This window comes from Chryseobacterium koreense CCUG 49689 (genome assembly GCF_001045435.1).
Taxonomy (GTDB): domain Bacteria; phylum Bacteroidota; class Bacteroidia; order Flavobacteriales; family Weeksellaceae; genus Kaistella; species Kaistella koreensis.
Genome location: NZ_LFNG01000001.1, coordinates 1 through 115343 on the forward strand (window position 1 = coordinate 1; position 115343 = coordinate 115343).

At 39.7% G+C, this 115343-nt stretch carries 97 protein-coding genes and 2 tRNA genes (1 of these 99 running past the window's edge); 45 read left to right on the plus strand and 54 right to left on the minus strand.

The genetic code is table 11. The features are described from left to right. The 9 genes from ACM44_RS00005 to ACM44_RS00040 form a co-directional block, all read right to left on the minus strand. The coding region (locus ACM44_RS00005; RefSeq protein ID WP_048498058.1) for a hypothetical protein at window positions 1-1716 on the minus strand (1716 nt) is incomplete at its 3' end. A gap of 90 nt (window positions 1717-1806) precedes the next feature. Further along, window positions 1807-2199, minus strand: coding sequence for a hypothetical protein (locus ACM44_RS15115; RefSeq protein ID WP_152669268.1), 393 nt, complete (start codon window positions 2197-2199; stop codon window positions 1807-1809). A gap of 224 nt (window positions 2200-2423) precedes the next feature. Further along, window positions 2424-3173 (minus strand): hypothetical protein, encoded by a 750-nt coding sequence (locus tag ACM44_RS00010; protein WP_160303932.1) that lies wholly within the window; start codon window positions 3171-3173, stop codon window positions 2424-2426. 992 nt (window positions 3174-4165) lie between these two features. Continuing rightward, complete coding sequence (locus ACM44_RS00015; RefSeq protein ID WP_316932540.1) at window positions 4166-5416, minus strand: site-specific integrase; 1251 nt, start codon at window positions 5414-5416, stop codon at window positions 4166-4168. A 680-nt stretch (window positions 5417-6096) separates the two neighbouring features. Continuing rightward, window positions 6097-6474 carry a winged helix-turn-helix transcriptional regulator gene (locus ACM44_RS00025; RefSeq protein WP_053215412.1) on the minus strand — a complete coding sequence of 126 codons (378 nt, stop codon included), beginning with the start codon at window positions 6472-6474 and terminating at the stop codon, window positions 6097-6099. A gap of 118 nt (window positions 6475-6592) precedes the next feature. Further along, on the minus strand, window positions 6593-7810 hold the full coding sequence (locus tag ACM44_RS00030; RefSeq protein WP_048498062.1) for an acetyl-CoA C-acyltransferase: 1218 nt from the start codon (window positions 7808-7810) through the stop codon (window positions 6593-6595). 48 nt (window positions 7811-7858) lie between these two features. Next, window positions 7859-8392 (minus strand): FUSC family protein, encoded by a 534-nt coding sequence (locus ACM44_RS00035; protein ID WP_048498063.1) that lies wholly within the window; start codon window positions 8390-8392, stop codon window positions 7859-7861. Window positions 8393-8446: 54 nt separating this feature from the next. Next, on the minus strand, window positions 8447-8575 hold the full coding sequence (locus ACM44_RS15825) for a hypothetical protein (protein ID WP_262486448.1): 129 nt from the start codon (window positions 8573-8575) through the stop codon (window positions 8447-8449). After that, on the minus strand, window positions 8572-9684 hold the full coding sequence (locus tag ACM44_RS00040) for an MBL fold metallo-hydrolase (RefSeq protein WP_048498064.1): 1113 nt from the start codon (window positions 9682-9684) through the stop codon (window positions 8572-8574). The genes ACM44_RS15825 and ACM44_RS00040 overlap by 4 nt, the downstream gene beginning before the upstream one ends. A 167-nt stretch (window positions 9685-9851) precedes the next feature. On the opposite strand from ACM44_RS00040, the gene ACM44_RS00045 reads away from it, so the two are divergent. From ACM44_RS00045 to ACM44_RS00055, 3 genes are all read left to right on the plus strand, one after another. Further along, window positions 9852-10277, plus strand: coding sequence for an SRPBCC family protein (locus tag ACM44_RS00045; RefSeq protein WP_048498065.1), 426 nt, complete (start codon window positions 9852-9854; stop codon window positions 10275-10277). Window positions 10278-10563: 286 nt separating this feature from the next. Next, entirely contained in the window at window positions 10564-11025 is a 462-nt protein-coding gene (locus tag ACM44_RS00050; protein ID WP_316932541.1) for an SRPBCC family protein, read from the plus strand. Window positions 11026-11220: 195 nt separating this feature from the next. Further along, window positions 11221-11877: an NAD(P)H-binding protein gene (locus tag ACM44_RS00055; RefSeq protein ID WP_048498066.1), complete on the plus strand. Its 657-nt coding sequence runs from the start codon at window positions 11221-11223 to the stop codon at window positions 11875-11877. A 163-nt stretch (window positions 11878-12040) separates the two neighbouring features. Here the strand turns inward: ACM44_RS00055 and tatC are convergent, their stop codons facing one another. Together tatC and ACM44_RS00065 are read right to left on the minus strand one after the other, a co-directional pair. Next, the gene (tatC, locus tag ACM44_RS00060; RefSeq protein WP_183325390.1) at window positions 12041-12865 is read right to left on the minus strand and encodes a twin-arginine translocase subunit TatC; all 825 of its coding nucleotides are present in this window, start codon (window positions 12863-12865) and stop codon (window positions 12041-12043) included. A gap of 149 nt (window positions 12866-13014) precedes the next feature. Beyond that, the gene (locus ACM44_RS00065; protein ID WP_048498067.1) at window positions 13015-13974 is read right to left on the minus strand and encodes a KpsF/GutQ family sugar-phosphate isomerase; all 960 of its coding nucleotides are present in this window, start codon (window positions 13972-13974) and stop codon (window positions 13015-13017) included. Window positions 13975-14155: 181 nt separating this feature from the next. On the opposite strand from ACM44_RS00065, the gene recQ reads away from it, so the two are divergent. The 4 genes from recQ (at window position 14156) to ACM44_RS00085 (ending at window position 22538) form a co-directional block, all read left to right on the plus strand. Further along, window positions 14156-16360, plus strand: a complete 2205-nt coding sequence (gene recQ / locus ACM44_RS00070; RefSeq protein WP_048498068.1) for a DNA helicase RecQ — start codon at window positions 14156-14158, stop codon at window positions 16358-16360. A 411-nt stretch (window positions 16361-16771) separates the two neighbouring features. Then, the gene (locus ACM44_RS00075; protein WP_048498069.1) at window positions 16772-17857 is read left to right on the plus strand and encodes a glycosyltransferase; all 1086 of its coding nucleotides are present in this window, start codon (window positions 16772-16774) and stop codon (window positions 17855-17857) included. 82 nt (window positions 17858-17939) lie between these two features. Continuing rightward, on the plus strand, window positions 17940-19763 hold the full coding sequence (locus ACM44_RS14805) for a BspA family leucine-rich repeat surface protein (protein WP_053215413.1): 1824 nt from the start codon (window positions 17940-17942) through the stop codon (window positions 19761-19763). A gap of 228 nt (window positions 19764-19991) precedes the next feature. Further along, window positions 19992-22538, plus strand: a complete 2547-nt coding sequence (locus ACM44_RS00085; RefSeq protein ID WP_083993606.1) for an adenosylcobalamin-dependent ribonucleoside-diphosphate reductase — start codon at window positions 19992-19994, stop codon at window positions 22536-22538. A 371-nt stretch (window positions 22539-22909) separates the two neighbouring features. Here ACM44_RS00085 and ACM44_RS00095 read toward each other — a convergent pair whose 3' ends face one another. Then, window positions 22910-23506 carry a c-type cytochrome gene (locus ACM44_RS00095; RefSeq protein ID WP_053215420.1) on the minus strand — a complete coding sequence of 199 codons (597 nt, stop codon included), beginning with the start codon at window positions 23504-23506 and terminating at the stop codon, window positions 22910-22912. 664 nt (window positions 23507-24170) lie between these two features. Between ACM44_RS00095 and lpdA the strand changes: the two genes are divergently transcribed. The 4 genes from lpdA (at window position 24171) to ACM44_RS00115 (ending at window position 26519) form a co-directional block, all read left to right on the plus strand. Beyond that, window positions 24171-25574 carry a dihydrolipoyl dehydrogenase gene (gene lpdA, locus ACM44_RS00100; protein WP_048498072.1) on the plus strand — a complete coding sequence of 468 codons (1404 nt, stop codon included), beginning with the start codon at window positions 24171-24173 and terminating at the stop codon, window positions 25572-25574. A 90-nt stretch (window positions 25575-25664) separates the two neighbouring features. Then, window positions 25665-25922, plus strand: a complete 258-nt coding sequence (locus tag ACM44_RS00105) for a DUF4160 domain-containing protein (RefSeq protein WP_048498272.1) — start codon at window positions 25665-25667, stop codon at window positions 25920-25922. 2 nt (window positions 25923-25924) lie between these two features. Beyond that, window positions 25925-26179: a DUF2442 domain-containing protein gene (locus ACM44_RS00110; protein ID WP_048498073.1), complete on the plus strand. Its 255-nt coding sequence runs from the start codon at window positions 25925-25927 to the stop codon at window positions 26177-26179. Between the two features lie 85 nt (window positions 26180-26264). Beyond that, window positions 26265-26519: a DUF2442 domain-containing protein gene (locus tag ACM44_RS00115; RefSeq protein WP_048498074.1), complete on the plus strand. Its 255-nt coding sequence runs from the start codon at window positions 26265-26267 to the stop codon at window positions 26517-26519. A 28-nt stretch (window positions 26520-26547) separates the two neighbouring features. Here the strand turns inward: ACM44_RS00115 and ACM44_RS00120 are convergent, their stop codons facing one another. Next, the gene (locus ACM44_RS00120; RefSeq protein ID WP_048498075.1) at window positions 26548-26751 is read right to left on the minus strand and encodes a KTSC domain-containing protein; all 204 of its coding nucleotides are present in this window, start codon (window positions 26749-26751) and stop codon (window positions 26548-26550) included. Between the two features lie 50 nt (window positions 26752-26801). On the opposite strand from ACM44_RS00120, the gene ACM44_RS00125 reads away from it, so the two are divergent. Then, complete coding sequence (locus ACM44_RS00125) at window positions 26802-27626, plus strand: CvfB family protein (protein WP_048498076.1); 825 nt, start codon at window positions 26802-26804, stop codon at window positions 27624-27626. A gap of 90 nt (window positions 27627-27716) precedes the next feature. On the opposite strand, the gene ACM44_RS00130 is transcribed toward ACM44_RS00125, so the two are convergent. The 4 genes from ACM44_RS00130 to ACM44_RS00145 all read right to left on the minus strand — a co-directional run bounded on the left by ACM44_RS00130 (window position 27717) and on the right by ACM44_RS00145 (window position 30435). Further along, window positions 27717-27790, minus strand: a tRNA-Pro gene (locus ACM44_RS00130). A gap of 41 nt (window positions 27791-27831) precedes the next feature. Further along, entirely contained in the window at window positions 27832-28179 is a 348-nt protein-coding gene (locus ACM44_RS00135; RefSeq protein WP_048498077.1) for a hypothetical protein, read from the minus strand. Between the two features lie 4 nt (window positions 28180-28183). Then, entirely contained in the window at window positions 28184-28573 is a 390-nt protein-coding gene (locus ACM44_RS00140; protein ID WP_221247208.1) for a VOC family protein, read from the minus strand. An 83-nt stretch (window positions 28574-28656) separates the two neighbouring features. After that, complete coding sequence (locus ACM44_RS00145) at window positions 28657-30435, minus strand: AMP-dependent synthetase/ligase (RefSeq protein ID WP_048498079.1); 1779 nt, start codon at window positions 30433-30435, stop codon at window positions 28657-28659. Between the two features lie 171 nt (window positions 30436-30606). Here ACM44_RS00145 and ACM44_RS00150 point away from each other — a divergent pair, with 171 nt between their 5' ends. Further along, window positions 30607-31746: an acyl-CoA dehydrogenase gene (locus ACM44_RS00150; protein WP_048498080.1), complete on the plus strand. Its 1140-nt coding sequence runs from the start codon at window positions 30607-30609 to the stop codon at window positions 31744-31746. 549 nt (window positions 31747-32295) lie between these two features. Here the strand turns inward: ACM44_RS00150 and ACM44_RS00155 are convergent. Beyond that, on the minus strand, window positions 32296-33456 hold the full coding sequence (locus ACM44_RS00155) for a DUF4349 domain-containing protein (RefSeq protein WP_048498081.1): 1161 nt from the start codon (window positions 33454-33456) through the stop codon (window positions 32296-32298). 54 nt (window positions 33457-33510) lie between these two features. Then, on the minus strand, window positions 33511-36324 hold the full coding sequence (locus ACM44_RS00160) for a gluzincin family metallopeptidase (RefSeq protein ID WP_048498273.1): 2814 nt from the start codon (window positions 36322-36324) through the stop codon (window positions 33511-33513). Window positions 36325-36418: 94 nt separating this feature from the next. Between ACM44_RS00160 and ACM44_RS00165 the strand changes: the two genes are divergently transcribed. Further along, the gene (locus ACM44_RS00165) at window positions 36419-37273 is read left to right on the plus strand and encodes a DUF4846 domain-containing protein (RefSeq protein WP_053215414.1); all 855 of its coding nucleotides are present in this window, start codon (window positions 36419-36421) and stop codon (window positions 37271-37273) included. Between the two features lie 88 nt (window positions 37274-37361). On the opposite strand, the gene ACM44_RS00170 is transcribed toward ACM44_RS00165, so the two are convergent. The 5 genes from ACM44_RS00170 to pyrF form a co-directional block, all read right to left on the minus strand. Further along, a complete protein-coding gene (locus tag ACM44_RS00170; RefSeq protein WP_152669269.1) occupies window positions 37362-37760 on the minus strand; it encodes a hypothetical protein in 399 nt (132 codons plus the stop codon). Between the two features lie 281 nt (window positions 37761-38041). Beyond that, entirely contained in the window at window positions 38042-38614 is a 573-nt protein-coding gene (locus ACM44_RS00175) for a YceI family protein (RefSeq protein WP_048498082.1), read from the minus strand. 215 nt (window positions 38615-38829) lie between these two features. After that, a complete protein-coding gene (locus tag ACM44_RS00180) occupies window positions 38830-39543 on the minus strand; it encodes a DsbA family oxidoreductase (RefSeq protein WP_241477118.1) in 714 nt (237 codons plus the stop codon). A gap of 120 nt (window positions 39544-39663) precedes the next feature. Then, window positions 39664-40578, minus strand: a complete 915-nt coding sequence (locus tag ACM44_RS00185; RefSeq protein WP_048498083.1) for an AEC family transporter — start codon at window positions 40576-40578, stop codon at window positions 39664-39666. A 30-nt stretch (window positions 40579-40608) separates the two neighbouring features. Beyond that, window positions 40609-41967, minus strand: a complete 1359-nt coding sequence (pyrF, locus tag ACM44_RS00190) for an orotidine-5'-phosphate decarboxylase (RefSeq protein WP_048498084.1) — start codon at window positions 41965-41967, stop codon at window positions 40609-40611. Window positions 41968-42096: 129 nt separating this feature from the next. On the opposite strand from pyrF, the gene ACM44_RS00195 reads away from it, so the two are divergent. The 6 genes from ACM44_RS00195 (at window position 42097) to ACM44_RS00220 (ending at window position 47025) form a co-directional block, all read left to right on the plus strand. Then, window positions 42097-43647, plus strand: coding sequence for a serine hydrolase (locus ACM44_RS00195; protein ID WP_048498085.1), 1551 nt, complete (start codon window positions 42097-42099; stop codon window positions 43645-43647). A gap of 45 nt (window positions 43648-43692) precedes the next feature. Next, window positions 43693-44460: an MBL fold metallo-hydrolase gene (locus ACM44_RS00200; protein ID WP_048498086.1), complete on the plus strand. Its 768-nt coding sequence runs from the start codon at window positions 43693-43695 to the stop codon at window positions 44458-44460. A gap of 69 nt (window positions 44461-44529) precedes the next feature. Then, a tRNA-Leu gene (locus tag ACM44_RS00205) sits at window positions 44530-44614 on the plus strand. A gap of 110 nt (window positions 44615-44724) precedes the next feature. Further along, window positions 44725-46113 carry an exodeoxyribonuclease VII large subunit gene (xseA, locus tag ACM44_RS00210; protein WP_048498087.1) on the plus strand — a complete coding sequence of 463 codons (1389 nt, stop codon included), beginning with the start codon at window positions 44725-44727 and terminating at the stop codon, window positions 46111-46113. Then, window positions 46113-46313 (plus strand): exodeoxyribonuclease VII small subunit, encoded by a 201-nt coding sequence (xseB, locus tag ACM44_RS00215; protein ID WP_048498088.1) that lies wholly within the window; start codon window positions 46113-46115, stop codon window positions 46311-46313. The genes xseA and xseB overlap by 1 nt, the downstream gene beginning before the upstream one ends. A gap of 22 nt (window positions 46314-46335) precedes the next feature. Beyond that, window positions 46336-47025: a class I SAM-dependent methyltransferase gene (locus ACM44_RS00220; protein WP_048498089.1), complete on the plus strand. Its 690-nt coding sequence runs from the start codon at window positions 46336-46338 to the stop codon at window positions 47023-47025. On the opposite strand, the gene ACM44_RS00225 is transcribed toward ACM44_RS00220, so the two are convergent. The 6 genes from ACM44_RS00225 to ACM44_RS00250 form a co-directional block, all read right to left on the minus strand. Then, entirely contained in the window at window positions 47022-48593 is a 1572-nt protein-coding gene (locus tag ACM44_RS00225) for a glycoside hydrolase family 10 protein (RefSeq protein ID WP_053215416.1), read from the minus strand. The two genes, ACM44_RS00220 and ACM44_RS00225, sit on opposite strands and share 4 nt — an antisense overlap. 67 nt (window positions 48594-48660) lie before the next feature. Then, complete coding sequence (gene typA, locus ACM44_RS00230; RefSeq protein ID WP_048498090.1) at window positions 48661-50469, minus strand: translational GTPase TypA; 1809 nt, start codon at window positions 50467-50469, stop codon at window positions 48661-48663. Window positions 50470-50680: 211 nt separating this feature from the next. Next, the gene (locus ACM44_RS00235) at window positions 50681-50917 is read right to left on the minus strand and encodes a YdcH family protein (RefSeq protein WP_048498091.1); all 237 of its coding nucleotides are present in this window, start codon (window positions 50915-50917) and stop codon (window positions 50681-50683) included. 80 nt (window positions 50918-50997) lie between these two features. Beyond that, window positions 50998-51858 (minus strand): GLPGLI family protein, encoded by an 861-nt coding sequence (locus ACM44_RS00240; protein WP_048498092.1) that lies wholly within the window; start codon window positions 51856-51858, stop codon window positions 50998-51000. Between the two features lie 71 nt (window positions 51859-51929). Further along, complete coding sequence (locus ACM44_RS14810; protein ID WP_053215417.1) at window positions 51930-53750, minus strand: M56 family metallopeptidase; 1821 nt, start codon at window positions 53748-53750, stop codon at window positions 51930-51932. Beyond that, on the minus strand, window positions 53750-54115 hold the full coding sequence (locus ACM44_RS00250; protein ID WP_048498093.1) for a BlaI/MecI/CopY family transcriptional regulator: 366 nt from the start codon (window positions 54113-54115) through the stop codon (window positions 53750-53752). Before ACM44_RS00250 ends, ACM44_RS14810 begins: the two co-directional genes overlap by 1 nt. A gap of 228 nt (window positions 54116-54343) precedes the next feature. On the opposite strand from ACM44_RS00250, the gene ACM44_RS00255 reads away from it, so the two are divergent. From ACM44_RS00255 to ACM44_RS00280, 6 genes are all read left to right on the plus strand, one after another. Beyond that, window positions 54344-54895: a ferritin gene (locus tag ACM44_RS00255; protein ID WP_048498094.1), complete on the plus strand. Its 552-nt coding sequence runs from the start codon at window positions 54344-54346 to the stop codon at window positions 54893-54895. A 150-nt stretch (window positions 54896-55045) separates the two neighbouring features. Then, window positions 55046-56137, plus strand: a complete 1092-nt coding sequence (gene ychF, locus ACM44_RS00260) for a redox-regulated ATPase YchF (protein ID WP_048498095.1) — start codon at window positions 55046-55048, stop codon at window positions 56135-56137. A 236-nt stretch (window positions 56138-56373) separates the two neighbouring features. Then, window positions 56374-57129 carry an SDR family NAD(P)-dependent oxidoreductase gene (locus ACM44_RS00265; protein ID WP_048498096.1) on the plus strand — a complete coding sequence of 252 codons (756 nt, stop codon included), beginning with the start codon at window positions 56374-56376 and terminating at the stop codon, window positions 57127-57129. A gap of 220 nt (window positions 57130-57349) precedes the next feature. Then, window positions 57350-59227, plus strand: a complete 1878-nt coding sequence (locus ACM44_RS00270; RefSeq protein ID WP_048498097.1) for a DNA topoisomerase IV subunit B — start codon at window positions 57350-57352, stop codon at window positions 59225-59227. 14 nt (window positions 59228-59241) lie between these two features. Next, a complete protein-coding gene (locus ACM44_RS00275) occupies window positions 59242-59724 on the plus strand; it encodes a hypothetical protein (RefSeq protein WP_048498098.1) in 483 nt (160 codons plus the stop codon). Continuing rightward, window positions 59724-62330: a DNA gyrase/topoisomerase IV subunit A gene (locus ACM44_RS00280; RefSeq protein ID WP_048498099.1), complete on the plus strand. Its 2607-nt coding sequence runs from the start codon at window positions 59724-59726 to the stop codon at window positions 62328-62330. The genes ACM44_RS00275 and ACM44_RS00280 overlap by 1 nt, the downstream gene beginning before the upstream one ends. A 38-nt stretch (window positions 62331-62368) precedes the next feature. On the opposite strand, the gene ACM44_RS00285 is transcribed toward ACM44_RS00280, so the two are convergent. Then, a complete protein-coding gene (locus tag ACM44_RS00285; RefSeq protein WP_048498100.1) occupies window positions 62369-63568 on the minus strand; it encodes a pyridoxal phosphate-dependent aminotransferase in 1200 nt (399 codons plus the stop codon). Window positions 63569-63667: 99 nt separating this feature from the next. On the opposite strand from ACM44_RS00285, the gene rsmG reads away from it, so the two are divergent. The 9 genes from rsmG to ligA all read left to right on the plus strand — a co-directional run bounded on the left by rsmG (window position 63668) and on the right by ligA (window position 80200). Next, a complete protein-coding gene (gene rsmG / locus ACM44_RS00290; RefSeq protein WP_048498101.1) occupies window positions 63668-64303 on the plus strand; it encodes a 16S rRNA (guanine(527)-N(7))-methyltransferase RsmG in 636 nt (211 codons plus the stop codon). A gap of 51 nt (window positions 64304-64354) precedes the next feature. Further along, a complete protein-coding gene (locus ACM44_RS00295) occupies window positions 64355-64771 on the plus strand; it encodes a hypothetical protein (protein WP_048498102.1) in 417 nt (138 codons plus the stop codon). Between the two features lie 98 nt (window positions 64772-64869). Next, window positions 64870-67602: a PD-(D/E)XK nuclease family protein gene (locus tag ACM44_RS00300; protein ID WP_048498103.1), complete on the plus strand. Its 2733-nt coding sequence runs from the start codon at window positions 64870-64872 to the stop codon at window positions 67600-67602. Window positions 67603-67789: 187 nt separating this feature from the next. Next, complete coding sequence (gene dnaE, locus ACM44_RS00305) at window positions 67790-72463, plus strand: DNA polymerase III subunit alpha (RefSeq protein WP_048498104.1); 4674 nt, start codon at window positions 67790-67792, stop codon at window positions 72461-72463. 753 nt (window positions 72464-73216) lie between these two features. Next, window positions 73217-73726, plus strand: coding sequence for a hypothetical protein (locus tag ACM44_RS00310; protein WP_048498105.1), 510 nt, complete (start codon window positions 73217-73219; stop codon window positions 73724-73726). Window positions 73727-73825: 99 nt separating this feature from the next. After that, the gene (locus ACM44_RS00315) at window positions 73826-74587 is read left to right on the plus strand and encodes an NUDIX hydrolase (protein WP_241477119.1); all 762 of its coding nucleotides are present in this window, start codon (window positions 73826-73828) and stop codon (window positions 74585-74587) included. Between the two features lie 68 nt (window positions 74588-74655). After that, the gene (locus ACM44_RS00320) at window positions 74656-75837 is read left to right on the plus strand and encodes an acyl-CoA dehydrogenase family protein (protein ID WP_048498107.1); all 1182 of its coding nucleotides are present in this window, start codon (window positions 74656-74658) and stop codon (window positions 75835-75837) included. Between the two features lie 107 nt (window positions 75838-75944). Beyond that, entirely contained in the window at window positions 75945-78017 is a 2073-nt protein-coding gene (locus ACM44_RS00325; RefSeq protein WP_048498108.1) for an alpha-ketoacid dehydrogenase subunit alpha/beta, read from the plus strand. 179 nt (window positions 78018-78196) lie between these two features. Continuing rightward, window positions 78197-80200 (plus strand): NAD-dependent DNA ligase LigA, encoded by a 2004-nt coding sequence (gene ligA / locus ACM44_RS00330; RefSeq protein WP_048498109.1) that lies wholly within the window; start codon window positions 78197-78199, stop codon window positions 80198-80200. A 304-nt stretch (window positions 80201-80504) separates the two neighbouring features. On the opposite strand, the gene ACM44_RS00335 is transcribed toward ligA, so the two are convergent. The 9 genes from ACM44_RS00335 to pdhA all read right to left on the minus strand — a co-directional run bounded on the left by ACM44_RS00335 (window position 80505) and on the right by pdhA (window position 90352). After that, window positions 80505-80891, minus strand: a complete 387-nt coding sequence (locus ACM44_RS00335; protein WP_048498110.1) for a rhodanese-like domain-containing protein — start codon at window positions 80889-80891, stop codon at window positions 80505-80507. A gap of 273 nt (window positions 80892-81164) precedes the next feature. Further along, window positions 81165-83903, minus strand: coding sequence for a sodium-translocating pyrophosphatase (locus ACM44_RS00340; protein WP_048498111.1), 2739 nt, complete (start codon window positions 83901-83903; stop codon window positions 81165-81167). Between the two features lie 143 nt (window positions 83904-84046). Next, on the minus strand, window positions 84047-84658 hold the full coding sequence (locus ACM44_RS00345; RefSeq protein ID WP_048498112.1) for an inorganic pyrophosphatase: 612 nt from the start codon (window positions 84656-84658) through the stop codon (window positions 84047-84049). A gap of 9 nt (window positions 84659-84667) precedes the next feature. After that, window positions 84668-85177: a DUF7935 family protein gene (locus ACM44_RS00350; protein WP_048498113.1), complete on the minus strand. Its 510-nt coding sequence runs from the start codon at window positions 85175-85177 to the stop codon at window positions 84668-84670. 39 nt (window positions 85178-85216) lie between these two features. Next, window positions 85217-86092 carry a hypothetical protein gene (locus ACM44_RS00355; protein ID WP_048498114.1) on the minus strand — a complete coding sequence of 292 codons (876 nt, stop codon included), beginning with the start codon at window positions 86090-86092 and terminating at the stop codon, window positions 85217-85219. Then, a complete protein-coding gene (gene radC, locus ACM44_RS00360) occupies window positions 86089-86766 on the minus strand; it encodes a RadC family protein (RefSeq protein WP_048498115.1) in 678 nt (225 codons plus the stop codon). Before radC ends, ACM44_RS00355 begins: the two co-directional genes overlap by 4 nt. Window positions 86767-86824: 58 nt before the next feature. Continuing rightward, entirely contained in the window at window positions 86825-87490 is a 666-nt protein-coding gene (locus ACM44_RS00365) for an ABC transporter ATP-binding protein (RefSeq protein ID WP_048498116.1), read from the minus strand. A 142-nt stretch (window positions 87491-87632) separates the two neighbouring features. Further along, the gene (locus ACM44_RS00370) at window positions 87633-89267 is read right to left on the minus strand and encodes a 2-oxo acid dehydrogenase subunit E2 (protein ID WP_048498117.1); all 1635 of its coding nucleotides are present in this window, start codon (window positions 89265-89267) and stop codon (window positions 87633-87635) included. An 83-nt stretch (window positions 89268-89350) separates the two neighbouring features. Beyond that, window positions 89351-90352 carry a pyruvate dehydrogenase (acetyl-transferring) E1 component subunit alpha gene (gene pdhA, locus ACM44_RS00375; RefSeq protein WP_048498279.1) on the minus strand — a complete coding sequence of 334 codons (1002 nt, stop codon included), beginning with the start codon at window positions 90350-90352 and terminating at the stop codon, window positions 89351-89353. A gap of 118 nt (window positions 90353-90470) precedes the next feature. Here pdhA and ACM44_RS00380 point away from each other — a divergent pair, with 118 nt between their 5' ends. The 3 genes from ACM44_RS00380 (at window position 90471) to ACM44_RS00390 (ending at window position 93504) form a co-directional block, all read left to right on the plus strand. Then, window positions 90471-91073, plus strand: coding sequence for a phosphatase PAP2 family protein (locus tag ACM44_RS00380; protein WP_048498118.1), 603 nt, complete (start codon window positions 90471-90473; stop codon window positions 91071-91073). Window positions 91074-91114: 41 nt separating this feature from the next. Continuing rightward, the gene (locus ACM44_RS00385; protein ID WP_048498119.1) at window positions 91115-91609 is read left to right on the plus strand and encodes a BlaI/MecI/CopY family transcriptional regulator; all 495 of its coding nucleotides are present in this window, start codon (window positions 91115-91117) and stop codon (window positions 91607-91609) included. A 116-nt stretch (window positions 91610-91725) separates the two neighbouring features. After that, window positions 91726-93504 carry a DUF4153 domain-containing protein gene (locus ACM44_RS00390; RefSeq protein ID WP_048498120.1) on the plus strand — a complete coding sequence of 593 codons (1779 nt, stop codon included), beginning with the start codon at window positions 91726-91728 and terminating at the stop codon, window positions 93502-93504. 107 nt (window positions 93505-93611) lie between these two features. Here ACM44_RS00390 and ACM44_RS00395 read toward each other — a convergent pair whose 3' ends face one another. After that, window positions 93612-93971, minus strand: a complete 360-nt coding sequence (locus ACM44_RS00395) for an RNA recognition motif domain-containing protein (RefSeq protein ID WP_048498121.1) — start codon at window positions 93969-93971, stop codon at window positions 93612-93614. Window positions 93972-94109: 138 nt separating this feature from the next. Next, window positions 94110-94973, minus strand: a complete 864-nt coding sequence (locus tag ACM44_RS00400) for an aldo/keto reductase (RefSeq protein WP_048498122.1) — start codon at window positions 94971-94973, stop codon at window positions 94110-94112. Between the two features lie 104 nt (window positions 94974-95077). Here ACM44_RS00400 and ACM44_RS00405 point away from each other — a divergent pair, with 104 nt between their 5' ends. Beyond that, window positions 95078-96532, plus strand: coding sequence for a T9SS type A sorting domain-containing protein (locus tag ACM44_RS00405; protein WP_048498123.1), 1455 nt, complete (start codon window positions 95078-95080; stop codon window positions 96530-96532). 309 nt (window positions 96533-96841) lie between these two features. After that, the gene (locus tag ACM44_RS00410) at window positions 96842-97708 is read left to right on the plus strand and encodes a sigma-70 family RNA polymerase sigma factor (RefSeq protein ID WP_039344711.1); all 867 of its coding nucleotides are present in this window, start codon (window positions 96842-96844) and stop codon (window positions 97706-97708) included. Between the two features lie 38 nt (window positions 97709-97746). On the opposite strand, the gene ACM44_RS00415 is transcribed toward ACM44_RS00410, so the two are convergent. Genes ACM44_RS00415 through ACM44_RS00425 form a run of 3 tightly spaced genes read right to left on the minus strand, consistent with a single transcriptional unit; the run spans window position 97747 to window position 99322 of the window. Continuing rightward, a complete protein-coding gene (locus ACM44_RS00415) occupies window positions 97747-98346 on the minus strand; it encodes a Crp/Fnr family transcriptional regulator (protein ID WP_048498124.1) in 600 nt (199 codons plus the stop codon). A 6-nt stretch (window positions 98347-98352) separates the two neighbouring features. Next, on the minus strand, window positions 98353-98727 hold the full coding sequence (ytxJ, locus tag ACM44_RS00420; RefSeq protein ID WP_048498125.1) for a bacillithiol system redox-active protein YtxJ: 375 nt from the start codon (window positions 98725-98727) through the stop codon (window positions 98353-98355). Between the two features lie 58 nt (window positions 98728-98785). Then, complete coding sequence (locus ACM44_RS00425; protein ID WP_048498126.1) at window positions 98786-99322, minus strand: YfiT family bacillithiol transferase; 537 nt, start codon at window positions 99320-99322, stop codon at window positions 98786-98788. Between the two features lie 124 nt (window positions 99323-99446). On the opposite strand from ACM44_RS00425, the gene pncA reads away from it, so the two are divergent. Together pncA and ACM44_RS00435 are read left to right on the plus strand one after the other, a co-directional pair. Further along, on the plus strand, window positions 99447-100052 hold the full coding sequence (gene pncA / locus ACM44_RS00430; RefSeq protein WP_048498127.1) for a bifunctional nicotinamidase/pyrazinamidase: 606 nt from the start codon (window positions 99447-99449) through the stop codon (window positions 100050-100052). 88 nt (window positions 100053-100140) lie between these two features. Next, entirely contained in the window at window positions 100141-101697 is a 1557-nt protein-coding gene (locus tag ACM44_RS00435; RefSeq protein WP_160303938.1) for a S41 family peptidase, read from the plus strand. Here the strand turns inward: ACM44_RS00435 and ACM44_RS00440 are convergent. From ACM44_RS00440 to ACM44_RS00450, 4 genes are all read right to left on the minus strand, one after another. After that, entirely contained in the window at window positions 101694-102419 is a 726-nt protein-coding gene (locus ACM44_RS00440) for a nitroreductase family protein (protein WP_048498129.1), read from the minus strand. The genes ACM44_RS00435 and ACM44_RS00440 overlap by 4 nt on opposite strands. A 181-nt stretch (window positions 102420-102600) precedes the next feature. Beyond that, window positions 102601-102687 (minus strand): DUF2200 family protein, encoded by an 87-nt coding sequence (locus ACM44_RS15930; RefSeq protein ID WP_083993612.1) that lies wholly within the window; start codon window positions 102685-102687, stop codon window positions 102601-102603. Window positions 102688-102704: 17 nt separating this feature from the next. After that, entirely contained in the window at window positions 102705-105620 is a 2916-nt protein-coding gene (locus ACM44_RS00445; RefSeq protein ID WP_048498130.1) for a T9SS type B sorting domain-containing protein, read from the minus strand. Window positions 105621-105754: 134 nt separating this feature from the next. Then, a complete protein-coding gene (locus ACM44_RS00450) occupies window positions 105755-107740 on the minus strand; it encodes a urocanate hydratase (protein ID WP_048498131.1) in 1986 nt (661 codons plus the stop codon). A gap of 141 nt (window positions 107741-107881) precedes the next feature. On the opposite strand from ACM44_RS00450, the gene ACM44_RS00455 reads away from it, so the two are divergent. From ACM44_RS00455 to ACM44_RS00465, 3 genes are all read left to right on the plus strand, one after another. Beyond that, entirely contained in the window at window positions 107882-110326 is a 2445-nt protein-coding gene (locus ACM44_RS00455; RefSeq protein WP_048498132.1) for an FtsK/SpoIIIE family DNA translocase, read from the plus strand. Window positions 110327-110389: 63 nt separating this feature from the next. Next, window positions 110390-111037 (plus strand): LolA family protein, encoded by a 648-nt coding sequence (locus tag ACM44_RS00460; RefSeq protein ID WP_048498280.1) that lies wholly within the window; start codon window positions 110390-110392, stop codon window positions 111035-111037. A gap of 68 nt (window positions 111038-111105) precedes the next feature. After that, complete coding sequence (locus ACM44_RS00465; RefSeq protein WP_048498133.1) at window positions 111106-112560, plus strand: LptF/LptG family permease; 1455 nt, start codon at window positions 111106-111108, stop codon at window positions 112558-112560. Window positions 112561-112620: 60 nt separating this feature from the next. Here the strand turns inward: ACM44_RS00465 and ACM44_RS00470 are convergent, their stop codons facing one another. The 5 genes from ACM44_RS00470 to ACM44_RS00490 form a co-directional block, all read right to left on the minus strand. Further along, window positions 112621-113190, minus strand: a complete 570-nt coding sequence (locus ACM44_RS00470; RefSeq protein WP_048498134.1) for a glutathione peroxidase — start codon at window positions 113188-113190, stop codon at window positions 112621-112623. A 128-nt stretch (window positions 113191-113318) separates the two neighbouring features. Then, window positions 113319-113981 carry a hypothetical protein gene (locus ACM44_RS00475; protein WP_048498135.1) on the minus strand — a complete coding sequence of 221 codons (663 nt, stop codon included), beginning with the start codon at window positions 113979-113981 and terminating at the stop codon, window positions 113319-113321. A 76-nt stretch (window positions 113982-114057) separates the two neighbouring features. Then, window positions 114058-114795, minus strand: a complete 738-nt coding sequence (gene kdsB / locus ACM44_RS00480; protein WP_048498136.1) for a 3-deoxy-manno-octulosonate cytidylyltransferase — start codon at window positions 114793-114795, stop codon at window positions 114058-114060. A gap of 4 nt (window positions 114796-114799) precedes the next feature. Beyond that, window positions 114800-115270 (minus strand): RES family NAD+ phosphorylase, encoded by a 471-nt coding sequence (locus tag ACM44_RS00485; protein ID WP_048498137.1) that lies wholly within the window; start codon window positions 115268-115270, stop codon window positions 114800-114802. Window positions 115271-115275: 5 nt separating this feature from the next. After that, window positions 115276-115343, minus strand: the 3' end of a protein-coding gene (locus tag ACM44_RS00490) for an antitoxin Xre-like helix-turn-helix domain-containing protein (RefSeq protein WP_048498281.1). Its footprint extends 409 nt past the window's final position; the window shows 68 of its 477 coding nt (coding positions 410-477); its start codon lies beyond the right edge, outside the window; its stop codon occupies window positions 115276-115278.

The following is a 115343-nucleotide window of genomic DNA, read 5'->3' on the forward strand; positions in this document are numbered from 1 at the left end:
CAGTCCGCTGTTGCTGTTGTCCAGATATGCCGATCTGCTTTGAAAAAATGAACCTGTATTCTGCCGGATGTTGTTCAGCAGCGTTTCGTAGGTTACTCTTGGCAGACTTTCCGTGTCGTTTTTCATTACTTCATCTTCCACACGTTTGGTGGTAACGGTGGCAATGTCTTGTCCACCTGTTTTATTCTCAAAATTAATCAGTAGAAGATCCAGATCGGTAACATAAGCCATCTGATGATCGTTTTGCGGCTGAATCAACGAAGTGGCTTCTATCAGACCGAAAACATCATCTATATCCTTCATATAATAAGTTCGAGCCGGAACTTCAGGATCGGAAGATTCTTTCGTTATTGCTATTTGTTTTCCTTCGTAAATTAGTTGAATGAAAGAGGAAACCGTTTTATTATCAGACTTTAGAAAATCAAATGCAACAGGTTTGGTGTAATCGGTTTCTTCGGAACCGCTGTCCTGCAAAAGGTTATTATTTCTGATAAAATAATCCTCGTTTTGTGTAACGGAACTGTTGAGAAGTCCTTGCTTTACATACAATCCTGCTCCGGAATAGCTGTCCGTTACTAATTTTACGGCAAACTTCGGCGGATTGGGAAATTCCCAGACCGGCCAGCTTTCATTAAATGTAGCTGCGGTAAAAGTTGTATTGTCAATGCTGAATTTAATATCAGCTTCGGTATTGTTTCCGCTTTCTACCGAATAATTTCCATAAAAATTATAGCTTCTCTGTCGGTTGCTCTGAATGTAGAGATATACCGTGCTTTTCGTGTGAAAATACTGGATCAGGTTATAAATTTCTGTTTCATTTTGTAAAATTTCACTATCTCCGCCAAAACGTATTTTTCCGTTTCCGTAAGCGTGTAAACCGTAAAACGCTGCTATATCAATAAATTGCGTAGCAGATTCCTGTATCAGCTTTTTTTGCATCCCCGAAAAATTAGCAGTATTCAGCTCATATTCCGATGCTCTTGCATAAGAAAGGTTTAATTTAAAAGGATTCGGATTGTTTTCCACCGTGTAATCGCCTTCGTTTAAAACAATGTCGATTCCCAATTCTCCCACTGCATTTCCAAGATATGTTCCGGCAGGAATGATGGGGAAATCAAAAGGATGGGATTCTGTGGTTTGTCCGTTTTCTTCATTAATTTCAGAAACTTTGAAAAAATAGGAATCTATTAAGTCTGCATTACTTTGAGAAAAATTTGCACTCGGAAAACCTATATATTCTGCCATAAATTTCGGCTCAGTTACTTCTAAAAATTCAAAAAACTTTTTAAATTCTTCTCTTACATGCTTTACATATTCTGTTGAATTTTCAGAATATGGAAGTATTTCCTCATTTTCATTCATAAAATCACTTTTCCGAAGTCCGCGGTAAACAATATAGCGGATTGCCAAACCGTTTATCGGCTGCCGAAAAGGTTTTAGGATGAGATTGATTTTTCCGTCATCGGAAGAATTGGGCTGTAGAAAAATCTGCCCCTGACAAATGGCAAAAATTTTTGCTTCTCCGGCAAAACTAATCTTTGCAGTAGTACGAAATACCGAATTCCCGCCACTCCCAACAACTCCGAATTTCTGACCCACAGTTTGTGTAAATGCTTTACTTTTTTCCAAAAAGAAATAAGAATCTGCGTGAAGCTCTGCACGGATATTTCTCCCGTTTTCCGAAGTGGTGGATTGGTTGGAATTGGTGGTTGGCATATCTTAGTTTTTGTGATTTAAAAGATAGTAAGAAAAAAATACAAAATTCAAATATTGAGTGATAATTTTTGTTACTTTTTTAAATTTTGTTTATTGATGGTGGTTTTCGTAGTGTATATTTTTGTTTGATTTCGGTCTATATAATTGATGTGGCTTAGATGTTAAAAGAGTGAAAACTATACATTCCAATCCCACAACTTGAGTAAAACAGATACTACTCATTTTATTTACCTGCGAAAAATAATACAAGGTTGTATCGCTGACCTGCATAAAATAACACTTGGTATTTTCCAAACCTGTATAAAACAGATTTTTGTGAAAAATATGCACAAATACTGGAATTCTTCCATCACATACAGCAAAAAGTTTTACAGGTTTCGAGGTATTGGATTTCACCTTTGACGTAACCCTGAACTTTGTTGATAAAGAACCGACCACAGGACCAAAACCATCTGTGCCTGCGGCATCGGCTAAATTTGACAATTCAGTAAAAAATGTGAATTGGTGTATATTTTCTCATCCGTACTTATTTTATCCAATTAATTATGCAACGTTTCGTATCCATCGACTTTTTCTATTCTTTAACAAAATTTGAAAAATTGCCCTGAATTTTTTAGCTACATCAAAGTCTATTTCGATATATAGAACTTTCATTTTGCTATAAAGAGACTATTGATTTTGTTGCAAGGTCCGTAATTAAAGTGTTTTTATTCCCAATCATCAGACGAAACATAATCAAAGAATAGGTCGTCCTTAAATTCATCAGCCGCTGTAGCAGGAGTCACAAAATCAAATGCAGTAATTCCCTTTTCTTTAAAAACAGGTGGAACAAAGATATTGGTATGGATACCCTTCACCTTAAAGAGCGGTGTAAGCCCGGATTGAGCAATTACTTTAGTATCCAATCCTTTATAATGGGTGTAACCCAAATCTAAGCTGGCATCTGCAATATCAAGTTTGGTTAATGTGATGTTTGCATTGGCTTTTAGTTCGATTTTTGCATTTTCAGTATTGGAAATAAGGATGGTTGCGGTTTCCGCCTCGACTAATTCTGTAATAACGACCCATTTCTTATTCCATTTGCCTTCCTTGTAAAGTTTTATAACTTCATCTCCCAATTTGATCGTGTTCTTAATAAGGTTGGTTTTTGTTTTATTCGCTTTAAACAAGATGGAATTAGCTCCTGAAAACTCTACAATAAATCCTGCATCTAGATTGCCAAGACTACTTCCTGGAGGCGTTATTGTTCCAGATAATTTTGTTGTAACGGATACAGATCCTTTTGAGGAGTATTCTAAATCTTCTGGCGTTTCATCTTCCCGAATATCAAAACCGATATTGAAATCTTCCAAGCCTGCAATTCTTGTAAACGCATTATCTCGGATTACTCCGATATCACCCATTTTCAATGGAACACCCGGCAACCAAGTCGCCATGTAGCCAAACTTACGTTTCATTTCGTCTGTGTACTGTTTCTGTGGTCCTTTCATAATATGATTGTTTAATATTTCGGAAAGTGTGGAATTTAAGTAGGATGTGAATTAACCTCTAACAGCAACTATGACTTCAGGCGCTAGTAACATCCGAATAAAAAACTCTAAAATCTGCTTTAAGAAACTATTATGAAGAGTTTTTTAAGAAAAAAAGAGCATTCCGGTTTATTATTGCCTTTGTATTCTAAGGAAGAAAACCACTACCGGACGAAGAATATGGCTTCCAAACAATTTGAACTGACAATTCAATGTCATGCATTTCAAATATAGAGTTTTTTTCTATTAAAAATGAAATAATTTACTAACATGATATTAGCACTTAATCAAAATTTTCAATCTGTGTAGGAAGAAAAGTTCTTATTCAATATTAGTAAGGTAATCACAGATAATAACTAAATTAAAAAACTGCGATTTTTTGTAGATGGTTGGGTGCTTATAGGTGGTATCAAAACGGAGAGGTATCGCCTTGCATTTGTTGCTCATGGCTGTAGACCATTTTTGGAAACCCTATTAGGCGAATCTTTCGAGCGTTATTAACGTACGGTGTGATAACATCTTTGATATAATCATCGATATCCGGTGGAATTATTGCCTTAAAGAATACTTTAGATTTTTCTTGGTTTGTGCAAGATTACCATTTTTTAGAATTATAGGTTGCAAAGGATGTTTAAGCTTCGCCGTTTCATAGTCTTGTAGAAAAGATCTCTGCTTTATTCAGTTTCTCTAAAGATTTTGGAGTAAGTATGGCGAGTATGAAATAATTAAACATTCAAAATCAGTCAATCTGAAGAAATGGCATAATATAACTCAGAGATTTTAGCTCTTCACCAGAAACTTCCAAATTTCTATTTCACCATATCACAACCAGTCAATTGCCGGTTTAATTATTTAGCGGTTATCGCTATTTTTAAAATAACGATTCAATTGACATAGTTACTGAAATACTTACAGCAGTCTTAGAAAATATTATTAATCACATTGTCAACTTCAGAGTCATGAAAATCATCCAGGTAACTCTCAGTTGTGCTCAATCGTTTGTGCCCCAATGACTGCTTGATAATATTGATGTTTACATTATTTCGTAGCGCACTTGTAGCAAAAGTGTGTCTTGCGGTATAAAAAGAAATGTTTTTTTCGATATTACAAGATTCCATAATCTTTTTTAATTGTTTGTTGTAAAAAGAGATTACATTGTGTTTCCTTGCTCTCAATTCTGAATCTTCATAGTCTTTTAAGTTTTTCTTCAAGATGGGAAAAATATACGGTGTGTCGAATGGCCTGTACATTTTGTAGAATTCCAGTATTTCATTAATGATAGGTAGATTCGGCAGCTTTATCTTTAGCAATGCATCTGTTTTATTCCTGTGATAGTTGAAGTAGTTATTTTCCAGATCAGACCACTTAAGTTCAGCCATATCAGTGAAGTTCATTCCCCTTGCATAATAGCTGAAGATATAGGCGTACCGCGCATTCTTTGAAGAGGGAATTTTTTCATTGTCAAAATCGAGCAGTTTCTTGAATTCTGACTCGGAAAGAGCTTTACGGACATTTCGCTTTTTATATTTAGATAATTTAAAGTCGCGGAAAGGATAGTATTGTTGCTGTACTAGCTTATAATTGATTGCGGTATTGTAAATTCTTCGAATGTTCCTCATATATACGCCTATTCCTCCGTCATTGGCACCTTTTTTACGTAGAGAATTTTCGAAATTGGTTAAGAATTGATAATCAATATTCTCAAACTTATAAGCATCGAGTTTTTTCTCAAATTTTCTTAAAGCAACCAAAGTGTCTTCCATTGATCTGGCATAACTGACCTGAGAATTACTCTTTAGAGCTTCTATTTCTTTTAGGAAAAACTGAACGAAAGTAATCCCTTCATTTGTCTTGCGGGAATAGTATTTGTCAAACAAAACCAAATTATAACTTTCATATTCCATTTCGAGGATGCTGATTATATCAGATGCATAATCTTTCATTTTGCGCAAAGTTTTGTTAAATACAAAAGCGTTCGTAAATTTGGACTTAAATTCCCCCTGCTTCTCATCCCATTCTGTTAATTTGCATGTGAAAGGAGTAGAGTAGAATTTGGATCTTCGATTAATAGTGACGCGTAAATAAATAGGGTACAGACCATTTTTTAGGGAATTCTTTTTGCAGATAATTCTAAGACTGGTATTCATTACTTCAGATTTTAAGTTCAACATGAGTACAACATATTGTACTTTTTTGTGAACTTCGATGAAACCAAAAATAAGTGAACCTTTATATAACTGCAAGAGAATCAGATACTTTGAATGTAGATGAAACCTAATGAAATGCTTCCGCCCTCATCTCATAATCAGCAAGTCCTTGGTTCGAGCCCAAGCTGGGCCACTATAAAAAGATTCTACAAATTGTGGAATCTTTTTTTATGTTTTGGAGCCTGATTAAATTTTATTCAACAATAGTTGATGCCGGATAATTTGGCCATATTTGCTCCACTTCGCATTAGAAGCTCATAATTTCCGCACAATCTTCGGTCCTTATCAAGCCAAGAAAACGTTCTTTCAATAATCCCTCTTTTAGAAATAGGCTTAAACTCCGTTTTCTTTTCATCGCTTCTCATTTCGACACTGATTAAATATCCGAACTTGCTTTTGATCTGTCCAGAAAAGGTTTCTCACCGCGGAAATCCGCATTCTCAGTCTAGCTCATTCTGTGCGGAGACGATATGGAAAATGAACCGTTTACAAAACTGCGGAAGATGAAAATGGGCAAGGCGGCCTGCAATTTTTTTAAGAAACTTGCGGATCTAGAATTGGCAGTACTGCAGGAATTAACTAGAGATTCACTGACTGAAACTGCTCGGAAATTGAGACAAAAAAAACCGAAAATCAATTCGGTTTTAGTGCTGATTGACCGGTTCCATCACCTGCTCAAAATCGGCATGCTCTGACTCTTCGCAGAGGTATTTCAACGACCACTTGCTGAAACTCTCGATCATGGGAACAAGATCTTCGGCTTTCTCGGTACAGTGGTAGTGGAAGACCAGTTTATTTTTGGTGCTTCTTGTTTTGGTTAGCAATCCAATGGAGGTCAGTTTTTCAAGTCGGTCTGCCAATGTGTTCGTTGCGATTTTTTCTGGCATCTGAGACAGCTCCTTGTAAGTGGTTTTTCCGAATGCATGGATATCCCGAAGTATCAACAAGGTCCATTTATCTCCCAAGATATCCAGGCCTCTTGCCAATGGACAAGTGGAGCGAAATTGTTTAGCATTTTTCATTTCTTGTGTATTGATCCGTTCTCCCTAAAATTATTTGTTAAACGTCTATTCAACAAAAATAACATAATTTTATGACCAAACGAACGAATTCAAGATTTCTATTGAAAGTATGCCCAAATCATAGTGCGGCATTCTCCAAAACAACGGCATATCCTTGTCCGACCCCAATACACATCGTCGCTAAAGCATATCTCTTTCCCGTTTTCTGCAACTCCACTGCGGCAGAGTAAGTGATTCTGGTCCCGCTCATTCCCAGAGGATGGCCAAGCGCAATTGCACCGCCATTGACATTGATTCGCGGATCGTCATTCGCAATTCCCAGTTCTTTTAAAACCGCAATGCTTTGTGCGGCAAAAGCTTCATTCAATTCAATGAGGTCGATTTGGTCTAAAGAAAGATTTGCTCTTTTTAAGGCAAGTTTAGTGGCTTCAACCGGGCCGATTCCCATAATTCTGGGTTCGGTTCCGGTAACGCCGGAACTCACTATTTTCGCTAAAGGTTTTAAGCCGTACTTTTCGATGGCTTCATCGGAAGCGATAATCACTGCGGCGGCACCATCATTCAGGCCGGAAGCGTTTCCTGCAGTGACGGTTCCGTTTTCTTTCACGAAGGCGGCTCTAAGTTTTCCCAAAACTTCCATAGAACTGTTTGGTTTGATGAATTCATCTTTGTTGATGATGATGGGATCTCCTTTTCTTTGAGGAATGACGACATCTGAAATTTCCTCGGCTAATCTTCCGCTTTGCTGCGCTTTTGTAGCTTTTTGCTGGGATTTTAAGGCGAATTCATCCTGTTCCTCTCTTGAGATTTTATAGATTTCGGCTAGGTTTTCTGCAGTTTTTCCCATCGCTTCAGTTCCGTACATTTTCTCCATTTCTGGATTGATGAAGCGCCATCCGAAAGAGGAATCATACATTTTTTGCGTTGTATCAAAAGCGTTTTCAGATTTTGAAAGTACATAAGGCCCTCTGGACATTCCTTCCACACCACCCGCGATGAACAGATCTCCTTCGTTGGATTTGATGGCTCTAGAGGCCTGCACAATAGCGCTCATTCCCGATGCACAAAGTCGGTTCACGGTTTCTCCCGGAATGGTAACGGGCAATCCAGCAAGCAATAACGCCATTCTCGCCACATTCCGGTTGTCTTCTCCGGCTTGGTTGGCACATCCGATAATTACGTCATCTATTTTGTCTAAAGGCAATTCCGGATTTTTGGCCACTAAACTTTTGATCACTGAGGCCATCAAATCGTCTGTTCTCACTGGTGCGAGTTGACCTTTGAAGTTGCCGATTGCGGATCTGGTCCCGGCGATGATGTACGCGTTTTTACTCATTTTTTTAATTTGTTTTAAAAATAGTTTTTTTCTTTGATCAGAAAAATGTCAATCCCTCAACTTATGTTCAATCTGAAGCGTTTTCTTGTGAAAATACTTGATCGGATAAGCTGTAATGAAAACTACCAAAAGTCCGATCAAACATCCGATCAAAACCGAAATGAACCTTTCTATTGGCGCGATATAGCCTTCGTCTGGCTTTTCTATTAAAATGATAATCATCGCCACGATGGCGGTCCTTACCACATTAAGCAGATTGAAAGTTTTGCATATTACGGCTCCGAGAATGATTCCGATCATTACCTTCAAATAAGTGTCGATGGGAAAAAATACTACCGCAAAACCAGACAGCGCACCAATGAAATTGGCTTTTACCCGGTCAATAGAGAGTTTCCAGCTGTCTTTCGCTTCGGGGGAAATCACCAGCAAAACCGAAATCAGCGCCCAAAACAAATCGTATTGTGGGATGGACTTCATCAGCACATAACCGATGCTGAAACCGATCAACGACCTACAGATATAGATGAAGAGTGGCGAGAAAATGAATCCCCGAAATCCTGAAATAGTCGCAGATTTATCCATTTGATGAATGTTTTCTCCTGCAAAAATAACCTTTGTTATTTTAATGATAAAGTTTTAAGCCAGATCTTCATTAAATTTCGTGGAAGTTTTTGAGCGGATTTCCTCTAAAGTTGTTCTCGCCATCAATTCGGTAAAAGTAAGTTTCCCGCCCATAAATCGAAAAACTGCTAAATCTGTACTCAAAAGTCCTGCCACCATTTCTCATAAACCTTCACATCATCCATCCAGTCTACTTTTTCGCCAATTTTCGGATACAGAATCCTCAAGTCATCGGTATTCAGCTCCGCCATTTTTTGCAGTGGTTCAAACCAGGGATGAGGTGCCAAAGAAAATTTGGAATTGTGAACGGGAATCATGCGCTTTGCGTTCAAATCCTTCATCGCCTGGATATTTTGCCCTGGAAGAAAGTGGATGTATTTCCAGTCTTTATTATATTGCCCGTTTTCCAGGATGGCTAAATCGATCCTGCCGTATTTTTCGCCAATCTGCTTGAAATGGTCACCGTAACCGCTGTCTCCACCAATGTAGATTCGCTGGTTCGGTGTTTCCAAAACAAAACTTGACCAAAGCGATTGGTTGGCCTTCAATCCGCGTCCTGAAAAATGCCGCGCCGGCTCTGCAGTAACCTTGAAGCCATCTCCTAAATCAGAACTTTCCTGCCAATCAAGCTCGATGATGTTTTTCGGGTCAAATCCCCAAAATTCCAAATGTTCGGCGGTTCCCAATCCGGTAATTATTTTCTTGATTCGTGGGAAAATTTTGGTCACGGTTCCATAATCGAGGTGATCCCAATGGTCGTGGGTGATCACGAGGAAATCGAGTTCAGGAATGTCTTCCGGTTTGTAGATGTCACTGCCTTTAAAAGCTTTCGCGGTAAACGAAAAAGGTGATGCATAACCGCTAAATACGGGATCCACCAGAATTTTCACGCCGTCAGTTTGCAAGAAGTAGGAGGAATGCCCCATCCAAACGTAAACATTTTCATGAGGGTCTATATTTTTCAAGTCGCTTTTCTCGAAATGAAAAGCTTTTGGAGGAAATCTATTCGGGGTTTTCCCGAAAATGAACCGAAACATTGCTTCAGGCATTGAAGTTCCTTCCGCCAGTTGAGGCGTGTAACTCAGATTCTGAAATTTCCCGTCTTTATAATTTGGAGATTTTAGGATTCTTTCTAAACGAGCTCCAGAAGGAAGTTTTCCAAATTTTTTTTGTTTCATAATGATATAGGCGGAAACCGACAGGATTCCCACAAGTATTAAAAGTGATCGTGCGATTTGCTTCAGGATTTTCATTTTTTGCAAAGACGGATGGACCGGCTAAATTACCTTAAAATTTATAGCTGGAATTGGCTAATCCGCATTCAGATTGATAAAAATCATTTTTGAAGTTAATTTTAAATAAATAATTTTTTCTCTCGCTTATTTTATTTAATTTTAATCAACCTTAAAAATTTACAGCTATGCACGAGAATGTAGTCGTTAAACAAAGAGTTAACGCACCTGTAGACAAAGTTTGGAGCGCGATCACCGACAAAGCGCAAATGAAGAAATGGTATTTCGATATTCCTGATTTTGAAATTGGCATCCACAAACAGTTCAATTTTTACGAACCCGGAAACGAGAAGAAATTCCATCATCACGCAGAAATCCTGGAAGTAATACCTAACGTGAAATTGAAGCACACCTGGACTTATCCAGAATTTTCTAAGGAAAAAACCATCGTAAGGTGGGAACTGGAACCGGACGGAGACGGAACCATGGTAACTTTAACGCATAAGGGACTTGAGAACTTTGAACATTTGGGCAAAGATTTCGAAAAACAGAGTTTCGAGCAAGGATGGAACGGAATCGTGGGCAAGAGCCTAAAAGAGTTCGTGGAAAATTGACGACATATTTTTATCAGAGCGGGTTTTTTTGAAGCCCGCTTTTTTTTTAACTTTATCCTACAAAAGTGATGAAGTCGGTCCCGTTTTCAAGTGGAATCAGTAATGGTAAAATTATGTTTGATACGAAATTTATTCAAAAATGAGAATGATTGTTCAAGATTAATTTCGCTGACAGATGAAAAACGATTGATAGAAGTTCCCTAATCGGCGTGATGATATTTCTAAACATCGTAACTTTACTAATATTAAAAAATACATTGAACCAAAATAAATACTCGTACAAGATATGATGGAAAACCAAAATTTTGCAGAAGCAGGAATGTTGATCAGAAAGCCGGTTGCAGAGGTTTTCAACGCATTTGTCAATCCGGAAGTAACCACCAATTTCTGGTTCACCAAGTCCACCGGAAAGTTGGAAGAAGGAGAGGAGGTTATCTGGACGTGGGAAATGTATGACCTCCACGTTCCGGTAAAAGTAGCGCAGATTGTTCCCAACGAACTGATTGAAGTGGAATGGGGGAACTATAATGAGATGAACAGAGTGGTTTTTACTTTCAAGAAAATTGCGGAGAACGAAACTTTTGTTCAGGTGGTCAATGACCTGTTTAAAGGAAATGCCGAGGAATTGAAAAGTCAAATCCGGGATTCCACAGGTGGTTTTAATCTGGTGATGGCGGGTTGCAAAGCATGGCTAGAATTTGGAATTCATTTGAATTTGATTCGGGACCGGTTTCCGATGGGGAAATGAAGGATATGGATGCACTCCGTAGCATTTTGGATTTCGCCGCGCATTGAATTTCCTTTGAAAGAGAATTTTTTGCGCAGTGAAATTTCTAAGCGTGAATGACCAGTAAATTTTGTGTGAAGGATTCGCCGCTTTTACCGAGAAATATGGTGGTTTAATTCATACATCGCAAGTTTTAATAATACAACAAAAGGCCGTATGAAAATAATATTAACCGGAGCGACCGGAATGGTTGGAAATGGTGTGTTGCGGATATTGCTGAAAAGAGATGATATCCAGGAAGTCCTTTCAATCAGCAGAAGACCGAGTGGGATTTCTAACCCAAAACTGAAGGAAATCTTGCATGAGGATTTCTGTGATTTGTCGGCGATTGCGCATGAAATGAAGGGTTATGACGCTGTTTTGTTTTGCTTGGGAATTTCATCGGTGGGAATTTCTAAGGATCGATACTTTCAGATTACCCACACTTTGACGATGCATTTTGCGGAAACCTTCAAAAAGGAAAATCCCGAGGGAAGATTCTGCTACATTTCGGGAGCCGGAACGGATTCCAATGAAAAAGGTTCCGGTTGGGCAGCGGTGAAAGGAAAGACTGAAAATGATTTGATCAAGCTTTTGGGAAACAATGCCTATAATTTTCGTCCCGCTTTCATGAAGCCGGTTGCCGGACAGGATTTTGTGAATCGATGGTATGCCTATTTTTCCTGGATGGATGCGATTTTCAAACCGCTGTTCCCGAATTATTTCGGAACGGTAGAAGAAGTTGCAAACTCGATGGCGAATGTGGCCCAGAAAGGATATTCGAGTCAGGTTCTGGAAGGGAAGGATATTTCGATTACGGCGAAAAATATCTGAGGAAAATACCTGCGCAAAAGCGACTGGTCTGGTTATTAGCCCCGATCGCAACGGCATCCTTTTTTGTTTTTCGCGATGGATGACGCATGGGCAAAACAAAAAAGATATAGTGGAGAGCGGGACTGCTCTTCGGAAAAATCCCAGTCTTGTTGCTCCTAATCAGTTACTTTGCTTTTGCTTCCAATTCGTTTCTTTTCTGCACTTTTCTGAAGGTGTAGGAGCTCATGATGATGCTGAATTCATAGAGCAACAATAGTGGGAATGCGGCCATGAGCATGCTCAAAACATCTGCGGGAGTTACGATTGCTGCGACTACCATGATCAATACTATGGCGTGACGACGGTAGGTTTTCATGAAAGTTGGTGTGAGAATTCCGATATTGGTGAGGAAATACACGATGACGGGGAAAAGGAAGATCACGCCCATTCCCAAAACGACCTGCAAAAATAAGGTGGTGTAATCGCTCAAATCGTAGAGCGGCACGATGATGTCTGAGATTTTGAAGATGACTCCGAAATTGATCGCGAAAGGCAAGATCAGAAAATAGCCACATAGAATTCCGGCGAGAAAAAGAATCCAAACAAAATTGATCAGGAAAACCGAGTTTTTTCGTTCTTTGGGATGCAAAGCGGGACTGATGAACCGCCACAGTTCCCAGATGATGTATGGAAACGCCAAAACCATTCCTCCGAACATGGAAACCGCCATCATTACGTTGAATTGCTGGTAAAGTTTCTGTACCCGGACCGGAAAATCGTGGGGAAGTTTGATGCTGTCGTGACCGAGAACCATATTGGAAAAGTGGTTTACGATGCGGAAAGTGGGGAAATTGTTTCTGGTAGGTCCAAAGAAAACATGGTCCATAATCCAGTTGATATTAAATCCGACAATAAATGCGCCCACTACAATTGCGATGATAGAGCGGATCAGATGTCCGCGCAGTTCGCCGATGTGTCCCCAAAATGACATTTCTTTTCCCTGGTTCACGAAATATTTTATTTAATAATTGAAGTTGCGAAATTACGAAAAAATGGTTGCAGTTGGTGCAGGCTGCACTTGCTGTTTAGTCCTATATTTCGCGAAATTCTCGATGCAGCAAATTCATTCGAAGAAATGGATCTCGAAGCGAATTCACTTTAATTAATCCCCTCGTCCAAAAGTCTGTGAATATCAATAATTCCAAAGTATTTTCCGTTTTCTGTGACGATCAGTTGACCGATGTTTTTCTCTTTCAAAATCGACATGGCTTCTTTCGCGAGACGGTCTTTTTCTATGCTTTTGGGGTTTTGGGACATGATGTCTTTAGCGGAAATTTTTGAGAGGTCCTGTTCGCTCATCAACATTCGGCGCAAATCGCCGTCTGTGATGACGCCGGTAATTTCTTCGCCGTTGGTAACTACGGTGATTCCATGCGTGGAACCACTGATGGAAATGATGATCTCGCGGATTTCGGCGTCTTCAGAAACTAGTGGTTTTTGGGAAGAGAGAAATTGCTCAACTTTTGCGGTGAGGTTTTTTCCCAGACTTCCGCCCGGATGGAATTTGGCGAAATCTTTTTGCTGGAAATCATTGATCTCCATCAGACAAACCGCCAAAGCGTCTCCCAACGCCATCTGAACCGTGGTTGAACTTGTGGGTGCCAGTTTAATCGGGCAAGCTTCTTTCTCCACGTGGCTGTTCAAAACGATATCTGAGAACTCTGCGAGTTTGGAGTTGAGATTTCCAGTCATGCCGATCAGCGCGGAAGAATATTCCTTCAAAAAAGGTGCGAGATTCACTATTTCAGGTGAATTGCCTGAATTGGAAATGCATAAGACCACGTCTGTTTTTTGGATCACGCCCAAATCGCCGTGAATCGCTTCCGAGGCATGAAGAAACTGAGACGGTGTTCCGGTGGAATTCAGCGTTGCAACGATTTTGTTTCCCACATGAGCCGATTTCCCGATTCCTACAATGATGAGCTTTCCTTTTGCAGAATTGATGATTTCTACGGCTTTCAGAAAATTCTCGTCAAGTCGGTTTTTAAGGTTTTCGAGTTCTGAGATTTCTATGGAAATAGATTCTTTCGCGATTTTTAGGATATTTTCGTTATTCATTTTCGAATTTCAGGTTTTAGACTATTGATCCCTAGTAATTTAGGTGAAAGCGACCCAGGTTTTTCATCGGCTGATTCCTCACTTTTAACAAAAATTTAAGCAAAGAAAAGTTTCATTTTTTTCTAATCTGATTTTTATTTTCTAACTTTGGGTAAAATGCAAATTTAGCAAACAATATTCAATGAAGACAAAAATCGCCGAATTATCGAAGGAATTGAAGAAGTTATTCGGCTTCTCTACATTTAAAGGACAACAGGAAGAAATCATACAAACGCTGCTCGATGGAAAGGATGTTTTCGTTTTAATGCCGACCGGAGGAGGAAAATCGCTTTGTTATCAGTTGCCAGCACTCATTTCTGAAGGAACCGCCATCGTGGTTTCGCCATTAATCGCACTGATGAAAAACCAGGTGGATGCGGTCAATGGACTTTCCGAAGCGGAAGGAGTTGCCCACGTTTTGAATTCATCCTTAAATAAAACCCAGACCAAACAGGTTTTCGACGACATCAAATCTGGAAAAACCAAACTTTTGTATGTTGCTCCAGAATCACTGATCAAGGAAGAATATCTTGAGTTTTTGAAGGAGGTGAAAATCTCGTTCGTGGCAATCGACGAGGCGCACTGCATTTCTGAATGGGGACACGATTTCCGCCCGGAATACAGGAACCTGAAACTCATCATCGACAAGATTGCGGATGTACCTGTAATCGCGTTGACCGCCACTGCAACTCCAAAGGTTCAGGACGATATCCAAAAAACTTTGGGAATGACGAATGCAGTGGTGTTCAAGGAAAGTTTCAACAGACCGAATCTGTTCTACGAGATTCGCCCGAAAATCAACGTGGACAAAGAAATCGTGAAATTCATCAACAAGAATAAGGGGAAATCCGGAATCGTCTATTGCCTGAGCCGAAGAAAAGTGGAGGAATTCGCGCAACTTCTTCAGGTGAATGGAATTAACGCGCTTCCTTACCACGCCGGTTTAGACCAAAAAACCAGAGTCGCCAATCAGGACAAATTCTTGATGGAGGAATGTGACGTGATTGTAGCCACTATAGCTTTCGGAATGGGAATCGACAAGCCGGATGTGCGGTTTGTGATCCACTACGATATTCCAAAATCGCTCGAAAGTTATTACCAGGAAACGGGAAGGGCCGGAAGAGACGGCGGTGAAGGACATTGCCTCGCTTTCTACGATCCGAAAGATATCGAAAAACTGGAAAAGTTTCTAGCCCAAAAGCCGGTTTCCGAAAGGGAAATTGGTTTGCAATTGCTGAATGAAGTAGTAGGTTACGTAGAAACTTCCATGAGCAGAAGGCAGTATATCCTCTATTATTTCGGAGAACAATTTGACCCTGTAAATGGCGATGGAGCGAAGATGTGCGACAATTCCGTAAATCCGCCAAAACTGAAAGAGGTGACCAAAGAATTGAAATTGGTGTTGACTTTGGTCAAAGATTTAGAGGAAAAATTTAAGACGAAAGATCTTATTGCAGTTATCGTTGGCAAAGAAAATCCGGTGACGAAATCCTATAAACTGGAATCCACGAAACATTTCGGAATCGGGAAAAATGAGTCCGAAAATTTCTGGAAATCGATTATCCGGCAAGCGACGGTGCAGAATTTTTTGGCTAAAGACATTGAAACTTACGGGGTGTTGAAAATAACCGAAAAAGGTCAGAAAGTCATTGACGGAAAAGACAAAAACGCTTTCCTGATCGCAGAAGACCGGGAATATAACCTGGAACAGCAGAAAGCCGATTCCGAGAAAATCCAGGTGCAACAAAGCGGTGGTTTAGACCAAAACCTTTTCAACCAATTGAAAGATTTAAGGAAAACGGTTGCCAAAAAACACGGAATTCCGCCGTACACCGTTTTTATGGATCCCAGTTTGGAAGATATGACGGTGCAATATCCGATCACCGTGGAAGAAATTGGGAAAGTTTACGGGGTAGGTGAAGGAAAAGCAAAAAAATACGGAAAAGAATTTGCCGAGTTCATCAAAAAGTATGTGGAGGAAAACGATATTGAACGAACTCAGGATATGGTGCTGAAAGGTGTTGCGAACAAATCCAGCCACAAGGTTTTCATCATTCAAAGCACAGACAAAAAAATCGATCTGGAAGACATCGCCAAGGCCAAAAACCTCTCCATCCAGGAACTGCTGAAGGAAATGGAGCAGATCGTGTATCAAGGAACAAAACTTAATATTGATTATTATATAGACGAAAACTTTGATGAAGACATCGTGGAAGAATTCATGGAATTCATGCGGGAAAGCGAGAGTGACAGCATGAAGATTTTGCTGAAGGAATTTGGCGACGATTTGACGGATGAGGAAGTGCGGATGTTGAGGATCAAATTTATTTCGGATGTAGCAAATTAGCATAAGTAAAACGCAATTGGTAATGGACGAGAAGATTTTAAATACAAAAAATCGAAATCCTGCAATGAGTCCGCGGTTTAGAAGATGAACGAATCATCCGCGAACTGCTTGATTTGAAGTTGCGGATTGAGAAACTGAATTTGGTTTCCGAACCCAAACAAAAATGGAAGTGAAGGATGATTTCGAAGAAAGATGGGCAAGTGGAACGAATTCAGAGCAATCGAGGTCGGAATCAAAACGGAAAATTCGTGAGTGGTGGGGGAAATAGCAATTTTTTACACCAATGAAAACACTACATGGTACATTTTCTTTGACAGAAAAGATCACTGATTTCTGATTAACCACCTTATTAACAACCACTCAAAAGACTTCTCGGAATTATTATAAATTTGGAATTGCACAAGCTTTTTGATGAACCACCCACAAAAAACCATCCTTTTCATCCTGCCGGATTTGGAAGCAGGCGGCGCTGAAAGAATTGTCACCACCATTGCGAACCATCTGCCGCGGGAAAGATTCGAGCCTAAAATCCTTTTGCTCAGAAAAGAAGGTGCTTATCTGGAAATCCTTAAGGATGATGTGGAAGTTGTCGATATGAATGTGCGGCGAATCCGGAATTCACTTTTGCCAATTTTAAATGAAATCAGGAAAAGAAAACCTGAGATCGTTTTCTGCGGTTTCGGCGAGGTGAACGCGTATATTTCCTTTTTCATCAAAATGTTTCCGAAAACGAAATTCATCGCCAGGGAAACCAACGTGGTGTCTAAACACGTCACCCGGAAAGACATCCGCTTTTTCTACAAATTCTACAATAATTTTCATAAAATCATCTGTCAAAGCGACGATATGCAGGAGGATTTGGTTGAGAACTTTAATATTAAAAAGGACAAAATCGTTAAAATCAACAATCCGGTTGATTTTGATTTTATCGATGGCCAATTGGAGGAATCCATTAAGCCGGAAATTTTTGAAAGCGGTTTCAAAAATGTCGTAGCGATCGGAAACCTCTCTGCCAGAAAAGGTTTTGATAATCTACTGAAAATTTTCACCTATCTAAAAGATGAAAAAATTCTGCTTCACATCTTAGGTGACGGAAAAGACCGTGAACAGCTTCATCAAATGAAAAATGATCTGGAACTCGAGAACGTAATCTTCCACGGACAGCAGAAAAATCCTTATCAATTCTTGAAGTTTGCCGATCTGTTCATTCTTTCCTCGCGCTATGAAGGTTTCCCGAATGTTTTGCTGGAAGCAGGAGCATGCGGAACTTATTCCTTGGCAAACCATTGTCCCGGAGGAATTTCGGAAATCATCCAGCCAGGAATCAACGGTGAGATTTCGGATATTGAGAATCACGCTGAATTTGCGAGAAAAATTGTTGATGTATTATCCCAAAATCATGATTCTTACACCATCAAAAATTCAGTGAAGTCCAGATTTTCAAAGGAGATTATTCTTGGGAAGTACGAGGATTTGTTTTCAAATATACTTCAATAAGTCTTCGATATTTTTTGATTTATCAATATTTCAAAAATTCTCATTCTTTCTTTCTTATATTTGGAAACTATTATCTTAGATTATGAAACGAATTTTATTTTTTACACTTCTATTTTTTTGTGCGGGTATATTTTATGCACAGAATGAATTCATCACTGTTTGGAAGCCGGCTCTAAATTGGGATGGAACAACCTCTAATACTAGTTCCATTGTGATTCCGGTAACAGGAACGTCTTTGGCCATTAGCTGGGAAGAAGTTGGTTATCCTTCACATAATGGAACTACAACTTCTACATCGATAGATTTTGGAGTACCGCTAAATCCAGGTGGTTTCGCTGAAGCTATCTATAAAGTGAAAATTTCGGGAAATGTGCAAACCATCAACTTCCTTGTAAACAGCCAGTCCGCCATGAAATTATTAGAAGTTTCACAGTGGGGAACATCCGTCTGGACCGACCTTGCAAGTGCTTTCACTAATTGTATCCACCTCAATATTACTGCTACTGATTACCCCAATTTAGTCGGAGTAAGTTCTTTAAAAGCAATGTTTAACAATACTGATTTGTCAATTGCAAATATAGAAAATTGGCAAACCTCCACTATTACAGATATGTCGGATATGTTTGGAAAGGCGAAGAATTTCAATTCTAATATTGGGAATTGGGATACTGCTCAAGTGACAAATATGCACAGTATGTTCAATGGTGCATCTAAATTTAACCAGAATATAGGGAACTGGAATACCTCAAATGTTACCTCAATGGGCTTAATGTTTAAGGGAGCATTTTTGTTTAATCAAAATTTAAACAATTGGAATACCTCTAAAGTAACCAATATGTTTGAAATGTTTAATTACGCATTTGCTTTTAATGGAAATATCTCAAGTTGGGATGTCTCAAAAGTTACCCAAACGAACAGAATGTTTGCGGGCGCAGGTAATTTTAATCAGAATATTGGCAATTGGAATACGTCTTCACTCACATCAATGATCGGAATGTTTATGGACGCGGTATCCTTCAATGCCAATATCGGTTCATGGAATGTGTCAAATGTTGCGGATATGTCTTACCTTTTTTCTGGTGCGTCATCTTTTAACCAGAATATTGGTAACTGGGATGTCTCAGGTGTTAATAATCTGCTGGGTACTTTTTCAGAAGCAATTTCTTTTAATCAAGACATTGGGAACTGGAACACACAAAATGTAATGTTTTTTGCTGGAACATTTTATAATGCATCATCCTTTAATCAAAATATTTCAACTTGGAATACTTCTGCGGCAACCTCGATGGCTCTTATGTTTCAGGGTGCAACGAGTTTTAACCAGGATTTGTCATCATGGAACACCTCCAATGTCTCCAGTATGGAGCGGATGTTCGAAGGTGCTACCTCCTTTAATCAAAGTTTGGCAAATTGGAATCTGAAAATGCTAAATAACGGTCCACAAAATGTCTCATTATTAAATCTTTTCACCAATACCGCATTAAGTTGCATTAATTATGACAATACACTGCAAGGTTGGGCGCAAAATACTGAAACACCAAACTTCTTAGATTTGGGCAATGTTTCCGGCATCAAGTATTCCAGTCCACAAGCAGTTACTGCAAGGAACTTTTTGTTGATGAAGGGTTGGGTAATTAATGGTGATACCTACGATCCAAGCTGTAATCCTTTAGCAACCAACGAAAAAGTAAAACGGGATTTTGTCGCTTATCCAAATCCGGTTTCTGAATTTCTGTTTGTGAAGGTTCCGATTACTCAAGAATTCAAATTATTTAATGCAAATGGTCAATTAATAAGATCTGGCAAGCTCGTCGAAGGTGAAAATAAGATAGATTTTTCAAAATTGTCAAAGGGTCTTTATCTTATTCACGTAAATGGAAAAACTGAAAAAATTATCAAAAGATAAAGTTTTCATTCTGAATTTTATTAACAATCTGCTCAACTTAAAGCAGATTTTTTTGTTTATGAATATGATTAAAATCATATTCTTGTTACATAAACTTGTTAACTTTTCATTAAATTAAATACTTTATTTATTTAATTATCAGGTTTTTATGTACAAAAATTTGCAAACTTTTTGTAAAGTCAATTTTCTTTTGTAGTTTTAATTCGACAAATATCTAAAATTTTGGAGATGAAAACTGCCACAAAAAAGAAAACGATTTTTACTTATGATGATGCCTACCGCGCAACTTTGGAATATTTCGAAGGTGACGATTTGGCAGCAAAAGTTTGGGTAAGCAAATATGCGCTGAAGGATTCGGAAGGAAATATATACGAACAAACTCCTGATGATATGCACCGAAGAATCTCATCCGAGATTTCCAGAATCGAAGCAAAATATCCGAATCCGCTTTCTGAGCAGAAGGTTTTCGATTTGATCAAGAACTTCAAATACATCATTCCGCAAGGCAGTCCGATGACCGGAATTGGAAACCATTTCCAGATTGCATCGCTTTCAAACTGCTTTGTGATTGGAAACATCACCGATGGCGATTCCTACGGCTCCATCATGAAAATTGACGAGGAACAGGTTCAGCTGATGAAGCGGAGAGGAGGAGTCGGCCATGATTTGTCAAACATCCGACCGAAAGGTTCTGCGGTAAAGAATTCCGCACTTACTTCCACCGGTTTGGTTCCGTTCATGGAGCGATATTCCAACTCCACACGGGAAGTTGCGCAGGACGGAAGACGCGGTGCTTTAATGCTTTCGGTTTCCATCAATCATCCTGATTCTGAGGATTTCGTGGATGCAAAAATGGAGCAGGGAAAAATTACCGGCGCTAATATTTCCGTCAGAATCGACGACGAGTTTATGAAAGCGGTGGTGAAAAATAAAGGTTACATCCAAAAATATCCGATTTTCAGCGATCACCCGAAATTCCAAAAAGAAATCAAAGCGACCGACTTGTGGAAGAAAATTATCCACAACGCCTGGAAATCTGCAGAACCGGGCGTACTTTTCTGGGACACCATTATCCGGGAATCTCTTCCGGATTGTTATGCAGATCTCGGCTACGAAACGGTTTCCACAAATCCATGCGGAGAAATCCCACTTTGTCCTTATGATTCCTGCCGACTTTTAGCGGTGAATCTTTTTTCTTATGTCGAAAATCCATTTACCAAAAAGGCGAAATTCAATTTCGACCTATTTAAAGAACATGTGGGCTACGCTCAAAGAATGATGGACGACATTATCGATCTGGAAATCGAGAAAATTGACGCCATTCTTGCAAAAATTGAGGCAGATCCGGAAAGTGAGGAAATCAAATCTACCGAAAAAAATCTTTGGATCAAGATCCGCAAAAAAACGATCGAAGGAAGAAGAACCGGAGTTGGAATCACTGCGGAAGGCGATATGCTCGCAGCTTTGGGAATCCGCTACGGAAGCAAAGAAGGAAATGAGTTTTCTACTTTGGTGCATAAGACTTTGGCTTTAGCCGCTTACCGTTCTTCTGTGGAAATGGCTAAGGAAAGAGGAGCTTTCGCGATTTATGATTCAAAGAGGGAAACGAAAAATCCATTCATTTTAAGAATTAAGGAAGCGGATCCGAAACTCTACAAGGATTTGCAAAAATACGGACGAAGAAACATCGCTCTGCTCACGATAGCGCCTACAGGAAGTACATCTCTGATGTCGCAAACCACTTCCGGAATCGAGCCGGTTTTCTTGCCGGTGTATAAAAGGAGGAGAAAGGTAAATCCAAATGACAAGGATGTCCGCGTAGATTTTGTGGATGAAGTCGGCGATTCCTGGGAAGAATACATGGTTTTCCACCACCGTTTCAAGCAATGGATGGAGGCGAATGATATAGATACCGATAAAAAATACACCCAGGAAGAAATCAACAAAATCATCGAGGTTTCTCCTTACTACAAAGCCACTTCCAACGATGTGGACTGGCTGAGCAAAGTAGAAATGCAGGGCGCGATCCAAAAATGGGTAGATCACTCGATTTCCGTAACCATCAATATTCCGAACGAGGCTACCGAAGAACTGGTAAACCAGCTTTACATCAAAGCGTGGGAAGTCGGCTGCAAAGGAGTTACTGTTTACAGAGACGGTTCGCGTTCCGGCGTTTTGATTTCTGCGGAAGACAAAAAAGAGGAAGGCGCTGAAGCCCCGAAAACCGTGTTCCCAAAAAAACGTCCGCAAATTCTGGAGGCCGATGTGGTGCGTTTCCAAAATAATAAGGACAAATGGATTGCCTTTGTTGGGCTGATTGACGGAAAACCCTACGAAATTTTTACCGGTTTAGCAGATGATGAAGAAGGAATACTGCTTCCACGATGGGTGAATGACGGAGTGATCATCAAAAACCGTGACGAAGACGGAAAATCCCGTTATGATTTCCAGTTCAAAAATCTGCGTGGCTATAAAACAACTATCGAAGGACTTTCACATAAATTCAATCCCGAATTCTGGAATTATGCGAAACTGATTTCCGGAACTTTGAGACATGGAATGCCGCTGGAAAATGTGGTGGAACTGATTAACAGAATGGAGCTGAATTTAGAATCCATCAACAACTGGAAAGCCGGAGTAGCTCGTGCATTGAAACGCTATATCGCCGATGGAACGCACGCTGCAGGGAAATGTTCAAGTTGCGGTTCTGATCAGGTAATGTATCAGGAAGGCTGCCTGACCTGCAAAAATTGCGGAAGCTCGAAGTGTGGCTAAAAACCGAAGTCAGAAAATGGAAGTCTGAAGTAGATCTCCAGTTATGCTGAAAATGGTTTTGTTTTGAAAATTAGGTTTCCCGCAGTAGAAAAATCTGGTTTTGAATTTCAGTTCAAAATCATCTTGGTGAGAAAACGCTCAATCCGTCAACCATTTGACAGCGTTAGTAGAGCGAGCTTTGAAACGCTATATCCGCGATGGCGTCGAAGCTGGTAGAAAATTTTCTAATTGCGGCTCTGACCAAGTGCTTTTTCAGGAACTTTGCCTCACTTGGACGAATTTTGGGAATATTAAGTTTGAATAAAACGATGTTTTATAAAAATGAAAAGACGCAAAATTGCGTCTTTTTTGTGACAAATAATGAATGCCCATTACATTTTGTCTGGTGAGATCGGCGCAGGGACTAAGTTTTTAACGGGTTTAATGCTTTTCAAGTACATAAAAATAGCATGGATATCTTCATCGGTCATTTGCGTTAAGTTATTCCATGGCATCGGAGGCAAAAGCATCCGCTCGCCGTCCATCCCTTTATACTTGCCTTCCGTGATTGCTTTTTTGAATTGTTCTTCGGTCCAGTTTCCCAGACCGGTTTCATCAGGGGTTAAATTGGCGGAAAAAGAAACACCCCATGGTCCGGCGGAAGCTGTGAGATCCGGATAGAATACCGCAAATCCCTGTTTAATCATCGGTTCTGTAAATTTCGCAATTGGCCGGTCCGAAGGGAATCCCGATAACATTAATTCCGGGATAATTTCGGGTCCGTTTGCGCCCATTTTTTTGGGGGAATGGCAATCGTGGCATCCCATCGTTGTAACCAGATAATTGCCTCGTTTGACAATATCTTCAGGTTTAATTAACTTCGAATGTTCTTCACTCGAATCTTGTTTAACATTGGAGCATGATGCATTATAAAAAATCGCAAAGCTTGTTACGATTAATGCCCAAACTGTAAAATTGATTCTTTTCATGACATTTAGTTTTTTTGTTTTTTCCAAATTATTTGGCTTTTCGGAATTTGCCCCGTTTTTATAAGTGGTTTCTGGTCTCCACATTGATTTCATTTTTTATAGGCTCTTTTTTATTTAAGAATAGCTAAAACTGCAATGGCTTACCATAAAATAGGTGTCTCTTCACTCCTTTTTTATCTTAAAAGATCTTATTGGATTTACTGCTTTTAAAAGTTAATCGATTTATTAACTGTTTCAAATTTAAGAATTAAAACTGATAAACTAAATAAATATGGTAATTTTTTGCACAGTTTTTTGCGAAAAACGCAGTGTTATTTTCGTTGTTTTACCAGTAATACAATTGTACAAAGGGCACAAGAGCGTATAAAAGAAAATAGGAAAATACTTTCTACGGGTTGCGTGGGGATTGCAGAAAGAAGTGGCGAAAAGATAAATTACTGGGATAAATTCAGGCTAAAATCCCAGATCAAACGCATTAAAGTTGCCGAGAATTCACAAATAATTTAACTGTATGACAAGGTATTGTATCCAGCAGATTGCATCGTCATTCATGACACATTCCCAGCAACGACAAACACCAAAAATCTCTTTAAATCCATAGGATTGGAAGGGAAAATATTTTGTAAATTTGCGCTACTTTTAATTAAATCATAAAAAGATAAAGATGAGTCAATTCGATGTTACCGTAATCGGTTCCGGTCCAGGTGGTTATGTGGCGGCAATCCGTGCAGCGCAGTTGGGTTTCAAAACTGCCATTATCGAGAAATATCCCACGATGGGAGGAACCTGCCTGAATGTGGGCTGTATCCCTTCAAAAGCGCTTTTGGATAGCTCCGAGCATTTCGAAAACGCCAAACATAATTTCGCCAACCACGGAATCATCATCAGCGAACCCAAAGCAGATCTGGGCAGAATGGTGGAAAGAAAAAACGAAGTCGTGGACCAAACCACCAAAGGAATCAAGTTCCTGATGGACAAAAACAAGATTACCGTTTTCGAAGGAGTGGGAAGTTTCGAATCTCCAACGCAAGTAAAAGTAACAAAGAATGACGGTTCCTCCGAAATTCTGGATTCCAAATACATCATCATTGCGACAGGTTCAAAACCATCCAATTTACCTTTCATCACTTTAGATAAAGAAAGAGTCATCACTTCCACAGAAGCGTTGAACTTAAAGGAAATCCCAAAAAAGCTTTTGGTAATTGGAGGTGGAGTCATCGGGCTTGAATTGGGTTCAGTTTATTTGAGATTAGGTGCAGAAGTGACGGTGATAGAATTCATGGACAAAATCATCCCCGGAATGGATGGTGCTTTGTCTAAAGAATTGCAGAAAGTCCTGAAAAAACAGGGAATGAAATTCGAACTTTCTACGGCGGTTTCGGCGGTGGAAAGAAGTGGTGATTCTGTGAAAGTGACCGCAAAAAACAAAAAAGGAGAAGAGGTGACTTTCGAAGGGGATTACTGTTTGGTTTCGGTAGGTAGAAAACCATACACCGACGGACTTGCACTCGAAAAGGCCGGAGTGGATATGGATGAAAGAGGAAGAGTGAAAGTAAACGACCACCTGCAAACGAATGTTTCCAATATTTATGCAATCGGAGATGTAATCCAGGGAGCGATGCTAGCTCACAAAGCGTCTGAAGAAGGCGTTTTGGTCGCAGAACAATTGGCAGGACAAAAACCGCACATCAATTACAACCTGATTCCGGGAGTGGTTTACACTTGGCCGGAAGTGGCGGGAGTAGGCAAAACTGAGGAGCAACTGAAAGCAGAAGGTGTTGCCATAAAAGTTGGAAATTTCCCGATGAGGGCATTGGGAAGAAGCCGTGCTTCAGGTGATCTGGATGGATTCATCAAAATTATCGCAGACGAAAAAACTGACGAGATCCTCGGAATGCACATGATCGGAGCGAGAGCGGCGGATTTAATCGCAGAAGCAGTGGTGGCAATGGAATACAGAGCAAGTGCGGAAGATCTCGCGAGAATGTCTCACGCGCATCCAACCTATGCGGAAGCAGTGAAAGAAGCAGCTTTGGACGCAACGGCTAAGATTGCGCTTCACTTTTAAGATATCATTCCTTATCGATTTTATAAATAAAGAGAAGTTTCGGCTTCTCTTTTTATTTCAAAATCATTAACTTAGCATAAATATATGAGCGTGCCGGAAATAAGTCGTTTTTACGGAATCATTATTCAGATGTTTTTCAAAGATCATCATCCGCCGCATTTCCATATAACATATGGAGAATATCGGGCAGTGATAACGATTGAAAACGCAATTGTGGAAGGAAATATGACTTCGAAGGCATTGAAATTGGTTTTTGAATGGATGGAGCTTCATAAAGATGAACTAATGGAAAATTGGGAACTTACCCAAAAAGGAGAGTTACCAAAAGCTATAGAACCTCTAAAATAATTATGATGACTTTAATTTGGGTTACAAAAGCAGAATATGTTTCAGACTACAAGATTAATTTTACCTTTAATACAGGGGAAGAGGTAATTGTAAATTTGGAACAATATCTGGATGATGGTATTTTTTTGAAATTGAAAAAAAAGGATTACTTTAGAAATTTCAAGCTCAATTCCTGGACGGTAGAGTGGGAAAACGGAGCAGACTTTTCCCCAGAATTTTTATATTCGTTAAAACCTGATAAAGAATTGATTTTATAAATAAAGAGAAGTTTCGGCTTCTCTTTTTATTTCCCGGAATTCCATTATTTTATAGCTAACTTTGATTATATCAAAAGTAAAACTCATGAATAATATTAAACTCACAAAAGCCAGCTATGTTTCTGAATACACTGTTAATCTGGAATTTAGCACCAATGAAAAAATGACCGTCAATCTTCAACGATTCATTGAAAAACCAGAGTTTTCCGGATTAAAAAACCAAGAAATATTCAAAGATTTTAAAATTGAAGACGGGAATTTGGTTTGGAAAAACGGAGCCCATTTCGCGGCGGATTTTCTGTATGGATTGCCGAATGAAACAGAGCTGAGTTGCTCATAAACGAGTTGGACGTAGATGAAGAATTCAGTCAAATAACGACTCGTTGCTTACAAGTGAATTTTCCTTTAATGTTCCTGTTCAGGAATCCGCCTTTTGAAAACGAACTTCTAAACCCTTCGAAAATTGAAAAAGGGACCTGGAAATAGTCGTAAACTTTTCCCGAAACAAACATGATGGTGAGAATCATCTGTTCGGTATTGTAGGAGAATTTTTTGATGACATTTGAAGGCATATTTTTCTTTTTACAAATTTCATTCCATTCATTTAGTGTATTTTTGCAGCATGAATATTGGCAAAACCCAGACTCTAAAGATTTATGAGCACAATTCCTCAGGTTTTATACTGGTTGACGAAAATGAAGAGAAGGCATTCCTGCCCAAAATTTTCGCCCCCGAAAACTCATTGATTGGCGATGAAATTGAAGTTTTCGTCTTTCAGGACGATGACAAATTAAAAGCAACCACTGAAAAACCCTATGCAGAAGTAGGGGAGTTTGCGGTAATGAATTGTGTGCAAACCTTGCCGAGCGGCGCGTTTATGGATTGGGGAATCATCAAGGATTTGTTTATTCCCTACACCCAGCAAAAATTGAAAATCCAGGAAGGAAGACGATATCTGGTTTATATTTATGTTGACGAAAAAACGGGACTGATCACCGGAACCACCAAATTCAAGCGGAATCCACAATACACGGATTTACCCTTCAAAAATGGAGATCAAGTGGACCTGATTTTGATGGGCGAAAGTGAGCTCGGATGGAATGTCGTCATCAACAAAGAATACATCGGACTTATTTACGCAAGTGATGTTTACAAGAAACTTTATCCATTGTCTCAAGAAACCGGCTACATCAAAACCATTCGTGAAGATGGTAAAATTGATGTGACTTTGCAGCCGGAAGGTTTTGCACACATTGACGAGTTCCAAAAAATCATTCTGGAAAAACTGAATGAAAATTACGGTTTGCTTTACCTTTCCGATAAATCCTCGCCGGAAGAGATCAAAGACGAACTCCAGATGAGCAAGAAGAACTTCAAAAAAGCAATCGGCGGACTTTATAAGGACAAAAAGATTGAGATTTTGGAGGATAAAATCAGGTTGCTCTAATCTAAATAGTACTTGCGGTTTCAAGAACTAATCTTGAAAACGTTTTGATTATCAATAAAAAAAGTTCTTCAAAAGAGAACTTTTAATGAGTCGGGATGACTGGATTCGAACCAGCGACCCCTTGCACCCCATGCAAGTACGCTACCAAGCTGCGCTACATCCCGAAATTGCTGCAAAATTAATAATTTCATCCCACTTAGGAAACTCATTCTTTCCTCACCAGCAGAATCCAGTCATCCTCCAGAAATTTATAGCCGATATCGTAAACAAATCGGTATTCCGCACCGTTTTTATAAACCCGCAAGTTGGTGAAATAGTCAAAGTTGAACCCTTCTGAAGTGAGTTTGTTTCTAGTGGTTTTTGCCTTTCCATCCACATAATTCTGTTCAGCGAGAATTCGGTGGTTTTTGCGCAATTTGTTGTTGATGTTGCGCATCAGATTGGTGGAATCCTTGTTGTGTTTGTTGTTGAAGGCGTTTCTGCAGCCATCGTTACAGAATTTCTTGTCACTTCTGCCGATGATTTTGTCGCCACATTCCAGACAGTTGCTCATGGTGTTAGATTTTTTTGGCAAATGCGATGATATGTCCATCCGGATCGGAAAAATAAAAACAGCAATCTCCCCAATTCCGTTCTTCCAATGGACTGATTATTTTAATGTTCAATGCTTTTATTTCGCTATAAACTTTAATTAAATCATCGACATAGAGGTACAGTTCACACCGCGGAATTCCCGTTCCAGTAGATGGATTAGGAGTTTCGTTTCGCAATATTTTTTCAATTCCTGAATTGGGCATCAAACCCAAAACAAAGTCATTTGAAATCCGGAATTCAGACATTCCAGATACGTTCAAATCTGCATTTCTCCCCAATATTCTTTCATAGAATTTGGTGCTCTGCTCCTGATTTTCCACATATAAAATCGTGTGAACTTTTTCTATTTTCAAAATGATTGGATTTGTCTTCCATCAAATATAAAGAAAATATCCGCTTGCAAGCGGATATTTTTCTGAAAATCTTATGGTTGAAATTATTCTTCATGACCGTACATTTTATTGTACAGTTTAATGTATTTTTCCTTCACCGCTTTTCTCTTTAATTTTAGGGTGGGTGTCAATTCCCCGGATTCAATGGACCAGATATTCGGAGTGAGCTCAAATTTCTTGATCTGCTCCCAGCTTCCGAGTTTGGTGTTCAGGTAATCAATTTCTTTTCCGATTCTGGCGATCAATTCTGGGCTTTTTACCAGTTCTTCAGGCTTGTCGCCCAGTTGATATCCTTTTCTATCTGCCCAGTTCTTAACGAAATTGAAATCCGGCTGGACTAAAGCACACGGCATTTTTTCACCTTCGCCCACGACCATGATTTGCTCGATGAATTTGGATGCTTTAGCCAGGTTTTCAATCACTTGCGGAGCCACATATTTTCCACCGGAAGTCTTGAACATTTCCTTTTTCCGGTCGGTAATGTGCAGATATCCTTCGTCGTCAATATGACCGATATCTCCGGTTTTAAAATACCCGTCTTCTGTAAACGCTTCTTTGGTCATTTCCTCATTTTTGAAGTAACCCACAAAAACGGAAGGTCCTTTCACCGTAATTTCGCCATCTTCCTGGATTTTCACATCCAGATTTTCTAAGACATGGCCCACTGTTCCAATCTTGATTTTTCCGAAACTGTTCACTGAAATTACCGGGGATGTTTCGGTTAAACCATAACCTTCCAAAATTGGGATTCCGGCGTTTTGGAACATTTTATTCAGTCTAGCCGATAATGCCGCAGAACCTGAAACCAAAGTGATGATATTTCCACCCAAACCTTCTCTCCATTTGGAGAAAACCAATTTGTCGGCAATGATTTCCTTCAGTCCGGAAGGTTTGCCGATTCCCTGTTTCGCCTTGTTCACTCCTAATGCCCAAAGGAAAATTTTCGATTTCAGACCGCCCGCTGAAGTTCCTTTGTCATAAATTTTGTCATAAACTTTTTCGATCAAACGTGGAACTACCGACATCAGATGTGGTTTCACTTCCTTAATGTTGTCACCCATTTTTTCAATGCTTTCCGCGAAATAGATGGAGTAGCCGTTGTATTGATACAGATAAAACAACATTCTTTCGAAAATATGGCAGATCGGCAAAAAGCTGAGCACCTTTATTTCTTTGTAATCCAAGCCTTTAACTCTTGGAATCCTTGGATCGGAGGCCAAAACATTTGACACGATGTTTTCGTGCGTGAGCATTACTCCTTTTGGTTTTCCGGTGGTTCCGGAAGTGTAGATGATGGTTGCCAAATCATTGGCAGTAATGCTATTTGAAATATCTTCAACTTCGGTTTGTGTAGCTTCATCTTTACCTAAGTCCAGAATTTCTCTCCAATTCGCGGCACCGTCAATCTGATCAAAAGTGAAAATTCCCTGCAGTGAGCCAACATTAGGCTTGATCTGCATCACTTTGTCTAAAAGCTCCCGATCGGAAACGAAACAGTATTTCACCTCGGCATTGTTAAAAATAAAATCATAATCCTCCGGAGATATAGATGGATAAACCGGAACCGAAACCGCACCGATCTGAGAAATCCCCATATCCATGACCGCCCATTCCGTGCGGGTTGCAGTGGTGATCAGTGAAATTTTGTCACCGGGTTTGATTCCCAGTTTCAACAATCCACGGGAAATTTGATTGCCCATATTGATGTATTCCTGGGTAGAGGTTTTCTCCCATTCTCCATGATATTTTGTCACGAACATGTCCTCTCTCGCATATTTCTCCAATGCATTGTGAGCAAAATCAAAAATCCTTTTTATTGTCATAACTTAATTATTATTTATTCCTAAATTAAAACTCCGATTTCTTAAAATTGAGTTAATGTAAAAATATCATTTTTATTTTAACCTGCAAAACCTAATAACTGCCTGATTCCAATTAAATTTTTTCCTTTTTGGAAAAGTTGTAAATTTACCCTCAAATAAACAGTAAACTTTATGAATTTTAATTTAACAGAAGAGCAGTTGATGATTCAGCAAGCGGCGAGAGATTTTGCGCAGACTGAGCTTTTGCCCGGAGTAATCGAGAGAGATAATCTGCAGAAATTTCCACACGAGCAGGTAAAGAAAATGGGAGAACTGGGCTTCCTCGGAATGATGGTGGATCCGAAATATGGTGGTGCCGGAATGGACAGCGTTTCCTATGTCTTGGCAATGGAAGAAATTGCCAAAATAGACGCTTCTGCAGCGGTGGTCATGTCTGTGAACAATTCACTGGTTTGTGCAGGATTAGAAAAATTCTGCAATGAGGAGCAAAAAATGAAATACCTGAAACCGCTCGCAAGTGGTGAAGTAATCGGGGCATTTGCGCTTTCTGAGCCGGAAGCTGGTTCTGACGCAACCTCCCAAAAAACTACTGCCGAAGATAAAGGAGATCACTACCTCTTGAACGGAATCAAAAACTGGATTACTAATGGTGGAAACGCGGCTTACTACATCGTGATTGCACAAACTGATCCGGAGAAAAAACATAAGGGAATCAACGCGTTCATCGTGGAAAGAGGTTGGGAAGGCTTCGAAATCGGACCAAAAGAAGACAAACTCGGAATCCGAGGAAGTGATACCCATTCCCTCATTTTTAATAATGTGAAAATCCCTAAAGAAAACAGAATCGGGGAAGACGGTTTCGGATTTAATTTCGCCATGGCTGTTTTAAACGGCGGAAGAATCGGCATTGCTTCCCAAGCTTTGGGAATCGCTTCCGGTGCTTATGAATTGGCATTGAAATATGCTAAAACCAGAAAAGCTTTTAAAACCGAAATCATCAATCACCAAGCAATCGCTTTCAAATTGGCGGATATGGCGACCCAGATCACGGCGGCAAGAATGCTTTGCTATAAAGCCGCAGCTGAAAAAGATGAAGGAAAAGACATCTCAGAAAGCGGTGCGATGGCGAAACTTTACGCCTCCCAAGTTGCGATGGACACCACCATTGAGGCTGTTCAAATCCACGGTGGATATGGTTATGTGAAGGAATATCACGTGGAAAGAATGATGCGTGACGCCAAAATTACCCAGATTTATGAGGGAACTTCCGAGATCCAAAAAATTGTCATTTCACGCTCTATTTCCAAGTAAATTAAAATTCTAAAATCATGAAATACGTTTGGATTTCCTTGGTCACTGACCAGCTATGAATTTGAGTTTTCGATTGAAAACGAAGCGGTTTATAAACAGCTTGAAATGAACAGCGGGAAAACCTTCGATCTACACTACAAGGAATACCACGGAATCCTGCCTTGGAGAGGAAATACCAATTACGTGGTAGATCAGGTGATCAACATGAAATAGTATTTAGAAAAGAGTTTTAATCCCTTCAATTTTGGTTGAGGGGATTTCTTTTTTTTGTCAAAGTAAGAATTACCGCTCTTTATGGCGTTTCGAAAACAATCAGGAAAATAATCATCTTAAAAAACGGTTCACAAAAAATTTCAGTAGCTTTTTGGCGAGTGCATTACGACTTTTATTTAAAGTGAATTACAGTAGTAATCATTAGTTGGTAAGTTTTTTTGATTATGCTTTGAACAAGAAATAAAACGCCGGGGAAAATGAGTTATATTTTTTCGCAATGACGTCCACAAAATAAATCTTTGCAGTTTAAGAAACTCCAGTTTCCTCAATCATTGATCATTTCTTCGGCATATATTTTGAATAATCGGGATGTCCTCCGCTGTCTTTTTCCTCTTGATTTTCCGGTTCAGAAACTGGCTCAGTTGAAGTCTGATTTTCTTCAGGATACCGGATTTTTTGTTGATTTAAAGATTGTTGTCTTTCAAATTCTTGTCTGGCTTTTCTCTTTTTGTTTCTGGCGACGATATACCAAACCAAAATCCCGATCAGCAGAATCGGCCAAAACGGAAGCAGAAAAAGCAGTATTTCTCCTAATATTTTCGATCCCTGCAACAACGCGTTCGAGGATTTGTCGCCGAAAGTACCAGTTTTAAGGGAATCAGTGTCTTTATTAGCACTAATATTCGCCGAATTTTCATTTTGGAAAAGTGAAATTTCCACGTCGCAAAGCTGTTTCGAATCATAATCCATTCCTTGGGAAACAGTTGACTTCATCCGGATTTCGCCTAAAGTTGAAGCGGATTCCACCAATTGGTCAAAGTAGGATAGCGGAACTTTTGCCGAAAAAGATTCTTTCGAAATGCCCTCAGTTTGTGAAAAATTCTCGGCGACCAAATCGGCATGATGGTCCCGGAATTTCTGTTTCAAAAGCGCTTTCGCTTCTGTGAGGTTTTCCACCTGAATTTGAAGTTGGGCGGTTTTCACCAATGGATTTTTTTCAACAATTAAGGGAACTGTTGATGGCGAATTCTCACTTTGGACTTCAGATTTGGATGGCGTTTGAACGTTTTCCTTTTGTGTTTTTGTCTGTTTCAGGATTTTGTCGGCAGTCTTCGACAAAACATCCAGAGGATGCGCTCCTTTTTTCAGCGCGGAATTGGCGGAATCCAAGGTTTTCGCCAGGTCTGTTCCGGACTTCACGTTTTTGGTGATGTCCTGAATCTGTTTATTGATCGAGTCAATTTGCCAACTTCCGGCTTTTATCGTGGAATCGATCGCCTTTTTTTGTTTTTCGATTTCGGGAATGATTACTTTTCTGGCAATTCCGTCTTTGCTGTTGATCTTTTTGGAAATGGAATCGAGCGTCTTAATTCCCGCATTCGCTTTGTTGAACAGGGAATCAGCCTTTTTGATTTGGTCGGTGGTTTGCTGAATGGAGGATTTGTCGCAGGAAATGAGCGCAATTCCGATCAGGATGGAAAAGAAGAGTTTCTTCATTTTTAAGATTCGGTTAAAACATACCGTTTGAATCAAAATGTGTTCCTAAATGGATCAAAACCAGCCCCGCCTGAAGTAATTGGTGATTGCCGAGAAATTTACGGTCAAAGTAAATCGGATCCGAGTTCCATAATCTTTGAAAGAAGGTTCAAAACCCAGCGAACTCTGAACCGGAAAATAAACCTCCAGAAAATCGGGAACCACCTTCAGTTTCACCCCGGAATCCCAAATGAATTTCGGGTTGAAATGATGGTTCTTGTAAAGTCCGGCATCGGCATAAAGGTTGAACATTTTCCAAAGATGTCCATCCACGTTCACCGCGGTAATCCATTGATTTGCAGTTTGTCCGAAATAGGATTTAAAACCGCCATCGGCAATGATGAGCTGTTGCGAAAAAATCCCGGAAGTAGCGCTTTGACCCAAAAGTCCATAGGAAAAGGCAAAATTCGAAACCTTGGAAATACCGTAATCAAAAAGGTTGTTTCGGGTGTGGTTGTTCAAAAACAGTCCGCCAAAAAACCGGAAACTGATCTTTTTATTTTGCCGGAATTCCCAGCGGTAAAATGCTTCCGCTGAAATTCTCTGAAAATCCTCCATAAAAAGGAAATTCCCACTAAAATATTTTTCATGGATCATTCGCCGGTCGGAATAGGCATAACCTACGCTCCAAAGGTTGTACCGCGAATATTCATTTTGATCCATCTTTTTCGGGTTCAGATCTCTGTCGAAAAAATTGTAGGAAATGCCCAGACTTCTTCCGATGGCGCTTCTGGGGTTTTTGCTGAAACTCAAGTTTCCAAATAGCGTTAATTTTCGGTAGCTCAAATCGAAATCATAATGAAAGTAGGAACCAGTAATCCCAAAATCCAAACTCCGGTAAAAGCTTTCAGCAGGCTGGAAAGAGTAGGAGATTCCACCCGAACCGGTCATTGTTCCAGTTCCCGAACTAAAATAGGGTGTGAAAGTGTAATTGAATTTTTGTTCAAAAAGAGAAATGTTCCTGAAATTTAAACCCAACAAAATATTATCATAAGCATTAAAGCTCAATCTGGGATTCAGATAAATCTCATTAAATTCAGGATTCGGAATGTCCTTGAACAATTTGAGCTTCACCTTTTTTGTGTTGGCATAGATTCCTTTGGTGTAAAGGTAATTGTCCCGGAAATTATTTTCAGGGAAGATATATTCGCTATTGACCACGATTTTTTCCGCATTGGCTTGTGGAATGTTGTAGGTAATGGCTTTCCGGGAATGATCGGTATCAAACCAAAATTCTGATTTTTCCCCTTCCTTATTGATGGTTTCCAGCTTGAAAGGAATTTGTTGGTCGGTATTTTTTGAAATCTTCACCTGAAATTCGTCGCCAATTTTTTTAAATTTTTTAAGGTCAAAATTTACCCGGTTTTTCCTTTGGAGGAATTGCTCCAAAAACTCTGAAGAATATCCTGTAGCCAAAGTCAGGCGATCCAGAAAATCTTTCTGGTCCACTTTATTATGGGCATTTTGTTTCAGATAATCTGTGATGAAATCGTCAAATTTTTCATTTCCCATTTTCTCTGCGAGGAAAGAAAACAGACTTCCCATCTCGAAATGGCTGATTGCGGAACCATTGAAATTGCTGAGTTGGTAAAAAGGTTCAGCAATTCGCTGATCCAGATTCTGATTCATGATATACTGATAAGCCAATCCGTACCGCTCAGAAAGTTTAAGTTCGGATGCATGAAAAATCTTCAAAGGCTTCAGACCAAAAAGCTTCAAGTTTTCCGGCAATGCGCCCAAAAGTTTTTCATCCCGGTAATAGCGGTCGAGATACTGGATTTCCAGATAAGTTTTCAATCCGTTGATGAGCCAGTGATCCTCATTTTTGTCGAAAATCACAGATTGCTGAATGATGTTTTTGGAAATTGCGCTGAAATAATTCAAATCTGTCCTGATCCGTTGCGGAAAAAGAGGATAGCGGAGTTTCCAGAATTTCAGATCTTCAAGTCCGGTGAAATTTTGGTCTTTTTTGAATTTTTCGGTAATAAAGACTTTGTCCGGCAAACGCCCTATTTTATTCTTGATGAATGAAAGTTGAAGAGGGAGATAGAATTCCAAATGCTGTTTTTCCTCGCTGGTTAATGAATAACCAAAATCAATGAGAGTCACCTTTCCATCAACACTTGCATAAATTTGGTCGAATCGTTTTTCCGAAATCAGAAATTCCGGATCGTTGTTCAAAATTCCCTGAAAATAGTTGGGTTGCAATTCTTTGAGGTTACTCTTCACATTCCAGTTTGCGGGGACATCCAAAATGACGGTCCAATTATTTCCCGGACTTTCATTTTCGTCGATATCCAAAAACTCTCTATTTCCGTTATTTTCAGGGGCATCCGGAACGATGAAGAAATACTTTAAGTAAAAACGATTACCCTCTGTACCATAATCGGTAAACTTTGCGGAAGGAATCCTTAAAGTGTAATTTAAGGTAATTTTCAATACTTCTCCGGGTTGCAAACTTTTTTCCAAAGGCAGAAAAATATTTTGTTCTGAAGAATGGTTTTTATCGAAAAGCTGGTCGCCAATCCTGATCTCTAAATTTTCTAGACTGCCCAGTTCGTGGGGTTTTGCAAAGTACAGGTCACTTTTCCGGTCCTCTAATTTTCTGCCCAAAAGTGCGGTGTTCCTTGATTGGTACGCGGCAATCCAGTTGAGAAGTTTGATTTGATTTAAAGGTCGGTCGGTAGAATTGCTGAAATCGATTTCCTGGGAAACCTTCACATTAGGATTGTTTTCGGTGATTTTGGCCTGGATAAATATTTGATTTTGCTGCGCATGACCAACAACAAAACCAAGGAAAAAAACCAAACCGCAAAGAAATCTTTTCATCTTAAAACAATATCCAAATATAATGATGTTTTTTAAAACAAGAACCGATTTAAGCATATTCCAAATAATCATTAAATTTGGTTAAACTTTGATAATGGCCAAAAAATATTTTCTTGTATTTTTCATGCTCATTTTCTGTTTTCATCCTATTTCTTGCCAAGTCGTGGAAACCACTGTTCCTATGAATATTGATGAAAGCAAATCGGCGATTCGAACCAGATTTCTGCCGCCGAAAGGTTACGTTTGGGAAAGGGAAGAGCGGGGGAGTTTCAGCGAATATTTGGTCAGTTTCCCACTTTATCCGCCCAGCTTTCCGATTCGTGATTTCCAGCAAGTGCCGATCGAAAAGCAGTCCCACCATGTAGCAGTTTTAAAAATTGATGTGGACCACAAGGATTTGCAGCAATGCGCAGATGCCTGGATTAGGCTTTATTCCGAATATCTTTGGTCGCAAAAGCGATTTGGCGAGATTGGCTTCCATTTCACAAGCGGGCAGTTTCTTTCGTGGAATGATTTCCGTGACGGAATCCGCACAATTGAGACCGGTCGCTCGGTCCGGTTTGTGAGCAGGGGCTCATTTGACGATTCCTATGCCAATTTCAGGAAATACCTCAGACTGGTTTTTCAATATGCGGGAACCATTTCTTTGGATAAGGAAGGAGTTCCTGTGAAAAACAATTCAGACATCAAACCGGGTGATTTTGTGATTGTTCCGGGAAGCCCCGGTCATTGCGTGATTGTGGTGGCAAGAGTGCGGAATCCTGCAGGAAAGTACCTGTATTTGCTGGCAGAAAGCTTTATGCCTGCACAGGATATCCATATTTTAAGGAATCCCACCAATTCCAGTATTTCCCCTTGGTACGAATTAGACGTGAATTCCGCGGAAACCGTAACGGCGAAATATATTTTCAGACCAACTTCGATCAAGAGATTTTACGGGATAAAGTGAAATTGGAGTAGGTAGAAACTGAAAAAAATTACTTAATAATGAAGTCTGAACTAAAGCTATCCGCGATAGCAACTTAGTTGTCCATAATTTATTTCCGGTCGTTAAAGTTTTTCTGTTTCAAAATTTTCCAAATTAGAAACGCGAAAACAGAAGTCAAAACGGCGAATAATTTCTCAAAGTTGCTGTTTGCGAAAAGGTTGCCGAAAGTATTAAGAACAAATAAGACAAGAAAAATCCATAGTATTATGTTAATTGTTTTTTCCTTAAACTTAAATTTTATCCAGTCCGCCTTCATTGATAATAATAGTCCTAAAAACAAATTGACCAAAATGGAGATGGCTTCAAACGTACGCATTTCTGAATCATTCGTAAGTCGCCCACCCCAAACTATCTCGTTTGGAATTGCTTTAAAGATGACACCGATATGGAATAGGACCACCACAAACAAGAGTCCTAATAAAATATGGACGGGCGTTTTATCATTCATTCCTTTTTTTTTAAATCTGGATTCCTCCATTTCAAAGCAGATTTACTTTTTTTGTTAAGCAGTTATCTGCGGTCACTTTTTGCTCGTTCAGCAAAGAACCGTACCACGCTGTAAATTTTTGCTAAAAATACAAAATTTTCAAGATCCCAAGTCGGTGCGAAATGGCAATGCACCCCTGTTAACTGGTAGAAATATGCAACCTGATTCCGGAAAGTAGTTTACAAAAAAAAGCGGAAGCTGGTTTCCCAAACTTCCGCCTTCCACTATGAAAACACAATTTTTTATTCTGCAGTCAATTCAAAATCGCCTTTGATTCTGATCAGGTCGCTGATCATAGGAATCGGGAATTTTGGTCCAATCCCGAAATCAGATCGGTTCAGTGTTCCGGAAACTTGGTAACCGTAAGTCGTTTTCTTGTTCATCGCATTCACGGTTGAACCTCGGTAAACCAAAGTCAGAGATACCGGTTTGGTCACTCCGTGCATGGTCAGATTTCCGTTTAGCATATAATAATTATTTGCAGTTTTTGTAAGAGAGGTGCTCACAAAATCCATGGTCGGATATTTTGCTACTTCAAAGAAATCAGCACTTTTCAAGTGGTTGTCTCTCGCCTCAATGTGCGTGTTGATCGAGTTCACATCCACCGAGAAAGTCAGTTTGGAGTTTGCGAAACTTTTCTCGTCTGCATTGATGGTAAGGTTTGCTTTGTCGAAGTTTCCGGTGATATCGTTGATCCCAAGGTGAATGACTTCAAACTGAATTCTGGAGTGAGCCGGATCGCTCTTCAACACAAGTTGTCCATAAACGGTCACTGAAAAGACCAACGCAGTTAAAATTGAAAATAATTTTTTCATAAGATTTTACTTTTTGTTTTGTTTTAAATTTTATTTGGCAAAGGTATTTGGTTTAAAAATTACCGACATTGATGTAGGATAAGAAAGTTAAGTTTCCTCCATAATTCAATTTATTCGGGTGAACTGGTTTCACTGGGAATCTCGTTTTGTCGCAGATATCAGATTTAATTGCTCCTGAATTTATGACTTAAAACTCGAAACCCATATTTCACCTCTCAATCGCAGTTCCCGTCCACATCGCAGCTTTCACCGGAGTTGATGATCTGCAAACCTTGGTCGCCCTGAGAAAACTCACCGAATGATTTTTCCAGAACTTCCAGAAAAAGTTCCGGTTGTTGTGCTCCGGAAACCCCATATTTGTCATTAAAAACGAAAAACGGAACCGCATTGATTCCCAAATGTCTCGCCATCTGCAAATCTTCATTGACTTTATAGCCGAAATCATCCGAAGCCAAAGCGTTTCTGATTTCATTTTCTTCCAAACCGATTGATTTCCCGATTTCGACTAAAGTTTCTTCATCATCTATGTTTTTTGCATCGATAAACTGCGCAGCGAAGAGTGCTTCTTCAATTTCGTTGGCAAGATTTTTCGTTTTCGCCAACTGAATCAAAAGATGTCCGCGGAAAGAGTTGGCTATTTTCTGGTTTTCGAAATTAAAGTCGATTCCCGCTTCTTTGCCCGCATTTCTCGCATGGTCGTGCATCATTTTCGCCTGAGAAACCGGAATTCTTTTCGCCTCGCTGAAAAACTCAAACGGATCTCTTTCCGGTTGGGTCTGCAAATCTGGATCCAGCTGGAAACTGTGCCAATTGATCTGGATATCTTTTGAATTCGGGAACTTCTCCAATGCTTTCTCGAATTTCCTTTTACCTACAAAACAGAAGGGACAACGGATGTCGCTCCAAATATCTACTTTCATTTTTTTCATAACTCAATTTTTTGATTCTACAAATATACCTTGTTGAAATGCGGTGAACATTGACCTAGGTTAAGAAAGGGGATTTCCTTTTTTGAATGTTTTGGTAATCGATCAAAATTGCGAATCTCATTAAATAAAATAATGCATCACGAAATACCAAAACGCAAGTGTCACAAAGGAAATCGGAATCCCAATCCCAATAATCAGGTTGGTTAATTTTGGATAAAGATGGTGGGTATTTGCGATGATTCCGGCGGTAATCATAGGTGCCATTCCTGCTTCCAGAAATGAGATTTCAATCATTTCGCCTCTTTGGTTGAAAACGAAGAAGTAGAGCACAAAAATAATCAGCGGAAATAAAAGCAGTTTAAAGGAAAGCGCCAAAAGAAGCGGCCTGGTTTCAGAATTAAATTTCTGCCACCTCAATTGGCTTCCCACAGAAACCAAAGCGAGCGGAACTGTGGTGGCGCCCAGTTTTTCGAAAACCTGGTCCAAATCGGTAGGGATTTGGAGTGAAAAAACATTCAGCAAAACCGCAATGCTAAACGCGATGAAAGGCGGATATTTGATGATTTTCAAAATCGTTTCGCTTGCAGTGCTTTTGCCTCCGGAAAAATAATTCGCAACCGCTATTCCCACGGTAAACAGCGCGACAAATCCACCGGGTTGATCTACCAGCATCACCGTTTTCATTCCACTTTCCCCATAAAGCGCGTGAATCACAGGAATTCCGATGAAGGAAGAATTTCCCAAACCGGCCCCCATAATCACCGCGCCAATCATTCCTTTGCTCCATTTTAATTTTCGACCGATCAATATGAAAAACGGAATCGCAAGCAAAATGTTCAGCCATTGCACTGCTACTGGGAAAAGCACCTGAACATTCATCGCAATCTTCGGAATATAATATAATGACAACGATGACAGCGAGATATTTACCACGAAAGAATTCAAAGCCAGATGTCCGTTTTCAGGAAAAAGCTTTGCTTTTCTCAGAAAAACCCCGAGAAAAAGACAGAGGAATAGAAGAATAAGGTTGCTCATTTAGCAGCGATCATCGGCTTTTTTAGTCCATCAAAGAGAATTCTCATAGGCATTCCAACCTGCGATTTTGTAATTCAGTGCCGCTTTTTCCACATCATCGGATTTGTAGATTCCGCGTCCCACGATGATGAAGTCGGTTTCCAGTTTTTTGAAGACATATTCCGGCGTGTTGTATTGCTGTCCTTTTCCGTCACCGGAATCGGCAAGATTCACACCTGGAGTAAAGAGTAAAAGTTCGTTTGGAATCTTGTTTTGGGCAACACCACCGAAAACGTTCGGATGAGAAACCGCAATTTTCACCGCCTGTTCCCGGTATTCCATATCGGTCAAAGTTCCGGTGGAAGACATGCTGAGAATCGCGACCACACCTACATTCCTAAAACAATCCAGGGAATCATAACCTGCAATAACTTGCGCGGTGACCAAATCTGCCCAGTTTGAAATCTTGAAAACGCCCATTGAAAATTGCAATTCCTGAGTGTTTCCGATATCCGCAAACTTTCTGTCTTCCATCAAAAGGAAGTTGTATTTTGCCGCCAAATCTTTCAGTGGCAAAATCGTTTGGTCAGAATCAAAATCGGAAATAATGTCGATGTGGGTTTTCAGAGCCACGATGTGCGGACCGACCAATTCCACAAGCTTCAGCAATTCCGCAGTGGTGGTGACATCAGCGGAGACAATCAGGTTCGATTTTTTTTGGATGGCGATATGCAGCAATTTTTGGGCAACGGAATGTTCGCAGATTTTCAGTTTATCCTCATAAGAAATCCGTTTTTCTTCCTTGAATTTCACTACGTTTCCACGTAAGAAATCATTGATTCTTTCCACCTCTTCGTCCATCAAAAGACCTTCATCCTTCAATATATCGCAGACTTCTGAAATCGTAAAAAGGGTATGGACATTATATCCTTTGCTCTGCAACATTTCTTTTCCACCTTGCTGTCTGTCCAAAACCACCACGATATCTGAAACCGAAATTCCTTCATTTTCAATTTCTGGAATGGTTTCCAAAAGCGATTTTCCTGACGTGATCACATCTTCCACCAAAAGACAGTTCTGACCTTTTGAAAAAATTCCCTCGATCAGTTTTTTAGTGCCGTGGGATTTGGCTTCTTTCCGCTTCATGATCAGCGGGATATAACTTTCAAGGGACATCGCCGTTGCCATCGGAAGTGCCGCATAAGGAACTCCACAAATTAAATCGAAATTATCAAGCGGAAGCATTTCCAAAAGATAATTGGCAAGATCTTTCAAAATTTTCGGATCGGAAGCAAGCGGCCTTAAATCCACATAAAAAGGACTTTCAATACCGCTTTTCAAGGTAAACCGTCCAAATTTGATGATGCCGAGTTTGTAGCACTCCAGGAAAAATTCTTTTTTAGTATCCATTCACAGTTTATTTTTCATTTTTACTTTCTACAAAGTTAATAGAAAAGTAGGAAGACCAAAAACGCAAGCCGGAAGTTTAACAGTTTTTGTGTCAATTATAATTATCTTTGGGAAATCAAAAATTCCATTATGAAACGAAACCTGTCCATGCTCCTTGTTTTTTTGTCTATCATCTGTTTCTCTCAAATCGAGGAAAAGAAACTTGATGAACTCATTCAAAACACCTTGAAAACTTTTGATGTTCCTGGAATTTCGGTTGGAATCATCAAAGATGGTAAAAGTATCTATTCAAAGGGATTCGGTGTCCGTTCGATGAATACCAAACAAGCGATGGACGACAACACTTTGGTCGGAATTGCCTCCAATTCCAAAGGATTTACCGCAGTGGCTTTAGCGATTTTGGCCGACGAAGGAAAATTGAAGTTCGATGACAAAGTCACCCAATATATCCCGGAATTTCAAATGTATGATCCGTACGTTTCCCAACAAGTGACCATTAAAGATTTGAGCACACATAGAGCCGGACTGGGTTTGGGACAGGGAGATTTGATGTTTTTTCCGGAGGGCGGAAGTAGCTCTGTAAACGATATCGTGCACAACGTGAGATATTTGAAACCGAAAAATTCCTTCAGAAGCACTTTGGATTATAACAATGTCATGTTCATCGTGGCAGGAGAAGTGATTCATAGAGTTTCCGGGCTTTCCTGGGCAGATTTCATTGAACAAAAAATCATGAAACCGGTAGGAATGAATTCCAGTTTTGGAAGTTATAATCGGGCAAAAGCGGCCAATGTTTCCAATATCATAGAAGCTCATGCTCCGGTTGACGGAAAAGCGGTTCCGGTTCCACACGATTGGAACGAGACCGCAAATGCAGCAGGCGGAATCATCAGCAACGTCAAAGACATGACGATTTGGGCGGAATTTCTGATGAACGGTTTCACCACGAAAGATGGAAAAAAACTCGTTTCCGACAAACAAATTCAGCAGTTGTGGAATTTGCAGATTTCCACACCGGTCGCCTTGAAAAACCCTTACGACTCCAATTTCGGCGGTTACGGACTGGGTTGGTTTTTGACGGATGTGAAAGGCCACAAGCAAGTTTATCACACCGGCGGATTAATCGGAACCGTGACTCAGTTTACCCTGATTCCGGATCTGAAACTGGGAATCGTGGTTTTGACCAACCAGCAAAGCGGAGCGGCTTTCAGCACCATTACCAATACCGTGAAAGATTCTTATTTGGGAATTGCTGACCGAAACTGGCTGAAAACTTACGGTGAACGAATGACGAAAGTAAACGCAGATTATGAAAAAGGCAAAAAGGAGATTTTTGCGAAATCTGAAACCTTTAAAAAAGATAAAAACAACCAAATCAAAGCGGAACAAATCGTGGGAACCTACAACGATCCGTGGTTTGGAGATGTGGTGATTTCCAGTGATGGAAAAACTTTCAGAATATTCTGTAAAAATTCTCCAAGACTGAAAGGCGAACTGCTTCCTTTTTCACCCAACGTGATGATTGCGAAATGGGACGACAGAAGCTATGATGCGGATGCTTTCATCAACTTTAACATGGATGAAAACGGAAAAGCCGTTTCCGCAAAAATGAAACCGATTTCTGATGTCACCGATTTCTCATTCGATTTCGAGGATTTGGATCTGACGAAGAAAGACTGAGAAAATCATCCTTAAATTTGCAATAGCATTATTTCGACTCAAAAAATGAAGTTAAAATTTTTAGGAACCGGTACTTCTCAAGGCGTTCCAGTGATTGGCTGCAATTGCGAAGTCTGCATTTCAAAAAATCCAAAAGACAGGCGCTTCCGTTCGTCGGTGATGGTTACCACCGATTCGGGGAAGAAAATCCTGATAGATTGTGGACCGGATTTCCGGATGCAGATGCTCCAGAACCACGAAACAGAAGTTGATGCGGTGCTGATCACTCATGAACACAACGATCATGTAATTGGTTTGGACGATTTGCGGCCATTGATTTTCAAGCGGAAAGGAGATATGCCCATTTATTCCAACAAAAGGGTAGGAGCTGAAATTATGAGCCGGTTTCCCTATGCTTTTGCCAATGTGAAATATCCCGGAGCGCCTTCGTTTGAACTTCACGAAATTGAAAACAAAAGCATACATTTATTCGACACCGAAATTATTCCCATTGAAGTGATGCATTTCAAGATTCCTATTTTTGGCTATAAGTTTAAAAAATTGGCCTACATCACCGATGCAAGCGCGATCAGCGAAGAAGAAAAAGAAAAGCTAAAAGGTTTGGATTACCTGATTCTCAACTGTATCCGGAAAGAAAATCCGCATCCGGCCCATTTCATTTTGCCAGATATCTTGAAACTGAATGAAGAATTGCAGCCCAAAAAACTTTTTTTGACGCATATCTCGCATTATATGGGACTTCATGAGGTGACCAATTCTGAACTTCCTGATAATGTGCGCCTTGCTTTTGACGGATTGAAACTGGATTTTTAACCACAAAAAAATTAAAAATTTATTTTCTCAAAATAAAAAATAATTCTATATTTGCACACCAATTTAGCAGCCCAGGTGGCGGAATTGGTAGACGCGCTAGACTCAAACTCTAGTATCGCAAGATGTACCGGTTCGATTCCGGTCCTGGGTACCAAAAAATCCTCTGTAACGATTGTTAACAGAGGATTTTTATTTCTAATGTGTAAATCCCGAAAAATTTTCTACTTTTAAGTCAAATTTAATTTGGTTTTAAATTAATCACAGATGCCTTCAATAGCTGAACCCCGAAAAACTTTCACGCTTTCCCAAGTCGCGGCGAGTATCAAGAAAACTTTGGAGGCGAGATACCATTCCGAGTATTGGATCACTGCGGAGATGAACAAGCTGAATTATTACAGCCATTCCGGTCATTGCTACCCGGAATTGCTGGAAAAAAAAGATGGCAAAGTGGTTGCTGAAATGCGCTCGGTTTTGTGGAAGGGAAATTTCGACCGAATCAATGACCGATTTCGGGAAGTTTTGAAAATGCCGCTTTCAGACGGGTTGAAGATTTTGTTTCTTGCCAAAATCACGTTTCACCCTACTTCCGGAGTTCAGCTGCAGATCGTGGATATTGATCCTAGTTACACTTTAGGCGACCTGCAAAGAGAAAAAAACGAAACGATCGAAAAATTAAAGTCCGAACAGATTTTCGACTTAAACCATCGGAAGGAACTGCCACTTTTGCCCCAAAGAATTGCAATTATTTCCGCAAGCACGAGCAAAGGTTTAGGAGACTTCCTTAAAATCATTGATGAAAATCCTTTGAATTACCGTTTTTTCCATATGCTTTTTCCGGCATATCTGCAGGGAGAAAAAGCGGTGACCTCTATTGTAGAGCAGCTGCAAAGAATCCGAAAAGTAATCCATCATTTTGATGTGGTGGCCATCATTCGCGGTGGCGGTGGTGATGTGGGTTTGACGACTTTTAACCATTACGAAATATCCAGCGCGATTGCCAATTTTCCTATCGCCGTCATTACCGGGATCGGACATTCCACCAATGAAACCGTAGCGGAGTTGGTCGCTCATTATAACGCGATTACGCCTACCAAAACCGGAGAATTCCTGCTGCAGAAATTCCGGGATTTTGACCAGGTCATTTCCGAAGCTCAAACTTCAATAGTCAGCTGCACGAGAAATTCACTGAATGACCAAAAGGAAAAGCTTCAGCTTTCGGCAAAATTCCTGAAGAGTGGAACCGAAAAGTTGGTGAATCGAAACCAAGGTGAAATCAAATCCATTTCCCAAAAGATTTCGCACCAAATAACCTCAAATCTGACCCAGAAACGGAATGATTTAAGTGCAACAACGAAAGATATTCAGTCCGTTTCAAATTCGATTTTATCCCGAAACAAATGGAAGACAACAGATTTTTCAGAGAAAGTTAACAATTCTGCGAAAAGATTTCTGGTCGATCAGCAGACGAAAATCAGTCAGTTTCAAAAAAACATCAATATAATGGATCCCATCAACACCTTGAAACGGGGTTTCAGCATCACTCGGTTTAATGAAACTGCAATCACCGATTCGGACACCGTTTCTATTGGTGATGATCTGGAAATCACTTTGTTTAAAGGAAAAATTAACGCTAACATAAATTCAAAAAAATAATGCCGGAACAAGAACTCAAATACACCGACGCTTTCGAAGAATTGCAGCAAATCGTGGAAGAAATCGAAGACGGAAGCATTTCCGTAGATCAACTTTCGGAAAAAGTAAAGCGTGCTGCAGAACTGATCAAGGTTTGCAAGAAAAAGTTGACCACTACCGAAGAAGATGTGAACAAAATTCTGAAAGAACTTGAAAACTAAAACTTTAAATATTCAAAACAAAATGAGCGACCTGCCCGGAAAAGCGATCCATGATTTCCATTTTTTGCAAAATAAAACTAAACTTTTTGTACGCGACACATTCGGGCCGAAAGTGGAAATGCCGGTTTCGTATTATTTCAGAAAAATCGAGTTAATGCCCGAACTGGAGCGGAAAGCAATTGGTCTTTGCAGGGGAAAAGTATTGGATATTGGTGCTGCAGCTGGATCACACGCATTGCATCTTCAAAAGAATGGTTTGGACGTTACTGCCCTTGAAATCTCTCCTTCCGCTTGTGAAGTCATGAAAGACCGTGGAGTGCAGAAAATCATTTGTGAGGATTTCTTTAAATTTAAAGGTGAAAAATACGATACTTTATTGTTGATGATGAATGGAATCGGGATTTCGTCAACACTAGATGGATTCTTGAAATTTTTAGAAAAAGCAGAAGATTTACTGACTGAAAACGGACAGATCATCTTTGACTCGTGCGACGTTTCGTATATGTATGAAAACCTGCAAAAACCTGATCAATATTATGGGCAGATAAAATGCCGCTACGAATATGATGGTAATTTCACAGACTGGTTTCACTGGCTTTATCTGGACCGCCAAACGATGAGGGATCTCGCCAACAAATCGGGATGGAAGGTGAAAATCGCCCTCGAAGATCGAAGTGACCAATATTTGGCTGTTTTGACTAAAGAAGTTTAATGGATTTCCACCGCCACATAATCGCTTTCATTTCCTAATCTGTCCACAGCTTTCAAAGCCAGATCGGTCAAGTGAATACCGGATTTTACCATCGGAAGAATTTTCGTGTGTTCGTCTCCGTTCAGGATTTCCGTTTCCCATTGGTTGCCATATTTGGCATAAAGGATGAAATGTTTCGCCTGTTGCGGATTTCTCGACAACCAGTGGATTTCTGCATCATTTCCATTTTTTCTCGCGTTAAGTTCGGGTTTCAAAACTGGCTCTGTCTTAATCCACGGCGATAAAGGCGTCAATGCCTTTTCTTTGTAATGGTTTTTAACCATATTAAGCATGGCGGGATTTTTTGTGAGTCCGTCCGTACTGTAATGGATTTCACCTGCGGTATTTTTCGGCATTATTCTTCGGATCGTGTTCATTTGACCAATGATTTCCGAAGGTCTGTCCGCAGCTTTTACTCCCACCGTATTTAATCCTGGCCACAAATGGATGTTCTTAATGTTTTCATCTTTCCACCATTTCAAAAGTGCGGAAAAACTCTGAGGTCCGCCTTCTTTCCAATAAAGTTGTGGCGCGTAATAATCGCACCAACCTTCATTGAGCCAAAGTTTTGCATCGGCGTAAAGTTCGTCATATTGTGAAGATCCCGTAATTCCTGCCGGGAAACCAGGTTTCCAGATTCCAAAAGGCGAGATTCCAAATTTCACGTATGGTTTCTCCTTTTTGATTTCATCGTGGATGTTTTTGATGATTTTGTTGACGTTGGCTCTTCGCCAGTCTGCTCTGGAAAGGGTTCCGCCGGAATTTTTGTACCTGTTCCAGTTTTTGTCGTCCGGGAAATCTCTTCCGCCGTTGTATTCTTTATAGGGATAAAAATAATCGTCAATGTGAATTGCATCAATATCGTACCGTTTTACTAAATCATTGATGACTTTTGAGACGTGGTTTTGCACTTTTTCATCAGAAGGATCCATCCAGTACATTCCGTTTCGGAGTTTGTAAGTCTGTTCGGACATTTTCGAAGCCAAACTTTCAGAGGTCACATTTCCGCCCGTGGTGTGATGAGCACGGTATGGATTCAGCCAAACGTGGAGTTCCATTCCGCGTTGGTGAGCTTCGTCAATCCAAAATTCCAGCGGATCATAAAATGGGGAAGGTGCTTTCCCGATCTGACCGGTCAAGAAATACGACCAAGGTTCCAAATCACTTTTGTACAAAGCATCCGCTGAAGGTCGTGCCTGGAAAATCACCGCATTGAAATTGGCGTCTTTCAATAAATCGAGCAACCGGATTGCCTCCCTTTTTTGTTCGTCCACGGAGAGGTTGTTTTTTGAAGGCCAGTTGATATTCGCTACTGTTGCAATCCATGCAGCCCGGAATTCTCTTTTGACTTCAGGTAAGTCGATTTTTTTGGTTGCAGGAACTTCGGTCTTTGTTTTTGCCGGAACAACCGGTTTTGTGGTAAGAGGTTTAGTGCTTTGACTCGTTTTTTTCGGTTTCTGGGTAGAGCAGGAAGCAACTAATAAACTTAAGATAACGAGTGCGGTATATTTTAATTTTGGGATGTTCATGGAGGCAAAAATATAAAAAAAGACGCCAATCAGCGTCTTTACATATATCTTTTTGTTTTTTCCTGAATTACTCAGCTTTCGATACCCTTTCTGCACGTTTTCTCTCTTCCTCAGACAGGATTTTCTTTCTCATTCTGATGAAATTCGGGGTTACCTCAATCGCTTCGTCGCCCTGGATGTATTCCATGCATTCTTCCAAGGAGAACTGCATTTTAGGGGCTATGCTTCCGTCTTTGTCTTTTCCTGAAGCACGCATGTTGTTCAGCTGTTTTCCTTCCACGATGTTTACTACCAAATCTCCCGGTTTGTTTTGTTCTCCCACGATCATACCTGCATAAACTTCCTCACCCGGATCCACGAAGAACCTACCTCTGTCCTGCAGTTTTTCGATGGAATAAGCGGTACAAGGACCTTGGATTTTCGATACCAAAACCCCATTGCTTCTTCCCGGAATGGCCCCTTTGAAAGGTTTGTAATCTACGAAACGGTGTGCCATAATCGCCTCTCCGGCGGTCGCGGTCAACATTTGCGAACGCAGTCCGATCAATCCTCTGGAAGGAATTTCGAATTCCAAATGCTGCATTTCGCCTTTGGTTTCCATGATATACAAATCACCTTTTCTTTGGGTCGCCAAATCAATTACTCTGGAAGCAAACTCTTCCGGAACATCCACTACCATTGATTCATAAGGTTCGCATTTTTCACCGTCAATTTCTCTTAAAATAACTTGCGGCTGACCGATCGTCATTTCGTAACCTTCTCTTCTCATGGTTTCAATCAAAACCGAAAGGTGCAGAATTCCACGTCCGAAAACCAAAAATGTATTGGCATCATCGGTTTGTTCCACTCTTAAAGCAAGGTTTTTCTCCAGCTCTTTTTCCAATCTTTCTTTCAGGTGGTTGGAAGTCACATATTTTCCGTCTTTCCCGAAGAAAGGGGAGTTGTTGATGGAAAAGGTCATGTTCAAAGTCGGTTCGTCAATCGCGATTCTCGGCAATGGTTCCGGATTTTCCATATCCACGAAAGTATCACCGATCTGGAAAGCGTCGAAACCTACGATTGCACAAATATCTCCGGCATGAACTTCCTGAACTTTTTTCTTTCCGAGTCCTTCGAAAACATATAATTCCTTTACTTTTCCTTTCACGATTTTGCCACCTTCCTGCGCCAAACCGATCCACTGGGATTCTTTCACCGTACCTCTTGCTACTTTCCCGATCGCGATTCGACCTAAAAATGAGGAAAAATCCAAAGAGGTAATCTGCATTTGAAGATTTCCTTCCTCGGTTTTCGGTTCCGGAACATATTTCAGAATACCGTCCAACAAAGGCAAAATAGAATCTGCCGGTTCTAAACTGGTATTGAACCAGCCTTGTTTTGAGGAACCGTAAAAAGTAGGGAAGTCCAATTGCTCTTCAGTCGCATCCAGATTGAAGAACAAATCGAAAACCTGGTCATGAACTTCTTCCGGTCTGCAGTTTGGTTTGTCCACTTTATTGATGACCACAATTGGTTTCAAGCCTAATTCCAATGCTTTATGCAAAACGAATCTTGTTTGCGGCATTGGTCCTTCGAAAGCGTCCACCAAAAGGATTACCCCATCTGCCATTTTCAAAACCCTTTCCACTTCACCACCGAAATCGGCGTGACCCGGAGTATCGATCACATTAATTTTGGTGTCTTTATAGGTCACCGAAATGTTTTTTGAGAGAATGGTAATTCCTCTTTCACGCTCCAGATCATTATTGTCCATGATTAAATCTCCAGATTCCTGATTATCTCTGAAAATGTGTGTAGCGTGGATGATTTTGTCGACCAGAGTAGTTTTTCCGTGGTCAACGTGTGCGATAATCGCAATATTTCTAATGTTTTGCATAATCATTTTTTGACGGTGCAAAAGTAATGTTTTTTGACGGATTACACATTAATGCGTAAAGAATTAATAATATTTAATGTTAAAAATTAAAGAAAGTTAAATCAAAGCTAGTTTCGCATAATCAGAATGACTAAATAATGACTCTGGAAAAGAGAGGGAGGAAACAAAAAAAACGACTTTTCAGCCGCTTTTGTTGTGTTTAGAAAATATTTTAATGCTGATTTAAAAACGCATAGATGTCATCTTTCAAGTGTACCCGCTTTCTCCGCAAATCCGTCAAATGTTCGTCTGTAGTATGGTTTTCGCCGCCATCTTCGTAATGGGCGATGAGTGCATTCACTTCTTCATAATTTACATACAGTTTTTTGAAACTTTCATCGGCTGCTTTCAGATTTCTGATTTTCACTTCATATTCCGGAAATTCGTGGGTTAAAGTATGATTTTCCATGACCTAAAAATTTGTTGGTTTAATGGAATAAAGGTAGGAAAAATTGGTTTTGGAATCAATATGAAAAAAGTCAGAGAAAACTACTTTATTAAATCCAGCTCCAGAAGGTTGTTGTTTTTTGCCCTTTGCTCTTTTCCCTGCTGTTCTCCTTTTCTGAGCATTTCTGCCAGATCAACTTCTTTTCCGTCTTCACCAATTACCTTTATTACGTCATTTCGGTTCATCAGTTCACGCAGCGTTTTTCCGGGATCATTTCTAAGTTCAAGAAATAACTTCTGATATTGTTTCTGGTTAATGGCGACTTCTGCAGGTGCAATAATTCGCGGATCGACTTTGAACGGCTCTCTTCCGGAGTTTTTTGAAATCCCTTTCAGTTCAAAAATATGACTGCTGCTTTTGTCAGACAGTTTTAATATTAATCCGGGTAAACCATGAAATTTGTAGGGACCGTCTTGAATTGGGATTTCTGTACAAAACCAAGCGGTCCATGTTCTCCCATACATTTTCGTTTCCGCTTTCTGGGTGCTGAATTCCCCCACTTTTTCTTTTTCCGGTAGAATTTTCCAATTGGGCTTTCTATCATCGGAAACTTTGTATTCGTTGGCTCCCATAAAGGTTTTAAAATACGTTTCAAACGATGGGTACATTTTGGAAACAGTGTAATTAATTTTCCCGCGGTAAATGTGTTTGGGATTGATGATTTCGGAATCATTGTGTATTTGCTTATCAACGTCGATGGAAGCAAGGGAATCCATCTTAAATTTCTGGTAGCTGTAAAACTCCGAACCTTTGGAGTTCACTTGTAAAACCACTAATTCTTTTTCCAAATTTTCACGGTCGGTTGAGTCGATAATGAATTTGTATTCGTAGATAAAACGCTGGTTTTGCGCATTTCCAATCACGAATAGGAGAATTAGGAAAGGAAGGATTTTGTGTGTCATCGATTTTTTTGTGAAGGTACAGAAAAAAACTTTGCCAATCCCAAAGTTTCGGGATTGGCAAAGCATGAAGTTTATTTTTTGGTGTAGATGCGGATCTCTGAATTTGTTTTCCCCTCATAACCTTTTTTGTTGACTTCCATTTTTTCAATTTTGTCCGCAGGAAATTTTTCCATTTCAGATTTGGTAATCGGTTTTCCATCCAGGAAGATTTTGGTTTCGTCGTCGGTTGCAAGTGTTTTTCCCACGCCGTTGATGACGATGACATTGGATTTTCCGATTTGGGCTGCTTTTTTCGCGTTCTCCAAATTTTGCTTAAACTCTACTGAATTCACGAGCTTCTCCGCATTTTTCGCTGCTTTTTCTGCGACTCTTGCCTGATTTTCAGCATTTCTCATCATATTCTTAAATTCCTTTGAATTGACAAAATCCTGAGCTTTGATGGCACTTTCCGTAGAGATTTCTATCTGTTTTTTAAAATCATCGCTTTGGTAGAATTTGTCCAAATCGGCAAACAGTTTATCCAATTCACCAAACTTGAAATTCATGGCTTCCATTTTCGTTTTAAAATCGGGCGAATTAAAAATACCATCCATTTTCAAATTTAATTCGTCCATTTCTTTTTGCAGCTTTTTGAATTTTGGATCGTCCCAATTCATCTTTTCTGCCATTTTTCGGTATTCTTCACCTTTATTTCTTAATTCTTCACCAAATTTTCTGGCTTCTGAATTTCTTGATTCAAGAGCAATTCGCAAGGGCTCAATTTCTACGCGTTTCGCTTCGATTTCTTTTCGAATTTTTTCCGCTCTCTCACCTCCGTCTAAAAATAGTTCAGGATGTTGCTGGTGAATTTTTGTTCCGTCTGTTCCCAAAGCAATTTCACTTCTAGGTGGATTTTCAGGACTAGGTAAAGAATCTTTTTTAACCATTTTCTGAGGGGCGATGACCTCTTCCGTTGAATTGGTTTTAGGTTTTAAAGTGTCTGTTTGGAGTTCGGAAATCAGTTGTTCGATTTCGAGATTGGTTTTCCTGATTTCCCTGTTTTTCGCATTCACAAGGTAGATGAACCCAATGGCGAATAGCAGTGGCAACGCAAAAATCTTTCGCGCATAACTGAATTTTGTTTTTGATTTTTTTAGCATTATTAATCTTCTTTTAAGATTGGAATTGAAAAACGGACTCGTTGCAGGAAACTGTTTTCCGGAAAAGTGACTTGCTAAAAGCATCTGCGCAAATGCCTTTGTGTCCGAATTTTTTATGGCTTTCTTGTCTGCGAGATATTCGTGGACAAGGGTAATTTCTTTTTTGATCAGGTGGAAAAACGGGTTGAACCAAAATAGGGAAGTGGCCAATTCCATGAAAATTTTGTCCCAGGAATGTTTCTGCTCGATGTGGACCATCTCATGCTTCAGGATCTGCTTTCCCAAATCGGATTGAAGGAGAATGCTTTTCTTCCAAAATAAATTTTTGAAAAATGAAAACGGAGCTTCCTGCAAATCTGTTTCATAAAAGCTGATTCCCTCAAACCGCTCTTTGGAAAATTGTTTTTTGAGCAGTTGAATTTTAATTAAACCAAAAATCAGTCTGGCTAGAAAAAAGACAGAAACCAGTCCAAAAATGAAAGCAGTAATTTTAAGATAAATGAAATCATGGTCTGAATTATAGTTGGAATTAAAATTTTGTAACTTATTGAATAACAAATAAATATCATTATTTACTTCAAGTGTAAAATAACTCACTTTAAGTAATGGCAAAAGCAAACTCACCCATAAAACAGACAACAGGTAAAACCGGTTGTAGTGGTGGAAAGTCTTGTCTTTAAGAAACAACCGATAGTACAAAAACATTACACCGGAACATAAAATAACTTTCCCGAAATAGAGCAGGGTTTCCATTAGTCTTTATTTTTAAGTTCATTCAGCAGCATTTCCAAATCTTCTACGCTCATTTCGTTCTTCTCCACAAGGAACGAAACTGCGTTTTTGTAGGATCCTTCAAAGTAGTTTTTCACCAGGCTTTTCATGGACTTGCCACTGTATTTTTCCTTGGAGACCAACGGAAAATATTCGTGTTGTCGCCCAAAAATTTTGTAATCCACGAAATTCTTATCTTTTAATACCTTTAAAATGGTAGAAACCGTGTTTGTGTGTGGTTTTGGTTCCGGAAATTTGTCCAAGAGGTCCTTTAGGAATGCTTTTTCCAAATCCCAAAGATATTGCATCACCTGTTCTTCTGCTTTGGTCAGTTGTGGAATTTTCATATAACTATTTAATTAGTGATACAAATGTAGAAATTAATTCTGTATTTACAACTATTTTTTTAGGTATAAAGTAAAATTATTTTTAAAACACTGATTATCAATATTAAAAATTAATTCTTGCCCTTTCAGAATAGTCAATTCAATTGTTAAAAAACTGCTAAAATTGCCCATATTTTTTATAAAGGAATCATTATTGCAGCTCTAAATCGAATCACAAAAAATATCATTATGAATACCAAAAGACTATCTCCGGCAATGGAAAAAGCACTGAGTGACCAAATGAATGTGGAAGATCTGCAATCCCATGTTTATCTTTCTTATGGAATTTGGGCTACAGACAAAGGTTATCAGGGAATCGGAAGTTTTCTTTTCCGGCATGCTCAGGAAGAACGTAATCACGCGATCAAATTCATGCGCTACATTTTGGACCGAGGCGGAAAACCTTCAATCGGCGCCATTCCCAAACCGGGAGCAGACCCGAAAAATCTGACCGACTGTTTCAACAAAGTCTTTAAGCACGAAGTTGATAATACCACCGCAATCTACAAATTGGTGGATTTGGCATTTGACGAAAAAGATTGGGCCACCTGGAATTTCCTTCAATGGTTCGTGAAAGAGCAGATTGAGGAAGAAACTTTGGCAATGAACCTGATCGACCAGCTTCAAATTGCGGGCGGCGAAAAAGCATCAGATGAATCACTTTTCAACCTCGACAAAACCTTGCAAAGTGCACCAGATGATGCAGAAGATGCAAGAAATGCCACTGCCGAAAATCCCTGAATCCCAATTTAATCCAAATAAATCTGCTGCGAAAAGCAGATTTTTGTTTTTAAAAACTGCGCCTAAAACACTATCTTTGCACACTTTAATTTTAACCGCAGAAACCATTCCGATAATTTTCGGTAGCAACTGCCAAATGCAATCACCAATATGAAGTGTGGAATCGTAGGTCTTCCGAATGTAGGAAAATCAACCCTTTTTAACTGTTTAAGCAATGCCAAAGCGCAATCTGCAAACTATCCCTTTTGCACGATTGAGCCCAATTTGGGAACCGTTTCCGTTCCGGATCCGCGACTTTTTGAACTTGAAAAACTGGTAAATCCGGAACGGGTTTTGCCGGCGGTTGTGGAAATCGTGGATATTGCAGGTTTGGTGAAAGGCGCTTCAAAAGGCGAAGGTCTGGGAAATCAGTTCCTGGCAAATATCCGAGAATGCGAAGCCATCATCCATGTTTTGAGATGTTTTGACAACGGGAATATTATCCACGTGGAAGGGTCGGTAGATCCGATTCGCGATAAGGAAATTATCGATATTGAACTTCAGCTAAAGGATTTGGAAACTTTAGGAAAGGCGGTTGACAAAGCCAAGAAGTTCATCAAATCGGGGAAGAAAGAAGACGTTTTAACTTATGAAACCTTGCTGAATCTGCAGAAGTTTGTGGAAGACGGTAAAAACGCCAGGGAATTTCCGGCAGATGATTTCGCGCAATCCGTGATAGACGAAGTACATTTGCTGACCAAAAAACCGGTGCTCTATGTCTGTAATGTGGACGAGAATTCCATCAAAAACGGAAATGAATGGATTCCAAAGATTGAAGAAATGGCAAAAAACGAGGGCGCAGAAGTGGTTGTTCTCGCCGCACAAATTGAAGCCGATATCAACGAACTGGAAACTTTCGAGGAAAGACAGATGTTTCTGGAGGAACTTGGGCTGGAAGAGCCCGGAGTAAACCGACTCATCCGAAAAGCATATGATTTGCTCCAGCTGCAGACTTATTTTACAGCGGGAGTGAAGGAAGTTCGTGCATGGACCATCGGAAAAGGCTGGACAGCACCGCAAGCAGCGGGAGTCATACACACCGATTTCGAAAAAGGATTTATCCGTGCGGAAGTCATTAAATATGATGATTTCGCGAAATATGGAACCGAGGCAAAAGTGAAAGAAGCTGGAAAAATGGGTGTCGAAGGAAAAGAATACATCGTTCAAGACGGCGATGTAATGCATTTTAGGTTTAACGTGTAATCAACAAGATAGTTCGGAGATATCCCTCTTCTGAATTTTTTTGTAAGATCTTATAATATCAAGCGAACAGAAATGTTCGCTTTTTTTGGTGCCAATTTTTTCTTAATCAAATGATAAAAAGACGTTAAATTGACAGACATCAACCTCTGCCGGAATTTAAGTCGCTAACTTTACAAATAGTTATTTACTGCTTATTGGAATAAATTCTTCGATGAAAATTTAAATAAATTAATCATATGAAAAAGTTAGAAAACAAAGTCGCCATTATTACGGGTGCTGGTTCAGGAATAGGAAAAGAAACCGCATTGTTGTTCGCCAAAGAAGGCGCAAAAGTAGTGGTGACCGACATCAATGAATCGCATGGAAACGCTGTGGTGGATGAAATAAAAAATAATGGCGGAGAAGCACTTTTCATAAAAGCGGATTCTTCAAATCCTGAAGATCACAAGAAACTTGTGGAAGAAACAGTAAAAGCATTCGGAAAACTGGATGTAGCTGTGAATAATGCCGGAATTGGAGGTGAAAGCAACAAAGTAGGAGACATGTCGGTAGAAGGTTGGAAAAAAGTCATTGATATCAACCTGTCCGGAGTTTTTTATGGCGTAAAATATCAAGCACCTGAAATGGTGAAAAATGGCAGTGGCAGCATCATCAATATCGCATCCATTCTTGGTCAAGTCGGTTTTGCAAATTCTGCAGGTTATGTAGCCGCCAAACATGGTGTGGTGGGACTTACCAAATCCGCAGCTTGGGAATATGCTACTGATAAGGTGCGCGTAAATGCTGTTGGTCCCGGATTTATTTATACGGGTTTGGTCAACGAGGAATCGATGGGTAAAGAAGCCCTTAATTACTTAGAAACAAAACATGCTTTCGGAAGACTTGGTGAAGCGCGGGAAGTTGCCAATCTGATTCTGTTCCTGGCTTCCGATGATGCTTCATTTATTACCGGTTCATACTATCCTGTTGATGGTGGATATTTGGCAGTATAAGCTTTAGGGAAATAAGAAAAATAAGACAGTGATTATCACTAGTGCCGCAAATGGATTTGGACATTTTGCAGCAGAAGAACCGGCTTCCAAAGGAAGTGCGGCTTTTCTTTTTGATTTTCACAAAACTTTTCCACAATATTTTAAATATAATTTTCCTTTCGCTATTTTTGTGGGTTATTGAATAAAAAAGGAGATTCCCCATTAACCGGACTACACCAATATGAGTGAAAACAATACTGTAAACTATACTGACGACAACATTAGGACCCTTGATTGGCAGGAGCACATCCGTCTTCGCCCCGGAATGTATATCGGGAAACTAGGGGATGGATCATCTGCTGACGATGGTATCTATATCTTGCTTAAAGAAATCATTGACAATTCCATAGATGAATTCGTGATGAAAGCCGGAAAAAGAATCGAAATCAAAATCGATGAAGGCAAGGCAACGATCCGTGATTTCGGGCGGGGAATTCCCCTCGGCAAAGTCGTAGACGCAGTTTCAAAAATGAATACCGGCGGAAAATACGATTCCAAGGCTTTCAAGAAATCGGTCGGTTTGAATGGAGTCGGAACCAAAGCTGTGAACGCACTTTCAGATTATTTCAAGGTAAAATCTGTGCGAGACGGAAAAATGAAAATGGCAGAATTCTCGAAAGGAATCATTACCAAAGATTACCAAGAAACGGAATCTACCGACCGAAACGGTACTGAAATCACCTTTATCCCTGATTCCACGATTTTCACCCATTTCAAATTCAGAAAGGAGTACATCGAAAAAATGCTGAAAAACTATTGTTACCTGAATCCGGGTCTGAAAATAGTTTTTAATGGCGAAACCTACTTTTCTGAAAATGGTTTAAAGGATTTATTGGAAGAAGAGCTTGAGGGCGAAATCCTGTATCCGATCATTCATTTAACCGATGAAGACATTGAGGTTGCCATCACCCATTCAGATAAATCGCAGTCTGAGACGTATTTTTCATTTGTTAATGGCCAATATACTACCCAAGGCGGTACTCACCTCAATGCTTTTCGTGAAGCTTATGTGAAAACGATCCGGGAATTCTTCAACAAAAATTTTGAAGCGGCAGATATTCGGAAATCCATCATCGCTGCGGTAGCGGTGAAAGTGATCGAACCTGTTTTCGAATCGCAGACCAAAACAAAATTGGGTTCCAACGAAATGGAGCCCGGAAAGGAAACGGTAAGAGCTTTCACAACCAATTTCCTTAAAAATAAACTAGATAATTTCCTCCATAAAAATCCGGAGATTGCGGAAGCCATCCTCAAAAAAATCATCATTTCCGAACGGGAAAGAAAAGAACTATCGGGAATTCAGAAACTGGCAAGAGAAAAAGCTAAGAAAGTATCGCTGCACAACAAAAAACTGCGCGATTGCAGACAACATTACAACGACCAGAAAGCCGACAGAAAATCTGAAACCATGATTTTCATTACGGAAGGGGATTCCGCTTCTGGGTCCATCACCAAAACCCGCGATGTGGAAACACAGGCAGTCTTTTCGCTGAAAGGTAAACCACTGAATTGTTATGGCTTGACAAAAAGGGTAGTCTATGAAAATGATGAATTCAACCTGTTGCAAGCCGCATTAAATATTGAAGATTCATTAGAGGATTTGCGCTATAACCACGTCATCATAGCGACCGATGCAGATGTGGACGGAATGCATATCCGGCTCTTGATGATTACTTTTTTCCTTCAGTTTTTTCCAGATGTGATCAGAAACGGGCATCTTTACATCCTGCAAACACCGCTGTTTAGGGTGAGGAATAAAAAAGAAACCAGATATTGCTATAATGAAGCCGAAAGGTTACTTGCACTGGAGGAACTTGGGAAAAATCCGGAAATTACTCGATTCAAAGGTTTGGGAGAAATTGACCCCGGAGAATTTAAAGTATTTATCGGAAAAGACATCCGTCTGGAACCGGTAGTTTTGGGTAAAGATCAAACCATTGACCAGCTATTAGAGTTCTACATGGGAAAAAATACGCCCGACAGACAAACTTTTATCCTGGAAAACCTGGTCGTTGAAGATCCAGATATCGATAAAAAGAAAACACTGGAAGAAGCTTAGAAACAGACCGAGAAATGAGGCTAAACAACAGCAAGAAGGCAAAATTTTTTTATTTCTTAAGTTCATTGATTTTGATGACCTTGTTTCTGGGTGCCGCATTTTTTGTTTTAGAACAATATCGTTTTTATATTTTAGGGTGGAAAAGCGTATTGCTTATCATAATTCCTGCCTTACTTGCCCTGATTTTCATTTTCAGTGGAAGACAGATATTTGAATATGATAGCGATGGCGAAGCTTTGAACTTCAGAAATAGAAATGTGTTGACCTTCTTCAATAAACCGGTTCGGGACGAATTCCCGAAATATAAACTTTTACAATATGAGTTTGTTAATATATTAATATTTAAACGGTTATACATTACCATTTCAAGCAAAAAAAACAATTTAATCATACTCAAATATGATGTTTCTTATCTTACCGGCAAAGAATTAAAGGATTTGAAATTTTCATTAAGTAAAGTCATTAAAGCTAATCAAGAAAGAGAGAAAAATAGTTGATGGAAGAACAAGAAAATCCGCAAGGAGAATCACTGAAAAAAGTTTCAGGCCTATACAGGGACTGGTTTTTGGATTATGCATCGTACGTAATTTTGGATCGTGCGATTCCCTCCATTTATGACGGTTTCAAACCGGTACAGCGCAGAATTATGCATTCCATGCGCGAATTGGAAGATGGCCGATACAACAAAGTAGCGAATATTGTCGGGAATACCATGAAGTACCATCCACACGGAGATGCTTCCATTACCGACGCCATGGTGCAGATTGGTCAAAAAGAACTTTTGATCGATACCCAGGGAAACTGGGGAAATATCTACACCGGGGATTCCGCCGCCGCTGCGAGATACATCGAAGCAAGACTAACCCCTTTCGCTATGGAGGTGGTTTTCAATCCAAAGACAACGGCGTGGGTAAAATCCTATGATGGCAGAAATAATGAGCCGATCGACCTTCCAGTAAAATTTCCGCTGCTTTTAGCACAGGGAGTTGAAGGAATTGGCGTAGGACTTTCCACGAAAATTATGCCCCACAACTTCATCGAGCTGGTCAATGCTTCGATTTTATATCTGAAGGGCAAAAAGTTTGAACTGTTCCCGGATTTTCAAACAGGTGGAATGCTGGATGTTTCCAACTACAACGACGGAGAACGGGGCGGCAAAATCCGTGCAAGAGCCAGAATCATCCAAAAGGACAAACACACACTTTGCATTAACGAGCTTCCTTTCGGGAAAAATACCGGTGATTTGATCGATTCCATCATTAAAGCCAATGAAAAAGGAAAGATCAAAATCAAGAAAATCGAGGACAACACCTCTGACCAGGTGGAAATCAACATCCTGCTGAACAACGACGTGTCGCCGGATAAAACGATTGATGCACTTTATGCGTTTACGGATTGCGAAATCCCGATCTCACCGAATGCATGCGTAATTGTGGGCGACAAACCGGAATTCCTTTCCGTTTCAGAGATTTTAAGACGAAATACCGACCACACCGTTTCTTTGCTTAAAAAAGAGCTTGAAATCGAGCTTCATGAACTCCAGGAAAACTGGCATTTTTCTTCATTGGAACGGATCTTTATCGAGAACAGAATTTATCACGATATCGAGGAAGTAAAATCTTGGGAAGAGGTAATCAAAACCATCGACAACGGATTGAAACCGCACACAAAGCATCTTTTGAGAGCGGTTACCGAAGAAGACATTACCCGATTGACCGAAATCCGCATCAAGCGAATTTCCCGTTTTGATCTGGACAAATTCAAAGAAAATATTCTGGCACTGGAAGGAAAAATAGAGCAGGTAAAACATCATCTTGCCAATTTAATAGCTTATGCCATTGATTATTACACCAATATTTTAAAGAAATACGGAAAAGGTAAAGAACGAAAAACAGAATTGAGAATTTTTGACACCATCGATGCTACGAAAGTTGCGGTGGCAAACGAAAAATTCTACGTGAACCGGGAAGAAGGCTTCATCGGAACTTCTCTGAAAAAAGACGAATACCTTTTCGACTGTTCAGATATTGACGACATCATCACCTTCCAAAAAGATGGAACCATGAAAGTGGTAAAAGTGGAAGCAAAAACCTTTATCGGAAAAAATATCGAGCATGTCGCGGTGTGGAAGAAAAATGATAAACGCACTGTTTATAACATGATTTATCGCGAAGGAAGAGACGGACCTTATTACATGAAGCGTTTTTCGGTAACCGGTGTGACCAGAAATACGGACTACAAATTGGCTTCAGACAAAAAAGGTTCTGAAATGCTGTATTTCTCTGCAAATCCAAATGGTGAAGCAGAATTGGTAACCGTCCTCCTGAAACCCAATGCCAGAATCAGAAAGAACAAAATCGATATCGATTTCAGTGAATTGGCGATTAAGGGCCGAGATTCCAAAGGAAATCTGGTGACCAAATATGCGGTGAAAAAGGTGGATCTAAAAGAAGAGGGACTCTCTACTTTGGCGCCAAGAAAAATCTGGTTTGACGATACGGTGCGAAGATTGAATGCCGATTCCCGGGGAACTTTGCTCGGAACTTTCAAGGGCGACGATAAAATCCTGACCATCAATTCACAAGGCGAAGCCAAATTGGTCACATTCGATTTGAGCAACCGATTTGATGACGAATATCTCATCCTGGAAAAGTGGAATCCCGAACAACCCATTACCTGTATTTATTTCGACGGCGAAAAAGGAATCTATTTCATCAAGCGATTTTTGTTGGAAAACAACACCAATGTTCAAAACTTCATGCCTTCCGAACATCCCAAATCGTTCATTGAAAATGTGATTGTGGCGAATAATTCCACCGCGGAAATTATTTTTGCCAAAGACAAAGGAAAAGAGAAAGAACCAGAAATCATCAATATTGACGAATTCATCGGCGTGAAAGGAATCAAGGCGATTGGAAACCAATTTGTTAAGGAAAAGGTAAAGGCAATCAACATCTCCATTCCGGAACCTGAAGAGGAAATCAATCCCGGGTATGATGAGGCGGAATCCACTGAAGGATCTATTTCATCCATTGATTCCGGCGAGAAAGACGAGGATTTCCCGGAAGAGGGCACGATCGGAAGTTTGTTTGATGAGGAATAGCTTTGTTAGCGCTTATAGCGCTAACAACGCTAAATAATTTACCCAATCCTCACATTTTCCAGACATTCCTTCAATCGTCTCATCGCCTCCCGAAGATTTTCCTCCGAAGTGGCATAGGAAAAACGGATACAGTGCGGATTCCCAAACGAAACTCCGCCCACTGTTCCCACATGCGCTTCATCCAAAAGGAACATCGCAAAATCATCAGCATCTTTGATGAAAGTTCCATTCAGCGTTTTGCCGCAATAATAGGAGATATCCGGGAAAAAGTAAAAAGCCGCTTTGGGATAATTGACCTTGAAATGGGGAACCTCTTTCAGCAAATCATAAACGATTTCCCTGCGTTTTCCAAATTCCTTAATCATGTAGTCGTATTCAGAAGGATTGGTTCTTAATGCGGGTACAGAAGCTTTTTGAGCCACCGTGTTCGGTCCTGAAGTCATCTGTCCCTGGATTTTTTCGCAAGCTTCGGCCAACCAATTCGGGCAGGCTGAATAACCGATTCTCCAACCGGTCATCGCAAAAGCCTTGGACATTCCGTTGATCACCGCAGTTTGCTCATAAACCTGCGGAAATTCTGCGATCGAAGTATGCTTTCCCTCATAATTGATTCTTTCATAAATTTCGTCGGAAATAATGGTGATATGTGGATATCTTGCAATCACATTCGCTATTTTTTCAAGCTCTTCATGCGTGTAGAAACTTCCGGAAGGATTGCACGGAGAAGAATAGAGGAGTGCCTTTGTCTTCGGCGTGATCGCATTTTCCAACTGTTCCGCGGTCATCTTAAAATCCGTTTCGATGGAGGTTTCCACAAAAACAGATGTTCCGCCCATCATTTTCACCATTTCGTCGTAACTCACCCAGTACGGAGCGGGAAGAATCACCTCGTCGCCGTCATTAATGATGGAAGCCAAAACATTCAGAATCGATTGTTTGGCACCGTTTGAAACACAGATTTGTTTCGGAAGGTATTCCAGGTTATGATCTCGTTTCAATTTTTCACAAACCGCCTCCCTTAAATCCAAAAATCCCGGAACAGGGGAGTAGTGGCTGAAATTATTGTCAATGGCGTCAAAAGCGGCCTTTTTAATGTTTTCCGGAACATCGAAATCGGGTTCCCCCAAAGTCAAACTGATCACATTGATTCCTTTTGCCTTCATCTCTCGAACTTTGTTGCTCATCACGAAAGTTTGTGAAAAACTCATCCTCTGCAACCGCTCTGAATATTTTTCCATAAGTTATTTTAAATGTTCTCAAAGGTAATTTCTTTTTTTAAGTTTTCAAAACCATGAAATATAGTTTCATTTATTTAATTTTGCCGCAAATCCACAGAAATGTCCGCACAACTCATCGAAAAATATTTCCCCGAGCTTTCCGAAGAACAAAAAATCCAGTTTCAAAAATTAGGAAAATTGTACTCGGAATGGAATGAAAAAATAAATGTCATTTCCAGAAAAGACATGGATTCCCTCTATGAAAAACACGTGCTACATTCCCTCGGGATCGCAAAATTGATGGAATTCGCACCCGGAACAAAAGTATTGGATATTGGTACCGGCGGAGGTTTTCCCGGAATTCCATTGGCCATTCTTTTTCCCGAAGTACAGTTTACGCTGATCGATTCCATTGGAAAGAAAATCACCGTCGTAAAATCGGTTGCGGAAGAATTAGGTCTAAAAAATGTCATCGCAATTCATGGAAGGGCTGAAAGCCTGAAAGAGAAATTTCATTTCGTCGTCAGTCGCGCAGTAACTCAGATGCCGGTTTTCCTTCGGTGGCTAAAGGGAAAATTCGAAAAAGAACAGTTTAATCCAAAGCACAACGGAGTCCTTTATTTGAAAGGCGGCGATTTGGCGGAAGAATTGGCGGGACTGAAAGCAGAAATCTTCAATCTGAAAAATATTTTTGAAGGCGAATTTTTTGAAACCAAGAAAGTCGTATATTTATCAAAAGGGAATTTCAATTCATAATTTTTTACAATAACTCCATATTTTTTTTCGTTTTAATAAAAATTTGAACCAATGAAAAAGACCACTTTATTTGCTATTCCTCTTCTCGCGGCACTTTTTCTTAGCAGCTGCAAGGATGACCGGATGGGAGACGAAGTAAAAAGCATCGACCCCGTAAAAATAGACAGCGTGAACATTCCGAAAGATTCTATGGCGGTAACTTCCACTATGAAGATTTGGACTTATTCCAATTTGCAGTCAAAATGTGAAGGTTTTTATGGCTATGACTACATCCATGTGGATGAGTTTACCCGAAATGTAACTTCCTACAAATTCAAAACCGACGCGCAATGTGGCGACCAAGTCACCCGTTATCAGGAAATTAGATTCCAACCGCAAAAAGTGGGAAACTACACCTTTAAATTCTGGAACGGAAAAGATTCCGGCGGACAAAACGTTTGGATTCAGAAAAATATCAAAGTTTACTAGATCATTCATTCAAAATATTATTTTGCAAGGCATTAGGAAAATTTTATTCCTGATGTTTTTTTGCGTTAAATTCCGTATTTTTCAGTTTTAAAATAACTATGAAATTTCTCAGCAAGATTATCACCGAACTCCTGCACCAAAATAAGGATTTATCGACTTTCGATTTCGTTCTTCCCGGGAAAAGACCAATCGTCTTTATCAAAGAAATTCTGAAAGAAAAGAAATATCAAGGATTTCTGCCAAACTTTTTCACCATTGAAGATTTGATTAAGGAAATCTCCGGAAAGCAGCATTTCCAGGGAATCGGATTGTGGCTGTTCGCTTTCGAAATCTATCGGGAAATCCAGCCATCAGAAGATTTTGCCGGTTTTTTGAAATGGTTTCCCACGATCGCTAAAGATTGGGATGACATGCTGAAATTTTCAGAAAGTGACAAAGCCGTTTTGGAATACATGTTTGATGAAGAAAGAATCAAAAACTGGTCTGAAAATCTGGGAGATTCTGAAGATTCCGCAAGAAAGAGGTTCCTCAATTTTTGGCAGAAAATGAATTTGTTTCTGCCTTTATTAAAGTCAAAATTACAGGAAGAAAATCTAGCCACATCGGGAATGATACACGAATCTGCAAAGAGCAAGATTGAGCATTTCGCAAATGAAACGCATCGAAAATTTGTTTTTTGTGGATTCAATGCCTTTACTCCCGTAGAAGAAAAGCTGGTCCGAAACCTGCTTCAGCAAAACAAAGCTCACTGTTTTTTCCAAGCTGATGAATATTATGTCAATGACGAAAGACAAGAAGCCGGAAAATTTCTGAGGGAAATCAAAACCTGGAAGGAATTCAATGACAGCAGACATTTCCATTGGATTGAAAATGACTTTAGCCAACCGAAAGACATCAAAATCTACGAAGTTTCCGGAAATATTACCCAAACAAAAGTACTGCCCAAAATCTTCGAACAGTTATCTGACCATGATCTTTCCAAAACCGCGGTGATCCTTCTGGATGAAAACCTTTTACCTGCAAGTTTAGACGCATTGAGCACCGTTCCACATTTGAATATCACCATGGGTTTTCCGCTGAAGAACTTAAGTTTCAGCAATGCCATGAAAAATCTGTTTTACCTTCAAAAACAGCTGGAGAAAAAGGATTCATCCTATTATTACAAAGATGTTCTCGCCATTTTGGAGGAAATCCCGAATGATGAAATCGATGCTGCAATTATTGCTAAGTTCAAATCGGTCATTGAAGAGAGAAACATCGTCTATATTTCGAAAAATCAGTTTGGCGAGCTGCTTTCCGAGGTTTCTTATTTTAATCTTTTGATTAAGCCAACATCTTCTGATGCATTTTTGAATCAGATAATTGCGTTTTGCAACCAATTGAAATTCCGGGAAATAGACGACATTTTGTACGAAAATATTGCTCATTTCGAAAAGAGTTTTAAAATCATCAAAAACCAAATCCGACCTTATTCATTCGCCATCAAAATGGAGACATTGGAGGTTTTAATCAATCAGTTGGTGAATGCCGAAACCATTGATTTTAAGGGTGAACCGCTTCGTGGTTTGCAGGTGATGGGACTTTTGGAATCCCGGCTTTTGAATTTTGAAAACATCATTTTGCTTTCGGTCAATGAGGGAAAACTCCCGCTTGGGAACTCGCAAAACACCTATATTCCTTTTGATGTACGACAACATTTTGGCCTGCATACTTTCTTGGAAAACGACAGCATTTATGCCTATCATTTTTACCGGTTGATTCAGGATTCCAAAAAAGTGTTTCTGCTTTATAACGCATTGAGTTCCGGTGTAAACATAGGCGAACAAAGCCGGTTCATTACCCAATTGGAAATCGAAGATCATTTTCATGACCTCAAAAAAGTGGTGATTGAAAATACTTCTGAACCGATTAACCAGCAGCCGATGACCATTGAAAAAACCGCTGCAGTACTGGAAAAATTACAGGATTGGAAATCAAGGGTTTCAGCGTCTCATTTGAATTCCTTCATCTATAATCCGATTGATTTCTATTTGACCAAAATTCTGCAAACCAAAGAAAGTGTAGAAATTGAAGAAGAACTTTCACAAAGAAATTATGGAAGTTTGGTGCATTTTACCCTGCAATTTATTTATAAAGAATTTATTGGTAAAAAATTGTCTGCTAATGATTTAGAGCTTTCAACCGAAGCGATTAATGAAGCTATGGAAAAAGCGATTTTGGAACTGAAACACCAACCTGAGTTTTACGAAAGGGGAATGAATTACATCCACAAATCCATTGCGGAAAGGGTAGTGAGAAACATATTGGATTTTGACAAAAAACTGATAGAATCTGGAAATACTTTGGAAATCATCGATGTGGAAGGAAATTTTGACCAAATTCAATTTTATCTGGATGATCAAAAATCGGATGCCGTGAAATTCTATGGATTCATAGACCGAATCGACCGCGTGAATGGAAATTTGCGAATCATCGATTTTAAAACTGCAAAAACAAAAAACCTTTCGATCAAATCGCCGAAAAATGAAGATGAGGACGAGAAATTGCGGCAGCTTTTTCTGCGGGAGGATTACAAACAGGCGATGCAGCTTTCGATTTATGCCTATTCTGTTTTGAATAATGAAAAAATGCTTGATCATTCTGTTCAGTGCGGAATCTGGAGTTTTGCGGAAGTGAGCAAAGGCGTTCAGAATCTGACGGTTTTCGGGGAATCCCAAATCACCAAAACCATTCTGGAAACTCCCATGGAATCGGTGAAAAATGTGATATTGAAAATACTTGATCCCCATGAAAATTTTGTTGAGAATGAAAAACAAAGATGGAATGGTTAAGCAATTGACTTTCCAATTTTTAACCTGGATTTCTAATCGAAATGTGGAAAACCCGATTTTTTTTTAATCCTTTTTTCAGCTATTTTTACCAATTAATAGACAACTTTTGAAGGATTCGAACAGGTTTTATCTCAGTTGATTAAAACCTTGATCTGATGCTTTTTACCAGCTTTTTGGCTCATCAATTATGTATTTAATATTCGACACCGAAACCACCGGTTTACCTAAAAATTTCAATGCTCCGTTAACCGATTCCGAGAATTGGCCCAGAATGGTGCAGATTGCTTGGCAACTTCATGATAAAGATGGAAATCTCCTGGAAAATCAGGATTATATCATCAAACCCGAAGGATTCGACATTCCTTTCAAAGCCTCTCGAATTCATGGAATTTCCACCAAATTAGCCAATGAGGAAGGTCATGATTTAAAGGTGGTTCTGGAGGAATTTCAGGAAGTTTTAAAGAAGGCTGAAATTGTTGCGGGACACAATATCGATTTCGACTACAAAATCGTGGGAGCCGAATTTTTTAGGAAAGATTTGGAAAATACTTTGGCCAAAATTCCTGCGGCAGACACCATGCAAATGAGTACCGAATTTTGCCAACTTCCAGGTGGAAAAGGCGGAAAATTCAAATCTCCGAAACTGCAGGAACTCTTCAAAATATTATTCAAAGAGGAATTTGATGAAGCGCACAACGCTGCAGCAGACGTGAACGCAACCGCGCAGATTTTCTTCGAAATGATGAGGATTGGACTTTTTCCGGCATCCAACCTGAAAATTTCTGAGGATGAATTACAACATTTCATTAAATCTCATCCAAATCCGTTCAAGCCGTTTCCAATCATTATTCGAAGGCAAGTTGCAGCTTCGAAAAAGAAAAAAACCGTAGATTTCGGCGATACCGATGAAGTGGATTTGGGTGATTATTTCAATTTTCACAACCACAGCATTTATTCCTCATTGCAAGCTTCGACCAATATTTCGGACCTCTTGGAAAAAGCCAAAAAAAATAATTTTCCCGCTATTGGAATTGTGGATTTGGGAAATATGATGGGTGCTTTTAAATTTATTTCTGAAGTGGAGAACTGGAATGCTGAGTGCAAAAAGTTCAATGAAACCTACGAAACTGAAAAAGACAAGGAGCGAAGCGAAGAAGAGGAGAGCTACTTTCAAAAAAATAAAGCCAAATTTTTAGGTCAGAAATATGATTTCATTCCGATCGTGGGATCAGAATTCTACATTTCCGACCGACCGGAACAAAAACAGTTTACCAAAGACGATCCGGACCGAAGAACCAATGTGGTGCTGCTGGCAAAAAATTTCAATGGCTATAAAAACCTTACCAAACTGTCGAGTTTAGGCTATGTAAATGGTTTCTATTTTGGCGTTCCCAGAATTTCAAAAGCGATGATTGCCGAGTACAAAGAAGACCTGATCGCTTTGACCGCGGGAACCAACGGCGACGTACCGGACACGATCCTGGAATATGGTGAACAGAAAGGGGAGGAAGTTTTCAAATGGTGGAAAGTAACTTTTGGCGAAGATTTTTATGTCCAGATTCAAAACCATGAAGTGGACGAAGAAGACCATTTGAACGAGGTTTTACTGGAATTTGCAGATAAATACCAGGTGAAAATCCTCGCCCAAAATGAAACCTTCTACACCGAAAAAGAAGATGCCCATATTCAAGATATCCTTTACTGCATCAAAGATGGCGAAAAACTTTCATCCCCTATTGGAAAAGGTTTTGGAAAGAGGAGAGGACTTCCCACCACCGAATTTTACATGAAGGATGAAGCGGAACTAAAACAAACTTTCCGTGCTTTTCCAGATGCGTTCGAAGCATACACAGAGTTTTTGGCGAAGTTTGAACCTTATCGTTTGAAACGTGATGTGCTGCTTCCCGAGTTTGATATTCCTGAAAAATTCCGTTCGGAAGAGGATCAAATCGACCACGGAAAAAGGGGAGAAAATGCCTATTTGAGGGATTTGACTTACGAAGGTGCGAAAAAAAGATATGGCGAGATTAGCGATGCCATCAGGGAAAGATTAGATTTTGAATTAGAGGTGATTGCGAACACCGGATACCCTGGTTATTTTCTCATTGTGCAGGATTTTTGCAAACAGGCAAGAGAAATGGGAGTCTGGGTTGGTCCAGGTCGTGGTTCTGCAGCAGGTTCCGCGGTTGCTTACTGCATTGGAATTACCAATGTGGATCCGATAAAATATGACCTCCTTTTTGAGCGATTCCTAAATCCGGAAAGGATTTCCATGCCCGATATCGATATTGATTTTGATGATGAAGGACGGGACAAAATCATCAAATGGGTAGTAGATAAATACGGAAAAAGCAATGTGGCTCAAATCATTACGTATTCAGTACTCGGTGGGAAATCTGCAATTAAGGATGCGGGAAGGGTGCTGGATGTTTCCATTCCAGAAACCAACAATATCGCAAAATTAATCCCATCAACTCCGGGAATGAACATTGCGAAAGCATTATCAAAATTTGAGAAATTAAGTCCTGAAGATAAAACCCTGGTTCAGGAAATGAAAGATATTCTGGAACATCCAGATCCGGACGATGAACGGTTCAAAGTACTTTCTGCCGCCCAAAAAATGGAGGGGTGCATTCGAAATACCGGAATTCATGCATGTGGAGTCATCATTACACCTGAAGATATTTCGAATCTGGTTCCCATTACGATCGCTTCGAAAGACGCTGATATTTTGGTTTCGCAGTTCGACAACTCCGTAGCGGAAAGTGCCGGACTTTTGAAGATGGATTTCTTGGGTTTAAGGACTTTGACCATCATTAAACACGCCGTTCGCCTCATTAAGCAAAAACATGGTATTGAAATCGACATCGACAAAATTCCACTCACCGATGCCAAAACCTATCAGCTGTTCAAAGAGGGGAGAACCATTGGAATATTCCAGTATGAAAGTCCGGGAATGCAGAAGTACATGCGGGAACTCAAACCGACTGATTTTTCGGATTTGATTGCAATGAACGCACTTTACAGACCGGGACCGATCAAATATATTCCAAATTTCATTAACCGAAAACATGGTTTGGAAGAAGTTGTTTACGACTTGAAAGAAACCGAAGAGTATCTGAAAGAAACCTATGGAATCACGGTTTATCAGGAACAGGTGATGTTGCTTTCGCAAAAACTAGCCAACTTTACCAAAGGTGAAGCAGACACCTTGAGAAAAGCGATGGGTAAAAAGCAGAAAGCGGTTTTGGACAAAATGTACCCGAAATTTATCGAAGGGGGAAAAAGCAATAATCTGGATGAAGAAAAACTCAACAAAATCTGGAAAGATTGGGAAGCGTTTGCCGAATATGCGTTCAATAAATCGCACTCCACCTGTTATGCGTTGATTGCTTACCAAACTGCTTATCTAAAAGCAAATTATCCGGCGGAATATATGGCGAGTGTGATGAGTAACAACATTAATAATACGTCTCAAATCACTTTGTTCATGGAAGATTGCCAAAATATGGGGGTGGATGTTTTAGGCCCCGATGTGAATGAATCCCAATATGAATTTGCGGTAAACGAAAAAGGGCAAATCCGTTTTGGTTTGGGCGCGATCAAAGGAATTGGTGAAGGTCCAAGTGAAGCGATCGTGGAAGCGAGAAAGAATGAGCGGTTCAAAAACATCTACGATTTCTTTGAAAAAGTTCCAAGTTCTCAAATCAACAAAAGGGTAGCGGAAAGTTTAGTTTTCGCAGGTGCTTTTGACGAAGTGGACAAATATCACCGCGCACAGTATTTCGACATCGATAATTCCGGAAAAACCAATATAGAAAGGCTTTTGAAGTATGGGCAAAGTTTTCAGGAAGGTAAAAATGAAATTGAAAATTCATTGTTTGCTGATTTTGCGGATGAAGTGCAAATCGAGCAACCAAAAATCAATCCGGCTCCTGAATGGCAGAATCTAAACAAACTCAACAAGGAAAAGGAAATTATCGGGTTTTATCTTTCGGCGCATCCGCTTGATGAATACAAATTCCAATATCAATTCATTCAGGGCGCTTTGGCGAAGAAAGAAATTTTGGAAGGTAAGAAGGATGATTTGGATGTTTTGGAAAAAGTGATTTTAGCGGTTGATGCTACTGAACAGAGCGATATTGATCAGGATTTGATAGATGTTCCGCTTGAAATAGCTGATGAAGATGAGGCAATCATTGAAGAACCTATAAAAAATATTGAACCAAAAGGAAGCTTCAATTTCCTGAACCTTAATGAGGTAGAAGCTTTCAAAGACACCGTATTTGGCAAGCAACCGGATTTATTTTCTGATGAAAAGTTGACCTGGAAAGAAAAACAAGCCCTCAGAAATAATGCACCAGAATACATGGTCGCAGGAATGGTGACAGAATACACCGTGCGAGACGGCAAAAACAGCGGCGAAAAAGTGGCATTCATAACACTGGAAGATTACAGCGGAAGTTACGGTTTCCGACTTGGAGACAGAGATTATATGAGGTTGCGCGATAAAATCGATGTGCAGCGTTTCGTCATTTTCAAGATCAAGTTTTCCCAATCAAAAGACGGCAGAGTGTTTGTGAATGTTGCGGAAGTCATCGATTTGAAAGAGGCTTTTGACAAATTTGCGAAAAGTATATCGGTGGTGGTCAATATCCAAGATCTGCGCAAAGACGACATCACTTTCTTCAAAAATATCATGGATGAAAGCAAAGGTGAGCAAAAATTGCAGTTTTATGTGAAAAATCCTGAAGATAACAGTCATATCGAACTCCGATCGCTCAAAAGCAACGTGAACATCAATGGCGAGTTGCTGCAAATCTTCAATGTGGAAAGCAAATACCAGATTTATTTGAACTAGGGATTTTTAAATCTATCGTTTTGTTGATCTGATAAACGCTTTAGAAGAGCAGGCTTCGTGGGCAATTTCTTTCATACGGCAAATGTGCTTTATCGGGGCGTTGATAAAAAGTTAATTTAACATAATATTAATTATAGGACTTTTTAAAAAATAAACAAATTGCTCATTTCATTCAATCTTGCGTGAAATTTCCTTTTTCCTAAACGCCGATCCTATCTACTACAATATTAAATTTCCGATCACCCTGTGAAAATGCACATTTACAGAATTTTTATCCAAGAAAAATTACGAATCATCCCCAATAAAAAATGCTACAGCCGATTCTCGTCGATTAGAGTCAAATACAAACCGATACCTGTCTGCAAGTAGTCAGCAATGGATTCCGCTTTTCATTAAAAAAAAACAATGGAAGTATTTCAGGGAATTTTCCTGGTGGAAATAACAAAACGAGCTGGTTCGCTACAAATTCTTATTGATCCTAAATCTTATAAACCCTTTTTTCCTTATTGCCAGATTCATTTTTGAACATTAGTTTTTTCAAAACGAAATCTTTCTTCCTACAATGATATATAGAGTTCATTGAAATATCCAGAATCATCAATTCCAAAAGCTTTTAAGGCGATTCAAAAAGGCATAAGTATCGTGTTAACCGAAATGGATCGAAAGCCATTTCTATTTAACATAATATTAAAAATCTAGCTTTTCCTAAATTTTCGTATCTTCAAGCCTTGTTTTAAACGTTATTTATTGATTATGAAAAACCTGATTTTGTCAGTATTTACAGTGCTTTTCGCGATAAGCTGTGAAAAGAAATCCACTGAAACCCAATTGGCCACTACTCCATCCGACTCTGTCACTGTGCCGGAAACGAATGAACCGGTTCAGTCTTCTACCCTTCAAACCTGTTTCATGGGAAATACCGAAAAAGATTCAATTTTTATGACGCTGGACGATAATCTTGGAACTTTCACCGGAAAGTTGCGTTACAAAAATTTCGAAAAAGACAGCTCATTCGGTGATATCGTGGGAAATCAAAACGGCGACACCCTGAAATTAAACTACACTTTCCAATCCGAAGGCATGACTTCTGAGCGCGAAATCTTCTACCTGAAAAAAGATGGAAATTTGATCGAGGGAATTGGTGACCACAAAACCACCGGAAATAAGGAAGTTTACGCAAATTATTCGAAAATAAGATATGAAGGTCAGGTTTTGAAACAGGAAGACTGTAATGTTTTAGATAAAAAAATAAAGGAAAAATAGCCGAATATTTTAGAAGATGTGAAGAGTTTCAGGAGATTTTGCTCTTCTTTTTTTATGAATTATTCGGATATTTTTTGATGTCTCAAAAAAAGAAAATAATTGCTATTTTTGTTTCCTATGATGATTGACGATTCGAAGAACAAACAGAGTTTACAGGATTTGATCGACACCAAAGATTTTTTGGAACATGTCTCGGTCGATTGCGCCATTTTTGGATTTTCAGAAGGAATTCTAAAAGTTTTGCTCCTGAAATACCACGATCTGGATTTGTGGTCACTTCCGGGCGGTTTCGTATTTAATGATGAGGATTTAGATATTGCCGCGACCAGAGTGCTTTATGAGCGGACTTTGCTGAAGGATATTTTCCTTTCGCAATTTCACACTTTCGGTGATTTGGACAGAACTGAGAATAATGTCCACAGAATACTGTTGAAAAATAAAGGCATCGAGGTGTCAAAAGACCACTGGATTTTTCAGCGTTTCATCACCGTGGGCTACTGCAGTTTAATCGATTTTTCGGTAGCGGATACTTTTCCAAGTGCATTTAATGAGGAATGTGCGTGGTTTGAAGTGAAAAACCTCCCCAAAATGGCATTCGACCACGAAAAAATCATTGCCAAAGGTTTGGAACACATCCGAAAAAATATTGATACCCAAATTGTTGCGAGCAACCTTCTTCCGGAAAAATTCACCATGAAAGAGATGCAAACCGTTTATGAAACCGTGCTCGACGAAAAGTTTAGGAGAAATAATTTCCAGCGAAAAATCCTCGGCATGAACTCTTTGGAGCGTTTGGAAAAATTCTTTGATGGTTCTGCAAATAAGGCACCGTATCTCTACCGTTTCAAAATCAAAAATTAAATCTCTTAAAGAAATTAAAATTTCATCATCTTCCCGAAAAATCTTAATTTTAGCCAAATAAAAAAATTATGTCATATTACCCGCTTTCAGCTATTCCGGATTATTATTTAATGGACGAACTCCTCACTGATGAACACAAATTAATCCGGCAATCGGTACGCGATTGGGTTGAAAGTTTTGTGATGCCGAAAATTGACGAAGCCGCACAAAATCATCACGAAATTCCGAACTTGATGCGGGAATTGGGAAAAATTGGAGCCCTCGGTCCATATATTCCTGTGGAATACGGCGGTTCCGGATTGGATCAGATTTCTTATGGCATCATCATGCAGGAGCTTGAAAGAGGCGATTCTGCGGTGCGTTCTGCAGCATCCGTTCAAAGTTCTTTGGTGATGTTCCCAATCAACGAGTTTGGTTCGGAAGAACAAAAAATGAAATATCTCCCCAAATTAGCTTCGGGCGAAATGATTGGCGCATTCGGTTTGACCGAACCCAATCACGGTTCAGATCCGGGCTCCATGGAAACCCACTTTGAGGACAAAGGTGACCATTACTTATTAAATGGTGCAAAAATGTGGATTACCAATGCTCCACTTTGCGACATTGCTGTGGTTTGGGCAAAAAACCCGGAAGGAAAAGTTCAGGGAATGATTGTAGAAAGAAGTTTCGAAGGCTTCACCACTCCAGAAACCGTCAATAAATGGAGTCTCCGCGCATCAAAAACAGGCGAACTTGTTTTCCATAATGTGAAAGTTCCAAAAGAAAATCTATTACCGAAGGTGATTGGTTTAAAAGGACCTTTATCATGCCTAAATTCTGCCCGCTACGGTATTTCCTGGGGTGTAATCGGTGCTGCGATCGACTGTTATTGCACGGCGGTACAATATTCTAAAGAAAGGAAACAGTTCGGAAAACCTATTGCTTCTTTCCAGCTGCAACAGAAAAAACTGGCCGAGTTCTTGACTGAAATCACCAAAGCACAATTACTTTGCCTTCAATTGGGAAGTCTGAAAAATGCCCACAAAGCAACTCCGGCACATATTTCAATGGCAAAAAGAAATAACGTGAAAATGGCAATTGACATCGCCAGAGAATCCCGGCAAATCCTGGGCGGAATGGGAATCATGGGCGAATTCCCGATGATGCGCCACGCTGCAAATCTGGAGTCCGTGATCACTTATGAAGGGACTCACGATATTCACCTTCTAATCACAGGACTGGATATTACCGGAATTAATGCCTTTGGATAATCGCTAAATATCTAAATATCAAAACCTTGAAAATATGTATTTCAAGGTTTTTTTATATCTAAAAAGCAGCCTTAAAAATTTCCCCAAAATCATTATCTTTGTTAAATATGGAATTGACTAAGGAAAACATCTCACAAGAAATCTTGCTCAAAGCTTTCAACCACATGATGCTCGCCAAAGCAATGGCAGACATTTACGAAGAAAACAGAAACACCACAAAATACGTGCACTCCACTTCACGTGGACACGAAGCAATTCAGCTGGCAACCGCCTATCAATTGACCAAAGACGATTGGGTTTCTCCCTATTACCGGGATGAAAGTTTGCTTTTGGGAATCGGTTTTGAACCCTACCGGCTGATGCTGCAATTGTTGGCAAAAGCTGACGATCCGTTTTCAGGAGGGCGTTCCTATTATTCACACCCTTCAAGCCGTGAAGAAGACAAGCCGAAAATCATTCATCAAAGTTCGGCAACCGGAATGCAAACTATTCCCACCACGGGAGTTGCGCAGGGAATTAAATACATCCAGGAATTCAACCTGCAGCAGTTTGAGAACAATCCTGTGGTTATTTGTTCACTTGGCGATAATTCAGTGACCGAAGGCGAGGTTTCGGAAGCGTTTCAATTTGCCGCACTTCATCAGTTGCCGATTATTTTCTTGATTCAGGACAATGAATGGGGAATTTCGGTCACCAAAGAGGAAGCAAGAACTGCAGACGCATACGATTTTGTGGCAGGTTTCACCGGTCTGAACAGAATGAGAGTGGATGGAACTGATTTTGTGGAAAGTTTCGAGGCGATGAAAAACGCTGTAGATTTTGTTAGAAATGAGAGAAAACCTTTAGTTGTTTGTGCTAAAACAGTTCTGATCGGACATCATACATCCGGAGTGAGACGTGAATTTTACCGCGATGAGGCGGATTTGGAAAAACACAGAGCGAAAGATCCGGGCAATATCCTTAGAAAAAGACTTTTGGAATCAGGCATTGACGAAGATCTCTTAAAACAGATCGAGAAAAAAGCCAGATTAGAAGCGGAACAATCCTTTCAGAAAGCGATCGAGGCTGAAGATCCAAAACCGGAAACGGTGGAGGATTTCGTCTTTGCGCCTACTCCAATTACCGAAGAAGTGGGAAAAAGGGTTCCCGAAAATGCGGGTGAAAAAATCGTGATGGTGGATGCCGCCATTCACGCCATCCAGGAACTGATGTGGAAACATCCGGAAGCGCTGCTTTACGGGCAGGATGTTGGCGAAAGAATCGGCGGAGTTTTTCGCGAAACCGTGACTCTGGGTCAAAAGTTTGGAAACAAAAGGGTTTTTAACACTGCAATTCAAGAGGCCTACATCATCGGTTCCACAGTCGGTATGAGTGCAGTTGGATTAAAACCCATTGTGGAAGTGCAGTTTGCCGACTATATCTATCCCGGAATCAACCAGCTTGTTACGGAAATCTCTAAATCTTCCTATTTAAGTGGCGGAAAATTCCCGGTTTCCAATATCATCCGTGTTCCTACAGGAGCTTATGGCGGTGGTGGACCTTATCACAGCGGAAGTGTGGAAAGTATTTTGGCAAATATCAAGGGAATTAAAATCGCCTATCCAAGTAACGCGGCAGATTTTAAAGGTTTATTGAAAGCGGCATATTATGATCCGAATCCTGTCGTCATGCTTGAACATAAAGGATTGTACTGGAGCAAAGTTCCCGGAACCGATGAAGCAAAAACCTTGGAACCGGATGAAGATTATATCTTGCCTTTCGGAAAAGCGAACATCATTTTGGATGCTGATCCGACTGAAATCGAAAAAGGCAGAACATTGGTCATCGTGACTTATGGAATGGGAGTTTACTGGGCGAAAGAAGCGGCAAAATCATTTGATGGAAGAGTTGAAATAATTGATTTGCGAACCTTAATCCCTTTGGATGAAAAACTCGTTTTTGAAAGAGTGAAACTTCACGGAAAATGTGTCGTCTTAACTGAGGAACCAATCCAGAATTCCTTTGCGGAAGCGTTTGCACATCGAATTTCTAAAAACTGTTTCAGAAATCTTGATCTCCCTGTGGAAACGGTGGGCGCTCTAAATTTACCGGCGGTTCCAATTAATTTGGCGCTGGAAAAAGAAATGCTGCCCAATGCAGAGAAGTTGAAAGTGAAAATTGCAGAAATGTTTACGCTGTAATATTACTCTAGATTTCAAAGATTTTCTATAAGGTCTTTCTCCTGTAATTCAGGGTTTTCGAATCGTTTCACAACCACCCATTTTATAAATTTTCAATTTTTAGAATTTTTTCGAATTTGTGAAATCCATCGAAAAAACAGTGCAGAAATAGTATTTTTGTAAAAAACTTTCCCAAAAAAATGTCCGAAAACATCCAGCAAAAAATAGAGCAACTTCGTGAGGAACTTCATCAGCACAATTATTCCTATTATGTTTTAGACGAACCTACGATTTCGGATTTTGAATTTGATGCCAAACTAAAAGAACTTCAGGAGTTGGAAAATGCCCATCCTGAATTTTTCGATCCTAACTCTCCCACCCTTCGTGTGGGTGGCGAAATCACCAAGAATTTCCCAACCGTTCAGCATCAGTTCAGAATGTATTCTCTCGATAATTCCTACGACTTCAATGATCTGGAAGATTGGGAGAACCGCATCACCAAAACGATCAGCGATCCCGTGGAATTTGTCGCGGAATTGAAATTCGATGGAGCTTCCATTTCTATCCTCTATGAAAACGGAAAAATGGAAGAAGCGGTAACTCGCGGCGATGGTTTTCAAGGCGATGAAATCACCGCAAATGTGAGAACCATCTCAGATATTCCCTTGATTTTGAAAGGCGACTTCCCGGCAAAATTTTTTATGCGTGGAGAAATCTATCTAACCCGAAAAAATTTCGACAAAATTAATGCAAGACGTGAAGAAGAGGGACTCGACCTTTTTATGAACCCCAGAAATACCGCATCCGGAAGTTTGAAAATCCAGGATTCTGGCGAAGTAAGAAAACGAGGGCTTTCTGCCGTTTTATACCAATTTATTTCCAATGAAATTCCGGCACAAACGCACTGGGAACTATTGCAAAAAGCAAAAACTTGGGGATTTAAGATTTCCGAGAACGCAAAATTGTGTTCCAATCTGGATGAAGTCAAAGATTTCATTAATTATTGGGACGTAAAACGACACGAACTGCCATTTGAAATTGATGGCATTGTATTGAAAGTCAATTCGCTGCAACAACAACAGCAGTTAGGTTATACGGCGAAATCCCCTCGTTGGGCAATAGCATATAAATTCAAAGCCGAAAAGGTAGAAACCCAGCTGGAAAAAGTCACCTATCAAGTCGGAAGAACCGGTGCAATCACCCCGGTCGCCAATCTGAAACCCGTTTTATTGGCGGGAACCATTGTAAAAAGGGCAAGTTTGCACAATGAAGACATCATCAAAAAACTCGGTTTGCATGAACATGATTTCGTGTATGTGGAAAAAGGCGGCGAGATTATTCCAAAAATCGTGGGCATCAATTTGGACAAAAGAAATCCCGCAAATCCCGAAATCCAATACATCAAAAACTGTCCGGAATGTGGCACCGAACTGGTAAAAATTGAAGATCAGGCGATTCATTTTTGTCCTAATGAAATGCATTGTCCACCCCAGGTGATCGGAAGAATGATTCACTACGTTTCCAGAAAAGCACTGAACATCGACAGTTTGGGACAGGAAACCATCGCTCAACTGCATCGCGAAAAACTCATAGAAAATCCGGCAGATTTCTACACTTTAACCAAAGAACAACTGCTGCCTTTGGAAAGAATGGCGGATAAATCCGCACAAAATATCTTGGACGGAATTGAAAAATCCAAAATGATCCCTTATGAAAAAGTACTGTTTGGAATCGGAATAAAACATGTAGGGGAAACGGTTGCGAAAAAATTATCGAAGAATTTTGAATCCATCGATGCTTTAAGGAATGCGTCTGTAGAAGAGCTGACTCAAGTTGAAGACATCGGCGAAAAAATAGCGGAAAGTATTGTCGATTTCTTTAAAAATCCCGAAAATATTTTGATGATTGAAAGACTGAAATCTTTTGGAGTTCAGTTGGAAAAAGGGGAAAACACCAACGAAGTTTTAAGTAACACCTTGGAAAACAAAACTTTCCTTTTCACCGGAAAACTCTCACTTTTCACAAGAGAATCCGCCGAAGAAATGGTTGAAAAACATGGTGGTAAAAACATCTCCGCAGTTTCCAAAAATCTAAACTATTTGGTGGTCGGTGAAAAAGCCGGCAGCAAACTGAAAAAAGCACAGGAACTGGGAACTGTTACTATTTTGGACGAACAGCAATTTTTGGATTTAATCAGTGGCTAATTGGGAATCGCCGCATTGTGAAGCATGCACCATTTTCAAGAGTGAAATAATTCTGGATGAATTCTTCCAATATTGTAAACTTCGCTTCGCTGAAAGTGGAATACGTGCTGATTCCATCCATCTTATAAAAATCTAAGACGAACTTCAAACGCGATCGTGAATTTGGATTTCAATAAAAAGGACGCGGTATGGATCGGTGGATCATGTTTTTTTTTGAGCTCAGATCACACAATCCAAATAGACCAATTTTTTTATCATTAAAAAAAGGTTGTTTTTTCGGTCGGAATTTTTTGTGAAAAACGGGCTATTCTCTTTCTATAAATAATCCTGCATCCTTCCATGCGTTTAATCCTCCATCAAGATGCGCTACATTTTCATATCCCATCTGCTTCAAAGTTTGGCTTGCCAAAGCTGACCTGCCCCCAGATGCGCACTGCAGGATAATTCTTTTTGTTTTGTCAAATTCAGGTTTGTGATAAGGAAGTGATGGGTCGGCATAAAATTCTATCATTCCTCTTGGAGCATGAACTGAACCTGGAATTTTCCCGTTCTGTTTTAATTCTTCACTTTCTCTAATGTCAATAAGTACCGTTCCGTCTTTTTCTAATTCTTTTTTCACTTGCAGCGGTGTCAGATTTTCGATTTGCTGTTTCGCTTCCTGTACCAATTCGGTTGCTGTTTTTTGTTTCATGGTTACTAATTTTTGAAGTTAATTATTACGTTTTTGTTGGTCTCCGCAAAAAATCGACTTGAAACATGCACTAGTTTGCAGATGAAAATTCAATAAAAATCAATTATTTCAAATGATTTTCGCATCAATCTAAATTACAAAAAAATATCAAGTAGAATTAAAAATTTACTCCGTTTCGATAAAGCATAAGTTTATTTTTAATAAAATAGTCTATTAATCCGCCAAAAAAATCCCGACTCTTCAGCCGGGATTTGTTATTGGAAAAGGTGTTTGTTACCAACTTAAAACACGAACAGCAATTCTTCTGTTTTGAGCTTTACATTCGTCTGTATCGTTTTCAGCACAAACCGGGAATTGTGAACCGTAACCTTCCGCTTCTATGCGATCAGCGGCAATTCCTAAGTTCATCAAATACAGTTTCGCACTTTGCGCACGGAGATTAGACAACGTTTTGTTGCTTTCTTCATTTCCTGTATTGTCAGTGTAACCTCCCAATTTTAGTTTTAAAGTTGGATATGCGGTAAGCAATTTCGCAATATTATCTAATTGGGTCTCAGAACCTGGATTCAGTTTTTCACTGTCTGTTTCGAAATAAAGATTTTCAATGGTGAACCATTTTTCTTTGTCTAACAAAGTGGGGTCTTTTTTATCAATTCCTTTTGCTAAAGATGCAATTTGGCTTGCTTCCCCAACATTCAAAATATCACCATTCGGAAGTTTGATTGCAGTTGGGTTTCCTACTTGATAGACAAAATCACCACTTTCGCTTAAAGTCCCGGTTGGTTTGGCCAAATCGAACCCTGCCGAATCTTCCGAAGTCGCAGAAGTTTCATGCGATGAAATTCCTGCTGATTTTTGAAGGGCTTCCAATTTTGCTTTGCGGTTTTGGTCGATTTGATCTTTGTGAAGAACCGCCAAAGTTGGTGCAATTACCAAGGAAACGATTGACATCAGTTTGATCAAAATGTTCATGGAAGGTCCAGAAGTATCTTTAAAAGGATCTCCCACTGTGTCACCAGTTACGGAAGCTTTATGTGGGTCAGAACCTTTGAAATAAGTTTTTCCGCTGATATCTACTCCTTTCTCGAAAGATTTCTTTGCATTATCCCAAGCTCCTCCTGCATTGTTTTGGAACATTCCCATCAAAACTCCGGAAACAGTTGCTCCAGCGAGGAAACCTCCCAAAACTTCTGGTCCGAAAATAAATCCAACCAAAAGTGGGGAAACGATTGCAATCGCTCCCGGCAAAAGCATTTTCTTAATGGATGCATCGGTAGAAATTGCCACACATTTTTCATATTCCGGGACGGCTTTCCCTTCCAAAATTCCAGGAATTTCGCGGAACTGGCGACGAACCTCCTCCACCATTGCCATCGCGGCTTTTCCTACCGCCGTAATCGCCAATGACGAGAAAATGAAAGGAATCATTCCACCGATAAACAATCCGGCCAAAACATCAGCTCTGTAAATATCAATTCCATCGATTCCCGCAATTCCCACGAAAGCCGCAAAAAGTGCCAAAGCAGTTAACGCTGCAGAAGCGATTGCAAAACCTTTCCCGGTTGCTGCGGTAGTATTTCCAACGGCATCCAAGATATCCGTTTTCTCCCGAACTTCTTTTGGCAACTCGCTCATTTCGGCGATTCCTCCTGCATTATCAGCAATTGGGCCAAACGCGTCTATTGCAAGCTGCATGGCTGTAGTTGCCATCATTCCGGCTGCTGCGATCGCAACTCCGTAAAGTCCTGCACAGAGGTAAGAACCATAGATTCCACCCGCCAATACAATAATAGGCAAAAGTGTGGATTCCATTCCCACAGAAAGTCCACCGATAATGTTGGTTGCATGTCCTGTAGACGATTGTCTGACAATGCTTTTCACAGGGCGTTTTCCCATTGCAGTGTAATATTCAGTGATGATGCTCATCAAAGTTCCTACTACCAAACCAACGATAATTGCCCCGTAAACTCCCATTTTAGTGAATTCGTGACCTCTTAAAGTCATGGTTTCCGGCATCAGATAATTGACCAGGAAATAGGATGAAATTGCAGTCAGAATGATACTTCCCCAGTTTCCAAAGTTCAAAGCGTTTTGAACAGGTGCGGTATCTAACTCGGTATGTTCCCCGATTTTTACAAATAAAGTTCCGATGATGGAGAACACGATTCCGGTTCCGGCAATCAACATCGGCAAAAGGATTGGCGCAAAACCGCCAAACATGTCATTTGAAAAGGTTTCTCGACCTAAAACCATGGTCGCTAAAACGGTCGCTACATAAGAACCAAAAAGATCGGCTCCCATTCCGGCAACATCACCTACATTATCTCCCACATTATCCGCAATAGTTGCAGGGTTTCTTGGATCATCTTCCGGAATTCCGGCTTCTACTTTTCCCACCAAATCGGCGCCCACATCGGCGGCTTTTGTATAGATTCCGCCCCCTACTCTTGCGAAAAGTGCGATGGATTCAGCTCCTAATGAGAAACCGGTAATGATTTCAATGGTCTTTTCCATTTCGTGGGTATCAACACCTGATCCCGGTGCAAAAATCTGTCTGATAACAATAAAGATAGTTCCTAAACCTAAAACAGCTAAGCCTGCAACTCCCATTCCCATCACAGAACCTCCGGTGAATGAAACTTTCAATGCCTTTGATAAAGAGGTCTTGGCAGCTTCTGCTGTTCGAACATTTGATTTTGTGGCGATTTTCATCCCGATAAATCCCGCAGTTGCAGAAAGAACCGCTCCGAAAACGAATGCTATTCCAATGGACCAATGCGAATTGGAATTGGAGGCACCCATAACACCTAAGAGAATCGCAACAATGGCAACAAAATACAGCATAATTTTGTATTCTGCCTTTAAGAAAGCCATTGCTCCATCTGCGATGTGACCGCTGATTTCCTGCATTCTCTCGTTTCCGGGGTTTTGCTTACTCACCCAAGAACTCTGTACGAATGTGTAAATCAGCGCAATAATACCGAAAATCGGTACTAGAATGAATAGATCCATAGATTATTATTTAATGTTAAATTTTGTTAACGAAAAGATTTTCCGAAAATACACAATTATTTTAAATTTTCAATGAAATTCAATAAAAAAATATAGGCAGATAATAATATCTGCCTATGAAAATCGTAATTGCGGAATGTTAATTATCCTCCGAATTTATTTGCGTAATCTCTCATCGATGCCATGATCACTTCCTTGGCTGCTTCAGATCCATAAACCTCCTGGATTCTGCACTTTGCGGGTTCATCCGGCAAGTTTTTATAAGTCAGAAAATAGTGCATCAATCTCTTCACTTCTGCTTGCGGGAGCTCGGAAATATCCCGAAAATGTCCGAAAGCATGATCTCCCTTCATCACGGCAACGATTTTGTCATCCGCCTCTCCTTTGTCAATCATCTTGAAACCGCCAATTGGGATAGCTTCCATCAACATTCCTCCAGAATGGATGTTGTGCGAACTCAGCACGCAGATATCCAGCGGATCCAAATCCCCTGAAGTCACGTCGTTTGCACCACTTTCAATCGCCAGATCTCTCACTTCATCGTGGCAATAAGTTCTTGGAATAAATCCATAAAGCGCAGGAATAATGTTCGAAAACTGTTGCGGTCGGTCCACTTTCAAATATCCGCTGGACTTATCTACTTCATATTTAATGGTGTCTGACGGAACGATTTCTATAAAAACGTTTACCACATTGGGAACATCCTCTCCTGCTGTGATTCCATGCCATGGATGGGCTTTAAAATTTGGTATCATTACTTCTTTTTAATTAATAATCAGGTTTTCTTTTCTTAAATCATCTAGCGTTTGCGAAATATAATCCTCGCCATTCACATAATTCATTAAAAATACAGTTTTAAATTCCTGCAAAGTAGCATCATTACTAATGCTGTCATAAGTTTTGTGCAATAGGTGGATCACATTATTTTTGCTGGTCACTACATTTGACCAAGAAATTTTTGACAGGTAAAGTTGCTGTGAAGCATTGTATTCAAACTCTTCATTAATGGTTTTCTCGGTGAGAAAAAGAAATTCGTGAACTGCCAAATTCGGATCAAATTTGGTGACCAGATTGGCCGGTTTCAGACGCTCCAGATAGAGTGTCAACCTTTCGTAGGCATGAATCCTCTGCTCAGAAGAACCCTTTATTGCCTGCATTTTCAGCTCCTGATTTTTCAACGAGATAAAGTTGAATACAAAATGTCTGAACAGAAACAGAAAAGGCACCGCGATCAGCAGCACGAATGCATAAGGCAAATAAGGCGAATCAATCATCCAGATTTTGTTTGAGGGTGCAAAATTACTAATTATTTGCTACTTTTTAAAGAAGTGGGCCATCAAATCCTTTACGGAATTTTCGATCACGGCATATTCCTGCAGCTGAGACCCGAAACTTTTGAAGAAAACCTCTATTCCACGGATATTTCCACCCATGAAACTAAAGGATTTCTCGGAAATATGCTCTTTCAAAATCCGATCGATAAGGAAAGATGCGCCGTTATCATCACGAAAACGTTCGTCATTGATCAATCCCAGCAATGAAAAATTGGTTTCTTCTTCAATCACGATCGCGAGATTTGTCAAGTCGGAATCTTTACATGAACCGAATATTCGCAGGATTTTTCTTTCATCCAGAAAGTGAAGAAATCTCAGGAATTTTTCCTGATCATTTTTCTTATCCAACCCCTTAAAGTTATTATTAATAAAATCAATATTTTGACTTAATGGGAATTCTTTGAAATGGAGATACTGTGCGGTTTTCACGGTGGATTTTCGACCTTTGAAATAATGCTTTCTCAACTGCAGATATTCGGTAGGCTGAATCCAGTAATTCTTTTTGGTTTTTAATTTGGAATCAAAAGAATTTTGAAAATTAAAGGAATAGGTCAAAATCCGGAAATGCTTTTGAAGATAATCCAAAAATTTCTGTTCAATCACTGGATTTTTCTCAGGCCCAAATATCCCCAATTGCTGGCAAAAAAGCGGCATCACCACAAAGCGGAATCCAAACTTTTCCTTTATTGGAACAGGCATCACGAATCGATAATCTTCAAAAATCAAAAGTTCCCATTTTTCGCAAAGTTCGTCCAGGATTTCCATTCTTGCATGGAAATTTTTCTGAACAGAATTTTCAATGCAGTGGGAATATTTTTGGAAATCTATTTCGTGATATTTCAGCTTATTGATCATAATAATCCTTCTTCTGCAAAACTGAACCACGAATTTTGGGTGATGATCAGGTGATCAAGCAGTTTAATGTTTAGTACTTTTCCGGCTTGCGAAATCTGCTTCGTAATATTCAGATCATCCTGACTGGGTTTCAAATTTCCCGACGGATGATTATGTGCCACAATGATTCCGGTTGCGAAATTTTCGAGTGCGGTTTTGAACAAAATCCTTATATCCACCACGGACTGGTTGATTCCGCCCGAAGTCAATCGTGATTTCAGCAAAATCTTATTACTTTGGTTCAAGAAGATTGCCCAAAACTCCTCGGTCTGCAAATCCCCCATGAAAGGGTGCAAAATCCGATAGGTGTCCTCGCTATTGGTGACCTGGATTTTATTTGGGACTTCTTGCGCCGCTCTTCTACTTCCAATTTCCAGCGCGGTGAGGATTTCTATCGCCTTTACCGGTCCTATTCCTTTGAATTTGGACAGATCTTTTACCGACAATTTCGCTAATTCATGCCAATTATGATCTACGGATTTCAAAATCCTTCGCGCCAATTCCACCGCGGATTCCTCCTGATGTCCCATTTTGATGATGATTGCCAATAATTCGGCATCAGAAAGTGCGTTCTTGCCTTTCAGCAGGAACTTCTCTCTAGGTCGGTCATCTTCAGCCAGGAATTTTATCGACATTTCAATTCGCTTGAATATTTTCTTAATGGAACTCTAAAATAATAAACTACTCTACCACTTAAATAATTAGTCCGTCCTTCATCACCAACTTCCTATCTGTGGTTTCCGCGAGGTGCGTGTTATGCGTCACGATAACGAAGGTTTGGTTGTATTTATCTCTTAAATCGAAGAAAAGCTGGTGCAGATCATCGGCGTTTTTTGAATCCAAGTTTCCCGTGGGTTCATCAGCAAAAATGATTTTTGGGGAATTGATCAAAGCTCTAGCAACCGCAGTTCGCTGAGCTTCTCCTCCTGACATTTCGCTAGGTTTGTGGTGAAGCCGGTGTGCAATATTCAGATCCTCAAATAGTGAATAGGCCTTTTCTAAAGATTCCCTTTCGTTTTTCCCCGAAATCTTCGTGGGAAGAAGTACGTTCTCCAACGCGGTAAACTCCGGTAAAAGTTGGTGAAACTGAAAAACGAATCCAATATTTTCATTTCTGAATTTAGAGAGTTGGCGGTCATTCATTTCAATAAAGGAATTTCCGGCTAAAGCAATCTGAGTCCCGAAAGCTTTTGGATCAGTCGGTGAATCGAGGGTACCCAGAATTTGCAGCAACGTAGATTTTCCCGCACCGGATTCGCCAACGATCGAAACTACCTCTCCTTCCAAAATATGGATATCCACCCCTTTTAAGACTTCCAAATCACCGTAGGATTTGTGTATATTTTTCGCTCTGATCATAAGTTTCAAAAATAGTGATTTTGATTGAAACTATTTCATAAATGGTTCGGGTTTTAAGAAAAAACCCTTTCAGTATTCGAAATATTGAAAGGGTTTGAATAGGTACAGCGTTCACTGATTGAAGCGCTAGTAATGCACTAAATTATAGCAGCAAAGTCAAAGGCTGCTCCAAATAAGTTCTCAAAGTTTGAAGGAATTGTGCTCCCGTCGCACCATCAACAACTCTATGATCACAAGCCAATGAAAGTTTCATGGTATTTCCTACCACGATTTGTCCGTTTTTCACGATTGGTTTTTCAATGATTGCTCCTACAGAAAGAATTGCCGAGTTCGGCTGGTTGATAATGGAAGTAAAAGTTTCAATTCCAAACATTCCAAGGTTGGAAACGGAGAATGTGGATCCTTCCATTTCATTGGCTTTCAAGCCTTTCGATTTTGCTCTTCCCGCCATGTCTTTTACCGAAGCAGAGATTTGGTTGTAGTTCATCTGATCCGCGTTTTTTAGCACCGGAACGACCAATCCGTCTGGAATTGCTACGGCAACTCCTACATTGATATTTCCGTGGTGGATGATCTTATCTCCTGCCCAAGACGAATTCACTTGCGGATGCTTTCTCAAAGCCATCGCGGTTGCTTTGATCACCATATCGTTGAAAGAAATTTTGGTATCCGGCAAAGTATTGATTTCTTTTCTTGCCTCGATCGCTTTATCCATGTTGATTTCCACCATTAAATAATAGTGCGGTGCAGAGAATTTGCTTTCTGCGAGTCGTTTAGCGATAATGTTTCTTACTTGCGAATTAGGAGTTTCGGAATCTTCTCCCTGAACAAAATTCATTGCCGGTGCAACTGTGGCTATCACCGGTGCTGCTGCAGATTTCTCAGCAACTTGTCCTGAACTTGGTTTAAATTCTTCGATATCTTTTTTCACGATTCTTCCGTTTTCGCCGGATCCTTTCACATCATAGACATTGATTCCTTTTTCTTCAGCCATTTTTCTGGCCAAAGGTGAAATTGCTAAACGGCTTTCAGCTGCTGATGTTTGGCTTTTGGCTTCCGGCTGCGCAGATTTTTGATCCCCGGATTTTGGTGCGGACTGCTGATTGGTTGCTGCTGATCGTTTTTGACCGCCTCCCGCAATAATCGCGGAAATGTCAGTTCCTTCCGGACCGATGATTGCGAGAATGGTATCTACAGGACTTGCTCCTCCTTCCTCTACACTTCTGTAAAGCAGGGTTCCTTTTACTTCGGCTTCAAAATCCTGAACGGCTTTATCGGTTTCAATTTCTGCCAAGATATCTCCTTCTTTCACAGCGTCGCCAATGTTTTTGTGCCATTTGGCAACTTTACCCTCAGTCATCGTGTCAGATAATCTCGGCATGGTAATCACTTCCACACCTGCTGGAATTTCTGCATTGGTTTGCTCTAGGTCAGCGGATTCTCCTTCAGTTTTGTCTTCCTTTTCGTTTTTCACGTCGGCTGTTTTTTCGGAGACCCCTGCATTTGCATTTCCGCCTAATAGTGCTGAAATATCTTCGCCTTCTTTGCCGATGATCGCCAGAATAGAATCCACCGGCGATGATCCTCCTTCTTCGGTTCCAATATACAAAAGGGTTCCGTTCACTTCGGATTCGAAGTCCTGAACGGCTTTATCAGTTTCTATTTCTGCTAAAACATCGCCTTCTTTTACGGAATCTCCCACTTTTTTGTGCCATTTCGACACTTTACCATCCGTCATTGTATCGGAAAGACGGGGCATTGTAATAACTTCTGCCATAAGATATCTAGATTTGAACTTTGAAATTTGAGATTTGAGGCGGATTTCCTTCCACTGCCCAAATAACAAACATTAAACTATTTTTAATTTTCTAATTTATCCAAGAATGGATAATCTTCCTGTGCATATACATATTCGTAAACTTTCTCAGGATCTGGGAATGGAGAGTTTTCCATGAAATCGACACACTCTTCCACAAAATCTCTTGATTTCTCATCGATGGCGTTTAACTCCTCTTCGGTCGCCCAGTTATGATCCAGAATTCTTTTTTTCACGATTTCGATTGGATCACCTTTCTTATATTCTGAAACCTCGTCTTTTGTTCGGTATGGTTCCGCATCAGACATAGAGTGACCTCTGTATCGGTAAGTTCTGGCCTCGATGAAGGTAGGTCCATCACCTCTTCTTGCTCGTTCGATAGCTTCATAAGCAGCCTCGGCAACTTTTTCAGGATCCATAGCATCCACAGGAAGACACGGCATTTCGTAGCCAAGACCTAATTTATAGATGTCTTCGTGGTTTGCAGTTCTTTTCACAGAAGTTCCCATCGCATACTGGTTATTTTCAACTACGAAAACCACCGGAAGTTTCCAGTTCATCGCCATGTTGAAAGTTTCGTGAAGCGAACCTTGCCGCGAAGCGCCATCTCCGAAGAAACAGATATTTACTCCACCTGTTTCGAAATATTTATCTGCGAATGCAATTCCAGCTCCCAAAGGAATTTGACCGCCCACGATTCCGTGACCACCATAAAATCTTTTTTCTTTGCTGAAAATGTGCATAGAGCCTCCCATTCCTCCAGAGGTTCCGGTAGCTTTTCCACAAAGTTCAGCAAGGATTCTTTTCGGGTCCACTCCCATCGCCATTGGATGGATATGGCAACGGTAAGCAGTGATCATGCTGTCTTTCGTCATATCCATTGCATGCACAAAACCTGCGGGAATTGCTTCCTGACCATTGTATAAATGTAAAAACCCTCTGATTTTTTGTTTTAGGTAAAGAGAACGGCATTTGTCTTCAAACCTTCTCCACATCGTCATTTCTTCGTACCATTTAAGGTAAACTTCTTTTGAAAATTCTTTCATGCTTGTTGAAAATATGTTGCAAAAATACGAATTATATTCGTGTTTTCCGATAATGGAAAACCAGATTTTTTTCATATTATTACTGCGAAAACATTATTTTTGAAAGATAAATAATCTTATGCTGAAAACAAAAAACCCGACGTTGATCGCTTTTTCCAAATTCTTCTCGAATTTTTTTAATCCAATGACCTCGCTGGTTCTTTATCTGGTTTATTTCAGCGCTGTGAAAATGAGTACTCAGGAAGCTTTGCAGAAGTTCCTTCCTATTATTTTGATCATGATTTTGCCGATTACCGTTTGGATTTTCTGGAACGTGAAGCGGGGGAATTATTCCAATATGGACGTTTCCAACAGAAATCAGCGAAAAAGCCTGTATTCGTTTATTGCTGCCGCGATTGCTGTTTATTTGGTTTATGAATACTTCAGGTTCCAGCAAATCGATTTGGTGGTCGCTTTTTTAATGGTTTTGCTCTTGCTGATGCAGCTGAGTAATTATTTCATCAAAAGCTCCATGCATACAGCGTTTAACGTCTATGTTGCCGCACTTTTTTTTGCCCAAAATATAAAACTGGGAGTCATCTGGTGCGCAATCGCCGTTTTGGTGGGAATCACCAGAATTATTTTGAAAAGGCATACGGTGAAAGAAGTGATTTCTGGAGCGGTGATCGCACTTTCCGTTTCTTTTATTTACCTTTATGCAAACATATTGATGAGCAATTGATGACTCATGCATAATATCTAAAGAGTAATAAGCTGACTTTTATGAAAATAAACCACCTCACTTCTTCCGAAGAACAATTGATGAATATCTTTTGGAAACTGAATTCTGCCTACATGCGTGAAATCGTGGAACATTATCCTGAACCGAAACCTCACCAAAATACCATTTCCACCTTTCTGAAAATCTTGGTGGAAAAGGAATTCTTGACCACCGAAAAAGAAGGCAGGATTTTCAAATATACCGTTGCAGTTCCTTTTGAAGATTACAAAAAATTTCTGTTGCGAAACTTTTTAGACCATTATTTCAGTGGTTCCGGAAGTGAGCTGGTGAAATTGATGCTCGATGAGAAATATTTGAAAACTTCAGATTTCAACCAATATTTTGAAATTAAAACTACGGTGGTTCCCGTTGATGAATTTTCGGAATCCCCAAAAAATGATCCAATCAGTAAGTTTGTGGACGAAATCACTTCTGATAAAAAAATTAAGAAGAAAGGCAAGAAAAAGGATAAAAAACAAGGCAAGAGAAGCAAATAAATTGCCTGTGGTGAATTTTGCTGTGCAAGTGAAATCGAAGTATCGAAAAAGTCCATTCGGAATTTGGCCCATTTTCATGGAAAAAAAAGTAACGTAATTTTTCAAACCTCCAATAAATGCTCAAGAAATTCAAACAAATCTTCGGGAAAACTGACGACGTGATCAGGGAATATCCCATGGTTCTGTTGATGGCTTTTCTGGCCGCAGTTTCTCTGATCTGCTTTGCTGAACGTAATTTCGATTCCGTTCCCGGCAATTTCGTTTTTGTGAAATTCACCTTAGTTTCTTGTTTGGGAATTTCTTTGATGTTTGCCCTAAAAATGCTTTCACAACGAACCGGAAAGGCTTTGATTCCAGAGTTGATCGGAGTCGTTTTTTTGGTTTTTTTCTATTTTCTTCTTCCTGAAAAAAAAGAGGATTTCACGGAGGTTTACGCCTTCATGCTGATTCCGGCATTTATTCTTTCGCATCTTTTGGTATCGTTCATTCCATTTTTTGGACAAAAACGGGAGCTTCATTTTTGGCAATACAACAAGAATCTGTTCATCCATACTTTCTTGACCGCCGTTTTCACTGGAGTTTTGACGGGCGGTGTTTTGCTGGCAATTCTCGCGGTCGACAAACTTTTCGACTTCAATTTTAGGGACAAATACTATTTCCACACTTTCCAGTTTTTCGCCATTTTCGGAAGCTGCTTTATTTTTTTACTTTTCAATGAAAAAGGCTTGAAATTTCTGGAAGGCAGCGATGATTACCCACTGATTCTGAAGTTTTTCACGCAATACATCCTGATTCCGCTACTCATTATTTATTCGGTAATCCTTTATTTCTATTCTGCGAAAATCCTTATCAAATGGGAGCTTCCGAGAGGTTGGGTTTCTTATCTGATTTTGGCGTATTCGGTGGTTGGAATTTTGGCTTTTCTCCTGGTTTATCCTTTAAAAAAGGAATCCACCAAATCTTGGGTTCAAATTTTCTCTAAAATTTTTTACTACACTTTATTTCCGCTCATCCTACTTTTATTCATTGCGATTTTCACCAGAATTTTGGAATATGGTTACACAGAGCCGCGGTATTTCGTATTGATTCTTGCAATTTGGCTGGCTTCCGTGGTTTTATATTTTATTTTTTTCAGGAAAACGACTATTAAATTTATTCCGGTCAGTTTGTTCTGTTTCGGACTTTTTTCGCTGATAATGCCTTATCTGAACACCTTTGCAGTGGCTAAAAGAAGTCAGAAAACGGAACTTAAAAATGTTCTTGCTCAATATCATCTGCTTGACAAAGGAACCATAGATTTCCACAAAAAAGTTTCAGACACTATTGCAGAAGAGATTTCAAGCAAATTCAATTTCCTGGCGAAAAGGAATGAAAAAGAATTCTTGTTTACATTATTGAATTCTGGCGACCAAAAGACCTTAGCAAAGTCAATCGAAAGAAAAGAATTTGGGTTGGTTCAAGATGAAATAAGGAAAAAATTCACCCAGGTTGAAAACACACACAAAGCTTCTGATGAAAACCGCCTTGAAGTCTTGGCAGAAAATAAGTTCCACGCCATCAGTGGTTACGATTACATTGTATCAGCTTCTCATTACAGAAATGGAGATTTTAAATTTGACGACGATACCTTCACTTTCGCGCGCCAGGAATTTTCAGGAAAAATACTGAGTATTACTTTAAACGGCAAGGAAAGTTGGGATGTTTCGCCTTTGATCCATAATTATCTAAATCAGTTTAAAAACCGGTCCGGACAAATTTCCGTGCCCGAGATTTCCTTTGAAAACGATCTTGGAAAATACCATTTAAAGTTGGTTTTCGACAATCTCATCCTGGAAAAATATGCCAGAGAGCAGGTATTTTATAATGATGCCTATCTATTGGTCAGAAAAAAATAAGAAAGTCATTTTCTTGCAATTTTATTTTTCACAAATCAGCACGGCGAAGAAATATTTGCACAAAAAAAGCGGCTCAAAAAGCCGCTTTCCCTATTATTTGTAATATCTTACCAGTTGGAAGATCCTCGGTCGTAACCGCCTCTGTTTCCACCGCCGTAACCTCCGCCACGGTTTCCGCCACCATAACCACCACCACGGTTGTTATCGAAACTTCTTCTTGGTTTTTGTTCTTTTGGTTTTGCTTCAGAAACGTTAAGTTCTTTTCCGTCAAGTTCTCTTCCGTTTAGTGCCTCGATAGATGCTTTTCCATCTTCTTCGCCCATTTCCACAAATCCAAATCCTCTGGATCTTCCTGTGTCTCTGTCGGTAATGATTTTGGCAGAAGTTACTTCGCCAAATTCTGAAAATAAATCGTGCAACGCCTGTTCTTTGGTTGCATAGTTGATGTTTGAAACAAAAATGTTCATCATAAAAAAAATTAAAAATTAATACATGCTGAAATTATAAATGAAACTCAACAAAGGATGAACAAATATTGATTTCGGTTATAAAAACGGGTGCAAGATACAACTATAAATCAGAAATGCAACTTTTTCATATAAAGTTTATTTAACTTCCTCTCCTACAGAGGCTTCCAAAAGTCTAAACCAGTCCTCCCTTTCCAGATTGATAGCCAAGGAATCACTGAATTTTCGGAGGATTTCAGCTTTCGCGGTTCCCACGATGGGGAGGATTTTTGCCGGATGTTTTAAAATGAATGTTAAAAGAATTTGGTTCTCTTCAGCATGATATTTTGGGCAAAGCTCCTCCAAAACTTTTTTGATCCTTATATTCTGGATAGATTTTTCAGTGAAATAATTTCCCATGACGGACCATGCCATAGGTTGAAGTTTTTTGAGCATCATTTGGTCCAAAGTTCCATCGTAGAAAGCATTGGTCTGATTAACTGATACTTCAATTTGATTGGTGACTAAAGGAAAAGCATCATTAATCAAATCAAATTGAGAAGTGGAAAAATTGGAGACGCCGAAATGTCTGACCTTATGGTTTTCTCTTAAAATACCGAAGGTTTCCCCTATTTCTTCAGGATTTATCAATGGTGAGGGACGATGGAGCAAAAGCAAATCGAGATAATCGGTTTTTAAGTTTTCAAGGCTTTTATCAACCGAATTTAAAATATATTCCTTGGAATAATTGTAGGACTTCAATTTGAAATCACGATTTTCACAGGGCATTTCAATTCCACATTTAGAAATCAGCTGAACTTCTTCCCTCTTGATTTTCATTTTTGAAAACGCATCACCGAAAAGTTTTTCCGTGGTATAATCTCCGTAAATATCGGCATGGTCAAACGTGGAAAGTCCTAAATCCATGGAAGTTTCAATTAGACCTTGGACTTCTCTTTCGGAATGATTCGCACCCCAAATTCCCCATCTCATGGTTCCGACAATGATTGGTGAAAACTTCATTATGCTTAATTTTTCTCAAAAATAATCAATAAGTCCGAAATATTTGACTGCTGCAAATTAGTGTTTTTAACATAATAGTTTTAAATTTGGCAAAATTTTAAGCAATGAAAAAACTTTCTTTATTACTTTTATCGTTAGTTTCAACGGTTATTTTTTCACAGTTTACCTCACCCGGAACAGGTGTAACCTATAATCTGGCTTCACTTTCTGCAGCAGCACCTTCTGTGGTGGTAAATAATGGAACCGATTACACAATGACGGCAAATGTGGTAATTTCTGCAGGTGACATCCTGAATATGGATGAAAATACCACATTGAAAATTAATTCGGGAATTCTACTGACCATCGCTGGAACCTACAACACCACAGCCACCAATTTCAAGATCACCGCGACCGATCCGGCAAACGTGTGGAAAGGAATGCGTCTGGAATCCACTGCAAATGTCACCTTCAAAAATACCACTATTGAATATGGTGGTGGAATTCAGGCATTGACCGGAAATTTCATGATGGACAACTGCATTGTGAGGTACAACAAAGCCGGCCAGTCAACCGGAGCTGCGGTAAATTTTTCTACAGGAAATCCGGTGGTCAAAAATTCGCAGTTTATTGAAAACGATTTGCCTGCAGTAGCTTCCGGAGCGAATTCTTCAGTTGCGCTGGAATTCACCAATAACTACCTTTCCAAAAACACCAAACTCAACTCGAACCGTCCACAAATCAACATGGGACCAAGTGGAACCGGCGGAACTACCAAGATTTTGAACAATACCATTATCGGTGACAGACTTAATGACAAAGTGGGCGGAATTTCAGTTTCTTCACTTTTGGGAGTAACCAATACGGTATTGATTGACGGAAATACAGTGACCGACAACCGCTATGGAATCACCATTACCGGAAATAATTGTTCCGGAACGATTTCAAATAACATTTTGACCAATAACAATGTGGAAACCGTTCCTGCAAATGGCGGAAGCGGAATCAACCTCTACGGAAACGGGTCCTTTAAAATAGAGAAAAACCAAATCCGTGGAAGTTTGTGGGGAATTACTTTGGTAAGCACCACTACTGCAGACCTTGGAGGCGGAACTTTGGGAAGTGTTGGCCAAAACGTGTTCAAGAACAATGGAAACGGCGGCCAGATTTATGCGCTCTATAACAATACTCCAAACGCAGTAAGCGCTAAAAACAACTGCTGGAGAGAAGACGAGCTTTCTGATGACGCCATGGTGGAAGAAGTGATTTTTCACCAGGTTGACAACGCGTCTTTGGGATTGGTGACTTTTTCGCCTTATCTGTGTGCACAACCTTTGGCAACTGTGGAAAATGCTATTGCCAAAAGCACCATTTATCCAAACCCAAGTAATGGTACTTTCACTTTTGATGCAGAAAAATCAGGAAACATCATGATTTCGGATATGAGTGGAAGAATGATCTATTCAGGTTTGGTGCAACTTGGAAAAAATACCATAAATGTGAAAGCAAATCCTGGAACTTATGTTTTGATTTATCAATCCGAAGGCAAAAAGTCTTCCAGCAAATTGATTATTAAATAATTGAACGATTATATTCATGTAAACTCATCCCAGAAATTCGGGATGAGTTTTTTTTTGCCGCTAAATGGGAAGCGAAACCAATGAATTAGTGACGACTCTTCGGGGGTGGCGAAAAATGCGACCCGGCTTGAGTGGAGCTCTTTTTTCTTGCGAGGGAATCCGGCGCCGGAGGAAAAAAAGCGGGAACGGAAGACGGAAATAGTCGCCCAAAGAAATCTATTTTGCTTTATTTTCACAATATTGTAACCTTTTCGCCATTCCTGTCGTATATATAATTGCAGCCTTAAAAAATGGGTTGTTAACTATTCAATGAGACAATTAAAGATTACAAAACAGGTTACCAACAGAGAAACCGCGTCGCTTGACAAATATTTGCAGGAAATCGGGAAAGTGGATCTGATTACTGCCGATGAAGAGGTGGAACTCGCACAAAAAATCCGTGCCGGAGACAGAGTTGCACTGGAAAAACTGATCAAGGCGAATCTGCGTTTCGTGGTTTCTGTTTCTAAACAATACCAAAATCAGGGTTTGTCACTCCCCGATTTGATTAACGAAGGAAATCTGGGCTTGATGAAAGCGGCGAAAAGATATGACGAGACCAGAGGTTTTAAATTCATTTCTTATGCGGTTTGGTGGATCCGCCAATCTATTTTGCAGGCTTTGGCGGAACAGTCCAGAATTGTGAGATTGCCTTTGAACAAAATTGGTTCAATCAACAAGATCAACAAAGCTTACGCGCACCTAGAGCAGGAAAATGAAAGACCTCCTTCTCCTGAAGAATTGGCGGAAGTACTTGATATGAGTGAGGACGACATCAAGGAATCGATGAAAAATTCGGGTCGTCACTTGTCAATGGATGCCCCTTTAGTGGAAGGTGAAGATTCCAATTTGTATGACGTTTTGCGTTCCGGCGAATCGCCAAGTCCTGATAAAGATTTGATGTTGGAGTCTCTTCAGATTGAAATTGAAAGAGCTTTGCAAACACTGACGCCTAGAGAAGCCGATTTGGTTCGACTCTATTTCGGGCTCAATGGAAAACACCCGATGACTTTGGAAGAAATTGGTGAAACATTTGATCTGACCAGAGAAAGGGTTCGGCAAATCAAGGAAAAAGCCATCAAAAGACTGAAGCACAATACCAGAAGCAAGATTTTGAAATCTTACCTCGGAAAGTAAAAATAACTAAAAAAGGAATCCATTGTGGATTCCTTTTTTTATGAAGTTCGAAAATTCTTACGAGCAAGCTCCTTTCTTACGCGGCTCAGACTTTCGGGAGTAATCCCAAGATACGACGCCACCATCCATTGCGGAACGCGAAGCAGAATATCTGGATACATTTTGATGAAATCCATGTAGCGTTCCTCGGCAGTTTCTGCCAACAGAGAATTCACGCGGTTTTGCAGGTTCCGGATGTGTTTCTGCAGCAATAGATCGTTATTTTCAGCAGTATTTGGAAAAGTCTGGTTGATGATGGTGAAGAAATCGTTTTTCAGCAAAAGGACTTCCGATTCTTCCACTGCTTCAATATAATATTTAGATTTTTCATTGAAGTATAGGGAACTTCTGTCAGAAATCAGCCAGTTTTCAGGTGCAAACTGAATGATATGCTCCTTCCCGTTTCGATCAATGGAATACATTCTCAGCAATCCTTTTTCTACGAAGAAAGTCTGGTTACAAACTTCACCTTCGCGGAGCAATAATTCATTTTTTGCCAATTTTTTCGTGCTGAAATGGTTGCTGCAGTTAGAAATTGCTTCTTTCGGGATTTCCAAAACCTCCGAAAGATAATTGTTGATATTCAGGTGCTCTTCCATTAAAAATCAAACTAAATCCAAGTTAATCGAATGATGAGAAGCACTTCTCACCACGGTTCCGTTTTCCAAAACGATGAGTTGCGGACTTTGATGCTCCACACCCAGTTGATCGGCTATTTTATTGGAAATATCGCGGTGTGCGAGCAAATCAAGGTAATAATATTCGACATCTTTATCAGATCGTTCCACTTCTTTTTCAAATTTTCTCATCACGGTTTTGCTGATGAAGCACCTTGTGGAATGTTTGAAAATGGCTACCTTCTTCTGGAACGACTTCCGGATGACTTCATCCAGATCTGCCTCTGATTCGATTTTGTTCCAAAATTCTACTACATTATTTTCTTTTTCGGAACTGCCGAAAATTTTATCTAAAAAACTCATTACAACACTTTTTAATAAAGCCAAATTTACGGAATCTTTTGGTAGAAACTTCGCGAAATTACCAACCTTTCTCCTTTTTCAGATTTTCAATATGTGCATAGTGGTGGTCGCAATGCCACGCATAAAAAGCCAGACTTTCTCGCAATGTGATTTTCCGATTTTGTTCGGGATGAAAAAAAGTGCTTTCAAACTCTTTATTGGTCAACGATTTCAGTTCGTAAACCCAACGTTTATGAAGACCTTTCAGCAGTTGTAAAGCGGGTTTAATGTCAATAGTGAAGCTGTCTTGCAGTTCTGCCCATTTCGCTTCGTCATAAGTTTTGATGGTCGGATTGTCTTCCGTCAATGCGAGTTTGAAGCGAATGTAGCTGTGCATGTGGCTGTCTGCAAGATGATTCACCAGTTGGCGCACTCTCCAACCGCCTTTCCGGTATTGGGTATCCAACTGTTCATCTGTCCAGTCTCCGATCAGCAATTTTAGCTTTCCGGGGAAATCCTTTAGCACTTTCAGGTATTGATCGATTTGGATGTCTGAGATCCTTTCGGGTGCGGCGAATTTTCCGATGGGATATTTCTTTTGTTCAAGGTTGTCCATTAGATCTTTATGTTTGTTGACTTTTTGTCCAAATTCTTAGCTTGGCTGCAGTTTTGCGTTTTAGTTTCAGTAAATTTACCAAAAATAAAGTTGAAACCATTCACGGTTAAAAAAATTTAATACAATGAAAAAAGCCCTGATTATCGTCGATGTGCAAAACGATTTCTGCGAAGGTGGCACACTTGCCGTTCCCAATGCAAATGAAATAATTCCCTATATCAATCTTCTGATGGAAGAAAACCAGTATGACCAAATTGTACTCACCCAGGATTGGCATCCGGCGAACCATAAAAGTTTTGCTTCCAACAACGGTAAAAAAGTGGGCGAAACTATTATTCTCAATGGTTTGCCGCAGTATATGTGGCCGGATCACTGTATTCAGGGAACTTTCGGGGCAGAATTTCACAAAGATCTGAACCGCGAGAAAGTAACGCACATCGTGCAAAAAGGGAAAAACCCCGATGTGGACAGCTACAGCGGATTTCAGGATAATAACCAGTTTGTGAAAACCGGGCTTGATGATTTCTTAAGATACCACGACATCCAATTGGTTGAAATTGTGGGTTTGGCTCTGGATTACTGTGTGAAATACACCTGTCTGGATGCCGCAAAATTGGGTTATGTTACCTGCCTCCATTTCAACGGAACCCGCGCTGTAAACGTGAAACCGGAAAATGCTAAGGATGCAATTTTTGAAATGCTGCAGAATACGGTGACGATTTTAGGATAAATAACTTTTGATGATCCTTTCAAAACTTCTCAAAAAATTGGGAAGTTTTTTCATTTTAAAATCTTTAATTTTAGCAAAATTTTTCCTTTTGAAGAAAGTCATCTTACTTGTGGTCCTCTCCTTTCTCACTTCTTGTGTTTCTGTGAAAAAGCACAATGAAAGGCGGGAAAAACCAATTCCTGCTGAAAAATTGCGAAATGATGTGGATTTTACCTACCATCAATTGCAGCGACTTCATCCAGCACTATATTGGTACATATCCAAAGATTCCCTTGATCACAAATTTGACAGTGTAAAGACAAACATTAATAGTCCTTTAAAACCCAACGAGTTTTTCCAAAAATTAGCACCGGTTATTGCCAAAGTGAAAGAAGGTCACCTTCGGCTTTATCCCATGGAAAAGCGATTGACCAAAAAGGAAATTAAATTCTTGAAACACCAAAAAGGCTTACTGAGCAGGTTTAATTTCGTGGTTGACCATGACCGGATTTTTGTTTTGGACAATGCCGAAAAAATCGCCAATATGGATGTGGGAACCGAAATCCTGAAAATAAAGGATATTCCGGTGAAGCAACTTTTGGAAAAATATAAACCCTTCGTGAACAGCGATGGATTAAACAATACTTTCCAGAAATATTCAATGTCCAGAAGATGGCCCGCTTTTTTTACCGCGGAATATGGCATTTTGGATTCGGTGAAATTAGAAACGAAACTGAATAATCAAATCAAGACTTTTTATCTTCATCGCGAAAAAATGACGAAGGAAGAAAAGAAAAAAGAAGAACAGGAAAATAAGAAATTGACCAAAAGCGAAACCGGAAAAACCAAGGATTATAATATCATCACCAAAAGCTTTAACCGGGATTTGCAGTTCCCCACGAAAGATTCCACGGTTGCCTACATGAAAATCAAAACTTTTTCCGGAACCTACTCCCGAAGGTTTTACAAGCAAAGTTTCGCCAAACTCAGGAAATCTCCGGCAAAATATCTGGTTTTGGATATCCGCGATAATTTGGGAGGCTCACTTTATGAAATTAATAACCTGTATTCCTATTTGGTTTCCGAAAAGTTCCAGTTCATTGAAGATATTCAAGTGACGTCGCGTTCATCAATGTTCCATGCTGATTATTTATCGGAATTTTCCACCATTACCAAACCGCTTGCTGTAATTGGATATCCGCTTTATGCGATGGTAACAATGCTTTCTGTGAAACAAAAAGATGATCAGTTCTATTTAAAAAATAATGGAATCTTCGGCATTAAGAATCCAAAAAAGAACCATTTTGACGGCAAAATATTTGTTTTGATTAATGGCAGCAGTTTTTCGGCATCATCTATTATTTCTTCCAAATTAAAAGGCGACCAACGTGCATTTTTGGTGGGTGAAGAAACTGGCGGTGCAAATGATGGAACCGTAGCCGGAAGGTATTCTACCCAAAAACTGAAAAATTCAAGACTCACTCTCCCAATCGGTTTAATGCTGATTCAGCCAAGCATCAAATTCACCAACACCAAAAAAGGTGTGATTCCCGATAAAGAAATCGTACCGACTTTGGCGGAAATCCTTCAAAAGAAAGATGTTCAGTTGGATTGGGTAATGCAGGAAATTAAGAAAGAACAATCCGAAAAGTCTGACCAGGACTAAATGTTTCGGTAAACCTCTTCAAAAGGCAACCGCATTCTGTCACCCCAAACTCCTTTCTCCAGACGAATTCCGCATGAAACCACCATGTTGATTTCCGCTCCCATAGGAAGATTTAGCACCCGTTTAAGCCTCCTGCTGTCGAAACCTTCCATCGGACAGGTGTCGTAACCTTTTTCAGACATGGCAAGCATAAAAGTCTGCGCAGCCAAAGCACAGGTTTTGTGGACCACGACTCTGGAGTCATTTTCGGAAACTTCCAGAACCATCGGCCGGAAAATACTCAGCACATTTGCCAAGATTTTTCTTAGAAATCCCGCTATTCCAAAAAACCTTGTATAGAGAAACGGCATCACTTTTCCGTAATAAAGTTTCCACCGTTTGGAACGCTTCTCCTGCTTTTCATTTGGACTATTTTTCAGCACGTTTTGTACTTCCAACTCCATCATTTTCTTGGCGTGTTTTCTGTGCAAATCCTGCCTTGTCACGAAGACCACCATTTGCTTGGCGGTAGTTGCCGATTCCTGATCAAGACAGGCGTGAGCTATTTCTTTCAAGGTTGCTTTATCCGTGATGTGGTAGAATTCCCACAACTGCATGTTAGAAGAATTTGGCGATAAAGTTGCCAACTGAATACATGATTTCACCAATTCTGGATCGATTTCTTTGGATGCATCATAATGCCGAACCGAGCGGCGATGTAGCAGGATTTGTTCTAAAGACATAGGCTTTTTTAGAAATGACGAACAGAATTGGATTTTACTTTAATTTAATTTCTACAACCTCGTTTCGGTGTTATCCGGAATAATGCAGGACTGCTTTAGTGGGAATGATTTCAAATTCTGCCATCATAAACGGAAACGAATTGACTGATGAAATTTTAAAAAAGCGCATAGGTAAACACATTCAAGCTCTCAAAATCTTCTCCATTTTCTTCCCTTTTGTCAATTCATCAACCAGTTTATCGAGATTGCGAATCGGTAATGGAGGAATAAAAAGTTAAATTAATTTCATCTGTTTTTAACCAATAACCATCCTTTAAGTAAAGCAAAATTCGGGATTTCAATAAGATACCAGTATGTTCCTGTAGGTAATTTGATTTCAATATTTGCCAGATTTTTCCCATCATTTATGGTTAATTCTTTTACTAAATTTCCATATTGACTAAATAGTTTCACTTTGATGGTTCCTGAATAAAAACTTAATGTACTTAAATCCCAAAAATCATTTATTCCATCACCATTTGGAGTTATCACATTCGGAATGAAGGGGATATGAATTGTTTTCGAGGCAACACAACCTGCCTTGCTCTTTTCCCTTACAAAAATAGTGTATGTAGCCCCCTTTGAATAAGGAAATTGATTTTCATTTTGCCATGTAATACCATCTAAAGAATATTCAAAGGGAGCATTTCCTGAAGTTACATGCACTACTAAATTGTTGGAAATTATTTCAATATTAAATTCCGGCAAATCTGCTTCTTTAACTAAAACACATTGCACAGACGAACAACCCTCAGTGGAGGTAATTTTGACGCAATATTCGCCAGGAGTATTAACTTTTATTTTTTGGGTAGTTTCATTTGTAGGTGACCATTCATAAGCAGAAAAACCTGCGCCTGCATCCAATTCTAATAAAGTTCCATTGCAAACATAATAAGGACCTTCGCCCAAAGTCTCTGAATATACATTTTCTCTAACATACAAATCCAATGTTGCATATACCGTACATTTGTTGGGAACGGAAATTCTGGCAAATATTATATCATGATTGGGAACTTCATTGGGATAAGAACTTGTATTAATAATTGAGTTCTGATTCTTTTCTGCATCTTGCAAAGTTTCAAAAAAAGTTACAGATGCATTGGTTTCCGGCGTTAATGATGCTTTAGTTGATAATAAATCAAAACTTCCAATTCCTGTTCCAGTGATATTACAACTGAAAACATCCAAATTTTGAGTGTATTGTGGCTTTGATAATACAGATACTTGTTGTGAATAAGTATTTGGAGCGATACAGTCTACTAAAGATCCAGGATAATGATAAGTAATTGTGTACACCCCATTTTGGCTGTTTGCAACATCTATCATTCCTGTTGTTGTATTAATAGATAAATTCGGGCTCGAAGAAGAAAATGTTCCCCCCAATTGAAAACCAGTAGGTAAGTTAGGCAAAACAGACACCACATCATTGCAAATTGTGTTTGGAAAGCTAAAATTAAGTACAGGATTGGTGTAGGCCTTTATTTCAATAAATGCACCATAATCAACAATACCGCATGTTGGATTTACATATTTATTATAATTTACTATGTAATTTCCTGGCGATGACTGAGCCAAATTAATCACTCCCGTTACTGGATTTATTACTAACCCGGGCGTTGATGAAAAAATACCGCCTGGAGAAAAATTCACTGGTAATTGCGGTGATAAAAAATTATATTTTTTAATACAAACAGGAGATTCGTAACTAAAGCTAAGATTTATATTTGATGGTAAGGTATTAACTAATTTTACATCATCAAAAACAGAACAAATACCGTTTGAAACAGTCCAGCGTAAGGTTGCTGTTTGAGAATTTAAGACAAAAATTTGTTTTGGATCCGATGAAACATTGGGCGAAACATTCCCGGAGATAATCTTCCAAAATCCATTTTCTCCTGATGCGGGTACATTGGCATTCATTTGAAATATATTTGAACATTTCGTTTGATCCGGACCTGCATTGGCAATAGGTTTCGGAACTACTTCTACCAGAACATCTTTAGTTTTAGAACATGCACCGGTAGATGATACTTTATATACTGTGGTTTCAGTAGGTGAAGCTACAACATGACTCCCCGTTGAAGTATTTAATCCTGTAGATGGGCTCCAAATAAATGGACCACACCCTTCTATCACATTTAAATCTACAGAATCTCCTGCACATATTTTTGCTGTTGGAGGATCTACAACAATTTCCTTTGTATTAATTCCTGATGTTTGCTCAATTGCATACTCAAAATAGCATTTATTATTAATTCCTTCAAGTTTTATGGTATACAATTGGCATTCTTCCAAAATATCATTTAGCTTAAGTTCATAATAGTTGGTATCTGGCAAAGTATTTAAATTGTAGGTTAAAACATATGATACCAATGGTGGAGATCCCGAAGTGATACAATCAGATTTATAAAAACTGACATAAAGCTCGATAGGTAAATAACCGCCTATGTCTCTATCTGGTCCTCCATTTCTTATCCAAACTCTAAAAGAAGCATTTTTTCCCGATGCTTTGAATTTTAAATAACCTTTTTGAGGATTAGCAGCAGGCATGCCATATGCATTATTATAAACTCCACAAAATGATTTCCCATAATCACAAAAAGCTTCAGTTGTACATGTGGTCGGCATATTAAAAGTACAATCTGGATATGGCGGAACGGGAGGTGTGATGACCGGGTTGTCTCCAAATGTTAAAGTCCAATTGATCAAATTTCCAGATAATGATGTTGAATTGTTCCAAATTATTAAAGACCATTTTCCATCTCCAGGTTGATTATTATTTAAGATTCCTAACGAACTTTCCGGTAAAAAATTTCCTGTGAATGGAGCTTCTCCTAAAACAATTGTGTTTGTTGATACCCCATCAAAACATGTTCCTATATAATCTGAACCTTGTCCACCATTATTATCGCTTAGAAGAATCATGGAACCGAAAGGGGAACGTAAAACTAACTTTAAATTCTCATCATGTGGAAAATTTATGTTAACACAAACTTTTTCTAAGCCGTGATTGGAGTTCAAATTTCCAACTCCGCTAACAGTAATATCAAAAATTGTATAATCATTTTTAGCAATAATGCCTCCTGCACTACTGAATGTCTGTGCAGTACATAAATTAAAAACAATCGTTAATAATAGTATAATATATTTTTTATTAAACATGTGCAACAAATAGATTAATCTTTATCAAAGTAAAGAATTTTGGATGGTTTATAATCGGATTACTGCCACAAGTTCAACAGATTGTTTCGTCTTTCTTCCCCTCAATGACATTCATTATTCTTCCTATCGATGGCTCAAAACAAACCCTCGTCTACCAAATTCGGCAGCGTCACTTTCAAATTTGGTTCCGCTTCCATCGCCCGCTTTATCGCGAAAATCGCACCTTCATTTCTCGCCCAGCTTCTTCTGGAAATTCCATTGTTCACATCCCAAAACAGCATTGATTTTAGTCTTCGGTCTGCATCTTCACTACCATCCAGCAACATTCCGAAACCGCCATTGATCACTTCTCCCCATCCGACTCCACCTCCATTGTGGATGGAAACCCAAGTTGCACCCCGGAAACTGTCACCAATCACATTGTGAATCGCCATATCGGCAGTAAATCTGGAACCGTCATAAATATTGGAAGTTTCGCGGTAAGGCGAATCTGTTCCCGAAACATCATGATGGTCTCGACCCAAAACAACAGGACCGATTTCGCCTTTTTTGATTGCCATGTTGAATGCTTCCGCTATTTTCATTCGTCCTTCCGCATCTGCGTAAAGAATTCTTGCCTGACTTCCAACGACCAGTTTGTTTTCCTGCGCTCCTTTGATCCATTGAATGTTATCTGCCATTTGCTGCTGAATTTCAGCAGGTGAATTTTTCTTCATTTCCTCCAAAATTTCACAGGCGATATCGTCGGTTTTCTTCAAATCCTCGGGTTTTCCGCTTGTGCAAACCCATCTGAATGGGCCAAATCCGTAATCAAAACACATAGGACCCATAATGTCCTGAACATAACTTGGATATTTGAATTCTCTGCCTAAAGTCGGATTTTCCGCCATCACATCCGCTCCTGCTCTACTCGCTTCAAGTAAGAATGCATTTCCGTAATCGAAAAAATAAGTTCCTTTTGCGGTATGTCTGTTAATTGCAGCGGCGTGTTTTCTTAAGCTTTCCTGAACTTTCTCCTTAAATAATTCCGGATTTTCAGCCATCATTTTATTGGATTCTTCGAAAGACTGTCCAACCGGATAATATCCTCCTGCCCATGGATTGTGCAGCGAGGTCTGGTCTGAACCGATATCGATTTTCAGGTTTTCCTCGGCAAACTTTTCCCAAACTTCTACCACGTTTCCAAGAAAAGCCAGAGAAACCGTCTCGTTATTTTCTTTTGCTTTTTTTACTCTTTCAAACAGTTGATCCAGATTTTCGTGAATTTCATCAATCCATTTTTGCTCATGCCGAATTTTGGCGATTTTTGGATTTACTTCGGCACAAACCGTTATGCAGCCGGCAATATTTCCAGCTTTTGGTTGCGCACCAGACATTCCTCCTAAACCGGAAGTGACAAACAAGCCGCCTTTAGGATTTTTATTAATTTTTCGGAAGGCATTCAAGACCGTAATCGTGGTTCCGTGCACAATTCCTTGCGGCCCGATGTACATATAACTTCCGGCAGTCATCTGACCATACTGAGAAACTCCTAACGCATTGAATTTTTCCCAATCATCTGGTTTAGAGTAATTTGGAATAACCATTCCGTTTGTTACCACAACTCTCGGTGCATCTTTATGGCTTGGAAATAATCCCATCGGATGTCCGGAATACATCACCAAAGTCTGTTCATCATGCATCTCAGACAAATATTTCATCGTCAAAAGATACTGTGCCCAATTTTGGAAAACCGCGCCATTTCCGCCGTAAGTAATCAGTTCGTGTGGATGTTGAGCAACAGCATAATCCAAATTGTTCTGAATCATGAGCATAATTGCTTTGGCCTGTTCGGATTTTCCCGGATAATCTGAAATTGGCCTCGCTTTCATCTCGTAATCCGGTCGGAAACGATACATATAAATCCTTCCATAATCTTCAAGTTCCTTTTTAAACTCGGGTAAAAGTTCGGCATGAAATTTTGGTTCAAAATATCGCAAAGCGTTTTTCAAAGCAAGTTTTTTCTCCTGATCATTCAGGATTTCCTTCCGTTTTGGAGCGTGATTGATTTGGGTTTCGTAAGGTTTTGGTTGCGGAAGCTCTGCAGGAATTCCTTGTTGGATTTGTTCTTGGAAAGTCATTTGGGTTAAAAATTCAAAGTTTAATGTTCAAAATAATTTTGAAGCTTTAAAGATATTCAATTTAAAAAATATGAAACAAATGAACTTGAGAAAAGCAGAAATTTATGAAGATTTATTATTAAATTTGTCCTCATTGATATTATGGAAAAAAATACTAAAAAAACTGCGGAAACCGCCTCGGAATCAAGTAAAATCCTTTCAAAACCACGCATATTTTTCGGAATCCTGTTCGTTATTATTTCAGTAGTAATGACTTTTTCTTTTCTTTCTTATCTGATGAATTGGAAAGCAGATCAAAGCAGAGCCGGAGCGATGTTGGACAAAACTACCAAATCATCTAATCTTTTTGGTGGCGTGGGCGACTGGCTGGGAAATATCTTCATTTTTGAAAGCATTGGAATTGCTGCATTCGTCGTGGCTTTTCTTTTTTTCGTTTTCGGTACCTTGATCCTCAAAAAAAACTATTTCAAACCTTGGAAAACGCTTGGTCACTCTTTATTTTTCATCTGTTGGCTTCCGATTTTTATGGGAGCGATTACCAATGGTGAAGGCGTTTTAGGAGGAGTTTACGGATTCCAGATCATGGACTTCTTGAAATTGGTGATTGGAACTGCCGGACTTTGGTTGGCGATTGTTTCGAGTATCTCCCTGTATTTCATTCTGGAATTTAATCTGCGTGCAAGTAACGTGAAAGCAAAACTGAACGAACTGAACGAAAACACTATTGGAAAAGTGAAGTCCATGATGCCGAATTCGTCAGAAAACTTTGATGCCGATGATGAAATGGAAGCAGAACCTCGCGAACCGGAAGAAAATTCAGGCGAGTCCACCCGGAAAACAGTTTTTGAAGAAGAATTTGAAACCATCAAAACTCCGAACCAAACTTCTTTTGACGGCAGTACCGAAAAAATCACAGTTTCTGAAGTGGGCGGAAGTGCCGTCAGCTTGAGCCCCACCAATACATTTGAATTCGGAAACGACACCAAAAGTGACGGCATTGATTTCAAAGTAGAAGTAGCTCAAACCATCGATGACGATATTGACAATAAATCAAAGGAATTGGTCGAAAAACACGGACTTTATGACCACAAACTGGATTTGGCGAATTTCCAGATGCCGCCCATTGATTTGCTGAAGGATTATGGAAATGAAGAAATCTCCGTCAACAAAGACGAACTTGAAGAAAATAAAAACAAAATCGTCGGACTGCTCAAAAATTTCAATGTAGGAATTGCCGAAATCAAGGCGACTATCGGACCGACTGTCACCTTATATGAAATCGTTCCTGAAGCAGGAATCCGCGTTGCTTCGATCAAAAAATTACAGGACGATATCGCATTAAATCTTTCCGCTTTGGGAATCAGAATCATTGCACCTATGCCGGGAAAAGGGACCATCGGAATTGAAGTTCCAAGAAAAAACCCTTCTATGGTTTCGATGAGAAGTGTGATCGCATCTCAAAAATTCCAAAATTCTGACATGGATTTGCCGGTAGTTTTCGGGAAGACCATTTCCAACGAAATCTTTATGGCAGATTTGGCGAAAATGCCGCACTTATTGATGGCAGGTGCAACCGGACAAGGAAAATCCGTGGGAATCAATGCAATTCTGACTTCCCTACTCTATAAAAAACATCCAAGCGAACTGAAGTTCGTGATGGTGGATCCGAAAAAGGTGGAACTTTCCCTTTATTCGAAAATCGAAAGACACTACCTCGCGAAACTTCCGGATGGTGATGACGCCATTATCACCGACACGCACAAAGTAATCAACACGCTGAACTCGCTTTGTGTGGAAATGGATACGCGCTATGATTTGCTGAAAAATGCATTTTGCAAGAATTTGAAGGAATACAACAAAAAATTCTCCGAGCGAAAACTGAATCCGGAAAACGGACACCGTTATTTGCCTTACATCGTTTTGGTGGTGGATGAATTTGCAGATTTGATAATGACTGCCGGGAAAGAAGTGGAACTCCCCATAGCAAGACTTGCTCAGCTGGCAAGAGCCGTGGGAATCCATTTGATAGTTGCAACACAACGTCCGTCAGTAAATGTAATTACCGGGATGATTAAAGCGAATTTCCCGGCAAGAGCAGCTTTCCGGGTGATTTCAAACGTAGATTCCAGGACAATTCTGGATGCGACCGGAGCGGATCAGCTCATTGGAAAAGGAGATATGCTCTATTTTAACGGGAATGAAATCCTAAGACTTCAATGCGCTTTCGTAGATACTCCGGAAGTGGAAAAAATCGCAGAATTCATCGGCGAACAAAAAGGTTACGCTACAGCATTCATGCTTCCCGAGTACAGCAGCGAAGAAACATCATCAAGTGCCGGAACTTTTGACCCCAATGAAAAAGACGCCCTCTTTGAAGATGCCGCCAGAATTATCGTTTCCACTCAGCAAGGTTCCACTTCGATGCTGCAAAGACAGTTGAAATTGGGATACAACCGCGCCGGAAGAATTATGGACCAGCTCGAAGCAAGCGGAATTGTGGGCGGTTTCAACGGTGCAAAAGCGCGCGAAGTCATGATCAGTGACCTGAATTCTTTGGAACAGTTTTTGGAAGAATTGCGAAAGTAAACCAGGAATTTAAACAAAGGTTTAACTTCTTTGGCCATTATTGATCAAAAACAAAAGAAAAAAATGAAAAGTCTATTGAAAAAATTTACATTCGCCATATTTGCAGTCGTCACCACGAGCAGTTTTTCTGCCCAAAAAGTGGATGCAAAAGCAAAAACTATTTTGGATCAGGTTTCCGCAAATTATAAAGCGAAGGACAATGTTTACTTCAAATTTGTGTATGGAACCGGAACCGGAAATAAAGTGACCAAGACCGAACCGGGCATTTTTTATTCCGCCAAAGACAAATACAAGTTGAAAATCATGGGCACTGAACAGATTTTCGACGGAAATAAAGTGTACAATATCTCTGGTGAAGATCAGGAAGTCACGATTTCTAAACCGACCGGCAACGAGCAAATGTTTTCACCTTTGAGCTACATAGAGGAATACAAGAAAGGCTACAATGTGAGTTATATGGGAAAAATGAAGGTGAACGGCGTGAATACCGATTACATCCGATTAACCCCGACAAAAAATAATGGAATCAAAGAAGTGAAACTATTTGTGAATTCTGCGAAAAAACAATTGCTGAAACTGGAGCAATTCTCTACAGATAACACCATTTCGGTGATTGCAATAAGTGATTACAAGGAAAACCAGACTTTGAACAGCAATCTGTTTACCTTTAAGAAAGCGGATTACCAAAATTATATCGTCACGGAACTGTGACATGAAATTACATTTATTATAAAGTCGCGAAAGAAATCTCTTTGCGACTTTTTTGTTAAATTTGCCCAATGATAAAAAAACTCGACGGATACGTCATCAAGACTTTTTTCGGTCCGTTCCTTTTTATTTTCAGCGTGCTGTTTTTCATCTTCGTGGTGAACATTATCTGGATCCGTTTGGCGCAATTCACCGGAAAAGGTTTGAGTTACTGGGAAATTCTTAAGCTACTCTCCTATCTATCGGCCATCGTGGTTCAGTTTGTGCTACCACTCACAATTTTGCTTTCAGCGATCATGACTTTCGGCGATTTTGGGGAAAGATATGAACTTGCCGCGATGAAGGCAGCGGGAATTTCATTGACCAGAATCATGATGCCGCTTTTTACCGTGACAGTGCTATTCTCAATTTTTCTCTTTTTCTTTTCCAACAATATCATTCCCGATTTTCAGCGGAAGGCGAAAAACATGCTCTACAACATTGCCGCAAGCCGACCCGCACTGAATTTCACGCCGGGACAGTTCATTCAGCAGATTCCGGGATACAGTGTGAAATTCGATAAAATTTCAGGAGAAAACGGTGAGAATTTGGAGGGCGTTTTTATTCATCGCATGGCGAATTCATTTGAAGACCAACAATCGATTGTGGCTGAAAAAGGAAAATTTGTTCCGGCCGCAAATCCAAGTTATCTGAAGCTTATTCTTTTTAATGGTCATATTTTTGAGGATAATATCGCCAATCTGGAATACCAACAAAGACTGAAGCAACCCGACCAAGCCATAAAATTTGACACTTTGGTTTCTCATTTCAACATATCGGAAATCATCAACAAAGCGATTGAAGAAGAAAGAATCAGTGACGATTATTCTTTTCAAAACTATATCGAGCTCAATTCTACCATTGTAAAAACAAAAAAGGAAAACAACAAAATTCTGGAAAACATCAATTCTGAACTGATCAGCCAAACCAATGGTTATGTGACCTATATTGACAAGTATAAAAAGAATTCCGCACCGGTGGCGCCGCCAAAAATAGATTCGGCGAAATCGGCCAAAAAACTGGAAATGATTTATAACGCTTACAACAAAATTGATATTGCAAAACAGGCAACCATCGGTAAAAATCCGCAATTAAAGGATTTGCATGCCTATTTTTCCAGAGTAGTTCTTTATCAGCAAAGAATTATTGCCTATTCCGTCACCTGTTTAATTTTCTTCCTGATCGGTGCAAGTTTAGGTTCAATTATCAGAAAAGGCGGATTGGGACTTCCGGTGGTCATTGCCATTTTTGTCTTCATTATTTTCTATGTGCTGAATCTTTCGGTGGAAAATTTGGCATGGGCGGGACAAATGGATCCTTATCTGGCTTCGTGGTTACCCAATATGGTGCTGTTTCCGTTTGGCGCCTGGTTGACTTATAAAGCGCTCGCCGATTCGCAAGTATTTGATATCGAGAAATATAAAGCATTTTTCAAACCGATTGTCCAGCGGTTTTCCAAACATAAGGAACACCAGAGATACCGGTAAAAATAATAAAGTCTGCCATGTGATTTTGGCAGACTTTTTTTGTATCCAAATTTGAAATTTCTATTTCAAATATTTCGTAATCGCGTTGTCAGTAGGTTTTGTGGTGCTGATAAAACTATCGATCAGTTTTCCGTTTTCATCCAGGAGAAACTTGGTGAAGTTCCAAAGAATGGTAGTATTCTTCACACCATTCAGTTCTTTTTCTGTGAGATATTTGAATATTGGCGCGGTGTCATCGCCTTTCACAGAAACTTTTGCCGCCATGGGAAAAGTAACTCCGTAATTTTTTTGGCAGAAAGCACCAATTTCCGCATTGCTTCCCGGTTCCTGTCCTCCAAAATTATTTGCTGGAAAACCCACCACAACCAATTTATTTTTGTAGTCTTCATAAACTTTCTCCAAATCAGCATATTGCGGGGTGAATCCGCATTCTGAAGCGGTATTCACGATCAAAATTTTCTTGCCTTTGAAATCGGCAAAATTGATCTCTTTTCCGTCCAGACTTTCTACCTTGTAATCGTAAATCGTTTTCATTTTTTGATTTTTAGCGGGTGATATTTCCTTTTTCTGCTGGCTGCAATTTTGCACAAAAGCACCGATTGATAAAAGGAATATGAATATTTTTTTCATAGGAATAAAGTTCAATTATTTAGTCCTTGAAAGGTACGGAAAAAATCAGCAAATTTCTATTCGATATTATCTATCACCTCAAACAGAAAATACGCTGATCAGAAAATAAGTCTGGGCAACTGAAAAATTTAGAATTTAAATATATTCGCCGGAAAAACTTTATTGGTGTCAATCTTGTAGATTGAAATCACGTAATCGCTGTCTTTTTTTGGTGAAGAAGACTCAATTCGAAAAGGCATCAAAAGCGATCCAACCTGCTTATAATCGGAATAGTTTAAAGTTTCTTCTTTTTTGATTTCCCTCAAAAGCATGTAATTTTTCACGTCGAAATAATAGACCGTCTTGTTTACATTTTTCGTCAGTTCCACTTTGTGGCAATATATGTCGCCAATTTTTTCTTTGCCTAAATATTTTGCCTCGAAACCTTTGTTTTCCCATTCGATAAAATCATTGTCAAAGCTTTCCGGATTATAATTTGGATATTCCTGCAATTTATTCGCCGCATAATTCATGGCATAACCTTTCTTCCCGTCGAAGCCTTCAATCGCAGTTTCCTTCTTGTTAATAGTGAGTACGGTTTTGGTCAGATTTGGTCTTTGCTGATAAATTTTAATAGGATATTCGTCATTTATTCCCAAAGTCACATTTCCATAAATGATCACCGAATTCAGCAGCTTCCAGTTTGTCAAGCCACCTGAAACTTCTATGTTTTTGTCTATGATTTCTTTTGCAGTTTGAGCAAAAATTATTTGTGAAAAGAAAATTGCGATTATTAAAAAAGAGTTCTTCATTGATTCATTTTAAAGCTTCAAAGATAAAATTTTTGAAAGGAAACGGATATGACTTTATTCACATTCCACTAATTTGCTAAGGTTTTTTCGGACTTATCATGGCCCGTGCTTTTTCCAGATCTTCAGGGACATCAATTCCCACTCCCACGAAATCGGTTTCTATCATTTTGATTTTCATGCCGTTTTCCAGATAGCGAAGACATTCGATTTTCTCTAATTTTTCTAGCGGGGTCATCATTAAGGTGGCAAATTTTAAAAGAGCTTCCTTTCTAAATGCATAAACTCCAATATGCTTATAATAAGTTGCATCAATCGATTTTTCCCGATGAAATGGAATCACGGAGCGGCTGAAATACATTGCAAAATTCTGTAAATCGGTGATGACTTTCACGTTATTCGGACTCTGGATCTCCTGTTCCTCATGCAGTCTAATTTTCAACGAAGCCAAGGAGATTTCCCGATTTTCGTCATGCCGGAAAACTTCAATCAGTTGTTTCAATGGACCTGTTTTAAGGAAAGGTTCGTCTCCCTGCACGTTGATTACAATATCGCAATCAAGATGCTGAACAGCTTCTGCAATACGGTCGCTCCCTGTTTCATGTTGGCCCGTCATCACGGCGTTTCCGCCGATTTGTTGTATTTCATTAAAAATAATTTCGGAATCTGTCGCCACAAACACTTCATCGAACAAACCGGTTTCCTTCACGTTTTGATAAGTGGTCGCGATTACGGTTCTGTTGCCCAAAATCTCCATCAGTTTTCCGGGAAATCTGCTCGCTTCGTATCTTGCGGGGATTACGGCAATGATTTTCATAACTCTATTTTGACTTATATTTTCTTATGATTCTCTCTAGTCTCTCATCCGGTTCAAAATCAAGCACATCAATCAGTTTCACCTTATTGAATTCGGGATGGGTGGTATTGAAAATAACATTTTGGCTGTCTGGCAAAACTGAAGACGGAACCCTCAAACACAGACTTTGGTGACGGTCATACCAGGAATCGCCCAGTTTCTGAGAGTGGTGATAAGACTCCTCGCTCCTCCAGTTTTTTGGGAGATCCAAAACATTCACCTGCTCAAAGTTTTCTCCCGGATAATAGATGACCATCGTTTTATAATCATCATTAAAACCATTTCCAACGCGATAAATCATATTTTCGAGCAATGCGCAAGCTGGGTTTTCAGAAGCATACAAAACCAGTTTCCCAAAAGTATTCCACCTGCCTTCAAAACCGCTTACCGAAAGCGATTGTGCATATTTCTTATGAGCGATTCGATAAACCAGCATTTTCTTTATAAAGGATAACCTTGCGCCATTCTTTCTAAGCGGGCAATAATCAAATCAACACCACCCGGAGTAT

Coding starts and splice junctions, on each gene's coding strand:
- ACM44_RS00010 (WP_160303932.1), bottom strand. CDS start 3,173: ATGAAACGTAAGTTTGGCTACATGGCGACTTGGTTGCCGGGTGTTCCA.
- ACM44_RS00015 (WP_316932540.1), bottom strand. CDS start 5,416: ATGTTGAACTTAAAATCTGAAGTAATGAATACCAGTCTTAGAATTATC.
- ACM44_RS00025 (WP_053215412.1), bottom strand. CDS start 6,474: ATGAAAAATGCTAAACAATTTCGCTCCACTTGTCCATTGGCAAGAGGC.
- ACM44_RS00030 (WP_048498062.1), bottom strand. CDS start 7,810: ATGAGTAAAAACGCGTACATCATCGCCGGGACCAGATCCGCAATCGGC.
- ACM44_RS00035 (WP_048498063.1), bottom strand. CDS start 8,392: ATGGATAAATCTGCGACTATTTCAGGATTTCGGGGATTCATTTTCTCG.
- ACM44_RS00040 (WP_048498064.1), bottom strand. CDS start 9,684: ATGAAAATCCTGAAGCAAATCGCACGATCACTTTTAATACTTGTGGGA.
- ACM44_RS00045 (WP_048498065.1), top strand. CDS start 9,852: ATGCACGAGAATGTAGTCGTTAAACAAAGAGTTAACGCACCTGTAGAC.
- ACM44_RS00050 (WP_316932541.1), top strand. CDS start 10,564: ATGATGGAAAACCAAAATTTTGCAGAAGCAGGAATGTTGATCAGAAAG.
- ACM44_RS00055 (WP_048498066.1), top strand. CDS start 11,221: ATGAAAATAATATTAACCGGAGCGACCGGAATGGTTGGAAATGGTGTG.
- ACM44_RS00065 (WP_048498067.1), bottom strand. CDS start 13,974: ATGAATAACGAAAATATCCTAAAAATCGCGAAAGAATCTATTTCCATA.
- recQ (WP_048498068.1), top strand. CDS start 14,156: ATGAAGACAAAAATCGCCGAATTATCGAAGGAATTGAAGAAGTTATTC.
- ACM44_RS00075 (WP_048498069.1), top strand. CDS start 16,772: ATGAACCACCCACAAAAAACCATCCTTTTCATCCTGCCGGATTTGGAA.
- ACM44_RS14805 (WP_053215413.1), top strand. CDS start 17,940: ATGAAACGAATTTTATTTTTTACACTTCTATTTTTTTGTGCGGGTATA.
- ACM44_RS00085 (WP_083993606.1), top strand. CDS start 19,992: ATGAAAACTGCCACAAAAAAGAAAACGATTTTTACTTATGATGATGCC.
- ACM44_RS00095 (WP_053215420.1), bottom strand. CDS start 23,506: ATGAAAAGAATCAATTTTACAGTTTGGGCATTAATCGTAACAAGCTTT.
- lpdA (WP_048498072.1), top strand. CDS start 24,171: ATGAGTCAATTCGATGTTACCGTAATCGGTTCCGGTCCAGGTGGTTAT.
- ACM44_RS00110 (WP_048498073.1), top strand. CDS start 25,925: ATGATGACTTTAATTTGGGTTACAAAAGCAGAATATGTTTCAGACTAC.
- ACM44_RS00115 (WP_048498074.1), top strand. CDS start 26,265: ATGAATAATATTAAACTCACAAAAGCCAGCTATGTTTCTGAATACACT.
- ACM44_RS00120 (WP_048498075.1), bottom strand. CDS start 26,751: ATGCCTTCAAATGTCATCAAAAAATTCTCCTACAATACCGAACAGATG.
- ACM44_RS00125 (WP_048498076.1), top strand. CDS start 26,802: ATGAATATTGGCAAAACCCAGACTCTAAAGATTTATGAGCACAATTCC.
- ACM44_RS00135 (WP_048498077.1), bottom strand. CDS start 28,179: ATGAGCAACTGTCTGGAATGTGGCGACAAAATCATCGGCAGAAGTGAC.
- ACM44_RS00145 (WP_048498079.1), bottom strand. CDS start 30,435: ATGACAATAAAAAGGATTTTTGATTTTGCTCACAATGCATTGGAGAAA.
- ACM44_RS00150 (WP_048498080.1), top strand. CDS start 30,607: ATGAATTTTAATTTAACAGAAGAGCAGTTGATGATTCAGCAAGCGGCG.
- ACM44_RS00155 (WP_048498081.1), bottom strand. CDS start 33,456: ATGAAGAAACTCTTCTTTTCCATCCTGATCGGAATTGCGCTCATTTCC.
- ACM44_RS00160 (WP_048498273.1), bottom strand. CDS start 36,324: ATGAAAAGATTTCTTTGCGGTTTGGTTTTTTTCCTTGGTTTTGTTGTT.
- ACM44_RS00165 (WP_053215414.1), top strand. CDS start 36,419: ATGGCCAAAAAATATTTTCTTGTATTTTTCATGCTCATTTTCTGTTTT.
- ACM44_RS00170 (WP_152669269.1), bottom strand. CDS start 37,760: ATGAATGATAAAACGCCCGTCCATATTTTATTAGGACTCTTGTTTGTG.
- ACM44_RS00175 (WP_048498082.1), bottom strand. CDS start 38,614: ATGAAAAAATTATTTTCAATTTTAACTGCGTTGGTCTTTTCAGTGACC.
- ACM44_RS00180 (WP_241477118.1), bottom strand. CDS start 39,543: ATGAAAAAAATGAAAGTAGATATTTGGAGCGACATCCGTTGTCCCTTC.
- ACM44_RS00185 (WP_048498083.1), bottom strand. CDS start 40,578: ATGAGCAACCTTATTCTTCTATTCCTCTGTCTTTTTCTCGGGGTTTTT.
- pyrF (WP_048498084.1), bottom strand. CDS start 41,967: ATGGATACTAAAAAAGAATTTTTCCTGGAGTGCTACAAACTCGGCATC.
- ACM44_RS00195 (WP_048498085.1), top strand. CDS start 42,097: ATGAAACGAAACCTGTCCATGCTCCTTGTTTTTTTGTCTATCATCTGT.
- ACM44_RS00200 (WP_048498086.1), top strand. CDS start 43,693: ATGAAGTTAAAATTTTTAGGAACCGGTACTTCTCAAGGCGTTCCAGTG.
- xseA (WP_048498087.1), top strand. CDS start 44,725: ATGCCTTCAATAGCTGAACCCCGAAAAACTTTCACGCTTTCCCAAGTC.
- xseB (WP_048498088.1), top strand. CDS start 46,113: ATGCCGGAACAAGAACTCAAATACACCGACGCTTTCGAAGAATTGCAG.
- ACM44_RS00220 (WP_048498089.1), top strand. CDS start 46,336: ATGAGCGACCTGCCCGGAAAAGCGATCCATGATTTCCATTTTTTGCAA.
- ACM44_RS00225 (WP_053215416.1), bottom strand. CDS start 48,593: ATGAACATCCCAAAATTAAAATATACCGCACTCGTTATCTTAAGTTTA.
- typA (WP_048498090.1), bottom strand. CDS start 50,469: ATGCAAAACATTAGAAATATTGCGATTATCGCACACGTTGACCACGGA.
- ACM44_RS00235 (WP_048498091.1), bottom strand. CDS start 50,917: ATGGAAAATCATACTTTAACCCACGAATTTCCGGAATATGAAGTGAAA.
- ACM44_RS00240 (WP_048498092.1), bottom strand. CDS start 51,858: ATGACACACAAAATCCTTCCTTTCCTAATTCTCCTATTCGTGATTGGA.
- ACM44_RS14810 (WP_053215417.1), bottom strand. CDS start 53,750: ATGGAAACCCTGCTCTATTTCGGGAAAGTTATTTTATGTTCCGGTGTA.
- ACM44_RS00250 (WP_048498093.1), bottom strand. CDS start 54,115: ATGAAAATTCCACAACTGACCAAAGCAGAAGAACAGGTGATGCAATAT.
- ACM44_RS00255 (WP_048498094.1), top strand. CDS start 54,344: ATGAATACCAAAAGACTATCTCCGGCAATGGAAAAAGCACTGAGTGAC.
- ychF (WP_048498095.1), top strand. CDS start 55,046: ATGAAGTGTGGAATCGTAGGTCTTCCGAATGTAGGAAAATCAACCCTT.
- ACM44_RS00265 (WP_048498096.1), top strand. CDS start 56,374: ATGAAAAAGTTAGAAAACAAAGTCGCCATTATTACGGGTGCTGGTTCA.
- ACM44_RS00270 (WP_048498097.1), top strand. CDS start 57,350: ATGAGTGAAAACAATACTGTAAACTATACTGACGACAACATTAGGACC.
- ACM44_RS00275 (WP_048498098.1), top strand. CDS start 59,242: ATGAGGCTAAACAACAGCAAGAAGGCAAAATTTTTTTATTTCTTAAGT.
- ACM44_RS00280 (WP_048498099.1), top strand. CDS start 59,724: ATGGAAGAACAAGAAAATCCGCAAGGAGAATCACTGAAAAAAGTTTCA.
- ACM44_RS00285 (WP_048498100.1), bottom strand. CDS start 63,568: ATGGAAAAATATTCAGAGCGGTTGCAGAGGATGAGTTTTTCACAAACT.
- rsmG (WP_048498101.1), top strand. CDS start 63,668: ATGTCCGCACAACTCATCGAAAAATATTTCCCCGAGCTTTCCGAAGAA.
- ACM44_RS00295 (WP_048498102.1), top strand. CDS start 64,355: ATGAAAAAGACCACTTTATTTGCTATTCCTCTTCTCGCGGCACTTTTT.
- ACM44_RS00300 (WP_048498103.1), top strand. CDS start 64,870: ATGAAATTTCTCAGCAAGATTATCACCGAACTCCTGCACCAAAATAAG.
- dnaE (WP_048498104.1), top strand. CDS start 67,790: ATGTATTTAATATTCGACACCGAAACCACCGGTTTACCTAAAAATTTC.
- ACM44_RS00310 (WP_048498105.1), top strand. CDS start 73,217: ATGAAAAACCTGATTTTGTCAGTATTTACAGTGCTTTTCGCGATAAGC.
- ACM44_RS00320 (WP_048498107.1), top strand. CDS start 74,656: ATGTCATATTACCCGCTTTCAGCTATTCCGGATTATTATTTAATGGAC.
- ACM44_RS00325 (WP_048498108.1), top strand. CDS start 75,945: ATGGAATTGACTAAGGAAAACATCTCACAAGAAATCTTGCTCAAAGCT.
- ligA (WP_048498109.1), top strand. CDS start 78,197: ATGTCCGAAAACATCCAGCAAAAAATAGAGCAACTTCGTGAGGAACTT.
- ACM44_RS00335 (WP_048498110.1), bottom strand. CDS start 80,891: ATGAAACAAAAAACAGCAACCGAATTGGTACAGGAAGCGAAACAGCAA.
- ACM44_RS00340 (WP_048498111.1), bottom strand. CDS start 83,903: ATGGATCTATTCATTCTAGTACCGATTTTCGGTATTATTGCGCTGATT.
- ACM44_RS00345 (WP_048498112.1), bottom strand. CDS start 84,658: ATGATACCAAATTTTAAAGCCCATCCATGGCATGGAATCACAGCAGGA.
- ACM44_RS00350 (WP_048498113.1), bottom strand. CDS start 85,177: ATGATTGATTCGCCTTATTTGCCTTATGCATTCGTGCTGCTGATCGCG.
- ACM44_RS00355 (WP_048498114.1), bottom strand. CDS start 86,092: ATGATCAATAAGCTGAAATATCACGAAATAGATTTCCAAAAATATTCC.
- radC (WP_048498115.1), bottom strand. CDS start 86,766: ATGTCGATAAAATTCCTGGCTGAAGATGACCGACCTAGAGAGAAGTTC.
- ACM44_RS00365 (WP_048498116.1), bottom strand. CDS start 87,490: ATGATCAGAGCGAAAAATATACACAAATCCTACGGTGATTTGGAAGTC.
- ACM44_RS00370 (WP_048498117.1), bottom strand. CDS start 89,267: ATGGCAGAAGTTATTACAATGCCCCGTCTTTCCGATACAATGACGGAT.
- pdhA (WP_048498279.1), bottom strand. CDS start 90,352: ATGAAAGAATTTTCAAAAGAAGTTTACCTTAAATGGTACGAAGAAATG.
- ACM44_RS00380 (WP_048498118.1), top strand. CDS start 90,471: ATGCTGAAAACAAAAAACCCGACGTTGATCGCTTTTTCCAAATTCTTC.
- ACM44_RS00385 (WP_048498119.1), top strand. CDS start 91,115: ATGAAAATAAACCACCTCACTTCTTCCGAAGAACAATTGATGAATATC.
- ACM44_RS00390 (WP_048498120.1), top strand. CDS start 91,726: ATGCTCAAGAAATTCAAACAAATCTTCGGGAAAACTGACGACGTGATC.
- ACM44_RS00395 (WP_048498121.1), bottom strand. CDS start 93,971: ATGAACATTTTTGTTTCAAACATCAACTATGCAACCAAAGAACAGGCG.
- ACM44_RS00400 (WP_048498122.1), bottom strand. CDS start 94,973: ATGAAGTTTTCACCAATCATTGTCGGAACCATGAGATGGGGAATTTGG.
- ACM44_RS00405 (WP_048498123.1), top strand. CDS start 95,078: ATGAAAAAACTTTCTTTATTACTTTTATCGTTAGTTTCAACGGTTATT.
- ACM44_RS00410 (WP_039344711.1), top strand. CDS start 96,842: ATGAGACAATTAAAGATTACAAAACAGGTTACCAACAGAGAAACCGCG.
- ACM44_RS00415 (WP_048498124.1), bottom strand. CDS start 98,346: ATGGAAGAGCACCTGAATATCAACAATTATCTTTCGGAGGTTTTGGAA.
- ytxJ (WP_048498125.1), bottom strand. CDS start 98,727: ATGAGTTTTTTAGATAAAATTTTCGGCAGTTCCGAAAAAGAAAATAAT.
- ACM44_RS00425 (WP_048498126.1), bottom strand. CDS start 99,322: ATGGACAACCTTGAACAAAAGAAATATCCCATCGGAAAATTCGCCGCA.
- pncA (WP_048498127.1), top strand. CDS start 99,447: ATGAAAAAAGCCCTGATTATCGTCGATGTGCAAAACGATTTCTGCGAA.
- ACM44_RS00440 (WP_048498129.1), bottom strand. CDS start 102,419: ATGTCTTTAGAACAAATCCTGCTACATCGCCGCTCGGTTCGGCATTAT.
- ACM44_RS00445 (WP_048498130.1), bottom strand. CDS start 105,620: ATGTTTAATAAAAAATATATTATACTATTATTAACGATTGTTTTTAAT.
- ACM44_RS00450 (WP_048498131.1), bottom strand. CDS start 107,740: ATGACTTTCCAAGAACAAATCCAACAAGGAATTCCTGCAGAGCTTCCG.
- ACM44_RS00455 (WP_048498132.1), top strand. CDS start 107,882: ATGGAAAAAAATACTAAAAAAACTGCGGAAACCGCCTCGGAATCAAGT.
- ACM44_RS00460 (WP_048498280.1), top strand. CDS start 110,390: ATGAAAAGTCTATTGAAAAAATTTACATTCGCCATATTTGCAGTCGTC.
- ACM44_RS00465 (WP_048498133.1), top strand. CDS start 111,106: ATGATAAAAAAACTCGACGGATACGTCATCAAGACTTTTTTCGGTCCG.
- ACM44_RS00470 (WP_048498134.1), bottom strand. CDS start 113,190: ATGAAAAAAATATTCATATTCCTTTTATCAATCGGTGCTTTTGTGCAA.
- ACM44_RS00475 (WP_048498135.1), bottom strand. CDS start 113,981: ATGAAGAACTCTTTTTTAATAATCGCAATTTTCTTTTCACAAATAATT.
- kdsB (WP_048498136.1), bottom strand. CDS start 114,795: ATGAAAATCATTGCCGTAATCCCCGCAAGATACGAAGCGAGCAGATTT.
- ACM44_RS00485 (WP_048498137.1), bottom strand. CDS start 115,270: ATGCTGGTTTATCGAATCGCTCATAAGAAATATGCACAATCGCTTTCG.